General features: G+C 67.5%; 98 protein-coding genes and 2 tRNA genes (2 of these 100 only partly in view). 75 read left to right on the plus strand and 25 right to left on the minus strand.

Annotation, left to right across the window (positions count from 1 at the left end; all coding sequences use genetic code 11):
• Nucleotides 1–432 carry the end of a DNA topoisomerase IV subunit A gene (gene parC / locus T8T21_RS12275; RefSeq protein WP_183469926.1) on the plus strand. Its footprint begins 1,887 nt before the window's first position, so the window shows 432 of its 2,319 coding nt (coding positions 1,888–2,319); the start codon falls outside the window, past its left edge; the stop codon is at nucleotides 430–432.
• A gap of 73 nt (nucleotides 433–505) precedes the next feature.
• On the opposite strand, the gene T8T21_RS12280 is transcribed toward parC, so the two are convergent.
• On the minus strand, nucleotides 506–1,162 hold the full coding sequence (locus T8T21_RS12280; RefSeq protein ID WP_322335804.1) for a Fe2+-dependent dioxygenase: 657 nt from the start codon (nucleotides 1,160–1,162) through the stop codon (nucleotides 506–508).
• Entirely contained in the window at nucleotides 1,162–2,211 is a 1,050-nt protein-coding gene (locus tag T8T21_RS12285; protein ID WP_322335805.1) for a hypothetical protein, read from the minus strand. Before T8T21_RS12285 ends, T8T21_RS12280 begins: the two co-directional genes overlap by 1 nt.
• Nucleotides 2,212–2,401: 190 nt before the next feature.
• Between T8T21_RS12285 and tuf (T8T21_RS12290) the strand changes: the two genes are divergently transcribed.
• Complete coding sequence (gene tuf, locus T8T21_RS12290; protein ID WP_183469893.1) at nucleotides 2,402–3,577, plus strand: elongation factor Tu; 1,176 nt, start codon at nucleotides 2,402–2,404, stop codon at nucleotides 3,575–3,577.
• A gap of 93 nt (nucleotides 3,578–3,670) precedes the next feature.
• Here the strand turns inward: tuf (T8T21_RS12290) and T8T21_RS12295 are convergent, their stop codons facing one another.
• Complete coding sequence (locus tag T8T21_RS12295; RefSeq protein ID WP_322335806.1) at nucleotides 3,671–4,360, minus strand: lysophospholipid acyltransferase family protein; 690 nt, start codon at nucleotides 4,358–4,360, stop codon at nucleotides 3,671–3,673.
• Between the two features lie 130 nt (nucleotides 4,361–4,490).
• Here T8T21_RS12295 and T8T21_RS12300 point away from each other — a divergent pair.
• The 11 genes from T8T21_RS12300 to T8T21_RS12350 all read left to right on the plus strand — a co-directional run bounded on the left by T8T21_RS12300 (nucleotide 4,491) and on the right by T8T21_RS12350 (nucleotide 18,890).
• Nucleotides 4,491–4,566: transfer RNA gene (locus T8T21_RS12300), tRNA-Trp, on the plus strand.
• An 82-nt stretch (nucleotides 4,567–4,648) separates the two neighbouring features.
• Complete coding sequence (secE, locus tag T8T21_RS12305; protein ID WP_183469918.1) at nucleotides 4,649–4,849, plus strand: preprotein translocase subunit SecE; 201 nt, start codon at nucleotides 4,649–4,651, stop codon at nucleotides 4,847–4,849.
• A gap of 171 nt (nucleotides 4,850–5,020) precedes the next feature.
• On the plus strand, nucleotides 5,021–5,554 hold the full coding sequence (nusG, locus tag T8T21_RS12310; protein WP_183469916.1) for a transcription termination/antitermination protein NusG: 534 nt from the start codon (nucleotides 5,021–5,023) through the stop codon (nucleotides 5,552–5,554).
• A 70-nt stretch (nucleotides 5,555–5,624) separates the two neighbouring features.
• Nucleotides 5,625–6,863, plus strand: a complete 1,239-nt coding sequence (locus tag T8T21_RS12315) for a glycosyltransferase family 4 protein (protein ID WP_322335807.1) — start codon at nucleotides 5,625–5,627, stop codon at nucleotides 6,861–6,863.
• A gap of 192 nt (nucleotides 6,864–7,055) precedes the next feature.
• The gene (gene rplK, locus T8T21_RS12320) at nucleotides 7,056–7,508 is read left to right on the plus strand and encodes a 50S ribosomal protein L11 (protein ID WP_183469912.1); all 453 of its coding nucleotides are present in this window, start codon (nucleotides 7,056–7,058) and stop codon (nucleotides 7,506–7,508) included.
• Between the two features lie 3 nt (nucleotides 7,509–7,511).
• Nucleotides 7,512–8,213, plus strand: a complete 702-nt coding sequence (rplA, locus tag T8T21_RS12325) for a 50S ribosomal protein L1 (protein WP_183469910.1) — start codon at nucleotides 7,512–7,514, stop codon at nucleotides 8,211–8,213.
• Nucleotides 8,214–8,470: 257 nt separating this feature from the next.
• Nucleotides 8,471–8,983, plus strand: coding sequence for a 50S ribosomal protein L10 (gene rplJ, locus T8T21_RS12330; protein WP_183469908.1), 513 nt, complete (start codon nucleotides 8,471–8,473; stop codon nucleotides 8,981–8,983).
• A gap of 69 nt (nucleotides 8,984–9,052) precedes the next feature.
• On the plus strand, nucleotides 9,053–9,430 hold the full coding sequence (gene rplL, locus T8T21_RS12335; RefSeq protein ID WP_085894993.1) for a 50S ribosomal protein L7/L12: 378 nt from the start codon (nucleotides 9,053–9,055) through the stop codon (nucleotides 9,428–9,430).
• 246 nt (nucleotides 9,431–9,676) lie between these two features.
• A complete protein-coding gene (gene rpoB, locus T8T21_RS12340) occupies nucleotides 9,677–13,816 on the plus strand; it encodes a DNA-directed RNA polymerase subunit beta (protein ID WP_183469906.1) in 4,140 nt (1,379 codons plus the stop codon).
• A gap of 74 nt (nucleotides 13,817–13,890) precedes the next feature.
• A complete protein-coding gene (gene rpoC / locus T8T21_RS12345; RefSeq protein ID WP_322335808.1) occupies nucleotides 13,891–18,132 on the plus strand; it encodes a DNA-directed RNA polymerase subunit beta' in 4,242 nt (1,413 codons plus the stop codon).
• A 158-nt stretch (nucleotides 18,133–18,290) separates the two neighbouring features.
• Complete coding sequence (locus T8T21_RS12350) at nucleotides 18,291–18,890, plus strand: carboxymuconolactone decarboxylase family protein (RefSeq protein WP_322335809.1); 600 nt, start codon at nucleotides 18,291–18,293, stop codon at nucleotides 18,888–18,890.
• Nucleotides 18,891–18,912: 22 nt separating this feature from the next.
• Here T8T21_RS12350 and T8T21_RS12355 read toward each other — a convergent pair whose 3' ends face one another.
• The gene (locus tag T8T21_RS12355) at nucleotides 18,913–19,911 is read right to left on the minus strand and encodes a glycosyltransferase family 2 protein (protein WP_322335810.1); all 999 of its coding nucleotides are present in this window, start codon (nucleotides 19,909–19,911) and stop codon (nucleotides 18,913–18,915) included.
• 77 nt (nucleotides 19,912–19,988) lie between these two features.
• Entirely contained in the window at nucleotides 19,989–21,125 is a 1,137-nt protein-coding gene (locus T8T21_RS12360) for a TauD/TfdA family dioxygenase (protein ID WP_322335811.1), read from the minus strand.
• 484 nt (nucleotides 21,126–21,609) lie between these two features.
• Here T8T21_RS12360 and rpsL point away from each other — a divergent pair, with 484 nt between their 5' ends.
• From rpsL to T8T21_RS12535, 35 genes are all read left to right on the plus strand, one after another.
• On the plus strand, nucleotides 21,610–21,981 hold the full coding sequence (gene rpsL, locus T8T21_RS12365) for a 30S ribosomal protein S12 (protein ID WP_017930005.1): 372 nt from the start codon (nucleotides 21,610–21,612) through the stop codon (nucleotides 21,979–21,981).
• Nucleotides 21,982–21,993: 12 nt separating this feature from the next.
• Nucleotides 21,994–22,464: a 30S ribosomal protein S7 gene (rpsG, locus tag T8T21_RS12370; protein ID WP_183469897.1), complete on the plus strand. Its 471-nt coding sequence runs from the start codon at nucleotides 21,994–21,996 to the stop codon at nucleotides 22,462–22,464.
• Nucleotides 22,465–22,481: 17 nt separating this feature from the next.
• Nucleotides 22,482–24,605, plus strand: coding sequence for an elongation factor G (gene fusA, locus T8T21_RS12375; protein WP_183469895.1), 2,124 nt, complete (start codon nucleotides 22,482–22,484; stop codon nucleotides 24,603–24,605).
• A 64-nt stretch (nucleotides 24,606–24,669) separates the two neighbouring features.
• Complete coding sequence (tuf, locus tag T8T21_RS12380; RefSeq protein WP_183469893.1) at nucleotides 24,670–25,845, plus strand: elongation factor Tu; 1,176 nt, start codon at nucleotides 24,670–24,672, stop codon at nucleotides 25,843–25,845.
• A 132-nt stretch (nucleotides 25,846–25,977) separates the two neighbouring features.
• Nucleotides 25,978–26,292 (plus strand): 30S ribosomal protein S10, encoded by a 315-nt coding sequence (gene rpsJ, locus T8T21_RS12385; RefSeq protein ID WP_021693211.1) that lies wholly within the window; start codon nucleotides 25,978–25,980, stop codon nucleotides 26,290–26,292.
• Nucleotides 26,293–26,302: 10 nt separating this feature from the next.
• Nucleotides 26,303–27,118, plus strand: a complete 816-nt coding sequence (gene rplC, locus T8T21_RS12390; RefSeq protein ID WP_183469892.1) for a 50S ribosomal protein L3 — start codon at nucleotides 26,303–26,305, stop codon at nucleotides 27,116–27,118.
• Nucleotides 27,108–27,725: a 50S ribosomal protein L4 gene (gene rplD, locus T8T21_RS12395; RefSeq protein ID WP_183469890.1), complete on the plus strand. Its 618-nt coding sequence runs from the start codon at nucleotides 27,108–27,110 to the stop codon at nucleotides 27,723–27,725. Before rplC ends, rplD begins: the two co-directional genes overlap by 11 nt.
• Nucleotides 27,722–28,018, plus strand: coding sequence for a 50S ribosomal protein L23 (locus T8T21_RS12400; RefSeq protein WP_085894983.1), 297 nt, complete (start codon nucleotides 27,722–27,724; stop codon nucleotides 28,016–28,018). The genes rplD and T8T21_RS12400 overlap by 4 nt, the downstream gene beginning before the upstream one ends.
• A gap of 147 nt (nucleotides 28,019–28,165) precedes the next feature.
• The gene (gene rplB / locus T8T21_RS12405; RefSeq protein WP_183469888.1) at nucleotides 28,166–29,008 is read left to right on the plus strand and encodes a 50S ribosomal protein L2; all 843 of its coding nucleotides are present in this window, start codon (nucleotides 28,166–28,168) and stop codon (nucleotides 29,006–29,008) included.
• Nucleotides 29,009–29,011: 3 nt separating this feature from the next.
• Nucleotides 29,012–29,290: a 30S ribosomal protein S19 gene (gene rpsS, locus T8T21_RS12410; RefSeq protein WP_183469886.1), complete on the plus strand. Its 279-nt coding sequence runs from the start codon at nucleotides 29,012–29,014 to the stop codon at nucleotides 29,288–29,290.
• 3 nt (nucleotides 29,291–29,293) lie between these two features.
• On the plus strand, nucleotides 29,294–29,674 hold the full coding sequence (rplV, locus tag T8T21_RS12415; protein WP_085894980.1) for a 50S ribosomal protein L22: 381 nt from the start codon (nucleotides 29,294–29,296) through the stop codon (nucleotides 29,672–29,674).
• Nucleotides 29,674–30,381, plus strand: coding sequence for a 30S ribosomal protein S3 (gene rpsC / locus T8T21_RS12420; RefSeq protein ID WP_183469884.1), 708 nt, complete (start codon nucleotides 29,674–29,676; stop codon nucleotides 30,379–30,381). The genes rplV and rpsC overlap by 1 nt, the downstream gene beginning before the upstream one ends.
• A 14-nt stretch (nucleotides 30,382–30,395) precedes the next feature.
• Nucleotides 30,396–30,809, plus strand: coding sequence for a 50S ribosomal protein L16 (gene rplP, locus T8T21_RS12425; RefSeq protein ID WP_183469882.1), 414 nt, complete (start codon nucleotides 30,396–30,398; stop codon nucleotides 30,807–30,809).
• 236 nt (nucleotides 30,810–31,045) lie between these two features.
• Nucleotides 31,046–31,261, plus strand: a complete 216-nt coding sequence (rpmC, locus tag T8T21_RS12430) for a 50S ribosomal protein L29 (RefSeq protein WP_183469880.1) — start codon at nucleotides 31,046–31,048, stop codon at nucleotides 31,259–31,261.
• A 4-nt stretch (nucleotides 31,262–31,265) separates the two neighbouring features.
• The gene (gene rpsQ, locus T8T21_RS12435) at nucleotides 31,266–31,496 is read left to right on the plus strand and encodes a 30S ribosomal protein S17 (protein ID WP_183469878.1); all 231 of its coding nucleotides are present in this window, start codon (nucleotides 31,266–31,268) and stop codon (nucleotides 31,494–31,496) included.
• Nucleotides 31,497–31,570: 74 nt separating this feature from the next.
• A complete protein-coding gene (rplN, locus tag T8T21_RS12440) occupies nucleotides 31,571–31,939 on the plus strand; it encodes a 50S ribosomal protein L14 (RefSeq protein WP_017928025.1) in 369 nt (122 codons plus the stop codon).
• Nucleotides 31,939–32,244, plus strand: a complete 306-nt coding sequence (gene rplX / locus T8T21_RS12445; protein WP_085894974.1) for a 50S ribosomal protein L24 — start codon at nucleotides 31,939–31,941, stop codon at nucleotides 32,242–32,244. Before rplN ends, rplX begins: the two co-directional genes overlap by 1 nt.
• The gene (gene rplE, locus T8T21_RS12450; RefSeq protein ID WP_183469876.1) at nucleotides 32,244–32,807 is read left to right on the plus strand and encodes a 50S ribosomal protein L5; all 564 of its coding nucleotides are present in this window, start codon (nucleotides 32,244–32,246) and stop codon (nucleotides 32,805–32,807) included. Before rplX ends, rplE begins: the two co-directional genes overlap by 1 nt.
• Before the next feature lie 21 nt (nucleotides 32,808–32,828).
• Nucleotides 32,829–33,134, plus strand: coding sequence for a 30S ribosomal protein S14 (gene rpsN / locus T8T21_RS12455; RefSeq protein WP_017928028.1), 306 nt, complete (start codon nucleotides 32,829–32,831; stop codon nucleotides 33,132–33,134).
• Nucleotides 33,135–33,147: 13 nt separating this feature from the next.
• Nucleotides 33,148–33,540, plus strand: a complete 393-nt coding sequence (rpsH, locus tag T8T21_RS12460) for a 30S ribosomal protein S8 (RefSeq protein ID WP_183469874.1) — start codon at nucleotides 33,148–33,150, stop codon at nucleotides 33,538–33,540.
• Nucleotides 33,541–33,552: 12 nt separating this feature from the next.
• Nucleotides 33,553–34,086, plus strand: a complete 534-nt coding sequence (gene rplF / locus T8T21_RS12465; protein ID WP_183469872.1) for a 50S ribosomal protein L6 — start codon at nucleotides 33,553–33,555, stop codon at nucleotides 34,084–34,086.
• Nucleotides 34,087–34,098: 12 nt separating this feature from the next.
• The gene (gene rplR, locus T8T21_RS12470) at nucleotides 34,099–34,458 is read left to right on the plus strand and encodes a 50S ribosomal protein L18 (protein ID WP_183469870.1); all 360 of its coding nucleotides are present in this window, start codon (nucleotides 34,099–34,101) and stop codon (nucleotides 34,456–34,458) included.
• Nucleotides 34,459–34,469: 11 nt separating this feature from the next.
• Nucleotides 34,470–35,027: a 30S ribosomal protein S5 gene (rpsE, locus tag T8T21_RS12475; RefSeq protein ID WP_021693348.1), complete on the plus strand. Its 558-nt coding sequence runs from the start codon at nucleotides 34,470–34,472 to the stop codon at nucleotides 35,025–35,027.
• An 11-nt stretch (nucleotides 35,028–35,038) separates the two neighbouring features.
• A complete protein-coding gene (gene rpmD / locus T8T21_RS12480; RefSeq protein WP_183469868.1) occupies nucleotides 35,039–35,224 on the plus strand; it encodes a 50S ribosomal protein L30 in 186 nt (61 codons plus the stop codon).
• Between the two features lie 229 nt (nucleotides 35,225–35,453).
• Complete coding sequence (locus T8T21_RS12485; protein ID WP_322335812.1) at nucleotides 35,454–36,092, plus strand: DUF1326 domain-containing protein; 639 nt, start codon at nucleotides 35,454–35,456, stop codon at nucleotides 36,090–36,092.
• Nucleotides 36,085–36,879 carry a DUF2182 domain-containing protein gene (locus tag T8T21_RS12490; protein WP_322335813.1) on the plus strand — a complete coding sequence of 265 codons (795 nt, stop codon included), beginning with the start codon at nucleotides 36,085–36,087 and terminating at the stop codon, nucleotides 36,877–36,879. The genes T8T21_RS12485 and T8T21_RS12490 overlap by 8 nt, the downstream gene beginning before the upstream one ends.
• Nucleotides 36,880–37,015: 136 nt before the next feature.
• Nucleotides 37,016–37,492, plus strand: coding sequence for a 50S ribosomal protein L15 (gene rplO / locus T8T21_RS12495; protein WP_183469864.1), 477 nt, complete (start codon nucleotides 37,016–37,018; stop codon nucleotides 37,490–37,492).
• 106 nt (nucleotides 37,493–37,598) lie between these two features.
• Nucleotides 37,599–38,972 carry a preprotein translocase subunit SecY gene (secY, locus tag T8T21_RS12500; protein WP_322335814.1) on the plus strand — a complete coding sequence of 458 codons (1,374 nt, stop codon included), beginning with the start codon at nucleotides 37,599–37,601 and terminating at the stop codon, nucleotides 38,970–38,972.
• On the plus strand, nucleotides 38,969–39,634 hold the full coding sequence (locus T8T21_RS12505; RefSeq protein ID WP_183469860.1) for an adenylate kinase: 666 nt from the start codon (nucleotides 38,969–38,971) through the stop codon (nucleotides 39,632–39,634). The genes secY and T8T21_RS12505 overlap by 4 nt, the downstream gene beginning before the upstream one ends.
• Before the next feature lie 213 nt (nucleotides 39,635–39,847).
• The gene (rpsM, locus tag T8T21_RS12510; RefSeq protein ID WP_183469858.1) at nucleotides 39,848–40,216 is read left to right on the plus strand and encodes a 30S ribosomal protein S13; all 369 of its coding nucleotides are present in this window, start codon (nucleotides 39,848–39,850) and stop codon (nucleotides 40,214–40,216) included.
• Between the two features lie 12 nt (nucleotides 40,217–40,228).
• Nucleotides 40,229–40,621 (plus strand): 30S ribosomal protein S11, encoded by a 393-nt coding sequence (gene rpsK / locus T8T21_RS12515; RefSeq protein ID WP_072780049.1) that lies wholly within the window; start codon nucleotides 40,229–40,231, stop codon nucleotides 40,619–40,621.
• Nucleotides 40,622–40,736: 115 nt separating this feature from the next.
• A complete protein-coding gene (locus T8T21_RS12520; RefSeq protein WP_085895441.1) occupies nucleotides 40,737–41,753 on the plus strand; it encodes a DNA-directed RNA polymerase subunit alpha in 1,017 nt (338 codons plus the stop codon).
• 114 nt (nucleotides 41,754–41,867) lie between these two features.
• The gene (rplQ, locus tag T8T21_RS12525) at nucleotides 41,868–42,287 is read left to right on the plus strand and encodes a 50S ribosomal protein L17 (protein WP_183469856.1); all 420 of its coding nucleotides are present in this window, start codon (nucleotides 41,868–41,870) and stop codon (nucleotides 42,285–42,287) included.
• A 144-nt stretch (nucleotides 42,288–42,431) separates the two neighbouring features.
• The gene (locus tag T8T21_RS12530) at nucleotides 42,432–43,043 is read left to right on the plus strand and encodes an autoinducer binding domain-containing protein (RefSeq protein ID WP_322335815.1); all 612 of its coding nucleotides are present in this window, start codon (nucleotides 42,432–42,434) and stop codon (nucleotides 43,041–43,043) included.
• A 76-nt stretch (nucleotides 43,044–43,119) separates the two neighbouring features.
• Complete coding sequence (locus T8T21_RS12535; protein WP_322335816.1) at nucleotides 43,120–44,472, plus strand: replication-associated recombination protein A; 1,353 nt, start codon at nucleotides 43,120–43,122, stop codon at nucleotides 44,470–44,472.
• 3 nt (nucleotides 44,473–44,475) lie between these two features.
• Here T8T21_RS12535 and T8T21_RS12540 read toward each other — a convergent pair whose 3' ends face one another.
• Both T8T21_RS12540 and T8T21_RS12545 read right to left on the minus strand, forming a co-directional pair.
• Nucleotides 44,476–45,279, minus strand: a complete 804-nt coding sequence (locus tag T8T21_RS12540; protein ID WP_322335817.1) for a sterol desaturase family protein — start codon at nucleotides 45,277–45,279, stop codon at nucleotides 44,476–44,478.
• Nucleotides 45,280–45,301: 22 nt separating this feature from the next.
• Complete coding sequence (locus T8T21_RS12545) at nucleotides 45,302–45,598, minus strand: putative quinol monooxygenase (protein ID WP_322335818.1); 297 nt, start codon at nucleotides 45,596–45,598, stop codon at nucleotides 45,302–45,304.
• Between the two features lie 186 nt (nucleotides 45,599–45,784).
• On the opposite strand from T8T21_RS12545, the gene T8T21_RS12550 reads away from it, so the two are divergent.
• The 8 genes from T8T21_RS12550 to T8T21_RS12585 all read left to right on the plus strand — a co-directional run bounded on the left by T8T21_RS12550 (nucleotide 45,785) and on the right by T8T21_RS12585 (nucleotide 53,609).
• Nucleotides 45,785–46,138, plus strand: a complete 354-nt coding sequence (locus T8T21_RS12550) for a fluoride efflux transporter FluC (protein ID WP_322335819.1) — start codon at nucleotides 45,785–45,787, stop codon at nucleotides 46,136–46,138.
• Nucleotides 46,135–47,193, plus strand: a complete 1,059-nt coding sequence (locus T8T21_RS12555; protein ID WP_322335820.1) for an RluA family pseudouridine synthase — start codon at nucleotides 46,135–46,137, stop codon at nucleotides 47,191–47,193. The genes T8T21_RS12550 and T8T21_RS12555 overlap by 4 nt, the downstream gene beginning before the upstream one ends.
• Nucleotides 47,190–47,864 (plus strand): HAD-IA family hydrolase, encoded by a 675-nt coding sequence (locus tag T8T21_RS12560; protein WP_322335821.1) that lies wholly within the window; start codon nucleotides 47,190–47,192, stop codon nucleotides 47,862–47,864. The genes T8T21_RS12555 and T8T21_RS12560 overlap by 4 nt, the downstream gene beginning before the upstream one ends.
• Entirely contained in the window at nucleotides 47,861–48,568 is a 708-nt protein-coding gene (locus tag T8T21_RS12565) for an ATP12 family chaperone protein (protein WP_322335822.1), read from the plus strand. Before T8T21_RS12560 ends, T8T21_RS12565 begins: the two co-directional genes overlap by 4 nt.
• Nucleotides 48,569–48,797: 229 nt before the next feature.
• Nucleotides 48,798–49,817 (plus strand): amino acid ABC transporter substrate-binding protein, encoded by a 1,020-nt coding sequence (locus T8T21_RS12570; RefSeq protein ID WP_183469841.1) that lies wholly within the window; start codon nucleotides 48,798–48,800, stop codon nucleotides 49,815–49,817.
• Between the two features lie 133 nt (nucleotides 49,818–49,950).
• Nucleotides 49,951–51,480, plus strand: a complete 1,530-nt coding sequence (locus tag T8T21_RS12575; RefSeq protein WP_322335823.1) for an ABC transporter permease subunit — start codon at nucleotides 49,951–49,953, stop codon at nucleotides 51,478–51,480.
• A 1-nt stretch (nucleotide 51,481) separates the two neighbouring features.
• Nucleotides 51,482–52,798: an amino acid ABC transporter permease gene (locus T8T21_RS12580; RefSeq protein WP_183469837.1), complete on the plus strand. Its 1,317-nt coding sequence runs from the start codon at nucleotides 51,482–51,484 to the stop codon at nucleotides 52,796–52,798.
• 10 nt (nucleotides 52,799–52,808) lie between these two features.
• Nucleotides 52,809–53,609, plus strand: a complete 801-nt coding sequence (locus tag T8T21_RS12585; protein ID WP_281372258.1) for an amino acid ABC transporter ATP-binding protein — start codon at nucleotides 52,809–52,811, stop codon at nucleotides 53,607–53,609.
• Nucleotides 53,610–53,675: 66 nt separating this feature from the next.
• Here the strand turns inward: T8T21_RS12585 and T8T21_RS12590 are convergent, their stop codons facing one another.
• The 9 genes from T8T21_RS12590 to rpmH all read right to left on the minus strand — a co-directional run bounded on the left by T8T21_RS12590 (nucleotide 53,676) and on the right by rpmH (nucleotide 61,172).
• Nucleotides 53,676–54,170, minus strand: coding sequence for a SixA phosphatase family protein (locus tag T8T21_RS12590; protein ID WP_322335824.1), 495 nt, complete (start codon nucleotides 54,168–54,170; stop codon nucleotides 53,676–53,678).
• On the minus strand, nucleotides 54,167–55,063 hold the full coding sequence (gene argB / locus T8T21_RS12595; protein WP_322335825.1) for an acetylglutamate kinase: 897 nt from the start codon (nucleotides 55,061–55,063) through the stop codon (nucleotides 54,167–54,169). The genes T8T21_RS12590 and argB overlap by 4 nt, the downstream gene beginning before the upstream one ends.
• Before the next feature lie 22 nt (nucleotides 55,064–55,085).
• The gene (yihA, locus tag T8T21_RS12600; RefSeq protein WP_322337492.1) at nucleotides 55,086–55,730 is read right to left on the minus strand and encodes a ribosome biogenesis GTP-binding protein YihA/YsxC; all 645 of its coding nucleotides are present in this window, start codon (nucleotides 55,728–55,730) and stop codon (nucleotides 55,086–55,088) included.
• Between the two features lie 11 nt (nucleotides 55,731–55,741).
• Nucleotides 55,742–57,577: a membrane protein insertase YidC gene (gene yidC / locus T8T21_RS12605; RefSeq protein ID WP_322335826.1), complete on the minus strand. Its 1,836-nt coding sequence runs from the start codon at nucleotides 57,575–57,577 to the stop codon at nucleotides 55,742–55,744.
• 141 nt (nucleotides 57,578–57,718) lie between these two features.
• Nucleotides 57,719–59,263, minus strand: a complete 1,545-nt coding sequence (locus T8T21_RS12610) for a putative bifunctional diguanylate cyclase/phosphodiesterase (protein WP_322335827.1) — start codon at nucleotides 59,261–59,263, stop codon at nucleotides 57,719–57,721.
• 84 nt (nucleotides 59,264–59,347) lie between these two features.
• Nucleotides 59,348–60,232 carry a tRNA 2-thiocytidine(32) synthetase TtcA gene (gene ttcA / locus T8T21_RS12615; RefSeq protein ID WP_322335828.1) on the minus strand — a complete coding sequence of 295 codons (885 nt, stop codon included), beginning with the start codon at nucleotides 60,230–60,232 and terminating at the stop codon, nucleotides 59,348–59,350.
• 174 nt (nucleotides 60,233–60,406) lie between these two features.
• Nucleotides 60,407–60,628: a membrane protein insertion efficiency factor YidD gene (gene yidD, locus T8T21_RS12620; protein WP_183469825.1), complete on the minus strand. Its 222-nt coding sequence runs from the start codon at nucleotides 60,626–60,628 to the stop codon at nucleotides 60,407–60,409.
• Nucleotides 60,625–61,026, minus strand: a complete 402-nt coding sequence (gene rnpA, locus T8T21_RS12625) for a ribonuclease P protein component (protein WP_407660057.1) — start codon at nucleotides 61,024–61,026, stop codon at nucleotides 60,625–60,627. Before rnpA ends, yidD begins: the two co-directional genes overlap by 4 nt.
• Before the next feature lie 11 nt (nucleotides 61,027–61,037).
• Nucleotides 61,038–61,172 carry a 50S ribosomal protein L34 gene (gene rpmH, locus T8T21_RS12630; RefSeq protein WP_017928060.1) on the minus strand — a complete coding sequence of 45 codons (135 nt, stop codon included), beginning with the start codon at nucleotides 61,170–61,172 and terminating at the stop codon, nucleotides 61,038–61,040.
• A gap of 250 nt (nucleotides 61,173–61,422) precedes the next feature.
• Between rpmH and T8T21_RS12635 the strand changes: the two genes are divergently transcribed.
• The 5 genes from T8T21_RS12635 to T8T21_RS12655 all read left to right on the plus strand — a co-directional run bounded on the left by T8T21_RS12635 (nucleotide 61,423) and on the right by T8T21_RS12655 (nucleotide 65,905).
• On the plus strand, nucleotides 61,423–62,181 hold the full coding sequence (locus T8T21_RS12635; RefSeq protein WP_183469823.1) for a TVP38/TMEM64 family protein: 759 nt from the start codon (nucleotides 61,423–61,425) through the stop codon (nucleotides 62,179–62,181).
• Complete coding sequence (locus T8T21_RS12640; RefSeq protein ID WP_322335829.1) at nucleotides 62,178–63,596, plus strand: dihydrolipoyl dehydrogenase family protein; 1,419 nt, start codon at nucleotides 62,178–62,180, stop codon at nucleotides 63,594–63,596. Before T8T21_RS12635 ends, T8T21_RS12640 begins: the two co-directional genes overlap by 4 nt.
• A 37-nt stretch (nucleotides 63,597–63,633) precedes the next feature.
• On the plus strand, nucleotides 63,634–65,031 hold the full coding sequence (locus tag T8T21_RS12645) for a sensor histidine kinase (RefSeq protein ID WP_322335830.1): 1,398 nt from the start codon (nucleotides 63,634–63,636) through the stop codon (nucleotides 65,029–65,031).
• 105 nt (nucleotides 65,032–65,136) lie between these two features.
• Nucleotides 65,137–65,213 (plus strand) — tRNA-Arg (locus T8T21_RS12650).
• Between the two features lie 170 nt (nucleotides 65,214–65,383).
• Entirely contained in the window at nucleotides 65,384–65,905 is a 522-nt protein-coding gene (locus T8T21_RS12655; RefSeq protein WP_322335831.1) for a DUF2934 domain-containing protein, read from the plus strand.
• Nucleotides 65,906–65,981: 76 nt separating this feature from the next.
• Here the strand turns inward: T8T21_RS12655 and T8T21_RS12660 are convergent, their stop codons facing one another.
• On the minus strand, nucleotides 65,982–66,671 hold the full coding sequence (locus T8T21_RS12660; RefSeq protein ID WP_322335832.1) for a tellurite resistance TerB family protein: 690 nt from the start codon (nucleotides 66,669–66,671) through the stop codon (nucleotides 65,982–65,984).
• 144 nt (nucleotides 66,672–66,815) lie between these two features.
• Here T8T21_RS12660 and T8T21_RS12665 point away from each other — a divergent pair, with 144 nt between their 5' ends.
• Nucleotides 66,816–67,952 carry a glycosyltransferase gene (locus T8T21_RS12665; protein ID WP_322335833.1) on the plus strand — a complete coding sequence of 379 codons (1,137 nt, stop codon included), beginning with the start codon at nucleotides 66,816–66,818 and terminating at the stop codon, nucleotides 67,950–67,952.
• Nucleotides 67,953–67,955: 3 nt separating this feature from the next.
• Here T8T21_RS12665 and T8T21_RS12670 read toward each other — a convergent pair whose 3' ends face one another.
• Genes T8T21_RS12670 through T8T21_RS12680 form a run of 3 tightly spaced genes read right to left on the minus strand, consistent with a single transcriptional unit; the run spans nucleotide 67,956 to nucleotide 72,080 of the window.
• Nucleotides 67,956–68,882 (minus strand): galactosyltransferase-related protein, encoded by a 927-nt coding sequence (locus tag T8T21_RS12670; RefSeq protein ID WP_322335834.1) that lies wholly within the window; start codon nucleotides 68,880–68,882, stop codon nucleotides 67,956–67,958.
• Between the two features lie 22 nt (nucleotides 68,883–68,904).
• Nucleotides 68,905–70,032: a glycosyltransferase gene (locus tag T8T21_RS12675; protein WP_322335835.1), complete on the minus strand. Its 1,128-nt coding sequence runs from the start codon at nucleotides 70,030–70,032 to the stop codon at nucleotides 68,905–68,907.
• The gene (locus T8T21_RS12680) at nucleotides 70,029–72,080 is read right to left on the minus strand and encodes an HAD-IIB family hydrolase (RefSeq protein ID WP_322335836.1); all 2,052 of its coding nucleotides are present in this window, start codon (nucleotides 72,078–72,080) and stop codon (nucleotides 70,029–70,031) included. The genes T8T21_RS12675 and T8T21_RS12680 overlap by 4 nt, the downstream gene beginning before the upstream one ends.
• A 153-nt stretch (nucleotides 72,081–72,233) precedes the next feature.
• Here T8T21_RS12680 and T8T21_RS12685 point away from each other — a divergent pair, with 153 nt between their 5' ends.
• From T8T21_RS12685 to T8T21_RS12700, 4 genes are all read left to right on the plus strand, one after another.
• Complete coding sequence (locus tag T8T21_RS12685) at nucleotides 72,234–73,025, plus strand: sulfotransferase family protein (RefSeq protein WP_322335837.1); 792 nt, start codon at nucleotides 72,234–72,236, stop codon at nucleotides 73,023–73,025.
• A gap of 124 nt (nucleotides 73,026–73,149) precedes the next feature.
• The gene (locus T8T21_RS12690; RefSeq protein WP_322335838.1) at nucleotides 73,150–74,727 is read left to right on the plus strand and encodes a coiled-coil domain-containing protein; all 1,578 of its coding nucleotides are present in this window, start codon (nucleotides 73,150–73,152) and stop codon (nucleotides 74,725–74,727) included.
• Nucleotides 74,728–74,747: 20 nt separating this feature from the next.
• Nucleotides 74,748–75,773 (plus strand): sodium:calcium antiporter, encoded by a 1,026-nt coding sequence (locus T8T21_RS12695; protein ID WP_322335839.1) that lies wholly within the window; start codon nucleotides 74,748–74,750, stop codon nucleotides 75,771–75,773.
• Nucleotides 75,774–75,867: 94 nt separating this feature from the next.
• On the plus strand, nucleotides 75,868–77,304 hold the full coding sequence (locus T8T21_RS12700; protein ID WP_322335840.1) for an alanine/glycine:cation symporter family protein: 1,437 nt from the start codon (nucleotides 75,868–75,870) through the stop codon (nucleotides 77,302–77,304).
• A 57-nt stretch (nucleotides 77,305–77,361) separates the two neighbouring features.
• On the opposite strand, the gene T8T21_RS12705 is transcribed toward T8T21_RS12700, so the two are convergent.
• From T8T21_RS12705 to T8T21_RS12725, 5 genes are all read right to left on the minus strand, one after another.
• Nucleotides 77,362–78,012, minus strand: a complete 651-nt coding sequence (locus T8T21_RS12705) for a trimeric intracellular cation channel family protein (RefSeq protein WP_183469801.1) — start codon at nucleotides 78,010–78,012, stop codon at nucleotides 77,362–77,364.
• 80 nt (nucleotides 78,013–78,092) lie between these two features.
• Nucleotides 78,093–78,488, minus strand: a complete 396-nt coding sequence (locus T8T21_RS12710; protein ID WP_322335841.1) for an antitoxin Xre/MbcA/ParS toxin-binding domain-containing protein — start codon at nucleotides 78,486–78,488, stop codon at nucleotides 78,093–78,095.
• Nucleotides 78,489–78,576: 88 nt separating this feature from the next.
• Nucleotides 78,577–79,527, minus strand: a complete 951-nt coding sequence (locus tag T8T21_RS12715) for a LysR family transcriptional regulator (protein WP_322335842.1) — start codon at nucleotides 79,525–79,527, stop codon at nucleotides 78,577–78,579.
• A gap of 61 nt (nucleotides 79,528–79,588) precedes the next feature.
• A complete protein-coding gene (locus T8T21_RS12720) occupies nucleotides 79,589–80,242 on the minus strand; it encodes a hypothetical protein (RefSeq protein ID WP_322335843.1) in 654 nt (217 codons plus the stop codon).
• A gap of 76 nt (nucleotides 80,243–80,318) precedes the next feature.
• A complete protein-coding gene (locus tag T8T21_RS12725) occupies nucleotides 80,319–81,086 on the minus strand; it encodes a DeoR/GlpR family DNA-binding transcription regulator (protein ID WP_322335844.1) in 768 nt (255 codons plus the stop codon).
• Nucleotides 81,087–81,318: 232 nt separating this feature from the next.
• Between T8T21_RS12725 and glpD the strand changes: the two genes are divergently transcribed.
• From glpD to T8T21_RS12770, 9 genes are all read left to right on the plus strand, one after another.
• Nucleotides 81,319–82,911 (plus strand): glycerol-3-phosphate dehydrogenase, encoded by a 1,593-nt coding sequence (glpD, locus tag T8T21_RS12730; protein WP_322335845.1) that lies wholly within the window; start codon nucleotides 81,319–81,321, stop codon nucleotides 82,909–82,911.
• 27 nt (nucleotides 82,912–82,938) lie between these two features.
• Nucleotides 82,939–84,027 (plus strand): ABC transporter ATP-binding protein, encoded by a 1,089-nt coding sequence (locus T8T21_RS12735; RefSeq protein ID WP_183469788.1) that lies wholly within the window; start codon nucleotides 82,939–82,941, stop codon nucleotides 84,025–84,027.
• 1 nt (nucleotide 84,028) lies between these two features.
• Nucleotides 84,029–85,123 (plus strand): ABC transporter ATP-binding protein, encoded by a 1,095-nt coding sequence (locus T8T21_RS12740; protein ID WP_322335846.1) that lies wholly within the window; start codon nucleotides 84,029–84,031, stop codon nucleotides 85,121–85,123.
• Entirely contained in the window at nucleotides 85,123–85,995 is an 873-nt protein-coding gene (locus tag T8T21_RS12745) for a carbohydrate ABC transporter permease (protein ID WP_183469785.1), read from the plus strand. The genes T8T21_RS12740 and T8T21_RS12745 overlap by 1 nt, the downstream gene beginning before the upstream one ends.
• Entirely contained in the window at nucleotides 85,995–86,888 is an 894-nt protein-coding gene (locus T8T21_RS12750) for a carbohydrate ABC transporter permease (protein WP_322335847.1), read from the plus strand. The genes T8T21_RS12745 and T8T21_RS12750 overlap by 1 nt, the downstream gene beginning before the upstream one ends.
• 15 nt (nucleotides 86,889–86,903) lie before the next feature.
• Complete coding sequence (locus T8T21_RS12755; protein ID WP_183469781.1) at nucleotides 86,904–87,176, plus strand: DUF2160 domain-containing protein; 273 nt, start codon at nucleotides 86,904–86,906, stop codon at nucleotides 87,174–87,176.
• 68 nt (nucleotides 87,177–87,244) lie between these two features.
• Nucleotides 87,245–88,966, plus strand: coding sequence for an ABC transporter substrate-binding protein (locus T8T21_RS12760; RefSeq protein ID WP_322335848.1), 1,722 nt, complete (start codon nucleotides 87,245–87,247; stop codon nucleotides 88,964–88,966).
• A gap of 90 nt (nucleotides 88,967–89,056) precedes the next feature.
• The gene (glpK, locus tag T8T21_RS12765) at nucleotides 89,057–90,538 is read left to right on the plus strand and encodes a glycerol kinase GlpK (protein WP_322335849.1); all 1,482 of its coding nucleotides are present in this window, start codon (nucleotides 89,057–89,059) and stop codon (nucleotides 90,536–90,538) included.
• Nucleotides 90,535–90,915 carry the start of an iron-containing alcohol dehydrogenase gene (locus tag T8T21_RS12770; protein ID WP_322335850.1) on the plus strand. Its footprint extends 759 nt past the window's final position, so the window shows 381 of its 1,140 coding nt (coding positions 1–381); the start codon lies at nucleotides 90,535–90,537; the stop codon falls past the right edge of the window. The genes glpK and T8T21_RS12770 overlap by 4 nt, the downstream gene beginning before the upstream one ends.

Below are 90,915 nucleotides of genomic sequence, written 5' to 3' on the forward strand. Positions count from 1 at the left end.
CTCTACCGGCCCGAGCGGCGGCTGCTGGTCGCCTCCTCGGCCGGTGACGGCTTCATCGTCAACGAGGACGAGGTGCTGGCCCAGACCCGCGCCGGCAAGCAGGTGCTCAACGTCAAGGACGAGGTCGTGGCGAAGATCTGCAAGCCGGTGACCGGCGATGCGGTGGCGGTGGTGGGCGACAACCGCAAGGTGCTCGTCTTCCCGCTCGACGAGCTGCCCGAGATGACCCGTGGCAAGGGCGTGCGGCTGCAGAAGTACAAGGATGGCGGCCTGTCGGACGCGACGACCTTCGTCCTGGAGGCGGGGCTGTCGTGGAAGGATCCGGCCGGTCGCACCCGGACCGAGAGCGATCTGGGCGACTGGGTCGCCAAGCGCGCCACGGCCGGGCGGATGGCGCCGCGCGGCTTCCCCCGCGACAATCGCTTCAACTAAGCCAATCGCTTCGACTGAAACGAAAAGGCCCTCCCGATGCGGGAGGGCCTTTTGACTTTCAAGGTCCGTCGCCTCAGTCGGCCCACATCCTGAGCAGGTTCGACCGGCTCTTGGCGAGCAGGTCGAACAGCTCCGACTTGCCCTCGCGCGCATGGATCTCGCGCACGGCGCGGTCGAGATCGAACAGCATCTCGCGCTGGGCGGCGTCGCGCAGCCGACTTTGCACCCAGCCGACCACCGCCAGCCGCGTGCCACGCGTCACCGGGGCGACCCGGTGCAGCGTGGTGGAGGGATAGACCATCAGCCCACCTGCCGGCAGCTTCACGGCGCGGCTCTCGAAGCCATCCTCGATCACCAACTCGCCGCCGTCGTAGCTCTCGGGCTCGGACAGGAACAGCGTGAAGGAGATGTCGGTGCGGATGCCCTGCATCAGCGCGTCGTCGACATGCAGGCCGTAGGTCTGGCCCTGCCGGTAGCGCGACAGGATCAGCGGCGTCATCCGCGCCGGTCGCGCCGCCGCCTGAAACAGCGCGTTGCCGCCGAGCGCCTTCTCGACCTTGGCCAGCACCGCGTTGCGCGCGGGCGAGGGGGCGGCTTGGTCGTTGGCCTTGACCTCGCGGGCATAGCGCCCGGCCGAGGCCCGGCCGTCGGCGAAGTCGATCGTGTCGATCGAGGCGCGCAGCGCCTCGACCTCCGGTGCCGACAGCAATCCGTCGATGGCGAGCAGCATCAGTTCAGGCCGAGCGCGGCCAGTTCGACGCGGGCCGCGGCGCCGTGGAGCAGGGCCACGTCGACGCCCGGCAGCGCCTCGGGGGCGAACCCGTCGAAGGCCGCCATAGCGGCCTCGACCGCGTCGCGCGCCTGCGCGCCCGCGGCCGCCACTTCAGCGTCGTCCGACGCCGCCAGCGCCTCGGTCTCGGCCAGTGCCGCCTGCGTGAAGCCCAGTGCGTCCTGGTATTCGTGCAGCTCGGTGATGCTGCCATCCGGCGCGATGCCGACTTCGTATTCCTCGGCCGCGATCCGCAGTGCCGCCTCGACCGCCTCGAACCGGGCGCGCGGGTCGGTCACGGCGGCACGGGCGTCGCCGATGCGGGCGATCAGCGCCTCGAAGGCGGCCTCGGCCTGCGAGGTCTCTGCGCCGCCTTCGACGGCCGTGGCCAGCTCCGCCAGCTCGTCGGAGAAGCCCGCGACGCCGCGCTGCTCGAGGCGCGGAGCCAGACCGGCGTAGATCTCGTCCTCGGGGTGCTTCATATGGGTCGCGGCGAGCTCGGCGCGGCTGTCGCGCTGCAGCGCGATCCCGGCGCGCAGATGCCCTTCGATCAGCAGCAGGTCGGTCAGGTAGGCGGTGTCTGCATCGACTTCGATGACCAGGCCGCCTTCGCCGCCCTCTCCGCCTTCGCCGCCTTCGCCACCCTCGGCTTCGACTGCGCCACTCTCGCCGCCTTCACCGCCTTCGGCGCCGGCTTCGCCGCCCTCTGCGTGGGCTTCGCCCTTCTCGCCACCTTCGGTCGAACCGGCCTCGCCGCCCTCACCGCCTTCTGCGTGAGCCTTGCCCTGTTCGCCACCTTCACCGCCTTCGGTCTCGATGGCGCCTGCTTCGCCGCCCTCGCCACCTTCGCCGGCGATCGGCCAGAGGGTCTGGGCTGCCTGGCCGGGAACCGTGGCCTGCGGGCCGCCGGCCATGGCGGAGCCGACGGCGGCGCCGCCCATCGCGGTCGCGAGGGCGAGGCTGCGCCACATGCGGGCATTGACGGGACGGGGGGTCTTGGTGCTGGACATATGTCCTCCGCAAAGATTCTGAGTGTTTTAGTCGGTAATATGGCCGGGCCTGGAACGTCAAGCGTCGGGGCGGGGCGCGAGCCACCGGGCGCATGGAACTGCCGCTTGATTTCCCTGCCGATTGCAAATACATCGCCCGCGATGTCGAACCGGGCCAAGGGGCCCCCGAACACGCGAGGCGCCGACGCAGATGGCAAAGGCAAAATTCGAACGCACCAAACCGCACGTGAACATCGGGACCATCGGTCACGTGGACCACGGCAAGACCACCCTGACCGCCGCGATCACCAAGTACTTCGGTGACTTCCGCGCCTACGACCAGATCGACGGCGCGCCGGAAGAGAAGGCCCGCGGGATCACCATCTCGACCGCCCACGTCGAGTACGAGACCGAGTCGCGTCACTACGCCCACGTCGACTGCCCCGGCCACGCCGACTACGTGAAGAACATGATCACCGGTGCCGCCCAGATGGACGGCGCGATCCTGGTGGTGAACGCCGCCGACGGCCCGATGCCGCAGACCCGCGAGCACATCCTGCTCGGCCGCCAGGTGGGCATCCCCTACATGGTCGTCTACATGAACAAGGTCGACCAGGTGGATGACGAGGAGCTCCTCGAGCTCGTCGAGATGGAAATCCGCGAGCTGCTGTCCTCCTACGACTACCCGGGCGACGACATCCCGATCGTCAAGGGCTCGGCGCTCGCCGCCATGGAAGGCCGTGACGAGGCGATCGGCGAGAACTCGATCCGCGAGCTGCTGAAGGCCGTCGACGAGTACATCCCGACCCCGGCCCGCGCCGTCGACCTGCCGTTCCTGATGCCGATCGAGGACGTGTTCTCGATCTCCGGCCGCGGCACCGTGGTGACCGGCCGCGTCGAGCGTGGCGTGATCAACGTCGGCGACGAGATCGAGATCGTCGGCATCCGCGAGACCAAGAAGTCGACCTGCACCGGCGTCGAGATGTTCCGCAAGCTGCTCGACCGCGGCGAGGCCGGCGACAACGTCGGCGTGCTGCTGCGCGGCATCGACCGTGAAGGCGTCGAGCGCGGCCAGGTGCTGTGCAAGCCCAAGTCGGTCGCGCCGCACACCAAGTTCGAGGCCGAGGCCTACATCCTCACCAAGGAAGAGGGCGGCCGCCACACCCCGTTCTTCGCGAACTACCGTCCGCAGTTCTACTTCCGGACCACCGACGTCACCGGCACCGTTGTCCTCCCCGAGGGCACCGAGATGGTGATGCCGGGCGACAACCTGAAGTTCAACGTCGAGCTGATCGCCCCGATCGCCATGGAAGACGGCCTGCGCTTCGCCATCCGCGAAGGCGGCCGCACCGTCGGCGCCGGCGTGGTCTCCAAGATCGTCGAGTAAGGACGGCATCGGGCGGCGCGGCCGCCCGGTTCCCCCATATGAAAGGGCCGCCCTCCGGGGCGGCCCTTTTTTCGTGCCGAAGGGGCAGGGGGCTCAGGGCCCCGGCGGCAGGCCGAGCATGGCGTCGGCCTCGGCCGTGGTCGCGTCGAGCCCGGCCTTCATCGAGGCGCGCGCCGCCTCGCGCGCCGCGGCATCCGCCCGGCGCGGCATCGTATCCTCCCAGGGGCGGAACACGACCGCGCCCTCGCCGCCAGGGCGCGGCAGCAGCAGCCGGTCCCAGCTCGCGGCGCGGGCCTGCCGGGTCATCGAGGCTGCGTAGAAGAACACCGGCGCGCCGGTGATCCGCGCCCAGTCGAGCGGCGGGTCGTTGACCTCCCCGGCCGGGCCGAGCGGGCCGTCGGCGGTGATGCCGATGCTGGCGCCGGCGCGCATCCGGTCCATCACCAGCCGCGACATCGCCAGATTCGACAGCCGCGCCGACATGGCGACGGGGGTGAGTCCGCAGCGTCGATGCGTGTCGCCGGCGATTCGCGCGATGGGGGAGGTGTCGTGCAGGCTCGACAGGTCGGCGGCGTCGCGCGGCCAGTGGAACGGTCCCATCATCAGCCGCGAATGCCGCAGCACCAGCAGCACCGGCCCCTCCGCAAGCGCCGCGCGCAGGGCATCCTCGCCGCGCGTCTGCCACCGCGTGCGCCGCTGGCAGCGCGCCAGCCACAGATGCGCCAGCCCGCCGACGCCACGGATCACGGTGGGGCTCTTGGCCAGTCTCTTGCCGAGCGTCATCGCGTCCTCTCCAAGCCTTCGGCGGGCATCTTGCGCGGCCGCGCCGCGAGGGCAAGGGCAGGGCGGGCGAGATTGGCTGCCGGGCCCTCTTGATCCCGGCGGCGATTGCGACTACTCGGAGGGCGGCCTTAGGGGTATAGCTCAGTTGGTAGAGCATCGGTCTCCAAAACCGAGGGTCGTGGGTTCGAGTCCCCCTGCCCCTGCCAAGGCCACCGCGGCGTCGCCGCCGCTTGCAGATCGCGCGGCATGGCCGTATGTCCCGCATCGATCCCCGGAAAGGTGAAGATGATGGCCAGAACCAACCCGCTCCAGTTCGCGCAGCAGACCCGCGCCGAGATCGCCAAGGTGGTCTGGCCAACGCGCCGCGAGGTGGTGCTGACCACGGTGATGATTTTCCTGCTCGCCGCCGTCGCCGCGCTGTTCTTCAGCCTGGTCGACCTGGGCATCCGTTCGGGACTGCAGGCGGTGCTCGAGGGTCTGGCGGGCTGAGCCGGGCCCCGCGGGGCTTGATCTGCGCCGCGCCGGGCGCTACTGACCGGCGGACTTGGGAAAACGGCGCGCGGGTGCGCGCCGCTTTGCCGTTTGAGCGGCCCCGATCGGGGCCGGGAATGCAACGAGGCTCCGGCGCAAGGCCGGTCGCGACGGAAGGTGTCGAGCAACATGGCGAAACGCTGGTATTCGGTTTCCGTGCTCTCGAACTTCGAGAAGAAGATCGCCGAGCAGATCAGGACCAAGGTGGCCGAGCAGGGGCTCGAGGACGTCATCGACGAGGTGCTGGTCCCCACCGAGGAGGTGATCGAGGTTCGCCGCGGCAAGAAGGTCACCACCGAGCGGCGCTTCATGCCCGGCTACGTGCTGGTGCACATGGAGATGTCCGACAAGGGCTACCACCTCGTCACCTCGATCAACCGGGTCACCGGCTTCCTCGGCCCGCAGGGCCGGCCGATGCCGATGCGCGACGCCGAGGTCGAGGCGATCCTGGGCCGCGTCCAGGAGGGCGAGGAAAGCCCGCGCACCCTGATCCGCTTCGAGATCGGCGAGAAGGTGAAGGTCAAGGACGGCCCCTTCGAGGATTTCGACGGCATGGTCGAGGAGGTCGACGAGGACAACCAGCGCCTCAAGGTCACCGTTTCGATCTTCGGCCGCGCGACGCCGGTGGAGCTCGAGTTCACTCAGGTCGCCAAGCAGGGCTGAGGCTCGACTTGACCGGCCGCATGCGGCCGGTCAGGTTCTCGGGGCCTCGAGGCCGCCCGGAGACCCATTCATGAAGATCGTCCTCGTCTCCTCCAATGCCGGTACCGACATGGGCGGCGAGGCGATCAAGGCCTACCAGTATTTCGACTATCTGCTGCGGCAGGGATACGACGCGGTGCTGCTCACCCATGCCCGCAATCGTCGTGGCCTGTCGCGCGACTTTCCCGCCGAGCGGCTCCTCTTCGTGGAGGACGGGCCGGTGCAGCGGACGCTGTGGCAAAGCCGCTTTGGCGCGCCGCTGGTCTCGACCTGTTTCCACCTGCTGGCGGCGCGGCTGATCCGCGCGCGTTTCGATCCCGCCGCGACGCTGCTGCACTATCTCTGCCCGGTCTCGCCGGTCGAGCCGCGGTTTCCGCCGCAGGGCTTCGAGACGGTGATGGGCCCCTTCACCGGCAACATCCATTACCCGCCAGACTTCGCCGACCGCGAGACCTCGCGCGGCAAGCTGCGGGCAAGGCTGCATCGGCCCGCGCAGTTGCTGTTCCGCAAGTTCGCACCGGACAAGCGACAGGCCCGGCACGTTCTGGTCTCGGGATATGCGCGCACCCGCCGATCGCTCGCTTGGGCGGGCGTGCCGCCGGAGCGGATGAGCGAGGTCGTCGATTCGGGCGTCGCCGAGGCGATCGCCGCCCGGCCCCCGGCGCGTCATGTCGGGCGGTCCACGGAATTCGCCTGCTCGGGTCGTCAGGTCGACCACAAGGGCACCGACCTCGCGATCAGGGCGGTGGCCGAAAGTCGCGAGTGCGCCCGGCTCACGGTCTATGGTGACGGGCCGGCGCGTCCGGCACTCGAAGGGCTCGCGAGGGAGCTGGGCGTGTCCGAGCGCGTGCGATTCGCCGGCTGGCGGCCGCATGGCGAGGTGCTCGATGGAATCGCCGCGGCGCGGGGCTACGTGTTCCCCTCCCTGGCCGAGGCCAACGGCATCGTGATGCAGGAGGCGATGATGCTCGGCGTGCCGGTGCTGGCGCTGCGCTGGGGCGGGCCGGGCCATCTCGCGAGCGACGACGCGGCGCTCTATGTGGAGCCGGGCGAGGAGGCCGCGGTGGTGGCAGGACTGGCCGCGGGCATGGACCGGTTGATATGCGAGCCGGACTTCGCGGACGGTGTCGCGCGCCGGGCCCGGGCCATCGCCGAGGCCCGTTTCGCCTGGTCGGCCGTTGCGGCCTCCTGGGCGGCCTGCTACCCGGCCGCCGCGCGGCAGGCGGCGGCGGAACGGCGGGCTGCCGGGATCGTCGGCGACCGGGCTTGACGCGCCGCCGCGCGCGGTCTATGCGACGACCTTCCATTGCTCCGGCCCGTGGGCCGGACCCTTGGTGGCGACCGGATCAGAGATGATTCGCGCCCCCTGCGGGAGGCGAGGAGGGCGCGCCCTCCGGACCGCACCGCACCAACCGAAGCCGCCCGGACGCGTCCGCGCGGTGTTGCGACAAGGAGAGGCCCGATGGCCAAGAAAGTGATGGGGCAACTGAAGCTCCAGGTGAAGGCCGGCGAAGCGAACCCGTCCCCGCCGGTCGGTCCGGCGCTGGGTCAGCGCGGCATCAATATCATGGAGTTCTGCAAGGCCTTCAATGCGAAGACCGCGGACATGGAAAAGGGTTCGCCCTGCCCGACCGTGATCACCTACTACCAGGACAAGTCCTTCACGATGGAGATCAAGTCGCCGCCGGCGTCGTTCTTCCTCAAGAAGGCTGCGGGCCTCAAGCCCGTGGGCAAGCGCAACCGCGCCAAGGGCGCGACCACGCCCGGCAAGGAGACCGCCGGCACCGTGACGCTCGCCCAGGTGCGCGAGATCGCGGAAGCGAAGATGAAGGATCTCAACGCGACCTCGATCGAGGGTGCGATGCAGACCGTGCTCGGCTCCGCGAAGTCGATGGGCATCGAGGTGAAAGGCTGAATCATGGCGAAAATCGGTAAACGCACCCGCGCCGCCCGCGAGGCTTTCGCCGGCAAGGACAACGTCCAGCTGTCCGAGGCCGTCTCGCTGATCAAGGCCAACGCCACCGCCAAGTTCGACGAGACCATCGAGATCTCGATGAACCTCGGCGTCGATCCGCGCCACGCCGACCAGATGGTCCGCGGCTCGGTGACCCTGCCCAACGGCACCGGCAAGACCGTCCGCGTCGCCGTCTTCGCCCGTGGCGACAAGGCGGAAGAGGCCAAGAAGGCCGGCGCCGACATCGTCGGTGCCGAGGACCTGATGGAGACCGTGCAGCAGGGCAAGATCGAGTTCGACCGCTGCATCGCGACCCCGGACATGATGCCGATCGTCGGCCGCCTGGGCAAGATTCTCGGCCCGCGCAACCTGATGCCGAACCCGAAGATCGGCACCGTCACCATGGACGTCGCCGAAGCCGTGAACGCGGCCAAGGGCGGTCAGGTGCAGTTCCGCGTCGAGAAGGCCGGCGTGATCCATGCCGGCATCGGCAAGGCGTCCTTCGACGAGGCCAAGCTGGAAGAGAACATCCGCGCTTTCGTGGATGCCGTCTCCAAGGCGAAGCCCGCCGGCGCCAAGGGCACCTACCTCAAGAAGGTGGCGCTGTCCTCGACGATGGGCCCGGGCGTCAGCGTCGATCTGGCCTCGGCCACCGGCGCGGCCTGATAGAGATTTCCTCCCGGTCTCGGCCGGGAGCGAATGGCGGGGCGGTTAGCCGCCCCGTCCTGTCCGAGACGGAGGGCAGGGGGAAACCCCGCTAAGGCCTTCCCGAGATGGGAAACGAGTGTTGGATTTCCGTTCGGAAGCGCGAGCTTCCCTTCGGGCGATCGCGGCCTCGGGACCCTGAAACGGACCCGAACGGCCCCCGGACCATCAGGGGGTCAGACAGAGCCGGGGGGAAACCCCCAAACTTGGAGTAAACCGTGGATAGAGCCCAGAAAGAGAAAGTGGTCGAGGAACTCGGCCAGATCTTCGAAAGCTCTGGCGTCGTGGTGGTTGCCCACTACGAAGGCATGACGGTTGCCCAGATGCAGGACCTGCGCGCGAAAATGCGTGAAGCGGGCGGGTCCGTGCGTGTTGCCAAGAACAAGCTCGCCAAGATCGCCCTCGAGGGGAAGGCCTGCGCCAGCATCGCCGACTACCTCACGGGCATGACCGTGCTCTCCTACTCCGAAGACCCCGTGGCGGCAGCCAAGGTGGTCGACGCCTATGCGAAGACCAACGACAAGCTGGTCATCCTCGGCGGCGCGATGGGAGACTCGGCTCTGGACGTCGCCGGTGTGAAAGCCGTGGCCCAGATGCCGTCGCGTGAGGAGCTCATTGCTTCGATCGTCGGCTGCATCGGTGCTCCGGCCAGCAACATCGCCGGCGCCATCGGCGCGCCCGCAAGCAACATCGCAGGCATTCTCTCGACCATCGAAGAGAAGGCCGCATAAGGCACCCCGTCTCCCTTGGGGGTTGAAAGCCCCCGCGTTGGAACACAATTGAACGAACGGAAAAGTAAAATGGCTGATCTGAAGAAACTCGCCGAAGAGATCGTTGGTCTGACCCTCCTCGAGGCGCAGGAACTGAAAACCATCCTCAAGGACGAGTATGGCATCGAGCCCGCCGCCGGCGGCGCCGTGATGATGGCTGGCCCGGCCGGTGGCGACGCTGGCGCCGCTGCCGAAGAGAAGACCGAGTTCGACGTCGTCCTGAAGGACGCCGGCGCTCAGAAGATCAACGTGATCAAAGAAGTCCGCGGCATCACCGGCCTCGGCCTGAAAGAAGCCAAGGACCTCGTCGAGGCCGGCGGCAAGGTCAAGGAAGGCGCGCCGAAGGCGGAAGCCGAAGAGATCAAGGCGAAGCTGGAAGCTGCTGGCGCCAAGGTCGAGCTGGCCTGATAACGGCCGGCGCGCGACCTGCGCGCCACGCCGCATGAATTGGCTGGATCCGCGATTTCGCGGGTCCAGCCGAACCCGTCTTGGAAGGGGGCCGCGCGCGGCCCCGGTCCCGGGCAGGTTCCACGGTCGGGAGGTCACCGGTGGGACGGTGATCGCGAATGGACCGGAACTCCCCTCTCGCAAGGATGACGCGGCCTTCCCCGCCGGCCGCGCCGATCCGCAGAGACCTGAAAGGTGACGACACCCATGGCTCAGTCCTTCCTCGGCCAGAAGCGTTTGCGCAAGTATTACGGCAAGATCCGCGAAGTGCTGGAGATGCCGAACCTCATCGAGGTGCAGAAATCCTCCTACGACCTGTTCCTGAAATCGGGTGACCAGCCCGAGCCGACCGACGGCGAAGGGATCAAGGGCGTGTTCCAGTCGGTCTTCCCGATCAAGGACTTCAACGAGACCGCGACGCTTGAATTCGTGAAGTACGAACTCGAGAAGCCGAAATACGACGTCGAGGAATGCCAGGCCCGCGACATGACCTACAGCGCGCCGCTGAAGGTGACGCTGCGCCTGATCGTGTTCGATGTCGACGAGGACACCGGCGCCAAGTCCGTGAAGGACATCAAGGAGCAGGACGTCTTCATGGGCGACATGCCCCTGATGACCCAGAACGGCACCTTCATCGTCAACGGGACCGAGCGGGTGATCGTGTCCCAGATGCACCGTTCGCCGGGCGTGTTCTTCGACCACGACAAGGGCAAGACCCACTCCTCGGGCAAGCTGCTGTTCGCCTGCCGGATCATCCCCTATCGCGGCTCCTGGCTCGACTTCGAGTTCGACGCCAAGGACCTCGTCTTCGCGCGCATCGACCGTCGCCGCAAGCTGCCCGTGACCACGCTGCTCTACGCGCTGGGTCTCGACCAGGAAGGCATCATGGATGCCTACTACAACACGGTCGATTACAGCTTCGACAAGAAGGCCAATTCCTGGGTCACCAAGTTCTTCCCTGAGCGGGTGCGCGGCACCCGTCCGACCTATGACCTCGTGGACGCCGCCACCGGCGAAGTGATCGCCAAGGCCGGCGAGAAGGTGACCCCGCGCGCCGTCAAGAAGCTGATCGACGAGGGCCGCGTCACCGATCTGCTGGTGCCGTTCAACAACATCGTCGGCCGCTTCGTCGCCCGTGACATCATCGACGAGGAAACCGGCGCGATCTACGTCGAGGCCGGCGACGAGCTGACGCTCGAGACCGACAAGGACGGCGAGATCACCGGCGGCACGCTCAAGGACCTGATGGATGCCGGCATCACCGACATCCCGGTCCTCGACATCGATAACATCAATGTCGGCCCCTACATCCGCAACACCGTCGCCGCCGACAACAAGGCCTGGAACCGTGAATCGGCGCTGATGGAGATCTACAAGGTCATGCGGCCGGGTGAGCCGCCGACCGTCGACGCCGCCTCGGCGCTGTTCGACACGCTGTTCTTCGACGCCGAGCGCTACGACCTGTCGGCCGTCGGCCGCGTGAAGATGAACATGCGTCTCAACCTCGACGCCGAGGACACCCAGCGCACGCTGCGCCGCGAGGACATCATCGCCTGCATCAAGGCGCTGGTCGAACTGCGCGACGGCAAGGGCGAGATCGACGACATCGACCACCTCGGCAACCGCCGGGTGCGCTCGGTCGGCGAACTGATGGAGAACCAGTACCGCGTCGGTCTGCTCCGCATGGAGCGCGCGATCAAGGAACGCATGTCCTCGGTCGAGATCGACACGGTGATGCCGCAGGACCTGATCAACGCCAAGCCCGCTGCCGCCGCGGTGCGCGAGTTCTTCGGCTCCTCGCAGCTGTCGCAGTTCATGGACCAGACCAACCCGCTGTCGGAAGTGACGCACAAGCGTCGTCTCTCGGCGCTCGGGCCGGGCGGTCTGACCCGCGAGCGTGCCGGCTTCGAGGTGCGCGACGTGCACCCGACCCATTACGGCCGGATGTGCCCGATCGAGACGCCGGAAGGCCCGAACATCGGCCTGATCAACTCGCTCGCCACCTTCGCGCGGGTGAACAAGTACGGCTTCATCGAAACCCCCTACCGCAAGGTGGTGGACGGCCAGGTGACCGACGAGGTGAGCTATCTCTCGGCCACCGAGGAGATGCGCCACACCGTCGCGCAGGCCAACGCCTCGCTCGACGAGAACGGCAAGTTCACCAACGAGCTGGTCAACACCCGTCAGGCTGGCGACTACATGCTCGCACCGTCCGAGAGCGTCGACCTGATCGACGTCTCGCCGAAGCAGCTCGTCTCGGTCGCCGCCTCGCTGATCCCGTTCCTCGAGAACGACGACGCGAACCGCGCGCTGATGGGCTCGAACATGCAGCGTCAGGCCGTGCCGCTGCTGCAGGCCGAGGCGCCGCTGGTCGGCACCGGCATCGAGGAAGTCGTGGCCCGCGATTCCGGCGCCGCCATCATGGCGCGTCGCGGCGGCATCATCGACCAGGTCGACGCCACCCGGATCGTGATCCGTGCCACCGAAGATCTGGAGCTCGGCGATGCCGGGGTCGACATCTACCGGATGCGCAAGTTCCAGCGGTCGAACCAGAACACCTGCATCAACCAGCGTCCGCTGGTGAAGGTGGGCGACAAGGTCGGCAAGGGCGAGGTGATCGCCGACGGTCCCTCGACCGACATGGGTGAGCTGGCGCTCGGCAAGAACGTCGTCGTCGCCTTCATGCCGTGGAACGGCTACAACTACGAGGACTCGATCCTGATTTCCGAGCGCATCGTGCGCGACGACGTCTTCACTTCGATCCACATCGAGGAATTCGAAGTCGCCGCCCGCGACACCAAGCTCGGGCCGGAAGAGATCACCCGCGACATCCCGAACGTCGGCGAGGAAGCCCTGCGCAACCTCGACGAGGCGGGCATCGTCTATATCGGTGCCGAAGTGGGGCCGGGCGACATCCTCGTCGGCAAGATCACCCCGAAGGGTGAATCGCCGATGACGCCGGAAGAAAAGCTCCTGCGCGCCATCTTCGGCGAGAAGGCGTCCGACGTGCGCGACACCTCGCTGCGGCTGCCGCCGGGCGATTTCGGCACCATCGTCGAGGTCCGGGTGTTCAACCGCCACGGCGTCGACAAGGACGAGCGCGCGCTGCAGATCGAGCGTGAGGAAGTCGACCGTCTGGCGCGTGACCGCGACGACGAGCTGGCGATCCTCGACCGCAACATCTACGCGCGTCTCAAGGACCTGATCCTTGGCAAGACCGCGGTGAAGGGCCCGCGCGGCGTCAAGGCCGGCGCGGTGATCGACGAGGAGCTGCTCGGCACGCTGTCGCGCGGCCAGTGGTGGCAGCTCGCCCTCGAGGACGAGGACGACGCCCGGATCGTCGAGGCGCTCAACGAGCAGTACGAGATCCAGAAGCGTACGCTCGACGCGCGCTTCGAGGACAAGGTCGAGAAGGTCCGCCGTGGCGACGACCTGCCGCCGGGCGTGATGAAGATGGTCAAGGTGTTCGTCGCGGTGAAGCGCAAGCTGCAGCCGGGCGACAAGATGGCCGGCCGTCACGGCAACAAGGGCGTCATCTCGCGCGTCGTGCCGATGGAGGACATGCCGTTCCTCGCCGACGGCACGCCGGTCGACTTCTGCCTCAACCCGCTGGGCGTGCCGTCGCGCATGAACGTCGGTCAGATCCTCGAGACCCACATGGGCTGGGCCGCGCGCGGCCTAGGCATCCAGGTCGACGAGGCGCTGCAGGAGTATCGTCGCTCGGGTGATCTCACCCCGGTGCGCGAGGCGCTGCGTCTGGCCTATGGCGAGGACGTCTATGACGAGGGCATCGAGAACCTCGACGAGGCGGGCGTGGCCGAGCTGGCCGAGAACGTCCAGCGCGGCGTGCCGATCGCCACGCCGGTCTTCGACGGTGCCAAGGAGCCGGACGTCAACGACGCGCTGCGCCGTGCGGGCTTCGACGAGTCCGGCCAGTCGGACCTGTTCGACGGCCGCACCGGCGAGAAGTTCTCGCGCAAGGTGACGGTTGGCGTGAAGTACCTGCTCAAGCTGCACCACCTCGTGGACGACAAGATCCACGCGCGTTCGACCGGGCCGTACAGCCTCGTCACCCAGCAGCCGCTGGGCGGTAAGGCGCAGTTCGGTGGCCAGCGCTTCGGCGAGATGGAGGTCTGGGCGCTGGAAGCCTACGGCGCCGCCTACACGCTGCAGGAAATGCTGACCGTGAAGTCGGACGACGTGGCGGGCCGGACCAAGGTCTACGAGAGCATCGTCAAGGGCGAGGACAACTTCGAGGCCGGCGTGCCGGAATCGTTCAACGTCCTCGTGAAGGAAGTCCGGGGCCTCGGCCTCAACATGGAACTCCTGGACGCGGAGGACGAGTAACGGCGTCTTTTCAGCCCGCCCCGGGAAACCGGGGCGGCACGCCGTCGCCCTCTGCCAAGATTCAAGGATTTGAAATGAACCAGGAACTCACGAACAACCCGTTCAATCCGCTGACCCCGGCCAAGACCTTCGACGAGATCAAGGTGAGCCTCGCCTCCCCGGAGCGCATCCTCAGCTGGTCCTTCGGCGAGATCAAGAAACCCGAGACCATCAACTACCGGACCTTCAAGCCCGAGCGCGACGGCCTGTTCTGCGCCCGCATCTTCGGGCCGATCAAGGACTACGAGTGCCTCTGCGGCAAGTACAAGCGGATGAAGTATCGCGGCGTCGTCTGCGAGAAATGCGGCGTCGAGGTGACGCTGCAGAAGGTCCGCCGCGAGCGCATGGGCCATATCGAGCTGGCCGCGCCCGTCGCCCACATTTGGTTCCTCAAGTCGCTCCCGTCGCGGATCGGCCTGATGCTGGACATGACCCTGCGTGACCTCGAGCGGATTCTCTACTTCGAGAACTACGTCGTCATCGAGCCGGGTCTGACCGACCTGACCTACGGCCAGCTGATGAGCGAGGAGCAGTTCCTCGACGCGCAGGACCAGTACGGCGCGGACGCGTTCTCGGCCAATATCGGCGCCGAGGCGATCCGCGAGATGCTGGCTCAGATCGACCTCGAGGCCGAGGCCGAGCAGCTGCGCGCCGACCTCAAGGAGGCGACCGGCGAGCTCAAGCCCAAGAAGATCATCAAGCGACTGAAGATCGTCGAGAGCTTCATCGAGTCCGGCAACCGTCCCGAGTGGATGGTGCTGACTGTGATCCCGGTGATCCCGCCCGAGCTGCGCCCGCTGGTGCCGCTCGACGGTGGCCGCTTCGCGACCTCGGACCTCAACGACCTGTATCGCCGGGTGATCAACCGCAACAACCGCCTCAAGCGGCTCATCGAGCTGCGCGCGCCCGACATCATCGTGCGCAACGAGAAGCGGATGCTGCAGGAATCCGTCGACGCGCTGTTCGACAACGGCCGTCGTGGCCGCGTCATCACCGGTGCCAACAAGCGCCCGCTGAAGTCGCTGTCGGACATGCTCAAGGGCAAGCAGGGCCGCTTCCGTCAGAACCTTCTCGGCAAGCGGGTCGACTTCTCGGGCCGTTCGGTCATCGTGACCGGCCCCGAACTCAAGCTGCACCAGTGCGGCCTGCCCAAGAAGATGGCGCTCGAACTGTTCAAGCCGTTCATCTACTCGCGGCTGGAGGCCAAGGGCCTGTCCTCGACCGTGAAGCAGGCCAAGAAGCTCGTGGAAAAAGAGCGTCCCGAGGTCTGGGACATTCTCGACGAGGTGATCCGTGAGCACCCCGTCATGCTCAACCGCGCGCCGACGTTGCACCGCCTCGGCATCCAGGCGTTCGAACCGCAGCTGATCGAGGGCAAGGCGATCCAGCTTCACCCGCTGGTCTGCTCGGCCTTCAACGCCGACTTCGACGGCGACCAGATGGCCGTGCATGTGCCGCTGTCGCTCGAGGCGCAGCTCGAAGCGCGCGTCCTGATGATGTCGACCAACAACGTGCTGTCGCCCGCCAATGGCGCGCCGATCATCGTGCCGTCGCAGGACATGGTTCTCGGCCTGTACTACACGACCATCATGCGTGACGGCATGAAGGGCGAGGGCATGGCCTTCAACTCGATCGAAGAGGTCGAGCACGCGCTCAACGCCGGTGAAGTGCACATGCACGCCAAGATCACCGCGCGGATCAAGCAGATCGACGACGAGGGCAACGAGGTCGTCAAGCGCTACGAGACCACCCCGGGCCGTCTGCGCCTGGGCGCGCTGCTACCGCTCAACGCCAAGGCGCCGTTCGACCTTCTGAACCGGCTGCTGCGCAAGAAGGAAGTCCAGCAGGTCATCGACACCGTCTACCGCTATTGCGGCCAGAAGGAGTCGGTCATCTTCTGCGACCAGATCATGTCCGCAGGCTTCAAGGAGGCCTTCAAGGCAGGTATCTCCTTCGGCAAGGACGACATGGTCATCCCGGACGCCAAGTGGACGCTGGTCGACGAGACCCGCGACCAGGTCAAGGATTTCGAGCAGCAGTACATGGACGGCCTGATCACCCAGGGCGAGAAGTACAACAAGGTCGTGGACGCCTGGTCGAAGTGTAACGACCGCGTGACCGAGGCCATGATGAACACGATCTCGGCCAACAAGCGGGACGAGAACGGCGCCGAAGCGGAGCCGAATTCGGTCTACATGATGGCCCACTCCGGTGCGCGTGGCTCGGTCACCCAAATGAAGCAGCTGGGCGGCATGCGCGGCCTGATGGCCAAGCCGTCGGGCGAGATCATCGAGACGCCGATCATCTCGAACTTCAAGGAAGGCCTGACCGTGCTCGAGTACTTCAACTCGACCCACGGCGCGCGGAAGGGTCTGTCCGACACCGCTCTGAAGACCGCGAACTCGGGCTACCTGACCCGTCGTCTCGTCGACGTGGCGCAGGACTGCATCGTGCGCGAGCATGACTGCGGTACCGACCGGGCGATCACCGCGGAAGCGGCGGTCAATGACGGCGAGGTGGTCTCGCCGCTCTCCGAGCGCGTGCTGGGCCGGGTCTCGGCCGACGACGTGCTCAAGCCGGGCACCGACGAGGTTCTGGTCGCGGCAGGCGAGCTGATCGACGAGCGCAAGGCCGATCTGGTCGAGCAGTCGGCGGTGCAGAAGATGCGCATCCGCAGCCCGCTCACCTGCGAGGCCGAAGACGGCGTCTGCGCCATGTGCTACGGGCGTGACCTCGCGCGCGGCACGATGGTGAACCAGGGCGAGGCCGTGGGCATCATCGCGGCGCAGTCGATCGGCGAGCCGGGCACCCAGCTGACGATGCGGACCTTCCACATCGGCGGCGTGGCCCAGGGCGGTCAGCAGTCCTTCCTCGAGGCCAGCCAGTCGGGCAAGGTCGAGTTCCGCAACGCCAACCTCCTCGAGAACGCGGCGGGCGAGCAGATCGTCATGGGCCGGAACATGGTCATCGCGATCATGGGCGAGGACGGCGAGGAGCGCGCGAGCCACAAGATCGGCTACGGCACCAAGGTCTTCCTCAAGGAAGGCCAGGATGTGAAGCGCGGCGAGAAGATGTTCGAGTGGGACCCCTACACCCTGCCGATCATCGCCGAGAAGGCCGGTACCGTGCGCTTCGTCGACCTCGTCAACGGCATCGCCGTGCGCGAGGACACCGACGATGCGACCGGCATGACTCAGCGGATCGTCACGGACTGGCGTTCGGTGCCCAAGGGCAACGAGCTCAAGCCCGAGATCATCGTGGTGGGCGAGGATGGCGAACCGGTCCGCACCGACAGCGGCAACCCGGTGACCTACCCGATGTCGGTGGACGCGATCCTGTCGGTCGAGGACGGCCAGCAGATCCAGGCCGGCGACGTGGTGGCGCGGATCCCGCGCGAGGGCGCCAAGACCAAGGACATCACCGGGGGTCTTCCCCGCGTGGCGGAACTGTTCGAGGCCCGTCGTCCCAAGGACCACGCGATCATCGCCGAGATCGACGGCTATGTGCGCTTCGGCAAGGACTACAAGAACAAGCGCCGCATCGCGATCGAGCCGTCGGAAGAGGGCCGCGAGAAGGTCGAGTACATGGTGCCCAAGGGCAAGCACATCCCGGTGCAGGAAGGCGACTTCGTGCAGAAGGGTGACTACATCATGGACGGCAACCCGGCGCCGCACGACATCCTTGCCATCATGGGCGTCGAGGCCCTAGCCGAGTACATGATCGCCGAGGTGCAGGACGTCTATCGACTGCAGGGCGTGAAGATCAACGACAAGCACATTGAGGTGATCGTTCGCCAGATGCTGCAGAAGATCGAGATCTCGGACTCGGGCGAGAGCACGCTTCTCAAGGGCGAGCATGTCGACAAGGCGGAGTTCGACGAGGCCAACGAAAAGGCGATCGCCAAGGGCGGTCGTCCGGCGCAGGGCAGCCCCGTGCTGCTCGGCATCACCAAGGCGTCGCTGCAGACCCGCAGCTTCATCTCGGCGGCCTCGTTCCAGGAGACCACCCGCGTGCTCACCGAGGCTTCGGTCCAGGGCAAGCGCGACAAGCTGGTCGGTCTCAAGGAGAACGTCATCGTCGGCCGCCTGATCCCGGCCGGCACCGGCGGTGCGACCTCGCGCGTGCGCAAGATCGCGCATGACCGCGACCACTCGGTGATCGAGCAGAAGCGCGAGGCGGCCGAGCAGGCCGCGGCGCTGGCCGCCCCGTCCGAGCAGCCGATGTCGGACGACCAGTTCGACACGATCTCGGCGCGCGCCGAGGACAGCCGCGACTGATCGCGACGCCGAGCGACGACATGAAGGGGCCCCCGGGAAACCAGGGGCCCCTTTCGCATGCGCGGCGCTTTTCCTTTGCAGGAGGGAGGAGATCGGGAGGATACTGCTTGCGGGCCCCGCCGCCCGGCGGGACCGGGCGTTCTGCGATGGTGGTCGAGATGGGGTTCCTGAAAGAGATCGACGAGGCGACGGCGACCGGGCCTGCCGCCGACTATTACGCCGAGGCGCGGCGGCGAAACGGGCAGGTGCTCAACCTGCACCGCACCTGCGCGCATCTGCCCGAACTGGCCGGTCACTTCGAGGCGATGACCGGCGCGCTCAAGGCGCGGATGGGGCTGCGGCGCTACGAGCTGGTGACGCTCGCCGCGGCGCTGGCGCTGCGCAGCTCCTACTGCGCGCTGGCGCATGGCAAGGTGCTGCTGGAGAACGGCATGTCGCCCGAGGAGCTGGAGCGGATCGCCACCGAGCGGGGGCACACCTCCATCACCCCGCAGGAGGCCGACCTGATGGGTTATGCCGCCGAGATCGTCACCGATGCCACCGCGATCGGCCAGGCGCATGTCGCCGCTCTTCGGGCGCATGGCCTGTCGGAGGAGGAGATCGCCCAGGCTGCCGCTGCCGCGGCGCTGCGCTGCTATTTCAGCAAGTATCTCGACGCGCTCGGCACCCGGCCCGACGCCGACTTCATGGCGCTGCCGGAGGGGCTGCGCCGGGCGCTGGCGCGGGGGCGGCCGATCGACGAGGCGACGGCGGCCTGAGCCGCCGCCACACGTGAAACACTCAGCCCGCCGCCTCGGCGGCCTCGATCGCGGCGCGCCAGCGCGGATCGGCGCTCGGCGAGCGGCCTTGATGCGCACAGAGCCGCGCCACCAGATCGGCGCAGCACAGGTGATGCAGCCGGGCGACGCCGGGCAGGGCCATCGCCTCCGCATGCACCCGGTCGAAGGCCTCCGCATGGGCCAGCGCTGCCAGATCGCGCCGCCCGTTGCGGTCGCGCCGCTCGAAGAAGGTCTGCGTGTAGCGGTCCTTGGCGGCGGTGGCCGAGGGGGTGCCGCGCTTCATGTCGTATTGCTCGACCGAGCGAAGCACGTAGTGGTTCATCTGCGCGTAGCTGTGGGTGATCTGCTCGACATCGGTGAAGCGCACCGGGTGCGGCTCGGTTAGGAGCGCCTCGATGGTCCGCCCCTCGCTGTCGACGATCCGGTTCCGGGCACGGTCCCACTCGCCCTCGAACTCCCACGGCATGTGATCGCTCCAGCGGCCAAAGCGCTGCGGCGTGCGGAACAGGGTCTTGACCATCACGTTCACCGGCCGCCGCGAGGGTCCCCGCCGCCGGAACTGCCGATGGACTAGACCCGGCTGGTAGCGTTTCCAGCCACCAGTGCCGAAACATTGCCAGTGGAAGGCCACGCCGAGATGGTCGCGGCCGAGATCGTCGAGATAGGAGCTGATCGTGCCATCGCCCCGGTGCAGCACGAGGAACTCGTCGACGTCGCAGATCAGCAGCCAGTCGGTGCGCGCCGTGGCCGGGTGACGCTGTGCGTGACGATGGGCGGATTGCTTGGGCGGCGTGCCGTGCGGCGGCTTGTGCTCGAACCACTCGATCCAGCCCGCCTGCGCGAAAGCTTCGAGCAGGGCAGGGGACCGGTCGGTGCAGTCGTTGACCCCGATCAGGATCTCGAAGCCCATCATCCGGTACCAGGAGATCCACTCGACCAGAAACGCGCCCTCGTCGCGCATGCCGGCAAAGACGAGAAAGCGTTCGGAGCGGTCTGACATGCGGCGAATGATGCACGGATCATCGCCGCCGTCCATCCCGGTGGGGGAGGGCACGCGAGGCGCCCTCCCGTCCGGGTTCAGGCGGGTTCGGTGCGCGCGGTCTCGCGCGCCAGCACCCGCATCCGGCTGTCGAACTCGCCCCGGTCGACATAGCAGCCGCGCAGGTGGCGCCGACCGGTCGCGGGATCGAAGGCGGCCCGGCCATGCAGCACGCGCCGATTGTCGAAGACCACCATCTCGCCCGCGCCGAGCTTCAGCGTCACGAGATAGGCAGGGTCGCGGGTCTTCTGCATCAGCCGGCGATAGGCGGCGTAATAGGCCGGCATGATCTCGGGCGCGATGTCGAGGATGTCCGCGAGATGGGCGTTGAAGCAGATCTCCTCGACCCGGCCGCTCTCGCCGCGCCGGATTACCGTCTTGCGGGCCCGGATGTCGGTCTCGGCGTCGTGGAAGCGGAACGGGATGTCGACCGTGGCCAGAAGCTCGAAACCCTCCGGGTCTTCCAGCGCCAGATCCTCGGCCACCGCGACTCCGTCGCAGAACACCGAGCCGCCGCCTTCGGCTTCGTTGGCGAGGCAGTGCAGGAACTGCCAGCCCGGTGGCAGCTCCTGGTTGGTCAGGTCGGTATGCAGCGGCAGCGCGTCCGAGGTGTAGGCGAGGTTGTTGGGGTCGGGCTTCGAGATCACCTCGAAGGTCACCCCGAAATTGGTTTCGCGCAGGAAGCCGATGCGCCGCGCCACGCGCATGCCGGCCTCGACATCGTCGGCGAGCCCCTCGACGATCGACAGGCCCATTGCCTTGCTGCGCCGCAACCACTCGGCCAGCGCCGTATCGCTGTGCAGCACGTCGGCGGCGCGGGCGCGGGGCACACCGGCCGCGCCGAGATCGCCGCGCCAGCTGGTGGCCGGGACATGGGCCGGGTCCGGCCGCCGCCGGCCGGGGCGATTCTCGCGCAGCCAGTTCAGATCGAACCGGCTCGGCGCGCCATCCCCGGGCCAGTCGACCACGAGCGCCGCGTCCTCGACCCGCGCCGCAACGGGCGCGAGGTCAAGCGGCACCGAGGTCAGGTCGAAGACCCGCTCGCCGGTGCGCGGGTGGAAGCCCGCCGGGTCGGTGTCGCGCAGCCAGATATAGGGGAAGGCGTCGCTGCCGCCCTCGGCCCAGTCGAGCCAGAGTTGCCGCGCCTCGAGGCGCGCCTTTGCCATGTATTGCATGGATCGTCTCCGTGATGTCGGTGGAAATCGCGTTCAACTACGGGCGTCTTGTCCCGGCGGCGGCCACCAATCATAAGCCTTCGCGTGGGGATGGCCCGGGCGTCTTCCGAGAACGACACACATCTGCGGGCTGGTCCTCCGGCAATGGATCGGAACGATCTGCGCGCAACCTAGCATGGCCCGGCGTAGCTGTCATCGCAGCACGCCCGGCGGCCCCGCCCCCGGCGCGGTTGACACCCCCCGCGACTCCCCCTATACGGCCACCACTTGGGCAGGGGGCAGTCCGCTTTCCGCCCTGATATCAGAGCTGAAGTGGTCACGATCCGGGCCTTGGCCCCGATCCTCTGGAGACCCACCGCATCGCGCCCGGAAGAGGGGTGCGTTCGCGGGTTTTTGCGCTTGGCGGACGCGCCAGCGTGAGGAATCGAAATCGGCGGGCCGTCCGGTCCGTGACACTAGTGCAGGAAACGGGGAAAGACGCCCAATGCCAACGATCCAGCAGCTGATCCGCAAGCCGCGGCAGCCGAAAGTCACCAAGTCCAAGTCGCAGCACCTCGAGTCCTGCCCGCAAAAGCGTGGCGTGTGCACCCGAGTGTATACCACGACTCCGAAGAAGCCGAACTCGGCCATGCGGAAGGTCGCCAAGGTGCGCCTGACCAACGGCTTCGAGGTCATCAGCTACATCCCGGGCGAGAGCCACAACCTTCAGGAGCACTCCGTGGTCCTGATCCGCGGCGGCCGGGTGAAAGACCTTCCGGGCGTGCGCTACCACATCCTCCGCGGCGTGCTCGACACCCAAGGGGTCAAGAACCGCAAGCAGCGCCGCTCGAAGTACGGCGCGAAGCGTCCGAAGTAAGGAGAGAGCGCCATGTCGCGTCGTCACGCCGCCGAGAAACGTGAGATCCTGCCCGATGCCAAGTTCGGCGACCGGGTCGTCACGAAGTTCATGAACAACCTGATGATCGACGGCAAGAAGTCCGTTGCCGAGAAGATCGTCTACAACGCTTTCGATCGCGTCGAGAGCCGTCTCAAGAAGGAGCCCGTCGAGGTGTTCCACGAGGCGCTCGACAACATCAAGCCGTCGGTCGAGGTCCGCTCGCGCCGCGTCGGCGGTGCGACCTACCAGGTCCCCGTCGAGGTCCGCCCCGAGCGCCGGGAGGCGCTGGCGATCCGCTGGCTGATCGACGCCAGCGCGAAGCGCAACGAGAACACCATGGAAGAGCGTCTCGCCGGCGAGCTGCTCGATGCGGTCAACGGCCGTGGCACCGCGGTGAAGAAGCGCGAAGACACCCACAAGATGGCCGACGCCAACAAAGCGTTCAGCCACTACCGCTGGTAAGCGGAAGGAGCCCCGACATGGCACGCGACTATCCTCTGCAGCGCTACCGCAACTTCGGCATCATGGCCCACATCGATGCCGGCAAGACCACCACGACCGAGCGGATCCTGTTCTACACCGGCAAGTCCCACAAGATCGGCGAAGTCCACGACGGCGCCGCTACCATGGACTGGATGGAGCAGGAGCAGGAGCGCGGCATCACGATCACGTCCGCGGCGACGACCACTTTCTGGCAGCGCCAGGAAGACCCGACCGCCGAGGGCACTTCGGATACCAAGTACCGCTTCAACATCATCGACACCCCCGGCCACGTCGACTTCACCATCGAAGTCGAGCGTTCGCTGGCGGTGCTCGACGGTGCGATCTGTCTGCTCGACGCCAACGCCGGCGTTGAGCCGCAGACCGAGACCGTCTGGCGTCAGGCCGACCGCTACAAGGTCCCGCGCATCGTGTTCGTCAACAAGATGGACAAGATCGGCGCCGACTTCTTCAACTGCGTGAAGATGATCAAGGACCGCACCGGGGCGACCCCGGTTCCGATCGCTCTGCCGATCGGCGCCGAGGACAACCTCGAGGGCATTGTCGACCTGATCAAGATGGAAGAGTGGGTCTGGAAGGGTGAAGATCTGGGCGCGTCCTGGGTCCGTCAGCCGATCCGTGCCGAGCTCCAGGACGTCGCGACCGAATGGCGCGCCACGCTTATCGAGAATGCCGTCGAGCAGGACGATGCCGCGATGGAAGCCTATCTCGAGGGCGAAGAGCCCGACGAGGCGACCCTGCGCAGCCTGATCCGCAAGGGCACGCTGTCGCTGTCCTTCGTGCCGGTGGCCGCTGGCTCCGCGTTCAAGAACAAGGGCGTCCAGCCCCTGCTGAACGCCGTCATCGACTTCCTGCCCTCGCCGCTCGACGTGCCCGCCTACATGGGCTTCTCGCCGGACGACGAGACCGAGACCCGCAACATCCCGCGTCATGCCGACGACTCCGAGCCCTTCTCGGGCCTGGCGTTCAAGATCATGAACGACCCCTTCGTCGGTTCGCTGACCTTCACCCGCATCTACTCGGGCGTGGTGAAGAAGGGCGACACCATGATGAACTCGACCAAGGGCAAGCGCGAGCGCGTCGGTCGGATGATGATGATGCACGCCATCAACCGCGAGGAAATCGAAGAGGCCTTCGCGGGCGACATCATCGCTCTGGCCGGTCTCAAGGAGACCACCACCGGCGACACGCTGTGCGACCCCAACAAGCAGGTCGTGCTCGAGACCATGACGTTCCCCGATCCGGTCATCGAGATCGCGGTCGAGCCGAAGACCAAGGCCGACCAGGAGAAGATGTCCGCCGGTCTGCAGCGCCTCGCCGCTGAAGACCCGTCCTTCCGCGTCGAGACCGACCTCGAGTCGGGCCAGACGATCATGAAGGGCATGGGCGAACTCCATCTCGACATCCTGGTCGACCGCCTCAAGCGGGAGTTCAAGGTCGAGGCGAACATCGGTGCGCCGCAGGTGGCTTACCGCGAGACCATCGGTCACGCCGTGGAGCACACCTACACCCACAAGAAGCAGTCGGGTGGTTCGGGCCAGTTCGCCGAGGTGAAGCTCAACATCATGCCGACCGAGCCGGGCGAAGGCTATTCGTTCGAGTCGAAGATCGTCGGCGGCGCGGTGCCCAAGGAATACATCCCGGGCGTCGAGAAGGGCATCAAGTCGGTGATGGACTCCGGTCCGCTGGCGGGCTTCCCGGTGATCGACTTCAAGGTCGAGCTGCTGGACGGCAAGTTCCACGACGTCGACTCGTCGGTCCTGGCCTTCGAGATTGCCTCGCGGATGTGCATGCGTGAAGGTCTGCGCAAGGCCGGCGCCAAGCTGCTCGAGCCGATGATGAAGGTCGAGGTGCTGACGCCCGAGGAGTACACCGGTGGCGTCATCGGCGACCTGACCTCGCGTCGGGGCCAGGTGCAGGGGCAGGACACGCGCGGCAACGCCAACGTGATCAACGCCTTCGTGCCGCTCGCCAACATGTTCGGCTACATCAACACGCTGCGCTCGATGACCTCGGGCCGGGCCCAGTTCACGATGATCTTCGATCATTACGAGCCGGTCCCGCAGAACATCTCGGAAGAGATCCAGAAGAAATACGCGTGACGGTCGGCGGGGTCCCGCACGGGGCCCCGTCATCACGACGCCTGACAATTTGAAGGAGCCGATCATGGCAAAGGCAAAATTCGAACGCACCAAACCGCACGTGAACATCGGGACCATCGGTCACGTGGACCACGGCAAGACCACCCTGACCGCCGCGATCACCAAGTACTTCGGTGACTTCCGCGCCTACGACCAGATCGACGGCGCGCCGGAAGAGAAGGCCCGCGGGATCACCATCTCGACCGCCCACGTCGAGTACGAGACCGAGTCGCGTCACTACGCCCACGTCGACTGCCCCGGCCACGCCGACTACGTGAAGAACATGATCACCGGTGCCGCCCAGATGGACGGCGCGATCCTGGTGGTGAACGCCGCCGACGGCCCGATGCCGCAGACCCGCGAGCACATCCTGCTCGGCCGCCAGGTGGGCATCCCCTACATGGTCGTCTACATGAACAAGGTCGACCAGGTGGATGACGAGGAGCTCCTCGAGCTCGTCGAGATGGAAATCCGCGAGCTGCTGTCCTCCTACGACTACCCGGGCGACGACATCCCGATCGTCAAGGGCTCGGCGCTCGCCGCCATGGAAGGCCGTGACGAGGCGATCGGCGAGAACTCGATCCGCGAGCTGCTGAAGGCCGTCGACGAGTACATCCCGACCCCGGCCCGCGCCGTCGACCTGCCGTTCCTGATGCCGATCGAGGACGTGTTCTCGATCTCCGGCCGCGGCACCGTGGTGACCGGCCGCGTCGAGCGTGGCGTGATCAACGTCGGCGACGAGATCGAGATCGTCGGCATCCGCGAGACCAAGAAGTCGACCTGCACCGGCGTCGAGATGTTCCGCAAGCTGCTCGACCGCGGCGAGGCCGGCGACAACGTCGGCGTGCTGCTGCGCGGCATCGACCGTGAAGGCGTCGAGCGCGGCCAGGTGCTGTGCAAGCCCAAGTCGGTCGCGCCGCACACCAAGTTCGAGGCCGAGGCCTACATCCTCACCAAGGAAGAGGGCGGCCGCCACACCCCGTTCTTCGCGAACTACCGTCCGCAGTTCTACTTCCGGACCACCGACGTCACCGGCACCGTTGTCCTCCCCGAGGGCACCGAGATGGTGATGCCGGGCGACAACCTGAAGTTCAACGTCGAGCTGATCGCCCCGATCGCCATGGAAGACGGCCTGCGCTTCGCCATCCGCGAAGGCGGCCGCACCGTCGGCGCCGGCGTGGTCTCCAAGATCGTCGAGTAAGGACGCCCCATCAGGGACGTCGCCGCGGGGCGGGTTTCGCGCCCGCCCCGCACCACTTTTACGACGGGTTCGATGTGGACCGGCAATCCCGCCCGGCCGACCTCTCAACCCGAACCCTTGAAGGGGAATGTCATGGCCGCCCAAAGCCAGAATATCCGTATCCGGCTCAAGGCTTTCGATTACCGCGTGCTGGACGCCAGCACTGCGGAGATCGTCAGCACCGCCAAGCGCACCGGCGCCTCGGTCCGCGGGCCGATCCCGCTGCCGAACAAGATCGAGAAGTTCACCGTTCTGCGTGGACCCCACATCGACAAGAAGTCGCGCGACCAGTTCGAGATCCGCACCCACAAGCGGCTCCTGGACATCGTCGACCCGACCCCGCAGACCGTGGACGCGCTGATGAAGCTCGACCTGGCTGCCGGCGTCGACGTCGAGATCAAGGTCTGAGGGGGTAACGATGTTGCGTTCCGGAATCATCGCCAAGAAGGTGGGTATGACCCGCCTGTTCCTCGAGGACGGCAAGCAGGTCCCCGTGACCGTGCTGCAACTCGACAACCTGCAGGTCGTGGCGCAGCGCACGGTCGAGCGTGACGGCTACACCGCCGTTCAGCTCGGTGCCGGCACCGCCAAGGCCAAGCGCGTGAGCGCGCCGATGCGCGGCCACTTCGCTGCCGCCAAGGTCGAGCCCAAGCGCAAGGTCGCCGAGTTCCGCGTCTCGCCCGAGAACCTGATCGAAGTGGGCGAGGAGATCATCGCCGCGCACTACTTCGAAGGCCAGTACGTCGACGTGTCTGGCGTCTCCATCGGCAAAGGTTTTGCCGGTGCGATGAAGCGTCACAACTTCGGCGGTCTGCGCGCGTCCCACGGCGTGTCCGTGTCGCACCGTAGCCATGGTTCGACCGGCCAGTGTCAGGACCCGGGCAAGGTGTTCAAGGGCAAGAAGATGGCCGGCCACATGGGCGCCGCCCGCGTGACCACCCAGAACCTCCAGGTCATCAAGACCGACGCCGACCGTGGCCTGATCATGGTCAAGGGCGCCGTGCCGGGTGGCAAGGGCGGCTGGGTCACGGTCAAGGACGCCGTGAAGAAGCCGACCGGCGAGAACGTCGTGTTCCCCGCCGGCCTGCGTAGCCATGCCGACGAAGCCAAGCGTCTCGCCGACGAAGCTGCGGCACAGGCCGCCGCCGAGGAGGAAGCCGCCGCCAAGGCCGCTGCCGAGGCCGAGCAGGCCGCGATCGACACCGCTGATGAGGGTGAGAACAATGAAGGCTGATGCGATCAAGCTGGACGGCGGCTCCGCCGGTTCCGTCGATCTCGACGACGCGATCTTCGGTCTCGAGCCGCGCGCCGACATCCTGCACCGCGTCGTGCGCTGGCAGCGTGCGCGTACCCAGCAGGGCACGCACTCGACGCTGGGCCGCTCCGAGGTCAGCTACTCGACCAAGAAGATCTACCGCCAGAAGGGCACCGGTGGCGCACGTCACGGTTCCAAGGGCGCGCCGATCTTCCGTCACGGTGGCACCTACAAGGGCCCGACCCCGCGCAGCCACGAGCACGACCTGACCAAGAAGTTCCGCAAGCTCGGCCTCAAGCACGCCCTCTCGGCGAAGGCGAAGGCCGGTGAGCTGGTGGTTCTCGACAGCATCGAGACCGAGGGCAAGACCTCGGTGCTCGCCAAGCAGGTCGCCAACCTCGGCTGGAAGCGGGCACTGGTCATCGACGCCGCGGCGATCAACGAGGGCTTCGCCCAGGCCGCGCGCAACATCGCCAACCTGGACGTGCTCCCCTCGATGGGCGCCAACGTCTACGACATCCTCCGCAGTGACACGCTCGTGCTCACCAAGGCGGCTGTCGAAGCTCTGGAGGCTCGCCTGAAATGAGCGCGAAACCCGAACACTACGACGTGATCCGCAAGCCGGTCATCACCGAGAAGGCGACCCTGGCCTCCGAGGCCAACGCGGTGGTCTTCGAGGTGGCGATCGACGCCAACAAGCCGCAGATCAAGGAAGCCGTCGAGGCGCTGTTCCAGGTCAAGGTGAAGGCGGTCAACACCGTCGTCACCAAGGGCAAGGTCAAGCGGTTCCGCGGCACGCTCGGCACCCGCAAGGACGTCAAGAAGGCCTATGTTACCCTCGAAGAGGGCAACAGCATTGACGTCTCGACCGGTCTCTAATAGCAGACCCCATCGGCGCGGCCCCGGATTCGTCCGGGGCCGCTCCTTTTGACAGCCGGGGACCTTCGGGGCCCTTCATCACAGGGGACCTTCGGGGCCCTTCAACGACCGGGCCCTGGGCCCGCAAAGCAACGGAAGACACAAAGCATGGCACTCAAGTCGTACAAGCCGACGACGCCGGGCCAGCGCGGGCTGGTGCTGATCGACCGTTCGGAGCTTTGGAAAGGACGCCCCGTCAAGGCCCTCACCGAGGGTCTGACCAAGTCGGGCGGCCGGAACAACACCGGACGGATCACGATGCGTCGTCGTGGTGGTGGCGCCAAGCGCCTCTACCGGATCGTCGATTTCAAGCGCAACAAGTTCGACATGCAGGCCGTCATCGCCCGCATCGAATACGACCCCAACCGTACCGCCTTCATCGCGCTGATCCAGTACGAAGACGGCGAGCAGGCCTACATCCTGGCGCCGCAGCGCGTCTCGATCGGTGACAAGGTCGTCGCTGGCGCCAAGGTCGACATCAAGCCCGGCAACGCGATGCCCTTCTCGGGCATGCCGATCGGCACGATCGTCCACAACATCGAGATGAAGCCCGGCAAGGGCGGCCAGATCGCGCGCTCGGCGGGCACCTATGCCCAGTTCGTGGGTCGTGACGGCGGCTACGCCCAGATCCGCCTCTCCTCGGGCGAGCTCCGGCTCGTGCGCCAGGAGTGCATGGCGACGGTGGGCGCGGTGTCGAACGCCGACCACTCGAACCAGAACCTCGGCAAGGCCGGTCGTAACCGCCACTTCGGCAAGCGTCCCGCCGTCCGCGGCGTCGCGATGAACCCGATCGACCACCCGCATGGTGGTGGTGAAGGCCGGACCTCGGGCGGTCGTCACCCGGTGACCCCGTGGGGCAAGCCGACCAAGGGTGCCCGCACTCGCAACAAGAACAAGGCGTCGTCGAAGCTCATCCTTCGTTCGCGCCACGCTCGCAAGAAAGGCCGTTAACACATGGCTCGTTCTGTTTGGAAAGGCCCTTTCGTCGATGCTTACGTGCTTAAGAAAGCCGAAGCGTCGCGCGAGTCCGGCCGCAACGAAGTGATCAAGATCTGGTCGCGCCGTTCGACGATCCTGCCCCAGTTCGTGGGACTGACCTTCGGCGTGTACAACGGTCACAAGCACGTTCCCGTCAACGTCAGCGAAGACATGATCGGTCAGAAGTTCGGTGAGTACTCGCCGACCCGCACCTATCACGGTCACGCCGCCGACAAGAAAGCGAAGCGGAAGTAAGCCATGAGCAAGGACAAGAATCCCCGCCGCGTCGCCGACAACGAGGCGATGGCCAAGACCCGGATGCTGCGCACCAGCCCGCAGAAGCTCAACCTCGTTGCCGCGATGATCCGTGGCAAGAAGGTGGAGAAGGCCCTTTCGGACCTGACCTTCTCGAAGAAGCGCATCGCCGGCGACGTCAAGAAGTGCCTGCAATCCGCGATCGCGAACGCCGAGAACAACCACAACCTCGACGTCGACGAACTGGTCGTCGCCGAGGCCTGGGTCGGCAAGAACCTGATCATGAAGCGCGGCCGCCCGCGGGCCCGTGGCCGGTTCGGCAAGATCGTCAAGCCGTTCTCGGAACTCACCATCAAGGTCCGTCAGGTCGAGGAGCAAGCCTAATGGGTAACAAGGTCAACCCCGTCGGCATGCGGCTCCAGGTCAACCGGACCTGGGACAGCCGCTGGTACGCCGACACGAAAGACTACGGCGATCTCCTGCTCGAGGACCTTGCGATCAAGGACTTCGTCAAGAAGGAAGCCAAGCAGGCCGGCATCAGCCGCGTGATCATCGAGCGCCCGCACCGCAAGTGCCGGGTGACGATCCACGCCGCCCGTCCGGGCGTGATCATCGGCAAGAAGGGTGCGGACATCGAGGTGCTTCGCAAGAAGCTGTCGAACCTCACCAAGTCCGAGCTGCACCTGAACATCGTCGAGGTCCGCAAGCCCGAGCTCGACGCCGCTCTGGTCGGCGAGTCCATCGCCCAGCAGCTCGAGCGCCGGGTGTCGTTCCGTCGCGCCATGAAGCGCGCCGTGCAGAACGCGATGCGCATGGGTGCCCTCGGCATCCGCGTCAACGTCGCGGGCCGCCTCGGCGGTGCCGAGATCGCGCGGACCGAATGGTACCGCGAGGGCCGCGTGCCGCTGCACACGCTGCGCGCCGACATCGACTATGCGCTGTCCGAAGCCGAGACCCCCTATGGCATCATCGGGATCAAGGTCTGGATCTTCAAAGGCGAGATCATGGAACATGATCCGCAGGCGCGTGACCGCAAACAGGCCGAGCTGCAGGAGGGCCCCGTGCCCCGCGGCGCCGGCGGCCGCCGGTAAGGGAGGGCTGACACATGCTTCAACCGAAGCGCACGAAGTTCCGCAAGCAGCACAAGGGCCGCATCCACGGTGAGGCCAAGGGTGGCTTCAACCTGGACTTCGGATCCTACGGCCTGAAGGCCGTGCAGCCCGAGCGCATCACCGCGCGTCAGATCGAGGCCGCCCGTCGTGCCCTGACCCGCCACATGAAGCGTCAGGGCCGGGTCTGGATCCGGATCTTCCCGGACACGCCCGTGACCTCCAAGCCCACCGAAGTCCGGATGGGTAAGGGTAAGGGTTCGGTCGATTTCTGGGCCGCCAAGGTCAAGCCGGGCCGCGTGATGTTCGAGATCGACGGCGTGAGCGAGGAAATCGCCCGCGAAGCTCTTCGCCTTGCCGCGATGAAGCTGCCGATCAAGACCCGCACCGTGGTCCGCGAGGACTGGTAAGGGCAGGGGTCCTCGGGCCCCGACCGCGCTAAGAGGCCCCCGTCGAGCGATCGGCGGGGGCCTTTTCGTATCCGCTGGAAAGCCGCGTCGGCCCGCGTGGGCGCGCTTTCCGAGAAAGGGTTTGCATCCCCGGCCCATTCCGTCTAGGGACAGCGCTCATTCACCTAGTCCACCGGAATCAGGGTGACCCTTTCACTGATGACAGGGGCCTTCCGGTGATGTGGAAAGGACAGCCCATGGCGCTCGCTGCCAAGGAACTCAACGACAAGACCCCCGACCAGCTGCGCGAGCAGCTCGTCGCTCTCAAGAAGGAAGCGTTCAACCTGCGCTTCCAGCAGGCCACCGGTCAGCTCGAGAACACCGCGCGGATGCGCAGCGTCCGTCGTGACGTCGCCCGCATCAACACCATCCTGAACCAGAAGGCGGCCGCGGCCGCCGGCACGGAGGCCTGAGCCCATGCCCAAACGCATCCTGCAAGGCGTCGTGACCTCGAACCAGAACGCCCAGACCGTCACCGTTTCGGTCGAGCGCCGGTTCACCCATCCGGTTCTGAAGAAGACGATCCGTAAGTCCAAGAAGTACCGGGCTCACGACGAGGCGAACACCTTCAATGTGGGCGACATCGTCCGCATTCAGGAATGCGCGCCGAAATCCAAGACCAAGCGCTGGGAAGTGATCGCCGAGTAAGGCGCCCACTCTCAGCTTGAACGAAACCCTGGGGAGAAGGCCATTGCGAGCCCCCCAAAGGTCGGGAGAAACCCATGATCCAGATGCAGACCAATCTGGATGTCGCTGACAACTCCGGCGCACGCCGGGTGCAGTGCATCAAGGTCCTCGGCGGTTCGCACCGCCGGTATGCGTCGGTCGGCGACATCATCGTGGTGTCCGTCAAGGAAGCGATCCCCCGTGGCCGCGTGAAGAAAGGTGACGTCCGCAAGGCCGTCGTCGTGCGCACCGCCAAGGAAGTTCGTCGCGAAGACGGCACCTCGATCCGCTTCGACCGCAACGCGGCCGTCATTCTCAACAACAACAACGAGCCGGTCGGCACCCGTATCTTCGGGCCGGTGGTTCGTGAGCTGCGCGCGAAGAACTTCATGAAGATCATCTCGCTCGCGCCGGAGGTGCTGTAATGGCTGCCAAACTCCGCAAAGGTGACAAGGTCGTCGTCCTGACCGGCAAGGACAAGGGCAAGACCGGCGAGATCCAGTCCGTCGACCCCAAGGCCGGCAAGGCCGTGGTCGAGGGGATCAACGTCGCGATCCGCCACGTCAAGCAGAGCCAGACCGACCAGGGTGGCCGTCAGCCGAAGGCGATGCCGATCCAGCTGTCGAACCTGGCCATCGTCGATGCCAACGGCAAACCGGCCCGCGTCGGCTTCCGCGAGGAAGACGGCAAGAAGGTGCGTTTCGCCAAAACCACCGGGGACGTGATCTGATGCTCGATACCGCGAACTATACCCCGCGTCTCAAGGCGACCTTCGCCAGCGAGATCAAGGCCAAGCTCAAGGAAGAGTTCGGCTACAAGAACGACATGCAGATCCCGCGCCTGGACAAAATCGTCCTGAATATCGGCGCCGGGGCCGAGGCCGTCCGCGATTCCAAGAAAGCCAAGTCCGCCCAGGACGATCTTTCGACCATCGCCGGTCAGCGCGCCGTCGTCACCAAGGCCAAGAAGTCGATCGCCGGCTTCCGCGTCCGCGAGGACATGCCGCTCGGTGCGAAGGTGACCCTGCGTGGCGACCGGATGTATGAATTCCTCGACCGCCTGATCACCGTGGCGATGCCCCGGATCCGCGACTTCCGCGGCGTCCCCGGCAAGAGCTTCGACGGCCGTGGCAACTACGCCATGGGCCTGAAGGAGCACATCGTGTTCCCGGAGATCAACTTCGACAAGGTCGATGAGGTCTGGGGCATGGACATCATCATCTGCACCACCGCGAAGACCGACGCGGAAGCGAAGGCGCTGTTGAAGCATTTCAACATGCCGTTCAACAGCTGATCCGCGGGAGGAAAGAGAGATATGGCCAAGAAATCCATGATCGAACGCGAGAAGAAGCGCGAGCGTCTGGTGGCGCAGTATGCCGCCAAGCGCGCCGAGCTCAAGGCGATCGCGAACGACAAAGACAAGCCCGTGGAAGAGCGCTTCAAGGCGAACCTGAAGCTCGCGCAACTGCCGCGCAACAGCTCGCCCACGCGTCTTCACAACCGCTGCCAGCTGACGGGGCGTCCGCACGCCTATTACCGCAAGCTGAAACTCAGCCGGATCATGCTGCGCGAGCTCGGCTCGAACGGGGAAATCCCCGGCATGGTCAAGTCGAGCTGGTAAGGAGGGTCCACAGATGAACGATCCCATCGGTGATATGCTGACCCGCATCCGCAACGCGCAGATGCGTCACAAGTCCACCGTCCTCACCCCCGCCTCCAAGCTCCGCGCCTGGGTGCTCGATGTCCTCGCGGACGAGGGCTACATCCGCGGCTACGAGAAGGTGACCGGCAAGGACGGCCACCCGGCGCTCGAGATCAGCCTGCGCTACTACGAGGGCGCCCCGGTGATCCGCGAGCTCAAGCGCGTCTCCAAGCCGGGCCGTCGCGTCTACATGAGCGTCAAGGACCTGCCGGCACCGCGCCAGGGTCTGGGCGTCTCGATCGTCTCCACGCCCCGCGGCGTGATGTCGGATGCCAACGCGCGCGCTGCCAATGTCGGCGGCGAAGTGCTCTGCACCGTATTCTAAGGAGGGTCCGGAATGTCTCGTATCGGCAAACGCCCGGTCGCCCTGCCCAGCGGCGTGACCGCCAACGTCTCCGGCCAGACGGTCGAAGTGAAGGGGCCCAAGGGCACCCGCAGCTTCACCGCCACCGATGACGTCACACTCAAGCTCGAGGATGGCGCGATCAGCGTCACCCCGCGCGGCCTGTCGAAGCGTTCGCGCCAGCAGTGGGGCATGTCCCGCTCGATGGTTCAGAACCTCGTCACTGGTGTCTCCGAGGGCTTCAAGAAAGAGCTCGAGATCCAGGGCGTCGGCTACCGTGCCCAGATGCAGGGCAACACCCTGAAGCTGGCGCTCGGCTACAGCCACGACGTGAACTTCGAGGTGCCCCAGGGCGTCACGGTTACGGCGCCCAAGCAGACCGAGATCGTGGTCGAGGGCATCGATCAGCAGCTCGTCGGTCAAGTCGCGGCCAACATCCGCGAGTGGCGCGCTCCCGAGCCCTATAAGGGCAAGGGCATCCGCTACAAGGGCGAGTTCATCTTCCGCAAGGAAGGCAAGAAGAAGTAAGGACGCGAAAAAATGGCAAACAGCAAACGGGATCTGTTCCTGAAGCGCCGTCAGCGCGTCCGGAGCAAGCTGCGCAAGGTCAACGCCGGGCGTCCGCGCCTCAGCGTGCACCGCAGCAACAAGAACATCAGCGTGCAGCTGATCGACGACGTCAACGGCGTCACTCTCGCCTCGGCCTCCTCGCTCGAGAAGGATCTGGGCATCGTCGGGAAGAACAACGTCGAGGCGGCCGCCAAGGTCGGTGCGGCGATCGCGGAGCGTGCGAAGAAGGCCGGCGTGACCGAAGCCTATTTCGATCGCGGCGGCTTCCTGTTCCACGGCAAGGTCAAGGCGCTCGCTGACGCGGCCCGTGACGCCGGCCTGAAGATCTGAGGAGACGTAACATGGCAGAACGTGACAACCGTCGCCGCGACCGCGACGAGAACCCGGAATTCGCCGATCGTCTCGTGGCGATCAACCGGGTCTCGAAGACCGTCAAGGGCGGCAAGCGCTTCGGCTTCGCGGCGCTCGTCGTCGTCGGGGACCAGAAGGGCCGCGTCGGCTTCGGCAAGGGCAAGGCCAAGGAGGTCCCCGAGGCCATCCGCAAGGCCACCGAGCAGGCACGTCGCAACCTGATCCGCGTGCCGCTGCGCGAGGGTCGGACCCTGCACCACGACATGGAAGGCCGCCACGGCGCCGGCCGCGTCGTGATGCGTGCCGCTCCGGCGGGTACCGGCATCATCGCCGGCGGCCCGATGCGTGCGGTGTTCGAGATGCTGGGCCTGCAGGACGTCGTGTCCAAGTCGCTCGGCTCGCAGAACCCGTACAACATGATCCGCGCCACGCTGGACGGCCTCCGCGCCGAGCAGTCGCCGCGTGCGGTCGCCCAGCGTCGCGGCAAGAAGGTCGCCGACATTCTGCGCAAGCCCGAAGAGGCCGGCGCCGAAGTCGCCGAAGCCTGAGGAGAGCGGACATGGCAACCATCGTCGTCAAGCAGATCGGCTCGCCGATCCGCCGCCCCGCCATCCAGCGCGCGACGCTGAAGGGTCTGGGGCTCAACAAGATGCACCGCACCCGTGAGCTCGAGGACACCCCCTCGGTCCGCGGCATGGTGAATTCGATCCCGCACCTCGTGCAGATCATCGAAGAAAAGGCCTGAGCCACGGGCTCGGCGCAGATGGAAGGGGCGTCGCGGGAAACCGCGGCGCCCCTTTCGCATGCGGCCCGTCCCGCCACCCTCCCGCGACTCGGGCGGGGCTGCTATGATGCGGCGAGGTCGCGGCAATGGCGGACGTCCTGCCCGGACCTGATCCCGAGTTGCGCCGCCCCGTCTCGGCCCGTGTCCCGCCGCCCCATGCAGGGCGGCTTCCGCAACGGGGGAGGGGGCCATGATCGATTGGTCCATCGAGGGGGAATCCTTCGGTAACTGCAACTGCGCCTATGGATGTCCCTGCCAGTTCGAGGATCTTCCGACGCACGGCCATTGCCGGGGCTTCGAGGTGCTGCGGATCGAGCGCGGCCATTTTGCCGAGACCCGGCTCGACGGGCTCCTTGTCGCGCTGCTCTATGCCTGGCCGGGTCCGATCTTCGAGGGTCGCGGGGAATTGCAGGCGGTGATCGACGAGCGCGCCGACGCGGATCAGCGCGCGGCGCTGGAGCGGGTGCTTCATGGCGGCGAGACCGCCGAGGCCGCGACGCATTGGTGGGTGTTCCGGGCGATGTCCGACGTGGTGTACCCGACGCTGTATCGCCCGATCGAGCTCGAACTCGACATCGACGCGCGACGGGCACGGGCCACGATCCCCGGTGTCCTGACCGGGGAGGGGCGGCCGATCATGCCGCCGCATTCCGATGGCGAGCACCGGGTGCGGATCCAGATCCCGGGCGGCATCGAGTTCGAGACTGCCGAGATCGGCAGCGCCACCTCGCGCAGCGGCACCGACAGCGCCATCTCGCTCGACCTGACCGACAGCTACGGCCAGTTCAACCGGCTGCACCACAATGGAGAGGGCGTCGTGCATGGCTGAGGCCGCAGCGGACCGCCTCGTGCCCTTGCTCAGACGTGACCGGCTGATCTGCGGCACCCTGCTGGCCGCGGTCTGCGCGCTGGCTTGGGTCTATACGCTGGCGGGTGCAGGCCTTGGGCCCCCGTTTCGAGGCATGGCTCCGGCCCCGGGTGAAGGCGCCGGCTCCGCTGCCATGGGGTGGAGCCTGTCGCATGGCGCGCTGATGCTCGCGATGTGGTGGGTGATGATGGTGGCGATGATGTTGCCATCGGCCGTGCCGGTGATCCTGCTCGCCGCCGCGCTGAACCGCCGCGCGACCGGTCGCGCCCCGTTCTCCGCCACGGCAGTGTTCGTCGCGGGCTACCTGCTGGCCTGGCTCGGCTTCAGCCTCGCGGCGGTGGTGGCGCAGGCGGCGCTGGCCGAGGTTCGCTGGCTCGGTTCCGGCATGGCGAGTGCGAGCGGGGTGCTGAGTGGCGGGCTGCTGCTGGCTGCCGGGGCGTGGCAGTTCACCCCGGCGAAACGCGCCTGCCTGCGGCATTGCCGCTCGCCGGTGGACTGGCTCATCCGCCACCGGGGCCGTGGCTGGCGCGGCGCGCTGGCGATCGGAGTGGGCCATGGCGGCTATTGTTCTGGCTGCTGCTGGGCGCTGATGGCGCTTCTCTTCGTGGGCGGCGTTATGAACCCCCTCTGGATCGCCGGGTTGGCGCTGCTGGTGCTGGTCGAGAAGCTGGCGCCGCGCGGCCCGGCACTGGGGCGGATCACCGGCCTGATCCTACTCATGTCGGGGGGCGTCGTTCTCCTGCCGTGAGGTAGGACGCTTGAAACTTGGCGCAGGCGGTCGTATACGCCGCCGGTGGCCCGATTGCGGGTCCCGAATCCGTACATAAAAGCCGCGTTTGCCCGTTCCGTCGCTGGGGGGCAGTTCCGGCACAAGGAGAAGCGACATGAAACTCAACGAACTGCGCGACAATCCGGGCGCGACCAAGAAAGCCAAGCGCGTCGGCCGTGGTCCGGGCTCCGGCACCGGCAAGATGGGTGGCCGTGGTATCAAGGGTCAGAAATCCCGTTCGGGCGTGGCCATCAAGGGCTACGAGGGCGGCCAGATGCCGCTCTACCAGCGTCTGCCCAAGCGCGGCTTCAACAAGCCGAACCGCCGCGAATACGCTGTCGTGAACCTCGGCCTTATCCAGAAGTTCATCGACGCCGGCAAGATCGACGCCGCTCAGGACATCACCGAGGACGCGCTGATCGCGTCGGGCCTGGTCCGTCGCAAGCGTGACGGCATCCGCGTGCTGTCCAAGGGCGAGTTCACCGCCAAGGCCAACATCGCCGTGACCGGCGCCTCCAAGGGCGCGATCGAGGCGGTCGAGAAGGCCGGTGGCAAGCTCACCGTCACCGCCCCGGCGGCCGCCGCCGAATAATCGGTGGCCGGGGGGCCTTGCGCTCCCCGCCCCCGTCACCGACTGTTCCCGCGCCGCCGACCGGAAGATCCCGGTTTGGCGGCGCTGACATGACAAGAGAGCCCCGATGGCATCAGCAGCAGAACAGATGGCCGCCAACATGAGCTGGGGGGCCTTCGGCAAGGCCACCGAGCTCCGTCAGCGGATCCTCTTCACGATCGGTCTCCTGATCGTCTACCGGCTCGGCACCTTCATCCCGGTTCCCGGGATCGATGGCGCCGCGCTGCGCAACTTCATGGAGAGCGCGGCCTCCGGCATCGGCGGCATCCTGTCGATGTTCACCGGCGGCGCGCTGTCGCGCATGGGCATCTTCGCCCTCGGCATCATGCCCTACATCTCCGCCTCGATCATCGTGCAGCTCATGGCCTCGATGTACGAGCCGCTGAAGCAGCTCAAGAAAGAGGGCGAGCAGGGCCGCAAGAAGATCAACCAGTACACCCGCTACTTCACCGTGGTGCTGGCGACCTTCCAGGCCTACGGCCTCGCCGTGAGCCTCGAGGCCGGCGACCTGGTCACCGATCCGGGCCTGTTCTTCCGTGCCTCGACGATGATCACCCTGGTGGGTGGCACCATGTTCCTGATGTGGCTGGGCGAGCAGATCACCGCCCGCGGCATCGGCAACGGCATCTCGCTGATCATCTTCGTCGGCATCATCGCCGAGATCCCGGCCGCGCTGGCGCAGTTCTTGAGCCAGGGCCGTTCGGGCGCGATCAGCCCGGCGGTGATCCTGCTGGTGATCGCGATGGTGATCGGGGTGCTGACCTTCGTGGTGTTCATGGAGCGCAGTCTCCGGAAGATCCACATCCAGTACCCGCGCCGTCAGGTCGGCATGAAGGTCTATGACGGCGGCTCCTCGCACCTGCCGATCAAGGTCAACCCGGCCGGCGTGATCCCCGCGATCTTTGCCTCGGCGCTGCTGCTGCTGCCGACCACGCTGTCGACCTTCTCGGGCGGCTCGACCGGTCCGATCATGTCGACGATCCTCGCCTATTTCGGGCCGGGCCAGCCGCTCTACCTGATCTTCTTCGCCGGCATGATCATCTTCTTCACCTACTTCTATACCCGGGAAGTGGCGTTCAAGACCGATGACGTGGCCGACAACCTGAAGAACCAGAACGGCTTCATCCCCGGCATCCGTCCCGGCAAGCGGACCTCGGAGTATCTCGAATACGTCCTCAACCGCATCCTGGTGCTGGGTTCGGCCTATCTGGCGCTGGTGGCGCTGCTGCCCGAGATCCTGCGCAGCCAGCTGGCGATCCCGTTCTACTTCGGCGGCACCTCGATCCTGATCATCGTTTCGGTCGGGATGGACACCATCCAGCAGGTGCAGAGCCATCTTCTGGCCCATCAGTACGAAGGGCTGATCGAGAAGTCGCAACTGCGCGGGAGACGCGCCGGCAAGACGAACAAGACCAAGGCGAGGGGGCCTGCACGTCGATGACCAACATCATTCTTCTGGGGCCGCCGGGCGCGGGCAAGGGCACGCAGGCCAAGCGGCTGGTCGAAGAGCGTGGCATGGTCCAGCTCTCCACCGGCGACATGCTGCGCGAGGCCCGCTCCTCCGGCACCGAGATGGGGCAGCGGGTCGCCGCCGTGATGGATCGCGGCGAGCTGGTCACCGACGAGATCGTCATCGGCCTGATCCGCGAGAAGCTGACCTCCGGCGCGGCGCATGGCGGCTACATCTTCGACGGCTTCCCGCGCACCCTAGCGCAGGCCGACGCGCTCGGCGCGCTGCTGTCGGAGCTGGGCCAGTCGCTCGACCACGTGATCGAGATGCGTGTCGATGACGAGGTGCTGGTCGCGCGGATCACCGGCCGGTCGACCTGCGGCAATTGCGGCGAGGTCTATCACGACGTGACCCGCCCGGTGCCCGCCGATGGCAAGTGCGTCAATTGCGGCTCGACCGAGATCAAGCGTCGCGCCGACGACAACGAGGACGCGCTGCGCACCCGGCTCTTGGCTTACTACAAGCAGACCTCGCCGCTGATCGGCTATTACCATGCCAAGGGTCAGCTCGAGAGCGTCAACGGTCTGGCCGCGATCGAGGCGGTCGCCGCCGAGATCTCCGGACTGCTGGGCAGCCAGACTCAGGACGCCTGAGCGCGGCGTCCGGGCGGAACGGCCGGGGGGCTTGACCCTCCGCCGATCCGCCCATAGACAGCCCCATCCCGAAAGGGAATCATTTCGCGCGCGTACACGGGTCGCTCCCGCCGCCCGCGCGGATCACCTCGCAGGATGCGGCCCGGATCTTCCGGGCCTCAGTTGTGAAAAAAGGCTCCGGCATCACGGAGCCGCAACGAAAGGACGCTAAACGTGGCACGTATTGCCGGCGTGAACATCCCGACCGCGAAGCGGGTTCCGATCGCCCTCACCTACATCACCGGTATCGGTGACAGCACCGCCCGCCAGATCTGCGAAGCCGTCGGCATCGACGTGACCCGTCGGGTCAACGATCTCTCCGACGCCGAGGTCCTGGCGATCCGCGAGCACATCGACGCCAACCTCACCGTGGAAGGCGACCTGCGTCGCGAGACCACGATGAACATCAAGCGCCTGATGGATCTCGGCTGCTACCGTGGCCTGCGCCACCGTCGCAACCTGCCGGTCCGCGGCCAGCGTACCCACACCAACGCTCGCACCCGCAAAGGCCCCGCGAAGGCCATTGCCGGCAAGAAGAAATAAGGGGACGCATCCATGGCACGTGATACCCGTCGCGGAGGCAAGAAGAAGGTCTCCAAGAACATCGCCGCAGGCGTGGCGCATGTGAACAGCTCGTTCAACAACACCAAGATCCTGATCTCGGACGTGCAGGGCAACGCGATCTCCTGGTCGTCCGCCGGCACCATGGGCTTCAAGGGCTCGCGCAAGTCGACCCCCTATGCCGCCCAGCTCGCCGCCGAAGACGCGGGCCGCAAGGCGCAGGAACACGGCGTGAAGACGCTGGAAGTCGAAGTGCAGGGCCCCGGTTCGGGCCGCGAGAGCGCGCTGCGCGCCCTGGCTGCCGTCGGCTTCAACATCACGTCGATCCGCGACGTGACGCCGATCGCCCACAACGGCTGCCGCCCGCCGAAGCGCCGCCGCGTCTGAGCCAGCACTACCTGTTCGGGGCCGCGCCTGTCTGCGCGGCCCCGAACCGTCATTTTGAAACCTCGGGCGTCCGGCTCTTCGGGACCATGGAGCACGGACAGGAATGGAGGGACGCATGATCCACAAGAATTGGGCCGAGCTGATCAAGCCGACGCAGCTCGACGTCAAGCCGGGCAACGATCCGGCGCGGCAGGCCACCGTGGTCGCCGAGCCGCTCGAGCGCGGCTTCGGCCTGACGCTGGGCAACGCGCTGCGCCGCGTGCTGATGTCGTCGCTCCAAGGTGCGGCCATCACCTCCGTCCAGATCGACAACGTGCTGCACGAGTTCTCCTCGATCTCGGGCGTCCGTGAAGACGTGACCGACGTGGTGCTGAACCTCAAGGGCGTCGCGATCCGCATGGAAGTCGAGGGCCCGAAGCGGCTTTCCGTCCAGGCGACCGGCCCCGGCGTCGTCACCGCCGGTGACATCTCCGAGAGCGCGGGCATCGAGATCCTCAACAAGGATCACGTGATCTGCCACCTCGACGATGGCGCCAACCTCTACATGGAGCTGACCGTCAACACCGGTAAGGGCTATGTCGCGGCCGACCGCAACAAGCCCGAGGACGCGCCGATCGGCATGATCGCCATCGACGCGATCTACTCGCCGGTCAAGAAGGTGTCCTACGACGTGCAGCCGACCCGTGAGGGTCAGGTGCTCGACTATGACAAGCTGACCATGAAGGTCGAGACCGACGGTTCGCTGACCCCGGACGACGCCGTGGCCTATGCCGCGCGCATCCTGCAGGACCAGCTGTCGATCTTCGTGAACTTCGACGAGCCGGAATCGGCCTCGGCCGGCGCGCTCGACGATGGTCTCGAGTTCAACCCGCTGCTGCTGAAGAAGGTCGACGAGCTCGAGCTGTCGGTGCGTTCGGCGAACTGCCTGAAGAACGACAACATCGTCTATATCGGCGACCTGATCCAGAAGACCGAAGCCGAGATGCTCCGCACCCCGAACTTCGGCCGCAAGTCGCTCAACGAGATCAAGGAAGTGCTCTCGGGCATGGGCCTGCATCTCGGCATGGACGTCGAGGACTGGCCGCCGGACAACATCGAAGACCTGGCCAAGAAGTTCGAAGACCAGTTCTGATCGATCTTCGGGGGCGGGTGACCGCCCCCGACACGACCCGGGCATCCCGCCCCAAGGAGAGTGGCCGACACGCATCGGCTGCCGGACAAAGCAAAACGCTATAGGAGACACCCAATGCGTCATGGAAGTGGCTACCGCCGCCTGAACCGTACCCACGAGCACCGCAAGGCGATGTTCGCGAACCTCGCCGGCTCGCTGATCGAGCACGAGCAGATCAAGACCACGCTGCCCAAGGCGAAAGACCTGCGCCGCGTGATCGAGAAGCTCGTGACTCTCGGCAAGCGCGGCGACCTGCATGCCCGCCGCCAGGCCGCGGCTCAGCTCAAGCAGGACGCCTACGTCGCCAAGCTGTTCGACATCCTCGGGCCGCGTTACGCCGACCGTCAGGGCGGCTATGTCCGCGTGCTGAAGGCCGGCTTCCGCTATGGTGACATGGCGCCGATGGCGATCATCGAGTTCGTCGACCGCGACGTCGACGCCAAGGGCGCCGCCGACCGCGCCCGGCTCGAGGCCGAGGACGCCGCTGCGGAGTGATAGGCTCCCCAGTACCAAGGCATAGCGCCCCACCCGAAAGGGTGGGGCGTTTTTGGTTATGGTCGCTGCGTCAATACGTTAGAGCTTTGGCACACGGCGTCTGAGGGGCTATCCCGGTAGGGAGCCAGCAGACCAAGGACCGGCATGTCTCCGAAAGTCGATATCGACAGCCATATCCAGGACCTCGAAGCACGCGCGCCGGGTGGGGCCTTCTTTGCCCTGCATATCCGCTTCGCCCTGCCGCTGATCAGCCATCAGAGTTTTCCGGAGGCTTGGGTCCGGCGCTACACCGAAGAGGCCTATGCGCTGCGCGACCCGGTGATCGCCTGGGGCTTCAGTACCACCGGTGCCTGCCGTTGGAGCGAGATCGAGCTGCCCGATCCGTTCGACATCTTCGGTCAGGCCCGCCGGTTCGGCATGGTCTATGGCGTGGCAGTGTCCTGCGGCCCGATGATGTCGCGCTCCATCGCATCGGCCTGCCGCGCGGATCGCGAGTTCACCGATGTGGAGATGGCCGAGATCGAGCGCATTCTCGCCCGCCTGCACGAGTTGACCGAGCCGCCCGGCCGCCTGACCAAGGCGCAGGTCGAGGCGTTGCGCTGCGTCGCCGCGGGCGACCGCCACGCCGCGGCGGCCGCGAAACTCGGTATCTCCGAGAGCGCCTTCAAGGCGCGCCTGTCGTCAGCCCGTGCCGCGTTGCTGGCGCGGACCACCACCGAAGCGGTGCAGCGGGCGAGGGACGCGCGGCTGATCTGATCGCGACCGGACACAAGATTTCGGCCGCGATACCAAATCCCTTGGCAGTTATCCACAGGCGCACTAGATTTGGGGCATGGCCGATCTGTTCGACAACTTGCCCGGTCTTGACCCGGCGCCTCCGCCCGCCAAGCCCGCGCCCGAACCGGCCGGGCATCGGCCGCTCGCGGATCGGCTGCGGCCCAAGACGCTGGGCGAGGTCATTGGCCAGGAGCAGGTGCTGGGACCCGAGGCGCCGCTTGGCGCGATGCTTGCCGCCGGTTCGCTGTCATCGCTGATCCTGTGGGGGCCGCCCGGCGTCGGCAAGACCACCATCGCGCGGCTGCTCGCCGACGCGACCGATCTCGCCTTCGTGCAGGTCAGCGCGATCTTCACCGGCGTCGCGGATCTCAAGAAGGTGTTCGAGGCGGCGAAACTCAGGCGCGGGCAGGGTCGGGCGACGCTCCTCTTCGTCGACGAGATCCACCGTTTCAACAAGGCGCAGCAGGACGGCTTCCTGCCGCATATGGAGGACGGGACGATCCTGCTGGTGGGCGCCACCACCGAGAACCCCTCCTTCGAGCTGAACGCCGCTCTCCTGAGCCGGGCGCAGGTGCTGGTGCTGGAGCGGCTCGACCTCGCGGATCTAGAGCGCCTCGCCCAGCGCGCTGAAAAGGAGTTGGGCCGGGCCCTGCCGCTCGACGGGGCCGCGCGCGAGGCGCTGCTCGGCATGGCCGATGGCGACGGGCGCGCCTTGCTCAACCTGATCGAGCAGGTCGCGGCATGGAAGACCGACACCCGCCTCGGGGTGGAGGCCCTGACCGCGCGCCTGATGAAGCGCGCCGCGAAATACGACAAGTCCGGCGACGAGCACTACAACCTGATATCTGCGCTGCACAAATCGGTGCGCGGCTCCGACCCCGATGCCGCGCTGTACTGGCTGGCGCGGATGCTGACCGGGGGCGAGGATCCGCGCTACCTCGCGCGGCGCATCACCCGCATGGCGGTCGAGGATATCGGTCTCGCCGATCCGCAGGCGCAGACGGTCTGCCTGCATGCCTGGGAGACCTATGAGCGGCTGGGCTCCCCCGAGGGCGAGCTGGCTCTGGGGCAGGCGGTGGTCTATCTGGCGCTCGCGCCGAAATCCAACGCGGGCTACGCCGCCTTCAAGGCGGCCATGGCCGAGGCCCGCAAGACCGGCTCCGAGCCGCCGCCCAAGCATATCCTCAACGCCCCGACCCGGCTGATGAAGGAACAGGGCTACGGCAAGGGATATGATTACGATCACGACGCCGAGGATGCCTTCTCCGGGCAGAACTACTTCCCCGAGGCGATGAAGCGCCCGGTCTATTACACGCCGGTCGATCGCGGGCATGAACGGGAGCTCAGGAAGCGGGTCGAGTTCTTCTCCGGGCTGCGCGAGAAGCGCCGCCGGGGCGAGGGGCGCTGAGCCTTAGCGCCGGCGCCACGGCTGCAGCAGCATCCGGTCGACCCAGAGGTCGCGCCGCGTGCGGAAACGGTCGATGCCCAGCGTCATCCCGAGATGTCCGCTCTTGGGTTGCGCGCGGTAGGTGCCAAGCAGCCGGTCCCACCAAGGCAGGTTGAAGCCGTAATTGCTGTTGGCCTCCTCGGGCAGAACCGAGTGATGCACCCGGTGCATGTCCGGCGTCACCACGATCCAGCGCAGCAGCCTATCGACGCGGGCGGGAATGTGGATGTTCGAATGGTTGAACATCGAGCTGGCGTTCAGCAGTACCTCGAAGATCAGCACCGCGATGGCCGGCGGGCCGAGCGCCGCGACCAGCCCCAGCTTCAGCCCCATCGACAACAGGATCTCGACCGGGTGAAACCGAACCCCCGTCGTCACATCGAATTCCAGATCGGCATGATGCATCCGGTGCAACCGCCACAGCGCGGGCACCGCGTGGAACAGCACGTGCTGGAGGTAGATCGCGAAATCGAGCACCACGACCGACAGCGGCACCGCGATCCAGCCCGGGGTGCCGAACGCGTTGAACAGGCCCCAGCCATGCTCCTCTGCCATCACCGCGAGGCCCACCGCCACGATCGGAAAGGCGATCCGCAGCGCCACCGCGTCGAGCGCCACCAGCGCGAGGTTGTTGGACCAGCGCAGCAGGCGCGGGATCTCGCGGCGGCGTCGCGGCGCGAGGAGTTCCCACAGCGCCATCGCCGCGAGTACCCCGAGAAAGGCGACGAGCCGGATCACCGGTTCGCGGGCAAGGAGCATCTCGTCCATCTGTCGGGAGACTCCGGGCCGTTCAGTCCAGCGTCGAGGCGACGCGGCTGATCGGCGTGGTCTTCGGCGGCGCGGTAAAGCGCGGCCGCGCGCCGTCGCGATAGGCGGCAAAGGCGCGGCTGTCGAGGAAGCGCTGCTTCGCGGCATCGTCCTCGAACTCCAGCACACCGATGAAGCGGGTCGGATCCGCGGTAGCGTAGCCGGTATAGCTGAAGCCCTCCACGCCTTCGGCCTTCAGGCCGGAGACGAGATCCTGCAGCGCCGCGGTCTGGGCCTCGGACTGGCCCTCGGCAAGGCTGTATTCGACGAGCAGTCCCATGGTCCCGATCCTTTGCAAGGCCGATTCGCCCCGGCGCGGGGCGGGCACGCCGATACTAGCACGGCCCCGGCGGAGCAGGGGCGCCCGCCCCACAGACCTCGCGTCACCGGGTCCGGGCAGGCCGTGCATCCCGGGTAGAAAGGGCCGACGCTTGACAAGCGGGGCCTGCCCAACGACACCGCGCGGATGATGACATCCCTTGCATTGGTGGCCCTTGGCGGCGCCGCAGGCGCGAGCCTGCGCTTTCTCGTCGGGCAGGCCGTGGTCTTCCCGATGGGCACCGTCGCGGTGAACATCGCCGGAAGCCTCGCCATCGGTGCGCTCTGGGTGCTGCTGGAGGGGCGCGCGTCGCAACTCGCGCCGCTCCTGATCACCGGGCTGCTGGGCGGCTTCACCACCTTTTCGGCCTTCTCGCTCGACGCGCTGCGGCTTGTCGAGGCGGGACGGGCCGGGGCAGCGCTGGCCTATGTGGCGGGATCAGTCATCTTCTCAATTGCGGCCTGCGCGGCGGGCCTGTGGATCGCAAGGAGCCTCGCATGAGCGGCGTGCAGACCATCACCGTGGGTGCGGACGAGGGCGACCAGCGGCTCGACCGCTGGCTCAAGCGGCACTTTCCGCATCTCGTCCAGACCCGGATCGAGAAAATGTGCCGCAAGGGCGAGCTTCGGGTCGATGGCGGCCGCGTGAAGCCCGCCACCCGGCTCGAGGTCGGCCAGAGCGTGCGCGTGCCCCCGATCCCCGAAGCGCATGAGGTCGAGAGCCGGCGCGTCGATCGCAGCCAGATCTCCAAGAAGGACGCGGAGATGATCCGCGGCTGCGTGATCTACCGTGACGACCACATCATCGCGATCAACAAGCCGGCAGGCCTGCCCACGCAGGGCGGTTCCGGCGTGGCGAAACATGTCGACGGGCTCGCGGAAGCGCTGCGCGACGGCTTCGAGGACAAGCCGCGCCTCGTGCACCGGCTCGACAAGGATACCTCCGGCGTGCTGCTGCTGGCGCGCACCCGCACCGCCGCTAAGGGGCTGACCGAGAACCTCAAGCACCGCGAGACGCGCAAGATCTATTGGGCTGCCGTCGCCGGCGTGCCGCAGCCGCGTGCCGGCACGATCAAGTACGGCCTTGTGAAGGCGATGGGGCATGGCAAGGGCGGCGAGGGCGAGAAGATGCAGTGCATCCACCCCGCCGAGGTCGACAAGACCCCGGGCGCCAAGCGCGCCGTGACCGATTTCGCGACGCTCAGCGCGCTCGGCCAGCGCGTGTCGTGGATGGCGCTCGTCCCGGTGACGGGCCGCACCCACCAGCTGCGCGCCCACATGGCCGAGATCGGCCACCCGGTGGTGGGCGACGGCAAGTATGGCGGCTCGAGCCAGGAAAATCTCGGCGATGGCTGGGGCGCTGGCTTGGGCGCGGAGATCGACCGCAAGCTGCACCTGCACGCCCGCTCGCTCAAGATCGAGCACCCCGTGACCAAGGCAATCCTGCAGATCGTGGCGCCCTTGCCCGAGCACATGGAGCGGACCTGGGACTTCTTCGGCTGGGACACGCGCGACGCGCCGATGGACCCGTTCGATCCGGACGAACTCGACGGATGAGCGAACTGCGGCTGGTGATCTTCGATGTCGACGGCACGCTCGTCGACAGCCAGCGCGACATCCTCGCGGCGATGGCCGAAGCCTTCGCCTCGGAGGGCCTCGCCATGCCCCCGCGCGAGCGGGTGCTGTCGGGGGTGGGGCTGTCGCTGCCCGAGACCTTCCTGCGCCTCGCGGGCGAGCAGGGGCCGGACAGCCGCACGCGCATGATCGCCGTCTACTGCACCGCCTATGCCGATCTGCGGCAGAAGCACGGCCCCGAGAGCAGCCCCTTCTATCCCGGCGCCCGCGCAGCGCTGGAAGGGCTGGCAGCGGAGCCTTACACGCTTCTGGCAGTCGCTACGGGCAAGTCGCGGCGCGGTCTCGACCGGCTGATCGAGGCGCATGGCCTCGAAGGGGTGTTCCACAGCCGGCAGACTGCCGATGACCATCCCTCCAAGCCGCACCCGGCCATGGTCCATGCGGCGCTGGACGAGACCGGCGTGGCGCCGCAGCGGGCGGTGATGATCGGCGACACCCGGTTCGACGTCGAGATGGCACGCGCCGCCGGCGTGGCCTCGATCGGTGTCGCTTGGGGCTATCAACCGGCGGCGGGGCTGGGCGCCGACCGCATCATCCACGACTGGGCCGGGCTTCGTCCCGCGCTCGACGATCTGACGGAGACGACCCGATGAGCGAATGGAAGGCCAAGCGCTTCTGGAAGCAGGCCAGCGCCACCCAGGCCGATGGCGGCTGGCAGGTGCTGCTCGATGGCCGCCCGGTCCGCACCCCGGCCAAGGCGGCGCTGCTGCTGCCTACGCAGGCACTGGCCGAGGCGGTCGCAGCGGAGTGGGGTGCCCAGGAAGAGCGGATCGACCCGCGCGCCATGCCCGCCACCCGTACCGCCAATTCGGCGATCGACAAGCTGGCGCTGCAGCGCGAGGAGGTGGCCGAGATGCTCGCTTCCTATGGCGGCTCGGACATGCTGTGCTACCGCGCCGAGACCCCGGCAGAGCTGGCCGCCCGGCAGGCCGCCGAATGGGATCCGCTGCTCGACTGGGCCGAGACGGCGTATGGCGCCCGGCTCCGGCCCACCGCCGGCATCATGCCGGTGACGCAGGACGCCGCGGCGCTGGAACGGCTGGCCGCGCCGGTGCGGGAGATGGAGCCCTTCGCGCTCGCCGCGTTCCACGACCTCGTGGCGCTGTCCGGCTCGCTGGTTCTGGCGCTGGCGGTGGTCGCCGATCGGCTCGATCCGGAAGAGGCCTGGCGGCTGTCCCGGATCGACGAGGAGTGGCAGATCGAGCAATGGGGCGAGGACGAGGAGGCCGAGGCAATGGCCCAGGTCAAACGCGCCGCCTTCCTCGACGCCGCGCGGTTCTGGAAACTGCTGCACTGAGCGCGAATCGCGACCCGGCAAAGCGCCCGGTTTTTCGGCAGCGGCGCCGCTTTACCCGGCGTCCGCGCCGTGACGTGACGGGGCGCAGCCCTTGACCCGATGGCAAATCATTGCCCAACTGGCGCGGTCGGGGCCGGCATGGTCCCTTCGACCCATCGGGCTCCGCGACACCGGAGCACCAGATTGCCGCCCCCGCCAAGAGGGGCCGCGACACAGGAAGAGGTTATTCATGAAGAAATCCGTACTCTTCGGCGCCCTGACCACCGCTGGTCTGGCCGCCGGAGCGGCGCAAGCCGCGACGCTCGACGATGTCAAGGAGCGTGGCGAGCTGAACTGCGGCGTGGTCACCGGCCTGGCCGGCTTCGGCGCGCCTGACGCCAACGGCGTCTGGGAAGGTTTCGACGTCGCCGTCTGCCGCGCCGTGGCCGCCGCCGTGCTGGGCGACCCGATGGCCGTCAACTTCGTGCCCACCACCGGTCAGACCCGCTTCACCGCGCTGGCCTCGGGCGAGATCGACATGCTCGCGCGTAACACCACCTGGACCTTCTCGCGCGACACCGATCTCAAGTTCGATTTCGTCGGCGTGAACTACTATGACGGCCAGGGCTTCATCGTGCCGACCGCGCTGGGCGTGTCCTCGGCCAAGGATCTCGACGGCGCCACGATCTGCATCCAGACCGGCACCACCACCGAGCTGAACCTCGCGGACTTCTTCCGCAACAACAACATCAGCTACGAGCCCGTCCCGGTCGAGACCAACGCCGAAGGCCAGCAGCAGTATCTGGCCGGTGCCTGCGACGCCTACACTACCGACGCGTCGGGCCTCGCCGCGACCCGTGCCACCTTCGAGAACCCGGGCGATCACGTGATCCTGCCCGAGATCATCTCCAAGGAGCCGCTCGGTCCGCTCGTGCGCCATGGCGACAACGAATGGGCCGACATCGTGCGCTGGACGCTCAACGCGCTGATCGCCGCCGAGGAATACGGCGTGACCTCTGCCAACGTGAACGAGCTGGCCTCGGCCCCGGGCACCAACCCCGAGGTGAACCGCCTGCTCGGCACCGAGGGCGAACTCGGCGGGATGATCGGCCTCGAGAACGACTGGGCCAAGAACGCGATCGCCGCCGGCGGCAACTACGGCGAGATCTTCGAGAAGAACATCGGCGAGAACACCCCGATCGGTCTGGCGCGCGGCCTGAACGCGCAGTGGACCAATGGTGGCCTGATCTACGCGCCGCCGTTCCGCTAAGCACATCGGGAGGGGCGGTCACGCCCCTCCCCACCAATCACGGACACGGCGCGAGGCGCCATCCTTCTCGCCGGACGGGCGCAGTCGGAGCAACCGGCGCGCAACTGTCGACGGGATCAACGGGGACCACCAGATGACAACGACCTCGGACGCTCCTCCGAAGGCCGGGTTCCGCCCGAGCCAGCTTATTTACGATACCCGCTACCGCTCCCTGACGATTCAGGTGATCGCCTTCATCGCGCTGATGCTTGGGCTGAGCTGGCTGGTATCGAACACGATCACCAACCTGTCCGCGCTGGGCAAGGATTTCGACTTCGGCTTCCTCGGCCAGCGCGCGGGTTACGACATCAACCAGCGCCTGATCGAATACGACAGCACCTCGACGCATGGCCGCGCCGCTCTGGTCGGCATCCTCAACACGCTGCTGATCGCGGTGCTGGGCTGCGTGCTCGCCACCATCGTCGGCGTCCTCGCCGGTGTGCTGCGCCTGTCCAAGAACTGGCTCGTCGCCAAGCTGATGGCCATCTATGTCGAGGGCTTCCGCAATATCCCCGTCCTGCTGTGGATCCTGCTGATCTTTGCTCTCATGACCGAGGCGACGCCGCAGCCGCGCGATTTCCGCGAGGGTGGCGATGCGTCGATGATCCTCGGTGACACCATCGCCATCACCAATCGCGGCGTGTTCATCCCGGCCCCGTTCTGGGGCGCGGGCGCGGGCATCCTGCTCGCGGTGTTCCTCGTCTCGCTGGTCGCGATCTTCTTCTGGCGGCGCTACGCGCATCGCACGCAGGAGCAGACCGGGCGCATCCTGCCGATCGGCTGGGGCACGCTGGGCCTGCTGATCGTCCCCACCGCCATCGCCTTCCTGGCGCTGGGCATGACCTCGGGCCGGGTGACGCAGCCCGTTCTGGCCACCGGCGCGACCGAGGGCATGACGCTCGCCGACTATGCGGAGAGCCAGCAGACGATCAACGCCTGCGCGGTGCCGTTCTCGACCGAGTCGCTGAACCTGCGCCGGCTGATGCGCAGCCAGGAGATCCGCTTCAACTACGTCGCCGTCGAGGATGCGGTGGGCGCGCTCACCGCGCTCGAGGCGGGCAACTGCAACATCCTGTCGCTGCCGGCCTCGGTCGATATTGCCACCGTGCCCGCCGGCGCCGTGGCGCTGTCCGACACGATCCGGCGCGGCATGCCGGTCGAGTTCGAGCGCCCCGTGCTGGGCGGCTTCAACTTCGAGGGCGGGCTGCAGCTCCGGAACTCGCTGATCGCGCTGTGGCTGGCGCTGTCGCTCTACACCGGTGCCTTCATCGCCGAGAACGTGCGCGGCGGCATCCTGTCGGTCTCCAAGGGCCAGACCGAGGCGGCCTTCGCGCTGGGCATCAAGCCCTCGCGCACCATGCGCCTCGTGATCCTGCCGCAGGCGCTGCGCGTGATCATCCCGCCGATGATCTCGCAATATCTCAACCTCACCAAGAACTCGTCGCTGGCAATCGCGGTGGGCTACATGGACGTGCGCTCGACACTGGGCGGCATCACCATCAACCAGACCGGCAAGGAGCTGGAGGGGATGCTGTTGCTGGGGCTGTTCTATCTGGTCACCAGCCTGATCATCTCGAGCGCCATGAACCTCTACAATTCCCGCGTGAAGCTGAAGGAGCGCTGAGATGTCGGATACGCATTCCCAGACCGTCCCCTTCGTGCGCGAAACCATGATCCCGCAGGCCGAGCCCCCCGTGGGCAACCGCGGCGTGATCCTCTGGATGCGCGAGAACCTGTTCTCGGGCTGGTTCAACATCATCACCACGCTGATCTCGCTCTACGTGATCTGGTGGGCGCTGTCGCACACCATGCCTTGGGTCTTCCGGGGCATCTGGAACGCCTCGTCGCTCACCGAATGCCGGGCGATCCGCGACGCCACCCTGCCCGAGGGGACCTCGGCCGCCTGCTGGGCGGTGCTGACCGATCGCTGGCAGCAGCTGCTGTTCGGCTTCTACCCGCGTGAGCTCTACTGGCGGCCGGTGCTGTCGCTGGTCATCTTCCTCGTCGCCATCGCGCCGGTGCTGTTCCCCCGCGTGCCGCGCGGGGCGCTGCTCTTCACGGCGGTCTCGCCCTTCGTGATGTTCTGGCTGCTCTGGGGCGGTACGGCGTGGTTCCCGATTTCGATCGGCCTCGGCTTCGTGCTAGGTTGGGCGGCCTGGCGGGCGCTGGCGCCGATGGCGGGCACGCTCGTCGCCTCAATCGTCGCGGTGGCGTTGCCGATCGTCTACTGGCTCTACACCGCCGGCCCGCTGGCGCGGGAGCTGGAGCAGGTGATCCCATTCCGGATGGAATACGTCTCGAGCCAGGATTTCGGCGGCTTCATGCTGTCCTTCATCATCGGCATCGCCGGGATCATCCTGTCGCTGCCGCTGGGTATCCTGCTGGCGCTGGGACGGCAGTCGGACCTGTTCATCATCAACAAGATCTCGGTCGGCTTCATCGAGATCATCCGCGGCGTGCCGCTGATCGTCTGGCTGTTCACCGCCTCCTTGCTGCTGAACTACTTCCTGCCGCCGGGCACCAATTTCGACCTGATGCTGCGGGTCATCATCATGGTGACGCTGTTCGCGGCGGCCTACATCGCCGAGGTGGTCCGTGGCGGCCTCGCGGCGCTACCCAAGGGCCAGTACGAGGGCGCCGACAGCCTCGGCCTCTCCTACTGGCAGTCGATGCGGCTGATCATCCTGCCGCAGGCGCTCAAGATCTCGATCCCGGGCATCGTCAACACCTTCATCGGCCTGTTCAAGGACACGACGCTGGTGGTGTTCATCGGCCTGCTCGACCCGATCGGCCTGTCGAACGCGATCCGCGCCTCGACCGAGTGGAACGGCATCTACTGGGAGCTCTTCGTCTTCATCGGTCTGCTGTTCTTCATCTGCTGCTTCAGCATGTCCCGCTATTCGCTGTACCTGGAGAAAAAGCTCCAGCGCGGCCACAACTGAGGAGGCTGCCATGACGGACCTCGCCAACACCACCGCCGAACGCACCATCGATCGCAGCCACATGCAGGTCTCCGACGAGGTGGCGATCGAGATCTCGCAGATGAACAAGTGGTACGGCTCGTTCCACGTGCTGCGCGACATCGACCTCACCGTCTATCGCGGCGAGCGGATCGTGATCTGCGGGCCCTCGGGCTCGGGCAAGTCGACCCTGATCCGCTGCATCAACCGGCTCGAAGAGCACCAGTCGGGCAAGATCGTCGTCGACGGGATCGAGCTGACCTCGGATCTCAAGAACATCGACAAGATCCGCTCCGAGGTCGGGATGTGCTTCCAGCACTTCAACCTCTTCCCGCATCTGACCATCCTCGAGAACTGCACCCTCGCGCCGATCTGGGTCCGCAAGACGCCCAAACGCGAGGCCGAGGAGATCGCGATGCATTTCCTGGAAAAGGTGAAGATCCCCGACCAAGCGCACAAGTACCCGGGCCAGCTCTCCGGCGGCCAGCAGCAGCGCGTGGCGATCGCCCGCTCGCTGTGCATGAAGCCGCGGATCATGCTCTTCGACGAGCCGACCTCGGCGCTCGATCCGGAGATGATCAAGGAAGTGCTCGACACCATGATCGAGCTCGCCGAGGAGGGGATGACCATGCTCTGCGTGACCCACGAGATGGGCTTCGCGCGGCAGGTCGCCAACCGGGTGATCTTCATGGACCAGGGCCAGATCGTCGAGCAGAACGAGCCGGAGGCCTTCTTCAAGGCGCCGAAATCCGACCGGACCAAGCTGTTCCTCAGCCAGATCCTCGGTCACTGAGCGACGAGACGGCTCCGACGACCGTCAAAGGGAAAGGGGGCCGCGACAGCGGCCCCCTTTCTCGTTTCACAGATCGGCGGGAATGGCGAAGGCGGCGACGCGGCCCCTGCGGATCGCGGACCAGTCATCGACGTCGAAGTCGAGCACGGTGACCGCGCAGGTCGGGTAGTCCTGAAAGCGCGGATGCGGCGGGGCCGTCTCGGCCAGATCGGCGGCGAGCCGGCCGATGCCCGGGTTGTGGGCGATGATGGCGACGCGGCGCGCCGACTGCCTGCCCAGCGTCGCCAGCAGCTGCCGCGGCGGCGCGTTGTAGAGCATGGGCTCGTGCAGCACGCGCGGCGCCGCGGGCCATTCCGGCAGCATCAGCGCCAGTGTTTCGCGGGTGCGTGCGGCGTCCGAGCACAGCACCAGTTCTGGCACATGGCCGTCCTGCGCCAACCACTCGGCAATGCGCGGCGCGTCGCGGCGTCCGCGCGGGGCGAGATGACGGGCATGATCGGGCTGGCCGGGATCGGCCCAGTCCGACTTGGCGTGCCGGATCAGGATGAGTTCGAGGCTCATGCCTCGTTGCGCGGCTTCATCCGGCTTTCGCTCGAGCGGATGATGGAGCCGGCGCCGTGCTCGGTGAAGAGCTCCAGCAGCGAGGCGTTGGGCAGCCGCCCGTCGAGGATCACCACGGCGCGCACACCCTGTTCCAGCGCCATCAGCGCCGTCTCGGTCTTGGGGATCATGCCGCCAGCGATGGTGCCGTCGGCGGTCATCTGGCGCACCTGCTCGGGCGAGAGCTGGGTGACGACCTCGCCGGAGGCGTCCTTGACGCCCGACACGTCGGTGAGCAGCAGCAGCCGGTCGGCCTTGAGCGCGCCGGCGATGGCGCCGGCGGCGGTGTCGCCGTTGACGTTGAAGGTCTCGTTCGGGTCCATGCCGGTGGCCACCGGCGCCACGACCGGGATGATCCCGGCGGCGAACATGTCGCGCAGGACCTGCACGTTCATCTCCACGGGGCGGCCCACGAAGCCCAGCTCCGGATCGTCGGCCACGGCGACCATCAGGTCGTCATCCTTGCCGGAGAGACCGACGGCGCGGCCGCCCTCATCCATGATCGCCTGCACGATGCGCTTGTTGACGAGGCCGGTCAGCACCATCTCGACCACCTCGACCGTGGCCTGGTCGGTGACCCGCTTGCCGCGCACGAAGGAGGATTCGATGCCGAGCTTGGCCAGCATCTCGTTGATCATCGGGCCGCCGCCATGCACGACGACCGGGTTTACGCCGACCTGCCGCATCAGCACGATGTCACGCGCGAATTCGGCCATGGCGTCGGCGTCGCCCATCGCGTTGCCGCCGAACTTCACCACCACGATCGCGCCGGAATAGCGCTGCAGGTAGGGCAGGGCCTCGGAGAGCGTCTTGGCGGTGGCGATCCAGTCTCGATCCATCTTCTGCGTCCTCATCAGAGGCCCCCGGTTCCTTGCGTCAGGACAGCCCCGCGATGATCGCACGGAGCGTTTCGATCCCATCCCCCTTCTCGGAGCTGGTCAAGACCAGTTCCGGATAGGCAGCGGGGTGGCGGGCCAGCGTTTCGCGGGTCACCGCGAGGCTGCGCTCCAGCTCGGCCTTGCTGACCTTGTCGATCTTGGTCATCACCGCCTGGAACGGCACCGCCGAGCGGTCGAGCAGGCTCATGATCTCTTCGTCGACCTTCTTGGCGCCGTGGCGCGCGTCGATCAGCACGAAGGCGCGGCGCAGCGTCGGGCGGCCCGAGAGGTACTGCTTGAGCAGGCGCTGCCACTTCTCGACCACGGCCACCGGTGCGTTGGCAAATCCGTAGCCCGGCAGGTCGACGACGTAATGGCTGTCGGCGGCGGTGAAGAAGTTGATCTCCTGGGTCCGGCCGGGCGTGTTGGACGCGCGCGCCAGCGCCTTGCGGCCCGTCAGCGCGTTGATCAGCGACGACTTGCCCACGTTGGAGCGGCCGGCGAAGCAGACCTCGGCACGGTCGGCCGGGGGCAGGCCGGACATCGCCACCACGCCCTTGAGGAACTCCACCTCGCCCGCGAAGAGGAGGCGCCCTGCCTCGGCCGCATCGGGCTCGGGCGGGGCGGCCTCCGGAAACACCATGCGGGGGCCGCTCACTTGCGCGGCTTTCCGTTGGCGTTGGCGGGCTTCGCCTCGGCGGTCTTGGGCTTGCGCTTGAAGCCGGACTTGATGTTGCCGAACACGTCCGGCTTGGCACCGTGGCTGCGCATGATCGCGTATTGCTGGATGAAGGTGATGGTGTTGTTGGTGATCCAGTACAGCACCAGGCCGCTGGCAAAGTTGCCGAGCATGAACATGAACACCCAGGGCATCCAGGCGAAGACCATCTTCTGGGTCGGGTCGGCGGGGGCCGGGTTCAGCTTCTGCTGCAGCCACATCGAGATGCCCAGCAGGATCGGCAGGATGCCGAGCGAGATGATCGCGAGGAAGCTGGTCGGATCGGGCGCGTCGAAGGGCAGCAGGCCGAACAGGTTGAGGATCGAGGACGGGTCCGGCGCCGAGAGGTCGCGGATCCAGCCGAACCATTCGGCGTGACGTAGCTCGATGGTGACGAAGATCACCTTGTAGAGCGAGAAGAAGATCGGGATCTGAAGCAGGATCGGCAGGCAGCCCGAAGCCGGGTTCACCTTGTTCTCCTTGTAGAGCTTCATCATGCCCTGCTGCATCTTCTGACGGTCGTCGCCGGCCTGCTCCTTGAGCTTCTCCATCTCCGGCTGCAGCTCCTTCATCCGCGCCATCGAGACGTAGGAGCGGTAGGCCAGCGGGAACACGATCGCCTTGAGGATCACGGTCAGCGCCACGATCGCCCAACCCATGTTGCCGATCACCCCGTTGAGGAAGTGCAGCAGCATGAAGATCGGCTTGGTCAGGAAGAAGAACCAGCCCCAGTCGATGCTGTCGACAAAGCCGTCGATGCCGCCCTCGTTCTGGTAGGAACGGATCGCCTCCCATTCCTTGGCGCCGGCGAAGAGCTGGGTGCCGGAGGTGGCGGTGGCGCCGGGCGCAACCTCGATCGCCGGCAGGACCGCATCGGTCTGGTAGATCTCGGAATTGTCGGAGTAGCGCACCACCGAGCGGAAGGGCGTGCCCGGCTCGGGGATCAGCGTCGTCATCCAGTACTTGTCAGTAAAGCCGGTCCAGCCGTTGCCGGCGACCTCGGCCACGTCGACCCGGCCGGCGCCGCGGGCGTCGGGCTCGAGATCGGGCATGTCGTCGTAGTCGATTTCCTCGAGCGTGCCGTCGCTCATCCGCACGACGCCCTCATGCAGGATGAAGAAGCCTTGGGTGTCGGGCTCGCCGTGCCGGGCCACGAAGCCATAGGGGGCCAGCGTGACGGCCGCGTCGGTGGTGTTCTCGACGGTCTGCTCGACGTCGAACATGAACTTGTCATCGACCGAGACGGTGCGGCGGAAGATCAGGCCCTCGCCGTTGTCCCAGGACAGGGTGACGGGGTTCTCGGGGGTCAGCGTCTCGCCGCTCTCGAGCGTCCAGACGGTGTCCGGGCCGGGTAGAGGGCCGGCGGCGGCGCCAACCGGGGCCCAGCCCCAGACGGCGTAATAGGGCGTGTCGGTGCCCACGGGCGAGAGCAGCCGCACCAGCGGGCTCTGCGGGTCGAGCGTCTCGTTGTATTCGACCAGCGACAGGTCGTCGATTCGACCGCCGCGCAGCGACAGCGAACCGGTCAGCTCCGGCGTTTCGATGGTAACGCGCGGCGCCTCCTGCGCCACCGGGGCGGCCTGTTCGAGGGCGCTGCCGGGGACGGCGTCGCTCGCGGTGCCGGGTCCGAGATTCTCGGTCGGCGCGGTCGACACCTCGTCGATCTCGGGCGAGGGCGCCTGCTCCTCGGGCGGGAAGATCAGGAACCAGCCCAGGATCACCACCAGGCTGAGCACCGTCGCCAGGATCAGGTTCTTGTTCTGATCGTCCATGAAACACCGCCCTCGATCGCCGGAAAAGGTCAGTGGCGGTTCAACAGGGCGAGGGTCGGAAGGTCAAGCTCTTTCGCCTTGGGTGGCGGGGCGGTCGGCGAGCGTATCGCCTGTCGGAACAGGGGTTGCAACGGTCCCGGATCAGATCGCGCGACGCGACGAAAGCGGGGCGGGTTTGGCCTGCGCAGCGCGGATCCAGGCTTCGGTCTCGGCCCGTGGCATCGGCCGGGCGACGCCGAAGCCCTGGGCATGGCTGCAGCCGAGCATGCGCAGCGCGTCGCGCTCGCCGCGGGTCTCGATCCCTTCGGCCAGGGTTTCGAGGCCGAGCCGTTCGGCCATGGTGAGGATCGCCGCGACCATCTTGCGCTGTTCCGGATCGCAGTCGAGCCTTGAGACGAAGGAGCGGTCGATCTTGAGCCGCTGGATCGAGAAGCGGCGGATCGAGGTGATCGCGGCGTGGCCGGTGCCGAAATCGTCGAGGTCGAGGCGGCAGCCGAGGCGCGACAGTCCCGAAAGGTTGCGCACCACCACGTCCTCCAGCCTGTGCGCCACCACGGTTTCGAGCACCTCGATCACCAAGCGGTCCGGCTGCAGGTCGAAACGGTCCAGCTCCCAGGCGAGGCGGTCGACCAGCCGGGGGTCGGCCAGCTCGACCTGGGAGAAGTTGACGCCGACCTGCGGCACCTTGAGTCCGGCGGCGTCCCACAGGCGCAGGGCGTTGAGCCCGTCCTGGACCATCACCTCGCCCAGCCGGCTCATCAGCCCGGCCTGCTCGGCCACGGGCAGGAACTCGGCCGGGGGAATCAGCCCGCGATCGGGGTGATGCCAGCGCGCCAGCGCCTCCATGCCGCTGATGCCGCCATCGCCAAGCGAGATCTGCGGCTGGAAATGGGCGCAGATATCGCCCCGGTCGAGCGCCCCGGCGATCTCGTCCGACAGGCCGTTGCGGATGCTGATCCGGTGGCGCATCGCCTCGGAATAACTGCGGATCGAGGCGGTGCCGCCGCGCTGCGCCTCGATCAGGGCCAGCGTCGCGGCCTGCAATAGCTCGGCACCGCCCGGCTGCTCCAGCCGCTGTGCCAGCGCAAAGCCGATCGAGATGCTGGCATGGACCTGTCCGCCTTCGATCTCGATCGGGTCGGCAACCGCCTGCTGCAGGCGCTGCCCGAGCTGGATCGCGGATTCGAGGTCGAGACGGCGGCTCGAGGAGAGCGCCACGCCGAAGCTGGGTCCGTCGAGGCGGGCCAAGCCGTCATCGCTGCGCAGGCCATCCTGCAACCGGTCGCCGATCCGGCGCAGCACCCGCTCGACCGCCGGGCGGCCATGCCGCTGCTCGAGATGCTTGAAGCCGTCGATCTCGACCGCCATGGCGGCGACCGCGCGGCGTGCCGTGTCGGGTGCGCGCAACATGCGGTCGAGGCGGCGGATCAGCGCGGCGCGATCCTCGAGCCCGGTGAGCGAATCGCGGCGGATGTCGTGTTTCAGGATCGGCCGCCCGAGCGCCGTCGCCACGCTGAGCGGCAAGGCCGCCACGACGAGGGCGGTGCCCAGCCCTTCGCCGGCCACCAGCGCGCCGAGCAGCAAGAGCGGCGCCAGCGCCAGCCCGAGCACCCGGGCGAGCCGGTCGATTCCCGCCCGATCGGGACGGCGCCTCTGCCGGGCAAACTCGAGAACCAAACCGCGCATCGCTGCATCCATCCTGCGGGGGGCCGGGCATCGAGGTACCGGCCTGACAGGGGCGCAGGCTAGAAAAGCGATCTGAGCGCGGTGTTAATGGGCGTCGGGCAAATCGTTCGAATTGCCCTCATCCGGCGCAACGCGCGGTGCCAGCCCGGCAAAGTCGAACAGCGCCGGGTCGAGCATGTGGCTCGGCCGGACCTGGCTCAGCGCGGTGAACATCTTCTGGCGACGCCCCGGCGACCGGCTTTCCCATTCGTCGAGCATCCGCTTGATCTGCTGGCGCTGCAGCCCATCTTGGCTGCCGCACAGATCACAGGGAATGATCGGGTAGTTCATCGCGCTCGCGAATTTCTCGCAATCGGCCTCGGCGACATGGGCCAGCGGCCGGTAGAGGAACAGGTCGCCCTCGTCATTGAGCAGCTTGGGCGGCATGGTCGCGATCTTGCCGCCGTGGAACAGGTTGAGAAAGAAGGTCTCGAGCATGTCGTCGCGGTGATGGCCCAGCACCACGGCCGAGCAGCCCTCCTCGCGCGCGACGCGGTAGAGATTGGCGCGGCGCAGCCGCGAGCAGAGCGCACACATGGTGCGCCCCTGCGGGACCTTGTCCATGACGATGGAATAGGTGTCCTGATACTCGATCCGGTGCGGCACGCCCATCCGCTCGAGAAACTCGGGCAGCACGGTGGCCGGAAAGCCCGGCTGGCCCTGGTCGAGGTTGCAGGCGAGGATTTCCACCGGCAGCAGCCCGCGCCATTGCAGCTCGGTCAGCGCGGCGAGAAGCGTGTAGCTGTCCTTGCCGCCCGAGAGGCAGACCAGCCAGCGCGCGCCGCGCTCGACCATGCCGTATCTCTCGATCGCCTCGCGGGTGTCGCGGATGATCCGCTTGCGCAGCTTGCGGAACTCCGTCGTCTTGGGCGCGCCGGCGAAGAGCGGGTGGATATCGTCGTGGCTGTCGTCCTGGGCGTCGTCGAGCATGATCGGGGCTCCTGTGGATCGGCGGCGATATGCCATGGGGCCGCCTGCGAGGAAAGGGCGCGAAGGCGCGAGGGGCGGGGCATTTCCCGCTTGGAGTGGGGTGCCCTATGTCGAGGGGCCGTCAGGACCGATGACCCACGACGCGGCTGTGGTATCGTCAGTTTCTGGCGGCGATCAGTCCGGCACGTTGTCGATGCCGCTGCCGCCCCAGGGGTGGCAGCGCGCGAGTCGCCGGAGTGTCAGCCAGCCGCCCCTGAGCCCACCATGCCGTTCCAGCGCTTCGAGCGCATAGGCCGAGCAGGTGGGGTGGAAGCGGCAACCATGGCCCACCATCGGCGAGAAGGTGAGCCGGTAGGCGCGCACCGGCAGGGCGATGAGCCGCGCCAGCGGCGTCATGCCTGGGCGTGGACGCGGCCCAGCGCCCATTCGAGATCGCGGCACATCTGCTCGAAATCATGGCTTGCCGTGACCTCGGCCCGGCCGATCAGCACGTAATCCCAGCCGGGACGACCCTTCTCCGGCAGGACCCGGCGCGCCACCTCGCGCAATCGGCGCTTGGCCCGGTTGCGGGCCACGGCGTTGCCGACCTTCTTGGAGCAGGTGAAGCCCACGCGTGTCGGTCCCGCGTCGTCGCCGCGCGGGTTGGCCTGGAGATGAAAGCCGGTCGTGCCCTGCCGCAGCGCGCGCGCTGCGCGCAGGAAGTCGGGGCGCTTGCGGATCTTGTCGACACCAACGCCAAAAGACCCCGGCGCGGCGGCATCGCTGCCGACCACGGGGGTCTTCTGCTCCGTCACCACTTGGGTGATCAGGCGCTCAGCACCTTGCGGCCCTGCGCGCGGCGGGCGTTGATGATCTTCCGGCCGGCCTTGGTGGCCATGCGGGCGCGGAAGCCGTGACGCGACTTGCGCACACGGTTCGAGGGTTGGAACGTGCGTTTCATTGCGCTTTCTCCGTCTCAAGGGGCCGCGCCGTCCGCCGTCCATGCCGGATTCGGGGCCTGCCATCATTCGAAGCCCGTGCCATAGAGACGCGGCGGGGATCTGTCAACGCGGGGCGGCGCAAAACCCGCCGCGCGCCTCGATCACGCCGGAGATGTTACAACTCCTCCTTCTGAATCAACAGCCCGCGAGGGGGCTGGGCGCGGCTGACGCACGGTGCAACTCTCTTGCAGCCGCCAAGAGGATGAGAGCATGACCGTCAAGCCAGCCACGAGTACCGAGGCTCCGAAAAGCGAAGCCCGACAAGGCTGGGCCCGATACGCGCCGATCGCCCTGATCGCGATCGTGGCGCTGGGCGGGGCGTTCCTGCTGCGCGACGTGCTCAGCTTCGAAACCTTGCGCGACAACCGCGACGCGCTCATCGCCTGGCGCGATTCCAACTATCCGCTCGCGGCGATGGTCTTCGTCGGCCTCTATGTGGTGATCGTCGCCTTTTCGCTGCCCGGCGCCACCGTGGCGACGCTGACAGGCGGGTTCCTGTTCGGCACGTTTCCGGGCGTGTTCTACAACGTGCTCGGGGCCACGACCGGCGCGGTGCTGATCTTTCTCGCCGCGCGGGCGGGGCTCGGCCAGCGGCTGTCGCGGGGCATGGATACCTCCGAGGGGCGCCTGAAGAAGATCAGGGACGGCATCCAGGAGAATCAGTGGTCGATGCTGTTCCTGCTGCGGCTGCTGCCGGTGGTGCCGTTCTTCATGGCCAACCTGCTGCCGGCGCTGGTCGGCGTGCGGCTCGTGCCGTTTCTCGTCACCACGCTGCTCGGCATCGCGCCCGGCGCGCTCGTCTTCACCTCCGTGGGCGCGGGTCTGGGTGCGGTATTTGCCGCCGGCGAGACCCCCGATCTCGGCATCATCTTCGAGCCGCAGGTATTGCTGCCGCTGCTGGGCCTCGCCGCCCTGTCGGCATTGCCGCTCGTCATCAAGGCCGTGACCGGCCGAAAGGGCCTTGCATGAAACGAATCGACTGCGACCTCTGCGTCATCGGCGCGGGATCCGGAGGGCTGTCCGTTGCCGCGGGCGCGGCGCAGATGGGCGCGCGGGTGGTGCTGGTTGAGCGCGCCGAGATGGGCGGTGACTGTCTCAACAGCGGCTGCGTTCCTTCCAAGGCGATGCTGGCTGCGGCCAAGCAGGCCCACGCGATGACGGTGGGGGCGGAGTTGGGCATCACGCCTGCGGCGCCCGAGATCGATTTCGCGGCGGTGAAGGACCACGTCGCGCGCACCATCGCCACCATCGCCCCGGTCGATTCGCAGGAGCGTTACGAGGGGTTCGGCGTCACGGTGATCCGCGAGCATGCGCGTTTCACGTCGCCCGACGAGGTGCAGGCGGGTGACACCGCGATCCGGGCGCGTCGGTTCGTGCTGGCCACCGGATCACGGCCCTTGGTGCCGCCGATCGACGGGATTGCGGACACCCCCTACCTGACCAACGAGACGATCTTCGATCTGCGCGAGCGGCCCGAGCACCTGCTGATCATCGGCGGCGGGCCGATCGGTATCGAGATGGCCCAGGCGCATCGTCGGCTCGGCTGCGAGGTCACCGTGATCGAGGGTGCGAAGGCGCTGGGCAAGGATGACCCGGAACTGGCGGGCCAGCTTCTGGCCATGCTGCGCGACGAGGGCATCCGCATTGAGGAAGAGGCCAAGGTCACCGCCGTTTCCGGCCGCCCCGGCGCAATCCGGGTCGACACCGAGAAAGGGGTCTTCGAGGGCAGCCACCTGCTGCTCGCGGTGGGCCGCGAGGTCGTGACCGAGGGGCTCGGCCTCGACGTGGCACACGTGAAACATGGACCCAAGGGGATCGCCGTAGGGGAGGGGCTGCGCTCCGAGACGAATCGCAAGGTCTACGCGGTGGGCGATGCGGCGGGCGGGCTGATGTTCACCCATGTCGCCGGCTACCACGCGGGCGTCGTCATCCGTGCCCTGCTGTTCGGCCTGCCCGCCAAGGCCAAGACGGCGCATATTCCATGGGCCACCTATACCGATCCCGGTCTCGCGCAGGTCGGGCTAACCGAGGCAGAGGCCCGCGACCGCCATGGCGACGCGCTCGAGGTGATCCGGCAGAGCTATGAAGAGAACGACCGCGCGATCGCCGAGCGGCGCACCGAAGGCATGCTCAAGCTGATGGTGGTGAAGGGGCGTCCGGTCGGGGCAACGATTCTTGGGGAACGGGCCGACGACCTGATCGGCACCTGGGCCATCGCCATTGCCAGCGGCCAGAAGCTGTCGAAGATCGCGGGGGCGGTGCTGCCCTATCCAAGCTTCGGAGAAATCAACAAACGCGCGGCAGGCAACTATTTCAGCCCCCGCCTGTTTGATAACGAATGGGTGAAGATGGCCGTCCGGGCCGTGCAACGCTGGGTGCCCTGAAGGCTCCCGACCGCCCGGTGGCGCGAATAGGGACCTGATGCTCAATACCCTCTCCGGTCGTTTCCTGATTCTGACCACGGTTTTCGTGATGTTGGCCGAGGTGCTGATCTTCGTGCCCTCGGTCGCGCGATTCCGTCAGGATTATCTCCAGCTGCGACTGGAGCGGGCGCAGATCGCCTCGCTCGCGCTTCTCGCCTCCGACAGCCTCGATGCCGAGCTGGAGGCCGAGCTGTTGGAGAATGCCGGCGTCTATAACGTCGTGCTGCGGCGCGACGAAGTGCGCCAGCTCGCGCTGTCTTCGCCGATTCCCGAGCCGATCCATGCCACCTACGACCTGCGCGACGGCTCGCCGCTCGAACTGATCCGCGACGCGCTGGGCACGCTTATCGATCCGCAGGAACGGATCATCCGGGTGATCGGCGACCCGGTGCAGCAGGGCGGCCTGCTGATCGAGGTGACGATGGATCAGGGCCCTCTCAGGGCCGAGATGATCGATTACGGGCTGCGGATCCTGCTCCTGTCTGCGGTAATCTCGGTGGTGACGGCGGCGCTGCTCTTCGCGGCCGTGCAGGCCTTCCTGGTGCGGCCGATCAAGCGGGTGGTGGCGCAGATTCGCTCCTATGCCGACGCGCCCGAGGATGCGCGCCGCATCATCGCGCCGCGCGCCAAGCTGCTCGAACTGCGCGAGGCTGAGACCGCGCTGCAGGCGATGGAGACCCAGCTCACCAGCGCGCTGCGCCAGAAGGACCGGCTGGCGCAGCTTGGCTCGGGCGTGGCCAAGGTCAGCCACGACCTGCGCAACATCCTCACCTCGGCGCAGCTCTTCGCCGACCGGCTCGACAGCTCGGAGGATCCGCTGGTCAAGCGGATGGCACCCAAGCTGGTGGGCTCGATCAGCCGGGCGGTGAATCTCTGCGAATCGACGCTGGCTTTCGGGCGCGCCGAAGAGCCGCCGCCGCAGCTCGCCCGGCTGCCGCTGGCGGCGCTGGTCGCCGAGGTGCTGGAAGCCGAGCGGCTGGCGGCGGGCGAGGATGCGCCGGTGGAGTTCGAGGAGCGTATCCCGCCGGGCCTCGTGCTGCGCGGCGATGCCGAGCAGCTGTACCGGGTGCTGTCGAATCTGGTGCGCAACGCGCGTCAGGCGATCGCGGCGACGGGGCGGGCGGGGCGCGTCACCGTCTCGGCCCGCGAGGACGAGGACGCCTGGTGGATCAGTGTCGCCGATACCGGTCCGGGCCTGCCGCCCAAGGCGCGCGAGCACCTGTTCCGGGCCTTTCGGGGCGGCGTCGCCAAGGGGGGCTCGGGGCTCGGTCTCGCCATCGCGGCCGAGCTGGTACGCGGCCATGGTGGCCGTCTCGACCTGCTGCGCTCGGATGAGAAGGGGACCGAGTTCGCGATCATGCTGCCTCGCAGCGCGCCTCATCCCGTCACGCGGTAAGCTTGCCGTGACGGCAGGACGATTTGCGGCCGATGCCTGCGGTTTTTTACGAAAAGGCCCTTGCGCCTGTCAGCCACGAGCGATAGATCGGCCTCACTCTACAGCGGACTGGTAGCTCAGTTGGATAGAGTACTTGACTACGAATCAAGGGGTCGGGGGTTCGAATCCTCCCCAGTCCGCCACTTCCTCCCATCGAGATCCGGTATGACCGCGTGTTCTGAACAGAACACGCGCGGTTTGGCCGTTTGATCCAATTTGTCCGACCTGCGCAGATTCAGCAGGGTGGACCCTCGAATTCCGAAAAAGGCGAGATAGGTCAACGGCAGACGAGGATTCAACCGGGAGGACCCCGATGGCCGATGACAGGGAAGAGCGGATCCGGCAGCGTGCCTATGATCTGTGGCAGCGCGAAGGAGCGCCCGAGGGGCGCGACCAGGACCACTGGCACGAAGCGGTGGCGCAGATCGATGCCGAAATGGCCGAAGGCAACGAGGTCGCGCCCGGTACGGCCGCGGCGGCGGGGCTCGCGGGACGCGGCGACGATCTGCCGCTGAACGCCGACGGTCTCGACGAGATGGATGTCGAGCAGGCACGCGGTGCCGTGGGCGATGGCCCCGGCGAAGAGATCGCCGACACCACCCCGGCCACCGGCACCCGCCGCAAGGCCGCCGCCAAGAAGACCGAGCCCGGCGCCGCGCCCAAGCGTGGCCGACCGAAGAAGGCCGCGAACATCGACGATCCGGCCAAGGCAGGCGCCAAGCCCGGTGGCAACACCAAGGCGGCCGGCGAAAAGAAGGTAAGCCGTCGCGCGGTGCGCAGCGGACCGGAGAAAACCGCCGCGGACTACGCCAAGGGCGCGCTGCGGGACGACTGAGACAGGCAGCCAATATGCAAAAGGGCCGCGCTCCGAAGAGCGCGGCCCTTTCCTGTTTCTTGCGGCATGGCCGTGGTCAGGGCGCGAGTTCTTCGGCCTCGCGCGCCTCTTCCTCGGTGATGCCGAGCCGATTGCGCAGCAGCGTCAGATAGGCCCGGTTGGCCTCGGTCTCCGAATCCACTGCCGCGCGCGAGGCGAGGTAGAACTCGACCGCCGTGTCGTGGTCGTTCACCTGTGCAAGCAGCGTGTCGAGCGGCTTGGGGTTCTCGATCTCGGTAGCCATCAATCGCCGTTCGTCGGCGCTGGCCTCTGCTTCGTCGAGCTGGCCCGAGATACGTTGCCGCTCATCCATCGTCAGGTTGCCGTCGGCGTGAGCGGCCGCGATCATTGCCCGGATCAGCAACAGCGCGTGATCGTCGCTCATCTCCTCGGCGGCCTGCTTATGCGCCGGGTCCGGGGTTTCGGAGGAGGCCCGTGCCTCGCCGCCCAGCGCCTCGGAAATCTGGTCGAAGATGCCGCCCAAGCCGCTGCTTGATTTGGGGGACGAGGCGGCATGCGCGGTCGAGCCGCTCGCGCGCTGGCGCGACTGGTGGTCGCGATAGGCCTGGTAGGCCATGTAGCCGAGCGCCGCGACGCCGGCCTTGCCGCGCAGGCCGCGCCCACCGAGCCCGCCCAGAAGCGCCGCGTTGCCGAGGCCGCCGCGGCGCCGGCCGCGACCGGCCATGCGCGAGGCGAGCATGACACCGAGAATGCGTTTGAGGCTCATGGGACATCCTTTCCGCCTGTGGAACGCTGGGACAACGACCCGGTGCCGCGCTTCGTTCCTGCCTCGATGCGTCTCGCGCCCTTGACCGGGCGGTGGGGCGACGCAGCTTCGGAAGGGCAGACGACGCTCCCGGAGAGGCCCCGCGTGAAGATCGCCCTCATGACCCATATCCGCCACCCGGTGCGCCCGCCCTTCATGGGCGGCATGGAGGCGCATGGCTGGCATCTGGCGCGCGAACTGGCCGCACGCGGTCACGAGGTGACGCTGATGGCGGCGGGCGACAGCGCGCCGCCGCCGGGCGTGACGCTGCACCCGGTGGTCGAGACGCATTACGACACGGTCTATCCCTGGCACGACTACCACGGGACCGACATTCTCAACGACCATCTCGACCGCGCCTTCGCCAAGGCCTGTGCGGCGCTGACGGCGGCGGATTTCGACGTGGTGCACAACAACACGCTGCACCGCTTTCCACCGCGCCTGTCGCGGGCGCGGCGCATCCCGATGGTCTCCTCGATGCACGTGCCGCCCTTTGCCGCGCTCAGGCGCGCGATGAATGACAGCCTCGCGCCCTGGCATATCGCCACGACCTGCTCGGCGCGTCAGCTGACCCGGTGGTGGGACGAGATCCCGGCCATGGCGCGGGTGGTGCCCAATGGCATCGCTCTGGCCGACTGGCCGTTCTCGGCAAAAGGCGATGGATCGGCGGTCTGGGCGGGGCGGATCACGCCGACCAAGGGGACGCATCTGGCGGCGCAGGCGGCCCGGATCGCCGGGGTGCCGCTGACGATCTACGGGGTGATCGAACATCGCGACTACTTCGAGAGCGAGGTCAGGCCGCATCTGGGGGGCGACATCCGCCATGGCGGGCATCTCTCGGGAGAGGCGCTCGCAGAGGCTTTCGCTCGCGCCTCGGCGCTGTTGTTCACGCCGCTCTGGGACGAGCCCTTCGGCCTCGCCGCGATCGAGGCGATGGCCTGCGGGCTGCCAGTGGCGGCGGTGGAGATGGGTGCGGTGCGCGAGGTGGTGGGCGATTGCGGCGCCTATGCGCCCGCCGATGATGCGCGAGCCTTGGCGGCAGCACTGCAGCGGGCGATGACATTGTCGCGTCGGGCGGCGCGGGCGCGGGTCGAGGAGCGCTTCTCGATCGAGGCGATGGTCGACGGCTACGAGGCGCTCTACGCCGAGGCAAGCGCGGCGCGCGGGGCCAATTGGCCCGACATCGCCTATGCGCCGCACGAACTGTCGACGGCCTCGGCGGACATGCCCGCCGGGGCCTGAGCATCACTCGGCGGCGACCGGTCCGGCGCTGGCCACGGCCCGGCGCCGCTCGATCTCGCGGATCACCTCGGCCGAGTTGCAATAGGGGCGGTGGCTCTGATGCCGGGTCAGTGCCAGATCGGCCGCCGAAGGTGCGCGCAGGATGCGGATGTTGTCTTCCTCCTGTGCGATCAGCCCCATCAGCTCGAAGGCATGCAGCCAGTGTCCCATGGTGCGATGCCCCCATTTGGCGCGGAACAGCTCGGCATTGCGGATCACGCTCTCCAGGTGATGCACGGGCGGCATGTGATGCGGGTGGTACTGGTGGTAGGCGCGCGCGCCCTTGGCCCAACCCAGCGCGATCCCAGCTTCGTCCAGAACCCGTCCGAAATCGGTATCCTCGCCGCCATAGCCATGGAAGCGCTCGTCGAAACCGCCCGCGCGTTCGAAATCGGTGCGGCGCAGTGCGAAGTTCAGCGACCAGAAACAGCGGTAGTCGTTGCAGGGTCGGATGCCCTCGGGCGGCGGCCCCTGGCGGTCGGAATGACGCTCGGCCACCGCCTCGAAATCAGGGTAGTCCCAGCCCTCGCGGTTGACCCCGTCGGGCAGGTACATGACCTCACCCATGATCAGACCGTCGAAGGCGGCAAGGTGACGGCGGTAATCGGCGACGAAATCCGGTCCGGGGATGCAGTCGACGTCGAGGAACAGCAGCTCGTCGCCCTGCGCCTCGCGTGCCGCGAGGTTGCGCGCCTGCGCCAACGGCAGGTCATCACTGACCAGTTCGACCTGCCGCACCGGGAAAGGCGCCTCGGGTAGGTCATAGGGGGTCTCCTGCATGCGCACGATCACCAGTTCGGAAGGAAGCTCGGTCTGCCGGGCAAGGCCGCGCACGAGGTTGGCGAGATGCGCATCGCGGCCACGCGCGATGGTCAGGACGGAGGCGGTCATCGGGTACTCCAGGATTTCAGGGTCATTCGGCCACAAGGGCGAGGTGGCCAGCGGGCGCGCCCTCCCAGGCGCATGCGATGAGGTCTTCGAGCCAGTCCGCGGCATGGCGGGCAGCACCCGGGTCGATCAGCGCCCGCATCCGAGCCGCATCATGGCTCTCGAGCGCCGCCTGCGCCGCCGCGCGCCATCCATGCGCTGAAGCGGGCAGATGCGGCACGGCGTGCGCGATCCCGGCCCGCGACAGGGCGCGGGCCTTCTCGTGCTGCTCGTCGAAATAGCGCCATTCGGGCACGGCGATCCAAGGCACGCCCGCGGCCATGATCTGGTGGCAGGTGGTGTTGCCGGTCGAGGCCACGACGAGATCGGCGGCGGCGATCCGGTCGGCGGCATCCTCGACCCAGCCATGGTGGGTCAGGTTGCCCGGCTCGGTCGCGTGCCAGTCCCGCTCCACATGGCCGATCGTGTGCCATTGCCAGTCCGACAGCGCTCGCGCAGCCACGCCGATCGGCGCCTGTGCAAAGCCCGAGCCGCCGCCGCCCGACACGACGAGGGCGATCCGCGCCTCGGGTGGCAGACCGAGCCGGGCACGCGCCGACGCGCGGTCTGGCATCGGCGCGATGCCGAGGCCGCCGGCGAAATGGATCTTGTCCCGCATCCAGCCCGGCCAGCCGGGTTGGGCCAGATCGCGATGGAACGGCGCGAGCAACCCCAGTGCGCCGCGATAGGCCGCGACATGGCCGGGGTCGCTGCGGTCGCCATGCTGGAGCACCTTCACATGCGGCACCGAGCAGATCCGCGACAGCTGGGCGATCTCGGCCGAGACGTCGCAGATCATCAGCGCGGGATCGGCTTCGCGGAACCAGTGGGCGATGGTGCCCATCGCCTCGCGAATGCCGGGCCAACCGACCGGCGCGCAATGCAGCGTGTCGGGCGTGTCGAGATCCGCGAGACCCTGCGCCTCCACGCCGCTCGCCTCGAAAAGCGAGGGGATGGTGACGATGCGGGCGTGATCGGGAAGCGCCGGAAAGATGTCGTCGCGGGCGCAGAAGATCACCAGTTCGCGCGTGGGGGGCAGGGCATGGGCCAGGGCCGCGCAGCGCTCGGCATGGCCGCGCCCTTGGTGGTGGACGAAGTAGCCCAGCGGCCTCATTCCGCGGCCACCCGCAAGGCGGGCGCCTCCGTGACCTCGTGCAGACCCGCCCAGGCGAGGCCGTCCATCAGCCCGGCGGCATGGAAGTGGCGACTGCGATAGAGGCCGGGACGGCGCGGCAGCCGGGCAAGATCCGCATCGGCATTGCCGACCACGATGGCCCGGCCAGCGGCGCGCAGCATGCATTCGTCATTGCCGGAATCGCCCGCCGCCACACAGTTGTCGAGCGTCAGCCCGTATGCGCGCGCCAGATGCCCGACCGCCGCGCCCTTGCCCGAGCGTATCGGCACCACGTCGATCAGCCGCCCATGAGAGGCGATGACCCGTGCGGCCAGCCCGGCCATGTCGAGCCTGTTGCGGATGCGCTGGGCTTGCCGGGCATCGCCGTAATAGCTGAGCTTCCAGGGGCGCTGCTCGATCGCTTCCTGCGGGCGGATGGAGGGGTTGTCGAGCAGGGCGTGGATCTCCGCGCGCCGCCAATCGGCCTCGATCTCGGCGGCCCAGTCGGGATCGAAACGCAGCTGCCCGGTCGCGTCGCGGCGGTAGATCTCGGTGCCGACCGAGGTGATGAAGGCATCGGGCTCGTCGATTTCCCATTCAGCGAGGATGCGCCGCGCCTCGGTGATGCTGCGTCCGGTGGCCACGGCGAAGAGCGCATGACCGCCCGCGCGCCAAGCGGCGAATTCCTCCAACGCGTTCCGGTCGCCGGTCAGGGTGTTATCGATGTCGGAAGCGAGGATGCGCGACGGTGCCGCGAGGCGGCGCGGCGCGGCCAGCTGGGCGACGAGTGCCGCGACCCGCGCGGCCCAAGCGCTCCATGAATAGCTCGTCTCATGCGCCCGTGCCGCGTTTCGGGCCCGAGCATGCAGCGTCTCATCGGTCATCAGCCGCGCCAGTGCCGCGCCGAAGGCCTCGGGGTCGGTCGGCTCGGCGGTGAGCCCGTGCCCGACCCGCGCCACGATGTCGGAGGGGCCGCCATGGCAGGTCGCCACGACCGGCAGCCCCGCCGCCGCCGCCTCGAGCAGAGTTAGCCCGAAGGGTTCGGTCAGCGCCGGATTGGCGAAGACGCCGCGCCGCTCGGCCGCGAGACGGTAGATGCCGCCCAGCGTCGCGGTGTCGTGCTCCTCGGGCAAAGCGACGCGGCCCTGAAGTCCATGCGCCTCGATCGCCCGTTCGATTCCCGCGATCACCCGGCGCTGCTCTTCGCTGCCCTGCCGTCCGGGGCCACGGAGCCCGGCAAGGATGACGAGGTTGGCACGCTCCGCCAGCCCCGGCGCGGCGGCGAAGGCGGCGACCAGCCCGGCGAGGTTCTTTTTCTCGACGGGGCGGGCCACCGCGAGGACGAAGGGCCGCTCCGGCGCGTCGAGCCATGGCGCGATCAGGGCCCGCGCCGCATCGGTGTCGGCACGGGCGGGCAGGGTGGCGCCCGGGGCAATGCAGTGGATGCGGGCGAGATCAGCCCCCTCATAGGCTGCGACTTGACGTTCTGCCTCGTCGCGGGATGAGACCACCGTGGCGCAGGCCCCGGCAATGGCACGGGTCTCGGCGGCGATCCGGCGGGCCAGCTCTCGCGACCGCCCGGTCATGGCCCGCGCCTTGTCGAGCGCCAGCGAATGCGGCGTGTAGATCACCGGAATGCCGAAGCGATCGCGGGCAGCCAGCGCGACGTGGGCGGCGTCGGCGAAATGCGCGTGGATCGCGTCGGGCTTGCGGGGGAGGGTGGCGAGATGTTCGAGGAAGGCGGCGGTAAAGGCCGGGATCTGGGCCTCGAGTGCCTCCTTGCTCAGATAGTCAGGGCAGCCATCGTCGATCCGCAGGATCTCGGATTTCGGGCCAAGCGGCTCGCGGGGCTGGGCGTGGATGGCGCCAAGGTCGGGCCGGTCGAAGCGACGGGTGACGATCTCGATCCGGTCGATGTCGGATCGTTCTTCGAGCGCCCGGCTGGCGGCGAGGACATAGGCGATGTGACCTCCGGTGTCGTCGGTCAGGCCATAGGGGATCGGCGGCGCCTTGAGGCAGCCGCCGAGCGCGATCTGCATCACGAACATCGGAGGACTTTCGAACTGGGAGTGTCGTCTTTGGCCCCCTAATGTCCCGTCCTCCCCCCCGGTTCCCTCTCTGTTTCGCGAGCGGCCTGTGCGTGTCCGGCGATCCTCGCGCCCTAGATGTCGGACCGACATCCCGCTGGACCCCAGAAAATCATGCCTCATCGTTATCTCTTCATCGGCGGGCTGCACCGTTCGGGGACCTCTCTCGTGGCGCGGATCGCCGGAAGCATCGAGGGGATAGGTACGATTTCGCACGCGCCTGTTCCCGAGAATGAGGGGGTGTATCTGCAGGGCGCGATCCCGCATGACGCGATGGCGGGCATGCCCGGCGCCTTTGCCTTCGATCCCGAGCAGCATCTGATTGAAGGGGGGCGTTTCGACCGGCTGGACATCCGCGAGCGGATCGAGGCGGATTGGGCGCCGTGGTTTCCCGACACCCCGTGGCGGGTCGAAAAATCACCGGTGAACCTGCTGCGGATGCGGCTCTACCAGCAGCTCTTTCCGCTATCGCAGTTCGTGATCATGGTGCGGCACCCGCTGGCGGTGGCACGCGCGACCGCGAAATGGAACGACCGGGGCGAGGCGGAGCTGGTGGCGCATTGGGCGCGGGCCTACCGCCTCGCGCTTGAGGATGCGCGGCGGCTGCATGCGCGGCTGATCCTGCGCTACGAGGATCTCGTGGCCGCGCCTGAGGCGGCGCGCTTGGCGCTCGCGGCGTTTTGCGACCGGCCCGCACCCGACGCACCAATGGAGCCGGTGCGCGACGGCAATGCCGACTACGATCTGCACACGAACCTGCCCCCCAGTGCCGAGGTGGAGGAGGCAATGGGCGCGTTTGGCTACGGCCCGGCGGGGCGGGTCGATCCGCTGCCGCAGGTTGCGGTGGCGCATCCGCTTCGAACGGTGCGCGAAGCCGTCTCCCGTCATTGGCCCCCGCGCGGCTGAGGAATTGGCCCCCGCGCGGCTGAGGAATTTTCGCCGCGTTCCGGAACCCCGGCCGCCTTGCTCCGGTTGCTCCTTGGCGACAAGAATATGGCGCCATGGGTGCCACGAGGGGAGATTGCCTGACATGACCGATACCGCCGAACCCGCGAAGCGGCCGAACGGCTCGCGCAACTACTGGATCGCGATTGCCGCCGCGGTGATCGGCTGGCTCTTGGTGCTGTGGTTGCTGATCGCGCGCGCATCGGTCGGCGGCGATCTCGAGGAGGCGCGCGTTCGCCTCGTCGACCTCGAGGATCAGGTCGCCATCCAGACCGAGACCATGGGCAGCATCGAGGCGCTGCGCGCCGAGCTGGACGGTCTCAGGGTCGAAGAGCAGGAGCTCGAGAACCGGCGCGCCACGATCGAAGCTGACATCGCTCCCGCCGAGGCTCGGCTGCAGGAGCTGTCCGGCGAGATCGCGGATGCCGAGGCCGATCTGGCTCAGGCGCAGGCCCAGACTCAGGCGCTTGAGGAGCGGCTGGCCCCGCTGCGGACCGAACTCGACAATTTCGAGAGCCGCCGCGCCGAGGCCGCCGAGGCTGCCGAAGCCGCCACGGCCGAACTGCGCGAAGTGAGCCAGCGGCTCGAGCAGGCGCGCGCCGAAGAAGCCGAGCTGCGTCAGCTGATCGCAACGCTGAGCCAGGAGGCCGCCACTTTGACCGAGCAGGTCTCGCAGGCCGAAACCGATCTGAGCGCGCTGCGCGAAGAGACCACCGCCCTTGAACAACGCGCCAACGAGGCCGAAGCCCGCGTCGCCGAGCTGACCGAGCGCCGCGACGGGCTGGAGACCGAGGTGTCTCGTCTCACCGAAGATCGGCAGTCGCTGTCGCAGGAGGTCGAAGCCGCGCGCGAGCAGCGGCAGCTGCTCCAGCAGGAAGTGGCGGATCTGGCGCAGAACCTGGCCCGCCGGGCCGAGGAACTGGCGCGTGTCGAAGCCCGGATCGCCGGCACCTCTGCGACCGCGATCCGCCCGCAAATCACGGATCTGCCCGAGGAGTCGCAGGAGGACGCGGTTTCGGCCGAAGAGTCCGTGAACGAAGTGTCGGTGACCGAAGGGTCGGAGGCGCGGCCGCAGGTGACCGACCTGCCCGAAGAAACGCAGGAGGCGCCGGTCGAGCCGCAAGCGGCTGACGCGGAAACCGCCCCGCTGGATGAGGGCGAGGCCGTTGAGGCCGAAGCGGATGCCCCTCGCCCGCAAATCACCGATCTGCCGGAGGAAGCGGATGCCGCGCCGGTGGCCGAGGAGGCTGCTCCCGTCGAAGCCGCCGCCGCGGCGCCTGCCGAGCAGTCGGCAAACGAGGTGGCGTCGTCCGATCAGCCCGCAGGTCCCGCCGCGAGCCCGTCGATGGTCGACGAGGTGGCCGAGGCCGGCGAGCCGGTGCAGTCGATCGAGCCGGGGCTCTACACGCTTGGCCCGATCGCGGTGAAGTTCTCCGAGGATGGCCGCTTCAGCATGGCGGGCAGCGACCGGCTGGGCCGGGTCAACGGCCGCTATACCGTTGCCGATGGCGTGCTGACCCTCGACGAAGTGCAGGGTGACACCGGGTCGGCGATCTTCCCGATGCGCTGCCAGATCCATTCCAGCGGCGCCGACATCGCGATTGCCGACAGCGACGGCTCCTGCGCGCTGTTCGAAGGCCGGGCCTTCACGGCGGCGCAGTGATGCGAGACACCGTCCGATAAATGAATCTGGCGGGTCTCCCGCTCTGGACCGTCGCTGGCATCTTCGTGATGGCGGCGGCGGTGATCGCGCTGGCGGGTGTCCGGCTCGCCCATGTCGCGGATGCATTGGCCGACCGGACCGGCATGGGCGAGGTGGTGGCCGGCGCGCTCTTCGTCGGCGCGGCGACCTCGCTACCGGGCGCGATCACCTCCGTTTCCACTGCCGCGCAAGGCGCCTCCGAGCTTGCCGTGGGCAACGCGCTGGGCGGGCTGACCGCGCAGACCGCCTTCATCGCCGTGGCCGACCTGTTCTATCGGCGCGCCAATCTCGAACATGCGGCGGCTTCGGCCACCGGGCTCGCGCAGGGCGTCCTGCTGGTGGTGCTGCTGTCGATCCCGCTCATCGCCTCGACCGAGCCGCAGATCACCATCTGGGGCGTGCACCCCGCTTCGCTGCTGATCCCGGTGGGCTACGGCTTCGGCCTGCGGCTGCTGAGCCGTATTCACGACGACCCGATGTGGCACCCGGTCGACACCGACGAGACCCGCGAAGAAGTATCAGAACCGGATCGCGAAGGCGGCAAGTCCGACACCGGCCTGTGGCTGCGCTTCGCGCTCTATGCGGGTGCTACGGCGGTGGCGGGCTGGGTGATCGGCGAGGCGAGCCTCGCGCTGGTCGAGATCACCGGCATGGGCGAGAGCGCGGTGGGCACGATCTTTGCCGGCGTCGCCAATTCCCTGCCCGAACTGGTCACCGCCGTCGCCGCGGTCCGGATCGGCGCGGTCAGCCTCGCGGTGGGCGACGTGATCGGCGGCAATGCCTTCGAGGTGATGTTCCTGTCGGCCGCCGACTTCTTCGACGAGGGGTCGATCTACGGGGCGATGACCGCTGCCGACCGTACTACTGCGCTGATCGCGATGCTGATGACCGGAGTGCTGCTGCTCGGAATGCTGCGGCGCGAGAAGACCGGCCCGGTGCGGATCGGATTCGAGAGCGTGATCGTGCTGGGTCTTTATGCAGGCTCCGTGGCACTGGTGCTTCTATGACGGCCTGTATCGGAACAATGCGTTGCGCCTCTTGCGCAAACGCGCCAGAGAGCCGCACCGTAATCGTTGCGTGCCACAGGGGAGACAGCACCGCATGACATATCTTCAGACGCTCTTCGGCTGGCTCGGGGACGCGACATGGGGCTGGGCGCTGATCCCGTTCCTCGTCGTGCTCGGCGGTGCCTTCACTCTGCTCTCGGGCTTTGTCCAGCTGCGCTATTTCGGGCGCATGTGGGGCGTGCTGTCGGATGGCGGCGACCGTGACGGCGGCGTGTCCTCGCGCGAGGCGCTGCTGGTGTCGATCGGCGGCCGGGTTGGCGGCGGCAACATCGCCGGCGTCGCGGTGGCGATCACGCTCGGCGGACCCGGTGCGGTGTTCTGGATGTGGGTGGTCGCGCTGATCGGCATGGCGACCTCGCTGTTCGAATGCGCGCTGGCCCAGCTCTACAAGCGGACCGAGCCCGACGGCACCTTCCGTGGCGGCCCGGCGCAGTACATCCGCCACGGGCTCGGCGCCAATTTCAACTGGCTCGCCGTCCTCTACGCGATCTGCCTGCTGGCCTCCTTCGGTCTCGGCTTCTCGGCCTTCCAGGGCAACACCGTCGCCGTGGCCGCGCAGGACAGCCTCGGGCTCGACCCGATCTGGGTCGGCCTCGGTCTGGCGCTGGTCACGCTGGTGATCGTCTTCGGCGGCATCAAGCGGATCGCCCGCGTCTCCGACGTGATCATCCCGATCATGGCGATCGGCTACATCGTGCTGGCGCTGGCGGTGATCGTGCTCAACGTCACCGAGGTGCCGCAGGCGCTGTGGACCATCGTCGCCAACGCCGTGGGTCTCGAGGAAGCCGTGGGCGGCGGCATCGGTGCCGCCGTCTCGCAGGGCATGCGGCGCGGCCTGTTCTCCAACGAGGCGGGCCTCGGCTCGGCGCCCAACGTCGCGGCGGCGGCGGCGGTGCCGCACCCGATCAGCCAGGGCATCGTGCAGTCGCTGTCGGTGTTCATCGACACCATCATCATCTGCACCTGCACGGCGCTGGTGATCCTGCTCGGCGACGTCTACGTGCCCGGCGCGACCGATGTCGACGGCGTGGCACTGACCCAGCAGAGCCTTGTCGGCCATCTGGGCGACTGGTCGCAGTACTTCCTGACCGGCGCGGTGCTGCTCTTCGCCTTCAGCTCGATCATCTACAACTACTATCTCGGTGAGACCGCGCTGACCGTGCTGTCGGACACCAAGATCGCCCGGCTGCTGCTGCGCCTCGCGGTGCCGCTGGTCGTGTTCCTCGGCGCCGCGGCGCCCGGTGCCACTGCGGTGTTCTTCTTCTCCGACCCGCTGATGGGGCTTCTGGCGCTGGTCAACCTGCTGGCGCTGGCGATGCTGTTCCCGGTTGGGCTGCGGCTGCTGGCCGACTACCGTCGCCAGCTGCGCGCCGGGGCAGTCGAGCCGGTGCTTGAGATCGCGGACTACGCCGATCTCGACCTCGACCGCGACGCCTGGGCCGCGCCGGCCCGGACCCGTCCGCTCGGCTGACCGGACGATCCGAACGATCCGGAAAAGGGGGCGGCGACGCCCCCTTTTTCATGCGCCTCAGAGATCGGCGGGCGGGTTGTGACGCCCCGGGCGCGAGCGGTAGGCCGGCAGCGACCAGCTGCGCCACAGCGCCACGATCCTGAGCGCGAAGGCCAGCCCGAAGCCAGCCAGCGCCGCCGCCTCGCGCGGGGCACCGAAGCTCGCGAGGGCCGCGCAGCCCGCCGCGCCCAGCATCGAGGCCGCGACATAGATCTCGCGGCGCAGGATCACCGAGGGCTCCTGGCCCAGCGTGTCGCGGATGATGCCGCCGACATTGGCGGTGATCACGCCCATGGCGATCGCCACCGTCACCCCCGCACCCGCATCGAGCGCCTTGAGCGTGCCGACCACGCTCACCAGCGCCATGCCGAAGGCGTCGAGCCACAGGATGTAGCGGTAGCGGTATTCCATCAGATGCGCGGCGAAATGCGTGACGATGGCGGTCAGGATGCAGGCGATCACCGGGGTCGGGTCCTCGACCCAGAACACCGGCTGGCCGAGGATCAGGTCGCGCGTGGTGCCACCGCCGACGCCGGTGATCACCGCGAACCACACGAAACCGAGGATGTCGAGCTCCTTGCGCGAGGCGACCAGCGCGCCGGTGGCGGCGAAGGAGACGGCGGAAATGAGATCAAGCGCCGCGAGCAGCGGTGCGATGGGCAGGTCCATGTCGAGGCTCCGGGCGTCAGGAGGGCGCGCGCCCTCCTAGCCGCTGCCGGGGCGGTGTCAACGTGGCCGGCGGGGCGGGATCAGGCGGCGAGCGGTGCGTAGGCGTCGCGCAGGCGCACCAGATCGTCGATCTGGCCCGAGGCCATCATCTGCAGCGGGCTGCGACCGGCCAGTGCGGGCTGGCGCGCGCGGATCCAGTCGGCCGCCCCGAGCCCGGCGCTGGCGGTGCGGGTCGCGAGGTGGATGTCGCGCAGAAGCGCCATGCGGCGGAGCCGCTCGCGGTCGACGATCTCGACGCAGCCGGCGCACCAGCGGCGCCAGCTCTCGGGCTGCATCCCGCCGAGGATCGCCACCATCTGCGCGTCGCCCAGCTCCCAGACCCGTGCCAGTAGAACGGCGGTGCGCACCAGGGGCCCGGTCTCGGCGGGGCTGACGGGGCGCTCGGGGGAAATGGCGGTACCGATGGCTGCGAACAAGAGCGATCTCCTAGGCTGTCCCCTCCGCGTATACCCGAGTCGGCTTTCGCATTCACAAACGGTTCCAGTGGGATGCAGCAATGAGCAATTATTTGCCGATATCGCGGGCCTCGAGCGGCCCGGCGCGCGATTCCGCGGCACTCAGCGCCGCGCCGATGCGCCCGGCCATGTGATCGATGAACAGCCGGATCTTGGGGTCCTGCAGCCGCCGGTGGGTGAACAGGCAAGCCATCTGAACCGGCAGGGGCGGCGTCTCGGTGCAGACCGCGACCAGCCGCCCGGAGGCGAGGTGCTCCGCGATCTCGAAGACCGGCTTCATCGCGATCCCCGCACCGTCCAGCGCCCAATCGGTCAGCACGTCGCCATCATCGCATTCCAGCCGCCCCGAGACGGCATGGGCCTGCGGGCCATCGGGGGTCTGCAGGGTCCAGCGGAACTCGGTCGCGCCGGGAAAGCGCAGGTTCAGGCAATCATGGCCCTGCGCCACCAGATCGGCCCCGTCCCGGGGCGCGCCGCGCCGGGCGATGTAGTCCGGCGCGGCGCAGAGCACGCGCGCGCAGGTGGCGATCTGCCGGATCGTCAGGTCGCTGTCGCGCGGCCGGCCGAGGAAGAAGCGCAGATCGATGGCCTCGGCGGCGAGATCGATGATCCGGTCCGAGAGGCGCAGTCGCAGATCGACCTGCGGATAGGCGGCGGCGAAGCCGGGCAGTTCGGGCGCGATCAGCCGCCGCCCCGCGCCGAGCGGCGCCGCGACATGGATCGTGCCACGCGGCGTTTCGGTGATCTGCGCGACCAGGGCTTCGGCCTCTTCGACCTTCTCGATCACCGCCACCGCACCGTCGTAGAACCGGCGCCCCTGCTCGGTCGGGGCGAGGCTGCGGGTGGTGCGCTGGAACAGGCGCACGCCCAGATGGGCCTCGAGCTGGCCGATCCGGGCCGAGGCCACAGCGGCTGAGATCCGCAGGTCACGGCCCGCCGCCGACATCGACCCCAGCTCGTAGACCCTGACGAAGGTGCGGATGTTGTCGAGATAGGCCAAGTCGCGTCTCCGTGGCTGCCGGCCCATCGTTACGCCGCTGCGCGGTGCGGGGCCAGACCGCTCAGCCGAGGAAGTCGGGCCCGGTGATCAGCACCAGCAGCGGCAGCGGCGCGGTGGCCAGCGCCAGCATCAGCGCCACCGGCAAGGGGCGGAACAGGCGGCTGGCGCCGGCGGCCATGAGGATGCCGCCACCGCCGCCGAGGATCGTGTTGCCCGGCAGGTTGATCAGCAGCGCCAGCAGAAGGTGGCGCCGCCGCAGCGCCCAACCACGGGCCCAGCGCGGCACCGCCGCCTCGAGCCGGCGCAGCCGGGTTTCGGGATCCGTCTTGCGCTGGCGTTCAAGCGCCGCGGCCGCCCGCTCCATACCGAGCCGTTGGAGCATCGCGCAGGCCCGCGGCGCCGAAAGCCCGCGGCCGACGAGGAAGGCCAGCATCAGCCCAACGGCGGTGGCGGCCCAGACCACCGGCGCTGCCGCCGCGCCATGGGTCATCAGCAGCGCCAGCCCGATCTCGGCCCCGGGCACGAAGGGGATCGCCAGCAGCAGGGCATAGAGCAGCAGCAACCCGAGCAGCGTCAGGCCCAGAAGCTCGATCCGGCCCTGGGCCGCCATCTCGGCCACGAAGCCGCGCAGCCAGACGCCGAACCACAGCGCAGACGCGACCAGCACCGCGACGAGCGCGAGGCGCAGGATCAGTCTGGGCAGGGGAACGGGCATCGGATCTCCGGGGAGGGGGGAACCCGGCCTGTTTATGGCGGGCAAGGGTGAAGAGCCAGTGCACGCCCGGCCGGACCTAACCGGGCCGAGCCACCACGACCCGCGTGTTCCATTCAACGCAGCGCCGCGCCAACGGTTCAGGCAGCGGTGCATCGGTGTAGAACACGTCGATCTCGCGCAGCGAGGCGATCCGAGCCGGGGCGGAGCGCGAGAACTTGGAACGGTCGGCCACAAGAACGGTGCGGCGCGAGCGGCGGATCAACTCGTGGTTCACGCCGACCTCCTCGATATCGAAATCGAGAAGGTCGCCCTCCTCGTCGAGCGCCGAGCAGCCGATCACGGCAAGGTCGAACTTGAACTGCTGCACGGTCTGGGTGGTCAGCGACCCGACCAGCCCGCCATCGGCCCGCCGCAGCGCGCCGCCGGCGACGATCACCTGCGCTTCGGCGTTCTCGGCGAGGATATGGGCGACGTTGATGTTGTTGGTTACCACCATCAGGCCGCGATGCCGCAGCAGCGCCCGCGCCACCGCCTCGGTCGAGGTGCCGATGTTGAGGAAGATCGAGGCATCGTCGGGGATCTCGGCAGCGCAGGCGGCGGCGATGGCGGCCTTGGGCCCGGGGTTGAGCGTGCGGCGATGCTCGTAGCCGATATTGACCGTGCCGGAGGGCAGCACCGCGCCGCCATGCACCCGGTCGAGCCGCCCGGCCTCGGCCAGCTCGGTGAGATCGCGGCGGATCGTCTGCAGCGTCACGTTGAAATGCTCGGCCAGCCCTTCCACCGTCACCCGCCCGTCGCGGCGGGCGATCTCGAGGATCTCGGGCTGGCGAAAGCTCTGGGACATGGGCGGGCTCCTGCGGCGATGTTCCATCATGCGCGGTTTTGCTCGAAACGCAACAGAACGCGGCATTGCGTCGCCTGCAACGCGCCGGGCCCTCGCCTTTCACGTGCAATCGCGAGGGTTTGCGGGGATTCGCAATGCGAAAAAAACGAACCGAAACGAAAAATTGTTCTTGCCAGACGCGCGCGCCGGGGGCAGTGTCACGGGCAATCGAACACCGGACGGGAGGGTCCACGTGTCGCATAGCCCGACATCCGAGCCGGTCTCCGATCTCTTCGTGATCGGCGGTGGCATCAATGGCTGCGGCATCGCCCGTGACGCCGCCGGGCGCGGCCTCTCGGTGGTGCTGGCCGAGATGGGCGATCTCGCTCAGGCGACCTCCTCGGCCTCGACCAAGCTGTTCCATGGCGGGCTGCGCTACCTCGAATATTTCGAGTTCCGGCTGGTGCGCGAGGCGCTGATCGAGCGCGAGACCTTGCTCAGGGCCATGCCGCACATCTCTTGGCCGATGCGCTTCGTGCTGCCCTATCACCCCTCGATGCGCTTCGAGAGCGATACGCCGACCTCGAAGCTTCTGGGCACGGTGATGCCGTGGATGCGCGGGCGTCGCCCGGCTTGGCTGATCCGTCTCGGCCTCTTCATGTACGACCATCTGGGCGGGCGGAAGATTCTGCCCGGCACCCGCACCGTCGACCTGAAGAACGACCCGGCGGGCGGCCCGCTCGATCCCAAGTTCGAGACCGCCTACGAGTATTCCGACTGCTGGGTCGAGGATTCCCGGCTGGTCGCGCTCAACGCCCGCGACGCCGAGGCGCGCGGCGCGACGATCATGACCCGGACCAAGGTGCTGAGCGCGGCGCGTGAGGACGGAATCTGGGTGGTCGAGACCGAGGACCAGCCCAGCGGCGCCCGCCGCACCCATCGCGCGCGGATGCTGGTCAATGCCGGCGGGCCTTGGGTGGGCCGGCTGCTCGAAGGGGCGATCGACGTCGAGACCCGCGACGGCGTGCGGCTGGTGCGCGGCAGCCATATCGTCACCAAGCGGCTCTACGATCACGACAAGTGCTATTTCTTCCAGGGCACGGATGGGCGGATCATCTTCGCGATCCCCTACGAGACCGATTTCACGCTGATCGGCACCACCGATGCGGACCACCCCGACCCGTCGCAGCCCGCAGTCTGCACCCTCGAGGAGCAGGAGTATCTGTGCCGCTTCGCCAGCCGCTACTTTGCCCGGCCGGTGACGCGCGACGACATCGTCTGGACCTATTCCGGCGTGCGCCCGCTCTATGACGACGGTGCCTCAAGCGCCACGGCGGCGACGCGCGACTACACGCTCAAGGTCGAGGCCGAGGGCGGCGCGCCGGTGCTCAACGTCTTCGGCGGCAAGATCACCACCTATCGCCGACTTGCCGAAAGCGCGCTGGAAAAGATCGCGCCGTTCTTCGACGGGGTGAAGGGGCCCTGGACCGCCGGGGCGCCGCTTCCTGGCGGCAATTTCCCGGTCGACGGGGTCGAGGCGCTGATCGCTGGGCTCAAGGCGGATTACCCGTTCCTCGACCACGTCTGGGCGCGGCGGCTGGTGCGCGCCTACGGCACCGAGGCGCGCGTCATTCTCGGCGCGGCGCGGCGTGCCGAGGATCTGGGTCGAGATTTCGGCGCGACGCTCAGCGAGGCCGAGGTCGCGTGGCTGATGGAAAAGGAATACGCTCGCAGCGCGGATGACGTGCTGTGGCGGCGATCGAAGCTGGGGCTGCGCCTGTCGGGAGACCAGGTCGCGGCGCTGGAGGACTGGATGCAGGGAGAGAGGGTCGCGCGGCACGGCTGAGGCCGCCGCTCGGCAGGGAGGACGACAATGACGCTGACGCTGGAGGGCGTGTCGAAGCGGGTGGAGGGTCAGACCCATATCCACCGCACCGATCTCACGTTGCAAAACGGCACGATGAACGTGCTGCTGGGCCCGACCTTGTCGGGCAAGACGTCGTTGATGCGGCTGATGGCGGGGCTCGACGCGCCCACGACGGGCCGCATCCTGTGGAACGGCGAGGACGTGACCGGAGTGCGGGTGCAGGACCGCAAGGTGGCGATGGTCTACCAGCAGTTCATCAACTACCCGTCCATGACGGTCTACGACAACATTGCCTCGCCGATGCGGATCTCGGGCAAGTCCAAGAGCGAGATCGACGCCGCGGTGCGCAAATCGGCAGAGATGATGAAGCTCACGCCGTTTCTCGACCGCAAGCCGCTCGAGCTGTCGGGCGGCCAGCAGCAGCGCTGCGCGCTGGCCCGCGCGCTGGTGAAGGATGCGGGTCTGGTGCTGCTCGACGAGCCGCTGGCCAATCTCGACTACAAGCTGCGCGAGGAGCTGCGCGCCGAGATTCCCAAGATCTTCGAAGAGGCGGGCTCGATCTTCGTCTACGCCACCACCGAGCCGGAGGAGGCGCTGCTGCTGGGCGGCCATGTCGCCACGCTCTGGGAGGGGCGGGTGACGCAGTTCGGCGAGACGCCGCAGGTCTATCGCCACCCGGTGGACGCGACCACGGCGCGGGTCTTCTCGGATCCGCCGATGAACTTCCTGCCCTTCGAGAAGCGCGGCGGCAGCCTGCATCTCGACGGCGGGCGCGAAGTGCCGGCCGCGGGCGCGCTGGGCGCTCTGCGCGACGGGCGCTACATGGGCGGCTTCCGGCCCAACCACATGGAGCTTGAGCGCAGCGGTGCGGGCGACATCGCCTTCGAGACCCGGCTCGCGGTGACCGAGATCACCGGCTCCGAGACCTTCGTGCATCTCGATCATCACGGTACTCGCTGGGTCGGGCTGATCCATGGCGTGCGCAATCTCCGTCCCGGACAGGCACTGACCGCCTATCTCGACCCGGCGCATGTCTATGTCTTCGCCGAGGACGGCCCGCTCGTCGCCCCAGCCGCTTACGTGGAGGCCGCCTGACATGGCCAAGATCACGCTCGACAACCTCGCGCATTCCTACCTGAAGCACCCGCAATCCGACGATGACTGGGCGCTCAAGGAGCTCAATCACGACTGGGTCGACGGTGAGGCCTACGCGCTGCTGGGCTCTTCGGGCTGCGGCAAGTCGACGTTGCTGAACATCATCTCCGGCCTGCTGAGGCCGAGCCGGGGCCGCATCCTGTTCGACGGGCGCGACGTGACCGACGCGCCCACGGCCGAGCGCAACATCGCACAGGTGTTCCAGTTTCCGGTGGTCTACGACACGATGAGCGTGGGCGAGAACCTCGCCTTTCCGCTCAAGAACCGTGGTGCCGACCCGAAATACATCGCCGAGCGGGTCAACGCGATCGCCGCGATGATCGGCATGGAGGACCAGCTCAAGCGCAAGGCGCGCGGGCTGACCGCCGACGCCAAGCAGAAGATCAGCCTCGGTCGCGGCATGGTGCGCGAGGACGTGAACGCGCTTCTCTTCGACGAGCCGCTGACCGTGATCGACCCGCACATGAAATGGGAGCTTCGGACCCAGCTCAAGCAGCTGCACCACGACTTCGGCCACACGATGATCTATGTCACCCATGACCAGACCGAGGCGCTGACCTTCGCCGACAAGGTGGTGGTGATGTATGACGGCCGCGTGGTGCAGATCGGTACGCCGCAGGAGCTGTTCGAGCGGCCGGCGCATACCTTCGTCGGCTTCTTCATCGGCTCGCCCGGCATGAACCTGTTCGACGCCCAGGTGTCGGGCACGACCGCCACCGTACAGGGCGTGTCGGTGCCGCTGGGCGACAGCTACGCTCCGGTTGCCGGGCAGGTGCAGATCGGCGTGCGGCCCGAATTCGTCCGGCTGCATGCAGGCGGCGAGGGGCTGCCCGCGCGCATCACCCGGGTCGAGGATGTCGGCCGCCACAAGATCGTCCGGCTCGATGTCGGCGGCACGGCCGCCAATGCGATCCTCGACGAGGGCACGCCGGTGCCGGCGGGCGCCGACCGGGTGAGCTTCGATGCGGACGCCATCAACGTCTATGCCGACGACTGGCGCGTCGCGCCGCAGAGCCTGCAGGGGAGGGCCGCGTGATGAACAAGACCGTCAACCAGAAGGCCTGGTTCCTCGTCCTGCCGGTGCTGATCCTCGTCGGCTTCTCGGCGGTGATCCCGCTGATGACCGTGGTGAACTATTCCGTGCAGGACACCTTCGGCAACAACGTCTTCTTCTGGGCCGGCCTCGACTGGTTCCGCGACATGCTCGAGAGCGAGCGGATGTGGAACGCGCTGGGCCGCCAGCTGGTCTTCTCCGGCATCATCCTCGCCATCGAGGTGCCGCTGGGCATCTTCGTCGCGCTCAACATGCCGAAGAAGGGGTTCTGGGCCTCGTTCTGCCTCGTGCTGATGTCGCTGCCGCTGCTGATCCCGTGGAACGTAGTCGGCACGATCTGGCAGATCTTCGGCCGGGTCGACATCGGTCTCTTGGGCTACGTGCTGGCCAAGCTGGGCGTGAACTACAACTATACCCAGAACGTGATCGACGCCTGGGCCACGGTCATCGTCATGGATGTCTGGCACTGGACCTCGCTGGTGGCGCTGCTGGCCTATGCCGGTCTGCAATCGATCCCCGACGCCTATTACCAGGCTGCCAAGATCGACCAGGCCTCGCGCTGGAAGGTGTTCCGCTTCATCGAACTGCCGAAGATGGCCGGCGTGCTGATGATCGCGATCCTGCTGCGCTTCATGGACAGCTTCATGATCTATACCGAGCCCTTCGTCGTCACCGGCGGCGGTCCCGGCAACGCCACCACCTTCCTGTCGATCGATCTCGTGAAGATGGCGCTGGGGCAGTTCGACCTCGGCCCGGCGGCGGCCTTCAGCCTGATGTACTTCCTCGTCATCCTGCTGATCTCCTGGGTGTTCTACACCGTGATGACCAACCTCGACAAAAGGGATGGTGTCTGATGAGCGACGCTGTGACCTCCGCCCCCGGCGCGGCCTCGATCCCCGGCGATGTCAGCGCCGCCGAACCGCAAGCCCGCACCCGTCGCCGGTTCCGGCCGAACGGCTCGATGATCGTGATGGTGCTCTACCTGCTGTTCCTGATGCTGCCGATCTACTGGCTGCTGAACATGAGCCTGAAGACCAATGCCGAGATCCTGTCGGGCTTCTCGCTCTGGCCGCGCAACCTGACGCTGGCCAATTACGAGAAGATCCTGTCCGACCCGTCTTGGTACATGGGCTACGTCAACTCGATCATCTACGTGACGATGAACACCGTCCTGTCGATCGTGGTGGCGCTGCCCGCGGCCTATGCCTTCTCGCGCTACCGCTTCATGGGTGACAAGCACCTGTTCTTCTGGTTGCTGACCAACCGCATGGCGCCGCCCGCGGTCTTCGCGCTGCCTTTCTTCCAGCTCTACTCCTCGGTGGGGCTGTTCGACACGCATATCGCGGTGGCGCTGGCGCATACCCTGTTCAACGTGCCGCTGGCGGTCTGGATTCTCGAGGGTTTCATGCGCGGCGTGCCGCGCGAGATCGACGAGACCGCCTATATCGACGGCTATTCCTTCCCGAAGTTCTTCGTGAAGATCTTCATGCCGCTGATCGCGAGCGGCATCGGTGTTGCCGCCTTCTTCTGCTTCATGTTCAGCTGGGTGGAGCTGCTGCTGTCGCGCACGCTCACCTCCGTGGACGCCAAGCCGATCGCGGCGACGATGACGCGGACGGTCTCGGCCTCGGGCCTCGACTGGGGCGTGCTGGCGGCGGCGGGGGTTTTGACGATCCTGCCCGGCGCGCTCGTGATCTGGTTCGTGCGAAACTACATCGCCAAGGGCTTTGCCCTCGGCCGCGTCTGAGAGAGGAGAGACGACATGGCATGGATGGCATGGACGATCCCCACGGCGATCTTCTTCGGCTCGATCGCGGCGTTGCTGGTGATCTTCACGGTGCTGGCGATCCGCTTTCCCGAGACGCCGCGCACCGGCGTGCTGGGGATCGAGACGACGCGCGGCGACCGGCTCTTCATCACGCTTCTGGGCTCTGCGTTCATCAATCTCGCCTGGCTTGGCCTCGTCGATGCGGCCCAGCCCTGGGCGATGCTGGTCTGCCTCGTCTACGCCGCAGCGGTGTTCCGCTGGGTCTGACAGGTTCGTTCGGCGCCGTTCGGGGAGGGCGGCGTCTTTGCTCGGTTCGACAAATGGGAGGAAACCATATGAACCCGCTTCTGAAGTCCACCACCGCGCTGGGCCTCGCGCTCGGCCTCTTGGCCGGGCCGGCCATGGCCGACATGGCCGCGGCCACCAAGTTCCTCGACGAGGAAATCGAGCGCTCTGCCCTCACCCGCGAGGAGCAGGAAGCCGAGATGCAGTGGTTCATTGACGCCGCCGAGCCGTTCTCGGGCATGTCGATTAACGTGGTCTCCGAGACCATCACCACGCATGAATACGAAGCCAACGTCCTGGCCCCGGCCTTCACCGCGATCACCGGCATCAACGTCACCCACGACCTGATCGGCGAAGGCGACGTGGTCGAGAAGCTGCAGACGCAGATGCAGTCGGGCGAGAACATCTATGACGCCTATATCAACGACTCCGACCTGATCGGCACTCATTGGCGTTACCAGCAGGCGCGCAACCTGACCGACTGGATGGCCGGCGAGGGCGCGGACGTCACCAACCCCAACCTCAACCTCGACGACTTCATCGGACTGGAGTTCACCACCGGCCCGGATGGCAAGCTATACCAACTGCCCGACCAGCAGTTCGCGAACCTCTACTGGTTCCGCCACGACTGGTTCACCGATGAGAAGAACATGGCGGATTTCGAGGCCGAATACGGCTATCCGCTCGGCGTGCCGGTCAACTGGTCGGCCTATGAGGACATCGCCGCCTTCTTCACCGGCCGCGACCTGAGCCACATGGGCGTCGAGGGCGAGGTCTTCGGCCACATGGATTACGGCAAGAAGGACCCGAGCCTCGGCTGGCGCTTCACCGATGCGTGGATGTCGATGGCCGGCATGGGCGACAAGGGCGAGCCCAACGGCCTGCCGGTCGACGAATGGGGCGTGCGCGTCAACGAGAACAGCCAGCCCGTCGGCTCCTGCGTGGCCCGCGGCGGTGCGACCAACTCGCCCGCGGCCGTCTACGCGATCGAGAAGTACACCGACTGGCTGCAGAACTATGCCCCGCCCGCGGCCGCCGGCATGACCTTCTCGGAATCCGGACCGGTCCCGGCGCAGGGCCAGATTGCCCAGCAGATGTTCTGGTACACCGCCTTCACCGCCGACATGGTCGGCGACGGCGCAAAGGCCGTGCTTAACGAGGACGGCTCGCCGAAGTGGCGGATGGCCCCCTCGCCGCATGGCGTCTACTGGGAAGAGGGCATGAAGGTCGGCTATCAGGATGCGGGCTCCTGGACGCTGATGGAATCGACCCCGGTCGACCGCGCCAAGGCGGCCTGGCTCTATGCCCAGTTCGTCACCTCGCAGACCGTGGACGTGGAGAAGTCCCATGCGGGCCTGACCTTCATCCGCGAATCGACGATCCAGCATCCGAGCTTCACCGAGCGCGCGCCCGAGCTCGGCGGTCTGATCGAGTTCTACCGCTCGCCCGACCGGGTGCGTTGGTCGCCGACCGGCACCAACATCCCCGACTACCCCAAGCTGGCGCAGCTCTGGTGGCAGAACATCGGTGACGCCTCCTCGGGCGCCAAGACCGCGCAGGAGGCCCTCGACAGCCTCTGCGAGCAGCAGGAGCAAGTGCTCGAGCGGCTCGAGCGGGCCGGCATCCAGGGCGATCTGGGACCGGTCATGAACGAGGAGCAGGATCCGCAGTACTGGCTCGACCAGCCCGGCGCGCCCAAGCCCAAGCTGGAGAACGAGGACGAGGAGCCCGAGACCATCAGCTACGAAGAGCTGATCAAGTCCTGGCAGTAAGCCCGTGAACGACCGGGGCCCGCGGGCCCCGGCCTCCCGCGCCGCGGAGCCTCCCCTCCGCGGCGCGTCCACCCAAGACAAGAGCTTCCGATGACCCACATCCTCGCCATCGATCAGGGCACCACCTCGAGCCGCGCCATCCTCTTCGACGCGGACATGAAGATCGTGGACATGGCGCAGGAGGAGTTCCCGCAGCACTACCCCGACAGCGGCTGGGTCGAGCACGCCCCCGACGATCTGTGGCAGAGCACCCTACGCGTCTGCCGCGCGGTGCTGGACAAGACCGGCGTGGCCGCCACCGACATCGCCGGCATCGGCATCACCAACCAGCGCGAGACCACGCTGGTCTGGGAGCGCGAGACCGGCCGCCCCATCCACAACGCCATCGTCTGGCAGGACCGCCGCACCGCCGCCTTCTGCCGCGACTGGCGCGAGCGGGGCGACGAGGAGACGGTTACCGCCAAGACCGGCCTGATCATCGACCCCTACTTCTCCGGCACCAAGCTGAAATGGATTCTCGACCATGTCGACGGCGCGCGCGACCGGGCGCGGGCGGGCGAGCTGCTGTTCGGCACGGTCGACAGCTGGCTGATCTGGAACCTCACCGGCGGCGCGGTGCACGCCACCGACGCCACCAATGCCTGCCGCACCATGCTCTACGACATCCACAAGGGATGCTGGAGCAGCACTATCTGCGGCATGCTCGACATTCCGATGGAGATGCTGCCCGAGGTGCGCGACTGCGCCGCCGATTTCGGCAACACCGAGCTGCTCGGTGCCGCCATCCCGATCCTCGGCGTGGCGGGTGACCAGCAGGCGGCGACGCTGGGCCAGGCCTGCTTCGCCCCCGGCATGCTGAAATCCACATATGGCACAGGCTGCTTCGCGCTCCTGAACACCGGGGAGACGCCGGTGCGCTCGACCCATCGGTTGCTGACCACCGTGGCCTACCAGCTCGACGGCAAGCCGACCTATGCGCTCGAAGGCTCGATCTTCATCGCGGGGGCCGTGGTGCAATGGCTGCGCGACGGGCTCGGCCTGATCGAGAAGGCCTCCGAGACGCAGCCCATGGCCGAGGCGGCCGATCCGCAGCAGCGGGTGATCATGGTCCCTGCTTTCACCGGGCTCGGCGCGCCCTATTGGGACCCCGACTGCCGTGGCGCGGTGTTCGGGCTCACCCGCAATACCGGCCCGCGCGAGATGGCGCGGGCGGCGCTGGAGAGTGTCGGCTACCAGACGCGCGATCTGCTCGAGGCGATGCGCGCCGACTGGCAGGACGCCTCCGAGCGCGCGACGCTACGCGTGGATGGCGGCATGAGCGCCAGCGACTGGACCATGCAGTTCCTCGCCGACATCACCGGCGCGCCGGTGGACCGCCCGGAGATCACCGAGACCACGGCTCTGGGCGTGGCCTGGCTGGCGGGGATGCGGGCCGGGATCTACCCGGACCAACAGGGCTTCGCCGCGAACTGGAAGCTCGATCGCAGCTTTGCCCCCGCGATGGATGATGCGACCCGCGAGGAGGGCTACGCGGCCTGGGGCCGCGCCGTGGCCGCGACCCGGTCGGCATGAGCGGCTTCGAGATCCTGACCGCGGGACGCGTCGTGTTCGGCCGCGGCCGCGCCGCCGATGCCGTCGATGCGATCCGGGCCCATGGCACGCGGGTGCTGCTGCTGCGCGGCTCGCACGCCGCCGCGGACCGGCTCGCCGCCGATCTGCGCGCGCAAGGCTGCGCGGTCGAGGAGATCCGCCAGAAGGGCGAGCCGCTGCTCGATGACCTGGAGGCGATCGTGGCGCGCGGTCGCGAGATGCGGATCGACGTGGTCGCAGCGCTGGGCGGCGGCTCGGCGATCGACATGGCCAAGGCGGCCGCCGCGCTGATCTCGGCACCGGGCCCGGCAATGCGCTATCTGGAAGTGGTGGGGGAGGGGCGGCCCCTCGAGGCGGCG

It is taken from the genome of Limimaricola variabilis, from assembly GCF_034371605.1.
In the GTDB taxonomy this organism is placed as follows: domain Bacteria; phylum Pseudomonadota; class Alphaproteobacteria; order Rhodobacterales; family Rhodobacteraceae; genus Limimaricola; species Limimaricola variabilis.

Coding starts and splice junctions, on each gene's coding strand:
- T8T21_RS12585 (WP_281372258.1), top strand. CDS start 52,809: ATGACGGACCTCGCCAACACCACCGCCGAACGCACCATCGATCGCAGC.
- T8T21_RS12540 (WP_322335817.1), bottom strand. CDS start 45,279: ATGGACGAGATGCTCCTTGCCCGCGAACCGGTGATCCGGCTCGTCGCC.
- rpsH (WP_183469874.1), top strand. CDS start 33,148: ATGAACGATCCCATCGGTGATATGCTGACCCGCATCCGCAACGCGCAG.
- rpmD (WP_183469868.1), top strand. CDS start 35,039: ATGGCAACCATCGTCGTCAAGCAGATCGGCTCGCCGATCCGCCGCCCC.
- fusA (WP_183469895.1), top strand. CDS start 22,482: ATGGCACGCGACTATCCTCTGCAGCGCTACCGCAACTTCGGCATCATG.
- rpsG (WP_183469897.1), top strand. CDS start 21,994: ATGTCGCGTCGTCACGCCGCCGAGAAACGTGAGATCCTGCCCGATGCC.
- rpsE (WP_021693348.1), top strand. CDS start 34,470: ATGGCAGAACGTGACAACCGTCGCCGCGACCGCGACGAGAACCCGGAA.
- T8T21_RS12760 (WP_322335848.1), top strand. CDS start 87,245: ATGAACCCGCTTCTGAAGTCCACCACCGCGCTGGGCCTCGCGCTCGGC.
- rplD (WP_183469890.1), top strand. CDS start 27,108: ATGAAGGCTGATGCGATCAAGCTGGACGGCGGCTCCGCCGGTTCCGTC.
- rpmC (WP_183469880.1), top strand. CDS start 31,046: ATGGCGCTCGCTGCCAAGGAACTCAACGACAAGACCCCCGACCAGCTG.
- T8T21_RS12750 (WP_322335847.1), top strand. CDS start 85,995: ATGAGCGACGCTGTGACCTCCGCCCCCGGCGCGGCCTCGATCCCCGGC.
- tuf (WP_183469893.1), top strand. CDS start 24,670: ATGGCAAAGGCAAAATTCGAACGCACCAAACCGCACGTGAACATCGGG.
- rplX (WP_085894974.1), top strand. CDS start 31,939: ATGGCTGCCAAACTCCGCAAAGGTGACAAGGTCGTCGTCCTGACCGGC.
- glpK (WP_322335849.1), top strand. CDS start 89,057: ATGACCCACATCCTCGCCATCGATCAGGGCACCACCTCGAGCCGCGCC.
- T8T21_RS12505 (WP_183469860.1), top strand. CDS start 38,969: ATGACCAACATCATTCTTCTGGGGCCGCCGGGCGCGGGCAAGGGCACG.
- rplL (WP_085894993.1), top strand. CDS start 9,053: ATGGCTGATCTGAAGAAACTCGCCGAAGAGATCGTTGGTCTGACCCTC.
- T8T21_RS12360 (WP_322335811.1), bottom strand. CDS start 21,125: ATGCAATACATGGCAAAGGCGCGCCTCGAGGCGCGGCAACTCTGGCTC.
- secE (WP_183469918.1), top strand. CDS start 4,649: ATGGCCAGAACCAACCCGCTCCAGTTCGCGCAGCAGACCCGCGCCGAG.
- rpsC (WP_183469884.1), top strand. CDS start 29,674: ATGGGTAACAAGGTCAACCCCGTCGGCATGCGGCTCCAGGTCAACCGG.
- T8T21_RS12680 (WP_322335836.1), bottom strand. CDS start 72,080: ATGTTCGTGATGCAGATCGCGCTCGGCGGCTGCCTCAAGGCGCCGCCG.
- T8T21_RS12315 (WP_322335807.1), top strand. CDS start 5,625: ATGAAGATCGTCCTCGTCTCCTCCAATGCCGGTACCGACATGGGCGGC.
- T8T21_RS12485 (WP_322335812.1), top strand. CDS start 35,454: ATGATCGATTGGTCCATCGAGGGGGAATCCTTCGGTAACTGCAACTGC.
- rpmH (WP_017928060.1), bottom strand. CDS start 61,172: ATGAAACGCACGTTCCAACCCTCGAACCGTGTGCGCAAGTCGCGTCAC.
- T8T21_RS12285 (WP_322335805.1), bottom strand. CDS start 2,211: ATGTCCAGCACCAAGACCCCCCGTCCCGTCAATGCCCGCATGTGGCGC.
- rplQ (WP_183469856.1), top strand. CDS start 41,868: ATGCGTCATGGAAGTGGCTACCGCCGCCTGAACCGTACCCACGAGCAC.
- T8T21_RS12520 (WP_085895441.1), top strand. CDS start 40,737: ATGATCCACAAGAATTGGGCCGAGCTGATCAAGCCGACGCAGCTCGAC.
- rplB (WP_183469888.1), top strand. CDS start 28,166: ATGGCACTCAAGTCGTACAAGCCGACGACGCCGGGCCAGCGCGGGCTG.
- T8T21_RS12555 (WP_322335820.1), top strand. CDS start 46,135: ATGAGCGGCGTGCAGACCATCACCGTGGGTGCGGACGAGGGCGACCAG.
- T8T21_RS12675 (WP_322335835.1), bottom strand. CDS start 70,032: ATGAGGCCGCTGGGCTACTTCGTCCACCACCAAGGGCGCGGCCATGCC.
- T8T21_RS12735 (WP_183469788.1), top strand. CDS start 82,939: ATGACGCTGACGCTGGAGGGCGTGTCGAAGCGGGTGGAGGGTCAGACC.
- T8T21_RS12740 (WP_322335846.1), top strand. CDS start 84,029: ATGGCCAAGATCACGCTCGACAACCTCGCGCATTCCTACCTGAAGCAC.
- T8T21_RS12355 (WP_322335810.1), bottom strand. CDS start 19,911: ATGTCAGACCGCTCCGAACGCTTTCTCGTCTTTGCCGGCATGCGCGAC.
- T8T21_RS12660 (WP_322335832.1), bottom strand. CDS start 66,671: ATGAGCCTCAAACGCATTCTCGGTGTCATGCTCGCCTCGCGCATGGCC.
- rplR (WP_183469870.1), top strand. CDS start 34,099: ATGGCAAACAGCAAACGGGATCTGTTCCTGAAGCGCCGTCAGCGCGTC.
- T8T21_RS12350 (WP_322335809.1), top strand. CDS start 18,291: ATGGGGTTCCTGAAAGAGATCGACGAGGCGACGGCGACCGGGCCTGCC.
- rplP (WP_183469882.1), top strand. CDS start 30,396: ATGCTTCAACCGAAGCGCACGAAGTTCCGCAAGCAGCACAAGGGCCGC.
- T8T21_RS12720 (WP_322335843.1), bottom strand. CDS start 80,242: ATGCCCGTTCCCCTGCCCAGACTGATCCTGCGCCTCGCGCTCGTCGCG.
- rplE (WP_183469876.1), top strand. CDS start 32,244: ATGCTCGATACCGCGAACTATACCCCGCGTCTCAAGGCGACCTTCGCC.
- rplK (WP_183469912.1), top strand. CDS start 7,056: ATGGCCAAGAAAGTGATGGGGCAACTGAAGCTCCAGGTGAAGGCCGGC.
- tuf (WP_183469893.1), top strand. CDS start 2,402: ATGGCAAAGGCAAAATTCGAACGCACCAAACCGCACGTGAACATCGGG.
- T8T21_RS12490 (WP_322335813.1), top strand. CDS start 36,085: ATGGCTGAGGCCGCAGCGGACCGCCTCGTGCCCTTGCTCAGACGTGAC.
- secY (WP_322335814.1), top strand. CDS start 37,599: ATGGCATCAGCAGCAGAACAGATGGCCGCCAACATGAGCTGGGGGGCC.
- T8T21_RS12530 (WP_322335815.1), top strand. CDS start 42,432: ATGTCTCCGAAAGTCGATATCGACAGCCATATCCAGGACCTCGAAGCA.
- yidC (WP_322335826.1), bottom strand. CDS start 57,577: ATGGACGATCAGAACAAGAACCTGATCCTGGCGACGGTGCTCAGCCTG.
- T8T21_RS12700 (WP_322335840.1), top strand. CDS start 75,868: ATGACATATCTTCAGACGCTCTTCGGCTGGCTCGGGGACGCGACATGG.
- rplA (WP_183469910.1), top strand. CDS start 7,512: ATGGCGAAAATCGGTAAACGCACCCGCGCCGCCCGCGAGGCTTTCGCC.
- T8T21_RS12635 (WP_183469823.1), top strand. CDS start 61,423: ATGACCGTCAAGCCAGCCACGAGTACCGAGGCTCCGAAAAGCGAAGCC.
- T8T21_RS12640 (WP_322335829.1), top strand. CDS start 62,178: ATGAAACGAATCGACTGCGACCTCTGCGTCATCGGCGCGGGATCCGGA.
- T8T21_RS12580 (WP_183469837.1), top strand. CDS start 51,482: ATGTCGGATACGCATTCCCAGACCGTCCCCTTCGTGCGCGAAACCATG.
- rplN (WP_017928025.1), top strand. CDS start 31,571: ATGATCCAGATGCAGACCAATCTGGATGTCGCTGACAACTCCGGCGCA.
- yidD (WP_183469825.1), bottom strand. CDS start 60,628: ATGACGCCGCTGGCGCGGCTCATCGCCCTGCCGGTGCGCGCCTACCGG.
- argB (WP_322335825.1), bottom strand. CDS start 55,063: ATGAGGACGCAGAAGATGGATCGAGACTGGATCGCCACCGCCAAGACG.
- T8T21_RS12590 (WP_322335824.1), bottom strand. CDS start 54,170: ATGAGCCTCGAACTCATCCTGATCCGGCACGCCAAGTCGGACTGGGCC.
- T8T21_RS12570 (WP_183469841.1), top strand. CDS start 48,798: ATGAAGAAATCCGTACTCTTCGGCGCCCTGACCACCGCTGGTCTGGCC.
- rpsK (WP_072780049.1), top strand. CDS start 40,229: ATGGCACGTGATACCCGTCGCGGAGGCAAGAAGAAGGTCTCCAAGAAC.
- T8T21_RS12705 (WP_183469801.1), bottom strand. CDS start 78,012: ATGGACCTGCCCATCGCACCGCTGCTCGCGGCGCTTGATCTCATTTCC.
- rpoB (WP_183469906.1), top strand. CDS start 9,677: ATGGCTCAGTCCTTCCTCGGCCAGAAGCGTTTGCGCAAGTATTACGGC.
- rpsQ (WP_183469878.1), top strand. CDS start 31,266: ATGCCCAAACGCATCCTGCAAGGCGTCGTGACCTCGAACCAGAACGCC.
- rpsS (WP_183469886.1), top strand. CDS start 29,012: ATGGCTCGTTCTGTTTGGAAAGGCCCTTTCGTCGATGCTTACGTGCTT.
- rpsL (WP_017930005.1), top strand. CDS start 21,610: ATGCCAACGATCCAGCAGCTGATCCGCAAGCCGCGGCAGCCGAAAGTC.
- T8T21_RS12565 (WP_322335822.1), top strand. CDS start 47,861: ATGAGCGAATGGAAGGCCAAGCGCTTCTGGAAGCAGGCCAGCGCCACC.
- T8T21_RS12685 (WP_322335837.1), top strand. CDS start 72,234: ATGCCTCATCGTTATCTCTTCATCGGCGGGCTGCACCGTTCGGGGACC.
- T8T21_RS12695 (WP_322335839.1), top strand. CDS start 74,748: ATGAATCTGGCGGGTCTCCCGCTCTGGACCGTCGCTGGCATCTTCGTG.
- T8T21_RS12690 (WP_322335838.1), top strand. CDS start 73,150: ATGACCGATACCGCCGAACCCGCGAAGCGGCCGAACGGCTCGCGCAAC.
- rplV (WP_085894980.1), top strand. CDS start 29,294: ATGAGCAAGGACAAGAATCCCCGCCGCGTCGCCGACAACGAGGCGATG.
- rplF (WP_183469872.1), top strand. CDS start 33,553: ATGTCTCGTATCGGCAAACGCCCGGTCGCCCTGCCCAGCGGCGTGACC.
- T8T21_RS12655 (WP_322335831.1), top strand. CDS start 65,384: ATGGCCGATGACAGGGAAGAGCGGATCCGGCAGCGTGCCTATGATCTG.
- T8T21_RS12400 (WP_085894983.1), top strand. CDS start 27,722: ATGAGCGCGAAACCCGAACACTACGACGTGATCCGCAAGCCGGTCATC.
- rpoC (WP_322335808.1), top strand. CDS start 13,891: ATGAACCAGGAACTCACGAACAACCCGTTCAATCCGCTGACCCCGGCC.
- T8T21_RS12745 (WP_183469785.1), top strand. CDS start 85,123: ATGAACAAGACCGTCAACCAGAAGGCCTGGTTCCTCGTCCTGCCGGTG.
- yihA (WP_322337492.1), bottom strand. CDS start 55,730: ATGGTGTTTCCGGAGGCCGCCCCGCCCGAGCCCGATGCGGCCGAGGCA.
- T8T21_RS12295 (WP_322335806.1), bottom strand. CDS start 4,360: ATGACGCTCGGCAAGAGACTGGCCAAGAGCCCCACCGTGATCCGTGGC.
- rpsJ (WP_021693211.1), top strand. CDS start 25,978: ATGGCCGCCCAAAGCCAGAATATCCGTATCCGGCTCAAGGCTTTCGAT.
- T8T21_RS12560 (WP_322335821.1), top strand. CDS start 47,190: ATGAGCGAACTGCGGCTGGTGATCTTCGATGTCGACGGCACGCTCGTC.
- T8T21_RS12575 (WP_322335823.1), top strand. CDS start 49,951: ATGACAACGACCTCGGACGCTCCTCCGAAGGCCGGGTTCCGCCCGAGC.
- T8T21_RS12645 (WP_322335830.1), top strand. CDS start 63,634: ATGCTCAATACCCTCTCCGGTCGTTTCCTGATTCTGACCACGGTTTTC.
- T8T21_RS12550 (WP_322335819.1), top strand. CDS start 45,785: ATGATGACATCCCTTGCATTGGTGGCCCTTGGCGGCGCCGCAGGCGCG.
- T8T21_RS12280 (WP_322335804.1), bottom strand. CDS start 1,162: ATGCTGCTCGCCATCGACGGATTGCTGTCGGCACCGGAGGTCGAGGCG.
- T8T21_RS12755 (WP_183469781.1), top strand. CDS start 86,904: ATGGCATGGATGGCATGGACGATCCCCACGGCGATCTTCTTCGGCTCG.
- T8T21_RS12725 (WP_322335844.1), bottom strand. CDS start 81,086: ATGTCCCAGAGCTTTCGCCAGCCCGAGATCCTCGAGATCGCCCGCCGC.
- T8T21_RS12545 (WP_322335818.1), bottom strand. CDS start 45,598: ATGGGACTGCTCGTCGAATACAGCCTTGCCGAGGGCCAGTCCGAGGCC.
- rplC (WP_183469892.1), top strand. CDS start 26,303: ATGTTGCGTTCCGGAATCATCGCCAAGAAGGTGGGTATGACCCGCCTG.
- T8T21_RS12670 (WP_322335834.1), bottom strand. CDS start 68,882: ATGACCGCCTCCGTCCTGACCATCGCGCGTGGCCGCGATGCGCATCTC.
- T8T21_RS12535 (WP_322335816.1), top strand. CDS start 43,120: ATGGCCGATCTGTTCGACAACTTGCCCGGTCTTGACCCGGCGCCTCCG.
- T8T21_RS12610 (WP_322335827.1), bottom strand. CDS start 59,263: ATGCGCGGTTTGGTTCTCGAGTTTGCCCGGCAGAGGCGCCGTCCCGAT.
- rplO (WP_183469864.1), top strand. CDS start 37,016: ATGAAACTCAACGAACTGCGCGACAATCCGGGCGCGACCAAGAAAGCC.
- ttcA (WP_322335828.1), bottom strand. CDS start 60,232: ATGCTCGACGACGCCCAGGACGACAGCCACGACGATATCCACCCGCTC.
- rpsN (WP_017928028.1), top strand. CDS start 32,829: ATGGCCAAGAAATCCATGATCGAACGCGAGAAGAAGCGCGAGCGTCTG.
- nusG (WP_183469916.1), top strand. CDS start 5,021: ATGGCGAAACGCTGGTATTCGGTTTCCGTGCTCTCGAACTTCGAGAAG.